The sequence below is a fragment of the Sphingomonas sp. BK580 genome, from assembly GCF_014194975.1.
Classification (GTDB): Bacteria; Pseudomonadota; Alphaproteobacteria; order Sphingomonadales; family Sphingomonadaceae; genus Sphingomonas.
Window position 1 is genome coordinate 623,985 of the sequence record NZ_JACIAY010000001.1, and the last position, 110,276, is coordinate 734,260.

The 110,276-nt window shown below is 68.8% G+C and carries 86 protein-coding genes and 2 pseudogenes; 42 read left to right on the plus strand and 46 right to left on the minus strand.

Features of this window, described 5'->3' with window-relative positions; genetic code table 11:
- Positions 1-26 precede the first annotated feature (26 nt).
- Entirely contained in the window at positions 27-1,478 is a 1,452-nt protein-coding gene (locus tag FHY05_RS02760) for a glycoside hydrolase family 125 protein (RefSeq protein ID WP_183942851.1), read from the minus strand.
- 172 nt (positions 1,479-1,650) lie between these two features.
- Here FHY05_RS02760 and FHY05_RS02765 point away from each other — a divergent pair, with 172 nt between their 5' ends.
- A complete protein-coding gene (locus FHY05_RS02765) occupies positions 1,651-3,078 on the plus strand; it encodes a glycoside hydrolase family 125 protein (RefSeq protein WP_183942852.1) in 1,428 nt (475 codons plus the stop codon).
- A 12-nt stretch (positions 3,079-3,090) separates the two neighbouring features.
- Here FHY05_RS02765 and FHY05_RS02770 read toward each other — a convergent pair whose 3' ends face one another.
- On the minus strand, positions 3,091-4,278 hold the full coding sequence (locus tag FHY05_RS02770) for an ROK family transcriptional regulator (RefSeq protein WP_183942853.1): 1,188 nt from the start codon (positions 4,276-4,278) through the stop codon (positions 3,091-3,093).
- A 259-nt stretch (positions 4,279-4,537) separates the two neighbouring features.
- Between FHY05_RS02770 and FHY05_RS02775 the strand changes: the two genes are divergently transcribed.
- From FHY05_RS02775 to FHY05_RS02810, 8 genes and pseudogenes are all read left to right on the plus strand, one after another.
- Entirely contained in the window at positions 4,538-5,875 is a 1,338-nt protein-coding gene (locus tag FHY05_RS02775) for a sugar porter family MFS transporter (protein ID WP_183942854.1), read from the plus strand.
- Entirely contained in the window at positions 5,872-6,801 is a 930-nt protein-coding gene (locus tag FHY05_RS02780) for an ROK family protein (protein WP_183942855.1), read from the plus strand. The genes FHY05_RS02775 and FHY05_RS02780 overlap by 4 nt, the downstream gene beginning before the upstream one ends.
- Entirely contained in the window at positions 6,788-8,512 is a 1,725-nt protein-coding gene (locus FHY05_RS02785; protein WP_221190941.1) for a class I mannose-6-phosphate isomerase, read from the plus strand. Before FHY05_RS02780 ends, FHY05_RS02785 begins: the two co-directional genes overlap by 14 nt.
- Before the next feature lie 36 nt (positions 8,513-8,548).
- The gene (locus FHY05_RS02790) at positions 8,549-11,335 is read left to right on the plus strand and encodes a TonB-dependent receptor (protein WP_183942856.1); all 2,787 of its coding nucleotides are present in this window, start codon (positions 8,549-8,551) and stop codon (positions 11,333-11,335) included.
- Positions 11,335-12,486 carry a glycoside hydrolase family 76 protein gene (locus tag FHY05_RS02795; RefSeq protein ID WP_183942857.1) on the plus strand — a complete coding sequence of 384 codons (1,152 nt, stop codon included), beginning with the start codon at positions 11,335-11,337 and terminating at the stop codon, positions 12,484-12,486. The genes FHY05_RS02790 and FHY05_RS02795 overlap by 1 nt, the downstream gene beginning before the upstream one ends.
- Entirely contained in the window at positions 12,486-13,352 is an 867-nt protein-coding gene (locus tag FHY05_RS02800) for an SGNH/GDSL hydrolase family protein (protein ID WP_183942858.1), read from the plus strand. The genes FHY05_RS02795 and FHY05_RS02800 overlap by 1 nt, the downstream gene beginning before the upstream one ends.
- A 327-nt stretch (positions 13,353-13,679) precedes the next feature.
- A complete protein-coding gene (locus FHY05_RS02805; protein WP_183942859.1) occupies positions 13,680-15,776 on the plus strand; it encodes a glutaminase family protein in 2,097 nt (698 codons plus the stop codon).
- Positions 15,754-16,197 (plus strand): annotated as a pseudogene (locus FHY05_RS02810) (TauD/TfdA dioxygenase family protein); the annotation flags it as partial. The gene FHY05_RS02805 and the pseudogene FHY05_RS02810, both read left to right, overlap by 23 nt.
- A 185-nt stretch (positions 16,198-16,382) precedes the next feature.
- On the opposite strand, the gene FHY05_RS02815 reads toward FHY05_RS02810, so the two are convergent.
- From FHY05_RS02815 to FHY05_RS02840, 6 genes are all read right to left on the minus strand, one after another.
- Positions 16,383-16,994 (minus strand): class I SAM-dependent methyltransferase, encoded by a 612-nt coding sequence (locus FHY05_RS02815; protein ID WP_183942860.1) that lies wholly within the window; start codon positions 16,992-16,994, stop codon positions 16,383-16,385.
- A complete protein-coding gene (locus FHY05_RS02820) occupies positions 16,991-17,644 on the minus strand; it encodes a PIG-L deacetylase family protein (RefSeq protein WP_183942861.1) in 654 nt (217 codons plus the stop codon). The genes FHY05_RS02815 and FHY05_RS02820 overlap by 4 nt, the downstream gene beginning before the upstream one ends.
- Positions 17,641-18,615 (minus strand): acyl-CoA dehydrogenase, encoded by a 975-nt coding sequence (locus FHY05_RS02825; RefSeq protein WP_183942862.1) that lies wholly within the window; start codon positions 18,613-18,615, stop codon positions 17,641-17,643. Before FHY05_RS02825 ends, FHY05_RS02820 begins: the two co-directional genes overlap by 4 nt.
- On the minus strand, positions 18,612-19,658 hold the full coding sequence (locus FHY05_RS02830; RefSeq protein ID WP_221190942.1) for a glycosyltransferase family 2 protein: 1,047 nt from the start codon (positions 19,656-19,658) through the stop codon (positions 18,612-18,614). The genes FHY05_RS02825 and FHY05_RS02830 overlap by 4 nt, the downstream gene beginning before the upstream one ends.
- On the minus strand, positions 19,655-20,089 hold the full coding sequence (locus FHY05_RS02835; RefSeq protein WP_183942863.1) for a pyridoxamine 5'-phosphate oxidase family protein: 435 nt from the start codon (positions 20,087-20,089) through the stop codon (positions 19,655-19,657). Before FHY05_RS02835 ends, FHY05_RS02830 begins: the two co-directional genes overlap by 4 nt.
- A 228-nt stretch (positions 20,090-20,317) precedes the next feature.
- A complete protein-coding gene (locus FHY05_RS02840) occupies positions 20,318-20,959 on the minus strand; it encodes a TetR/AcrR family transcriptional regulator (RefSeq protein ID WP_183942864.1) in 642 nt (213 codons plus the stop codon).
- A gap of 86 nt (positions 20,960-21,045) precedes the next feature.
- Between FHY05_RS02840 and FHY05_RS02845 the strand changes: the two genes are divergently transcribed.
- The 3 genes from FHY05_RS02845 to FHY05_RS02855 are packed head-to-tail and all read left to right on the plus strand — an operon-like array spanning position 21,046 to position 25,220.
- Entirely contained in the window at positions 21,046-22,479 is a 1,434-nt protein-coding gene (locus tag FHY05_RS02845; RefSeq protein ID WP_183942865.1) for an efflux transporter outer membrane subunit, read from the plus strand.
- On the plus strand, positions 22,476-23,666 hold the full coding sequence (locus FHY05_RS02850; RefSeq protein ID WP_260181099.1) for an HlyD family efflux transporter periplasmic adaptor subunit: 1,191 nt from the start codon (positions 22,476-22,478) through the stop codon (positions 23,664-23,666). The genes FHY05_RS02845 and FHY05_RS02850 overlap by 4 nt, the downstream gene beginning before the upstream one ends.
- Positions 23,667-23,675: 9 nt before the next feature.
- Positions 23,676-25,220, plus strand: coding sequence for a DHA2 family efflux MFS transporter permease subunit (locus FHY05_RS02855; RefSeq protein ID WP_183942867.1), 1,545 nt, complete (start codon positions 23,676-23,678; stop codon positions 25,218-25,220).
- Positions 25,221-25,325: 105 nt separating this feature from the next.
- Here FHY05_RS02855 and FHY05_RS02860 read toward each other — a convergent pair whose 3' ends face one another.
- Complete coding sequence (locus FHY05_RS02860; RefSeq protein ID WP_183942868.1) at positions 25,326-26,429, minus strand: aldo/keto reductase; 1,104 nt, start codon at positions 26,427-26,429, stop codon at positions 25,326-25,328.
- A 95-nt stretch (positions 26,430-26,524) separates the two neighbouring features.
- On the opposite strand from FHY05_RS02860, the gene FHY05_RS02865 reads away from it, so the two are divergent.
- Positions 26,525-27,409 carry a LysR family transcriptional regulator gene (locus tag FHY05_RS02865; RefSeq protein ID WP_183942869.1) on the plus strand — a complete coding sequence of 295 codons (885 nt, stop codon included), beginning with the start codon at positions 26,525-26,527 and terminating at the stop codon, positions 27,407-27,409.
- Between the two features lie 109 nt (positions 27,410-27,518).
- Here FHY05_RS02865 and FHY05_RS02870 read toward each other — a convergent pair whose 3' ends face one another.
- Positions 27,519-28,679, minus strand: coding sequence for an FAD-dependent monooxygenase (locus FHY05_RS02870; protein WP_183942870.1), 1,161 nt, complete (start codon positions 28,677-28,679; stop codon positions 27,519-27,521).
- Between the two features lie 45 nt (positions 28,680-28,724).
- Between FHY05_RS02870 and FHY05_RS02875 the strand changes: the two genes are divergently transcribed.
- Positions 28,725-29,393 carry a TetR/AcrR family transcriptional regulator gene (locus FHY05_RS02875; RefSeq protein ID WP_221190943.1) on the plus strand — a complete coding sequence of 223 codons (669 nt, stop codon included), beginning with the start codon at positions 28,725-28,727 and terminating at the stop codon, positions 29,391-29,393.
- A 25-nt stretch (positions 29,394-29,418) separates the two neighbouring features.
- Here the strand turns inward: FHY05_RS02875 and FHY05_RS02880 are convergent, their stop codons facing one another.
- From FHY05_RS02880 to FHY05_RS02910, 7 genes are all read right to left on the minus strand, one after another.
- The gene (locus FHY05_RS02880; protein ID WP_221190944.1) at positions 29,419-30,168 is read right to left on the minus strand and encodes a DJ-1/PfpI family protein; all 750 of its coding nucleotides are present in this window, start codon (positions 30,166-30,168) and stop codon (positions 29,419-29,421) included.
- A gap of 42 nt (positions 30,169-30,210) precedes the next feature.
- Complete coding sequence (locus FHY05_RS02885; RefSeq protein WP_183942871.1) at positions 30,211-32,433, minus strand: xanthine dehydrogenase family protein molybdopterin-binding subunit; 2,223 nt, start codon at positions 32,431-32,433, stop codon at positions 30,211-30,213.
- On the minus strand, positions 32,430-33,419 hold the full coding sequence (locus FHY05_RS02890; RefSeq protein ID WP_183942872.1) for a xanthine dehydrogenase family protein subunit M: 990 nt from the start codon (positions 33,417-33,419) through the stop codon (positions 32,430-32,432). The genes FHY05_RS02885 and FHY05_RS02890 overlap by 4 nt, the downstream gene beginning before the upstream one ends.
- A complete protein-coding gene (locus FHY05_RS02895) occupies positions 33,416-33,961 on the minus strand; it encodes a 2Fe-2S iron-sulfur cluster-binding protein (RefSeq protein WP_183942873.1) in 546 nt (181 codons plus the stop codon). Before FHY05_RS02895 ends, FHY05_RS02890 begins: the two co-directional genes overlap by 4 nt.
- A 13-nt stretch (positions 33,962-33,974) precedes the next feature.
- The gene (locus tag FHY05_RS02900; protein ID WP_183942874.1) at positions 33,975-34,391 is read right to left on the minus strand and encodes a nuclear transport factor 2 family protein; all 417 of its coding nucleotides are present in this window, start codon (positions 34,389-34,391) and stop codon (positions 33,975-33,977) included.
- Between the two features lie 188 nt (positions 34,392-34,579).
- Positions 34,580-35,515: a LysR family transcriptional regulator gene (locus tag FHY05_RS02905; RefSeq protein WP_183942875.1), complete on the minus strand. Its 936-nt coding sequence runs from the start codon at positions 35,513-35,515 to the stop codon at positions 34,580-34,582.
- A 575-nt stretch (positions 35,516-36,090) separates the two neighbouring features.
- On the minus strand, positions 36,091-37,002 hold the full coding sequence (locus FHY05_RS02910; protein ID WP_183942876.1) for a LysR family transcriptional regulator: 912 nt from the start codon (positions 37,000-37,002) through the stop codon (positions 36,091-36,093).
- A 125-nt stretch (positions 37,003-37,127) separates the two neighbouring features.
- On the opposite strand from FHY05_RS02910, the gene FHY05_RS02915 reads away from it, so the two are divergent.
- The 3 genes from FHY05_RS02915 to FHY05_RS02925 all read left to right on the plus strand — a co-directional run bounded on the left by FHY05_RS02915 (position 37,128) and on the right by FHY05_RS02925 (position 40,321).
- A complete protein-coding gene (locus tag FHY05_RS02915) occupies positions 37,128-38,018 on the plus strand; it encodes an alpha/beta fold hydrolase (protein ID WP_183942877.1) in 891 nt (296 codons plus the stop codon).
- 129 nt (positions 38,019-38,147) lie between these two features.
- Positions 38,148-38,360 (plus strand): hypothetical protein, encoded by a 213-nt coding sequence (locus FHY05_RS02920; protein WP_183942878.1) that lies wholly within the window; start codon positions 38,148-38,150, stop codon positions 38,358-38,360.
- Between the two features lie 50 nt (positions 38,361-38,410).
- Positions 38,411-40,321 carry a M61 family metallopeptidase gene (locus FHY05_RS02925; protein WP_183942879.1) on the plus strand — a complete coding sequence of 637 codons (1,911 nt, stop codon included), beginning with the start codon at positions 38,411-38,413 and terminating at the stop codon, positions 40,319-40,321.
- 287 nt (positions 40,322-40,608) lie between these two features.
- Here FHY05_RS02925 and FHY05_RS02930 read toward each other — a convergent pair whose 3' ends face one another.
- Both FHY05_RS02930 and FHY05_RS02935 read right to left on the minus strand, forming a co-directional pair.
- Positions 40,609-41,595: an aldo/keto reductase gene (locus tag FHY05_RS02930; protein ID WP_409321556.1), complete on the minus strand. Its 987-nt coding sequence runs from the start codon at positions 41,593-41,595 to the stop codon at positions 40,609-40,611.
- 36 nt (positions 41,596-41,631) lie between these two features.
- Positions 41,632-41,919, minus strand: a complete 288-nt coding sequence (locus tag FHY05_RS02935; RefSeq protein ID WP_221190945.1) for a YciI-like protein — start codon at positions 41,917-41,919, stop codon at positions 41,632-41,634.
- A gap of 208 nt (positions 41,920-42,127) precedes the next feature.
- Here FHY05_RS02935 and FHY05_RS22760 point away from each other — a divergent pair, with 208 nt between their 5' ends.
- Positions 42,128-42,271, plus strand: coding sequence for a hypothetical protein (locus FHY05_RS22760; RefSeq protein ID WP_183942882.1), 144 nt, complete (start codon positions 42,128-42,130; stop codon positions 42,269-42,271).
- 205 nt (positions 42,272-42,476) lie between these two features.
- Here the strand turns inward: FHY05_RS22760 and FHY05_RS02945 are convergent, their stop codons facing one another.
- From FHY05_RS02945 to FHY05_RS02955, 3 genes are all read right to left on the minus strand, one after another.
- On the minus strand, positions 42,477-48,170 hold the full coding sequence (locus tag FHY05_RS02945) for an autotransporter outer membrane beta-barrel domain-containing protein (protein WP_183942883.1): 5,694 nt from the start codon (positions 48,168-48,170) through the stop codon (positions 42,477-42,479).
- Positions 48,171-48,669: 499 nt separating this feature from the next.
- On the minus strand, positions 48,670-49,131 hold the full coding sequence (locus FHY05_RS02950; RefSeq protein WP_183942884.1) for a hypothetical protein: 462 nt from the start codon (positions 49,129-49,131) through the stop codon (positions 48,670-48,672).
- A 68-nt stretch (positions 49,132-49,199) separates the two neighbouring features.
- On the minus strand, positions 49,200-49,949 hold the full coding sequence (locus FHY05_RS02955; protein ID WP_183942885.1) for an SIMPL domain-containing protein: 750 nt from the start codon (positions 49,947-49,949) through the stop codon (positions 49,200-49,202).
- 479 nt (positions 49,950-50,428) lie between these two features.
- Between FHY05_RS02955 and FHY05_RS02960 the strand changes: the two genes are divergently transcribed.
- Positions 50,429-51,454: a c-type cytochrome gene (locus FHY05_RS02960; protein ID WP_183942886.1), complete on the plus strand. Its 1,026-nt coding sequence runs from the start codon at positions 50,429-50,431 to the stop codon at positions 51,452-51,454.
- A gap of 158 nt (positions 51,455-51,612) precedes the next feature.
- The gene (locus FHY05_RS02965) at positions 51,613-52,707 is read left to right on the plus strand and encodes a Gfo/Idh/MocA family protein (RefSeq protein ID WP_183942887.1); all 1,095 of its coding nucleotides are present in this window, start codon (positions 51,613-51,615) and stop codon (positions 52,705-52,707) included.
- Positions 52,708-53,314: 607 nt separating this feature from the next.
- Here FHY05_RS02965 and FHY05_RS02970 read toward each other — a convergent pair.
- Positions 53,315-54,241, minus strand: coding sequence for a hypothetical protein (locus FHY05_RS02970; protein ID WP_183942888.1), 927 nt, complete (start codon positions 54,239-54,241; stop codon positions 53,315-53,317).
- A gap of 511 nt (positions 54,242-54,752) precedes the next feature.
- Between FHY05_RS02970 and FHY05_RS02975 the strand changes: the two genes are divergently transcribed.
- Positions 54,753-55,028 carry a metalloregulator ArsR/SmtB family transcription factor gene (locus FHY05_RS02975; protein ID WP_260181154.1) on the plus strand — a complete coding sequence of 92 codons (276 nt, stop codon included), beginning with the start codon at positions 54,753-54,755 and terminating at the stop codon, positions 55,026-55,028.
- A 351-nt stretch (positions 55,029-55,379) separates the two neighbouring features.
- On the opposite strand, the gene FHY05_RS02980 is transcribed toward FHY05_RS02975, so the two are convergent.
- Positions 55,380-56,051 (minus strand): hypothetical protein, encoded by a 672-nt coding sequence (locus FHY05_RS02980; protein ID WP_183942889.1) that lies wholly within the window; start codon positions 56,049-56,051, stop codon positions 55,380-55,382.
- 97 nt (positions 56,052-56,148) lie between these two features.
- Here FHY05_RS02980 and FHY05_RS02985 point away from each other — a divergent pair, with 97 nt between their 5' ends.
- Complete coding sequence (locus tag FHY05_RS02985) at positions 56,149-57,147, plus strand: L,D-transpeptidase family protein (protein ID WP_260181102.1); 999 nt, start codon at positions 56,149-56,151, stop codon at positions 57,145-57,147.
- Complete coding sequence (locus FHY05_RS02990) at positions 57,144-58,058, plus strand: hypothetical protein (protein WP_311732353.1); 915 nt, start codon at positions 57,144-57,146, stop codon at positions 58,056-58,058. The genes FHY05_RS02985 and FHY05_RS02990 overlap by 4 nt, the downstream gene beginning before the upstream one ends.
- A gap of 572 nt (positions 58,059-58,630) precedes the next feature.
- Here FHY05_RS02990 and FHY05_RS02995 read toward each other — a convergent pair.
- The 4 genes from FHY05_RS02995 to FHY05_RS03005 form a co-directional block, all read right to left on the minus strand.
- Positions 58,631-59,074 (minus strand): DDE-type integrase/transposase/recombinase, encoded by a 444-nt coding sequence (locus tag FHY05_RS02995; protein ID WP_311732354.1) that lies wholly within the window; start codon positions 59,072-59,074, stop codon positions 58,631-58,633.
- The gene (locus FHY05_RS22375) at positions 59,071-59,280 is read right to left on the minus strand and encodes a hypothetical protein (protein WP_260181103.1); all 210 of its coding nucleotides are present in this window, start codon (positions 59,278-59,280) and stop codon (positions 59,071-59,073) included. Before FHY05_RS22375 ends, FHY05_RS02995 begins: the two co-directional genes overlap by 4 nt.
- A gap of 383 nt (positions 59,281-59,663) precedes the next feature.
- Positions 59,664-62,219: a lanthionine synthetase LanC family protein gene (locus FHY05_RS03000; protein WP_183942890.1), complete on the minus strand. Its 2,556-nt coding sequence runs from the start codon at positions 62,217-62,219 to the stop codon at positions 59,664-59,666.
- Between the two features lie 173 nt (positions 62,220-62,392).
- The gene (locus FHY05_RS03005; protein WP_183942891.1) at positions 62,393-62,737 is read right to left on the minus strand and encodes a hypothetical protein; all 345 of its coding nucleotides are present in this window, start codon (positions 62,735-62,737) and stop codon (positions 62,393-62,395) included.
- Positions 62,738-65,165: 2,428 nt separating this feature from the next.
- On the opposite strand from FHY05_RS03005, the gene FHY05_RS03010 reads away from it, so the two are divergent.
- Both FHY05_RS03010 and FHY05_RS03020 read left to right on the plus strand, forming a co-directional pair.
- On the plus strand, positions 65,166-67,676 hold the full coding sequence (locus FHY05_RS03010; protein WP_183942892.1) for a hypothetical protein: 2,511 nt from the start codon (positions 65,166-65,168) through the stop codon (positions 67,674-67,676).
- An 875-nt stretch (positions 67,677-68,551) separates the two neighbouring features.
- Positions 68,552-68,857, plus strand: a complete 306-nt coding sequence (locus FHY05_RS03020) for a hypothetical protein (protein WP_183942894.1) — start codon at positions 68,552-68,554, stop codon at positions 68,855-68,857.
- 158 nt (positions 68,858-69,015) lie between these two features.
- Here FHY05_RS03020 and FHY05_RS03025 read toward each other — a convergent pair whose 3' ends face one another.
- The 3 genes from FHY05_RS03025 to FHY05_RS03035 all read right to left on the minus strand — a co-directional run bounded on the left by FHY05_RS03025 (position 69,016) and on the right by FHY05_RS03035 (position 72,695).
- Positions 69,016-69,315 (minus strand): hypothetical protein, encoded by a 300-nt coding sequence (locus FHY05_RS03025; RefSeq protein WP_183942895.1) that lies wholly within the window; start codon positions 69,313-69,315, stop codon positions 69,016-69,018.
- Between the two features lie 470 nt (positions 69,316-69,785).
- Positions 69,786-70,106, minus strand: a complete 321-nt coding sequence (locus FHY05_RS03030) for a hypothetical protein (RefSeq protein ID WP_183942896.1) — start codon at positions 70,104-70,106, stop codon at positions 69,786-69,788.
- A 1,053-nt stretch (positions 70,107-71,159) separates the two neighbouring features.
- Entirely contained in the window at positions 71,160-72,695 is a 1,536-nt protein-coding gene (locus FHY05_RS03035; RefSeq protein ID WP_183942897.1) for a hypothetical protein, read from the minus strand.
- A 461-nt stretch (positions 72,696-73,156) separates the two neighbouring features.
- Here FHY05_RS03035 and FHY05_RS03040 point away from each other — a divergent pair, with 461 nt between their 5' ends.
- On the plus strand, positions 73,157-73,627 hold the full coding sequence (locus FHY05_RS03040) for a hypothetical protein (RefSeq protein WP_183942898.1): 471 nt from the start codon (positions 73,157-73,159) through the stop codon (positions 73,625-73,627).
- 60 nt (positions 73,628-73,687) lie between these two features.
- On the opposite strand, the gene FHY05_RS03045 is transcribed toward FHY05_RS03040, so the two are convergent.
- The 4 genes and pseudogenes from FHY05_RS03045 to FHY05_RS03060 all read right to left on the minus strand — a co-directional run bounded on the left by FHY05_RS03045 (position 73,688) and on the right by FHY05_RS03060 (position 77,876).
- Entirely contained in the window at positions 73,688-74,026 is a 339-nt protein-coding gene (locus FHY05_RS03045; RefSeq protein ID WP_183942899.1) for a hypothetical protein, read from the minus strand.
- 342 nt (positions 74,027-74,368) lie between these two features.
- A pseudogene (locus tag FHY05_RS03050) lies at positions 74,369-74,710 on the minus strand (DDE-type integrase/transposase/recombinase); the annotation flags it as partial.
- A 117-nt stretch (positions 74,711-74,827) separates the two neighbouring features.
- Positions 74,828-76,030 (minus strand): 3-oxoadipyl-CoA thiolase, encoded by a 1,203-nt coding sequence (pcaF, locus tag FHY05_RS03055; RefSeq protein ID WP_183942901.1) that lies wholly within the window; start codon positions 76,028-76,030, stop codon positions 74,828-74,830.
- 43 nt (positions 76,031-76,073) lie between these two features.
- On the minus strand, positions 76,074-77,876 hold the full coding sequence (locus FHY05_RS03060) for a DUF885 family protein (RefSeq protein WP_183942902.1): 1,803 nt from the start codon (positions 77,874-77,876) through the stop codon (positions 76,074-76,076).
- 278 nt (positions 77,877-78,154) lie between these two features.
- Here FHY05_RS03060 and FHY05_RS03065 point away from each other — a divergent pair, with 278 nt between their 5' ends.
- The 4 genes from FHY05_RS03065 (at position 78,155) to FHY05_RS03080 (ending at position 84,321) form a co-directional block, all read left to right on the plus strand.
- Positions 78,155-79,453: an amidohydrolase family protein gene (locus FHY05_RS03065; RefSeq protein WP_183942903.1), complete on the plus strand. Its 1,299-nt coding sequence runs from the start codon at positions 78,155-78,157 to the stop codon at positions 79,451-79,453.
- A 139-nt stretch (positions 79,454-79,592) separates the two neighbouring features.
- Complete coding sequence (locus FHY05_RS03070; protein ID WP_260181105.1) at positions 79,593-80,069, plus strand: hypothetical protein; 477 nt, start codon at positions 79,593-79,595, stop codon at positions 80,067-80,069.
- A gap of 162 nt (positions 80,070-80,231) precedes the next feature.
- Positions 80,232-82,472, plus strand: coding sequence for a TonB-dependent receptor (locus tag FHY05_RS03075; protein WP_183942904.1), 2,241 nt, complete (start codon positions 80,232-80,234; stop codon positions 82,470-82,472).
- A gap of 46 nt (positions 82,473-82,518) precedes the next feature.
- Positions 82,519-84,321, plus strand: coding sequence for a DUF885 family protein (locus FHY05_RS03080; protein WP_221190946.1), 1,803 nt, complete (start codon positions 82,519-82,521; stop codon positions 84,319-84,321).
- Positions 84,322-84,354: 33 nt separating this feature from the next.
- Here FHY05_RS03080 and FHY05_RS03085 read toward each other — a convergent pair whose 3' ends face one another.
- From FHY05_RS03085 to FHY05_RS03120, 8 genes are all read right to left on the minus strand, one after another.
- Complete coding sequence (locus FHY05_RS03085; RefSeq protein ID WP_183942905.1) at positions 84,355-86,778, minus strand: beta-glucosidase; 2,424 nt, start codon at positions 86,776-86,778, stop codon at positions 84,355-84,357.
- Positions 86,779-86,918: 140 nt separating this feature from the next.
- On the minus strand, positions 86,919-89,189 hold the full coding sequence (locus tag FHY05_RS03090) for a TonB-dependent receptor (RefSeq protein ID WP_183942906.1): 2,271 nt from the start codon (positions 89,187-89,189) through the stop codon (positions 86,919-86,921).
- A 271-nt stretch (positions 89,190-89,460) separates the two neighbouring features.
- A complete protein-coding gene (locus FHY05_RS03095; RefSeq protein WP_183942907.1) occupies positions 89,461-89,865 on the minus strand; it encodes a RidA family protein in 405 nt (134 codons plus the stop codon).
- A gap of 35 nt (positions 89,866-89,900) precedes the next feature.
- Positions 89,901-90,386: a VOC family protein gene (locus FHY05_RS03100; RefSeq protein ID WP_183942908.1), complete on the minus strand. Its 486-nt coding sequence runs from the start codon at positions 90,384-90,386 to the stop codon at positions 89,901-89,903.
- Positions 90,387-90,523: 137 nt separating this feature from the next.
- Complete coding sequence (locus tag FHY05_RS22380) at positions 90,524-91,942, minus strand: NAD(P)/FAD-dependent oxidoreductase (protein ID WP_183942909.1); 1,419 nt, start codon at positions 91,940-91,942, stop codon at positions 90,524-90,526.
- Entirely contained in the window at positions 91,939-92,229 is a 291-nt protein-coding gene (locus tag FHY05_RS03110; protein ID WP_183942910.1) for a 2Fe-2S iron-sulfur cluster-binding protein, read from the minus strand. Before FHY05_RS03110 ends, FHY05_RS22380 begins: the two co-directional genes overlap by 4 nt.
- Entirely contained in the window at positions 92,229-93,428 is a 1,200-nt protein-coding gene (locus tag FHY05_RS03115) for an FAD-binding oxidoreductase (RefSeq protein WP_183942911.1), read from the minus strand. Before FHY05_RS03115 ends, FHY05_RS03110 begins: the two co-directional genes overlap by 1 nt.
- A 5-nt stretch (positions 93,429-93,433) precedes the next feature.
- On the minus strand, positions 93,434-94,363 hold the full coding sequence (locus tag FHY05_RS03120) for a dihydrodipicolinate synthase family protein (protein ID WP_183942912.1): 930 nt from the start codon (positions 94,361-94,363) through the stop codon (positions 93,434-93,436).
- A 129-nt stretch (positions 94,364-94,492) separates the two neighbouring features.
- On the opposite strand from FHY05_RS03120, the gene FHY05_RS03125 reads away from it, so the two are divergent.
- The 4 genes from FHY05_RS03125 to FHY05_RS03140 all read left to right on the plus strand — a co-directional run bounded on the left by FHY05_RS03125 (position 94,493) and on the right by FHY05_RS03140 (position 98,691).
- The gene (locus FHY05_RS03125) at positions 94,493-95,431 is read left to right on the plus strand and encodes a LysR family transcriptional regulator (RefSeq protein WP_183942913.1); all 939 of its coding nucleotides are present in this window, start codon (positions 94,493-94,495) and stop codon (positions 95,429-95,431) included.
- A 64-nt stretch (positions 95,432-95,495) separates the two neighbouring features.
- Complete coding sequence (locus FHY05_RS03130; protein ID WP_183942914.1) at positions 95,496-95,720, plus strand: DUF3311 domain-containing protein; 225 nt, start codon at positions 95,496-95,498, stop codon at positions 95,718-95,720.
- Positions 95,717-97,165, plus strand: a complete 1,449-nt coding sequence (locus FHY05_RS03135) for a sodium:solute symporter (RefSeq protein ID WP_221190947.1) — start codon at positions 95,717-95,719, stop codon at positions 97,163-97,165. Before FHY05_RS03130 ends, FHY05_RS03135 begins: the two co-directional genes overlap by 4 nt.
- Entirely contained in the window at positions 97,162-98,691 is a 1,530-nt protein-coding gene (locus tag FHY05_RS03140; RefSeq protein ID WP_183942915.1) for a carboxylesterase/lipase family protein, read from the plus strand. Before FHY05_RS03135 ends, FHY05_RS03140 begins: the two co-directional genes overlap by 4 nt.
- Positions 98,692-98,700: 9 nt before the next feature.
- On the opposite strand, the gene FHY05_RS03145 is transcribed toward FHY05_RS03140, so the two are convergent.
- Genes FHY05_RS03145 through FHY05_RS03155 form a run of 3 tightly spaced genes read right to left on the minus strand, consistent with a single transcriptional unit; the run spans position 98,701 to position 100,042 of the window.
- Positions 98,701-99,087, minus strand: coding sequence for a thioesterase family protein (locus tag FHY05_RS03145; RefSeq protein WP_183942916.1), 387 nt, complete (start codon positions 99,085-99,087; stop codon positions 98,701-98,703).
- The gene (locus tag FHY05_RS03150) at positions 99,084-99,578 is read right to left on the minus strand and encodes a MarR family transcriptional regulator (RefSeq protein WP_311732355.1); all 495 of its coding nucleotides are present in this window, start codon (positions 99,576-99,578) and stop codon (positions 99,084-99,086) included. The genes FHY05_RS03145 and FHY05_RS03150 overlap by 4 nt, the downstream gene beginning before the upstream one ends.
- The gene (locus tag FHY05_RS03155) at positions 99,575-100,042 is read right to left on the minus strand and encodes a MarR family transcriptional regulator (RefSeq protein WP_311732356.1); all 468 of its coding nucleotides are present in this window, start codon (positions 100,040-100,042) and stop codon (positions 99,575-99,577) included. Before FHY05_RS03155 ends, FHY05_RS03150 begins: the two co-directional genes overlap by 4 nt.
- A 134-nt stretch (positions 100,043-100,176) precedes the next feature.
- Here FHY05_RS03155 and FHY05_RS03160 point away from each other — a divergent pair, with 134 nt between their 5' ends.
- From FHY05_RS03160 to FHY05_RS03195, 8 genes are all read left to right on the plus strand, one after another.
- Positions 100,177-100,956 carry a cyclase family protein gene (locus FHY05_RS03160; RefSeq protein ID WP_183942918.1) on the plus strand — a complete coding sequence of 260 codons (780 nt, stop codon included), beginning with the start codon at positions 100,177-100,179 and terminating at the stop codon, positions 100,954-100,956.
- A 4-nt stretch (positions 100,957-100,960) separates the two neighbouring features.
- Complete coding sequence (locus tag FHY05_RS03165; protein ID WP_183942919.1) at positions 100,961-103,102, plus strand: indolepyruvate ferredoxin oxidoreductase subunit alpha; 2,142 nt, start codon at positions 100,961-100,963, stop codon at positions 103,100-103,102.
- The gene (locus FHY05_RS03170) at positions 103,102-104,595 is read left to right on the plus strand and encodes an indolepyruvate oxidoreductase subunit beta family protein (RefSeq protein ID WP_183942920.1); all 1,494 of its coding nucleotides are present in this window, start codon (positions 103,102-103,104) and stop codon (positions 104,593-104,595) included. The genes FHY05_RS03165 and FHY05_RS03170 overlap by 1 nt, the downstream gene beginning before the upstream one ends.
- A gap of 75 nt (positions 104,596-104,670) precedes the next feature.
- Complete coding sequence (locus FHY05_RS03175) at positions 104,671-106,989, plus strand: bifunctional salicylyl-CoA 5-hydroxylase/oxidoreductase (protein ID WP_183942921.1); 2,319 nt, start codon at positions 104,671-104,673, stop codon at positions 106,987-106,989.
- Positions 106,986-107,744 carry an SDR family NAD(P)-dependent oxidoreductase gene (locus tag FHY05_RS03180; RefSeq protein ID WP_183942922.1) on the plus strand — a complete coding sequence of 253 codons (759 nt, stop codon included), beginning with the start codon at positions 106,986-106,988 and terminating at the stop codon, positions 107,742-107,744. Before FHY05_RS03175 ends, FHY05_RS03180 begins: the two co-directional genes overlap by 4 nt.
- Positions 107,745-107,754: 10 nt before the next feature.
- The gene (locus FHY05_RS03185; RefSeq protein ID WP_183942923.1) at positions 107,755-108,573 is read left to right on the plus strand and encodes an enoyl-CoA hydratase family protein; all 819 of its coding nucleotides are present in this window, start codon (positions 107,755-107,757) and stop codon (positions 108,571-108,573) included.
- A gap of 1 nt (position 108,574) precedes the next feature.
- Positions 108,575-109,759 carry an acyl-CoA dehydrogenase family protein gene (locus FHY05_RS03190; RefSeq protein ID WP_183942924.1) on the plus strand — a complete coding sequence of 395 codons (1,185 nt, stop codon included), beginning with the start codon at positions 108,575-108,577 and terminating at the stop codon, positions 109,757-109,759.
- Complete coding sequence (locus FHY05_RS03195) at positions 109,756-110,154, plus strand: RidA family protein (RefSeq protein ID WP_183942925.1); 399 nt, start codon at positions 109,756-109,758, stop codon at positions 110,152-110,154. Before FHY05_RS03190 ends, FHY05_RS03195 begins: the two co-directional genes overlap by 4 nt.
- The last annotated feature ends 122 nt before the right edge of the window (positions 110,155-110,276 follow it).

Here is a 110,276-nt window from a genome sequence, read left to right on the forward strand (position 1 = left end):
GCCTCATCGCACGTCAGTGGGTGCCGTCACAGACGCTGTCGTAACGCTCCTGGCCTGTCCCGCGCCAAGGTCACGATCAACTCGCCCAGCAGCCCGTTCGCCCAGGCGAACCATGGCCGCGTGAAGCGCGTGGGATCGTCCTTGTGGAAGGTCTCGTGGACGAAGCCGGTGTCGGCGTCAGTGTCGCGGATCGATCGAAGGCACGCGCGGACCAGCGCCTCGTCGTCGGCGGAGGCGGCGCGCACCAGGGTCGCCATCGGCCAGATCAGGTCGAAGCCGGCGTGCGGTCCGCCCAGCCCCTCGCCGGCGCGACCGCGCACGAACCAGGGGTTGCGCTCGCTCCACGCCGCCGCCTCGGTGCGGCGCCATAGCGGATCATCGGGCGCGGCGCAGCCGAGGAACGCCAGCCCCGAGAGCGACAGCTCGCAGCAATCGTCCATGAACAGCGCATTGCCGAAGCCGTCGACCTCGAACGCCCACACCTCGCTTCCGTCCGCCAGCCGCATGCGGCCGTGCGCGGCGAGCGCGGCCTCGATCTCGGTCGCCAGCGCGGCGGCGTCGCCTGCCAGCGCCGTGTCGCCGCGCGCCTCCGCCGCGACCGCGGCGAGTTCGCGCAGCGTGCGGGCTGCGAAGATGTTGGCGGGGATCAGGAACGGCAGGATCGTCGCGTCGTCGGAGGGGCGGAAGCTCGAGTGGATCAGGCCGACCTTGCGCGTCGGATTGCCGACGCTCCACAGCTGCGTCTCGGTCGGCTGCACGCTGCTGCGCTGGAAGCGGTACGGGCCGAGATCGTCGCGGCGCTGCTGCTCGCGGAAGGTCCGCACGATCGCGCGCGCCGACTGCGCCCACTCCGCGGTGAAGGGCGCGCGGTCCTTCGTGGCGCGCCAGTAGCTCGAGGCGAGCCGCAGCACGTAGCAGAGCGAGTCCACCTCCCACTTCCGCTCCGCCACGCCCGGCTTCATCTCCGTCTGGTCGTGCTGGGACGAGTCCAGGTCAGTGCGCGCGTTCGGGTCCTGCAGGAAGGCGTTGGCGTAGGGGTCGATCAGCACGCAGCGTGCCTGGCGCGCGATCAGCCCGCGGAACAGCCTGGTCAGCGCCGGGTCGCCCGCGGCGAGATGGAGATAGGGGCGCAGCTGTGCCGAGGAGTCGCGCAGCCACAGGCAGGGGATGTCGCCGGTGATGACGAAGGCGTCGTCGTCGGTGACCGACAGCACCGTCGTGTCGAGCGTGTTCGGGTAGCAATTCTCGAACATCCACGCGAGCTTCGGGTCGGCGATCAGCCGCTTCACGCGCACGATCTCGCGTTCCACCGCGGCGCTGTGGAAACGCCGGGCCGACGGCGGCGGGCGCTTCGACGGTCGCGCCGAGGTCGCGGCCCAGGCGGGACGGGCGGCCGCGAGCGCGGCCGGCGCGGCGAGAAGGGTGCGTCGGTCGATGCCCAGCGTCGCGCCCGCTCCGGCGCCGTGTCGACCGTCCATGCCCCACCCTCCTCGTCTACCAGCCCGCACTGCATCGGCGCGCGCCTCACATCCGCCCGGTAGCATAACCGCCCACCAATCTTCCACCTACTTTCTTTTTGATTGTCGCATCGTCGTCGGCGTGCCACATCGCTCGGGTACCGGTAGCCCCGGGGCAGACCAGGAGAGAGACATGCACCCGACGCGCCGCGACGTGATGGGCGCCGCCGCCGCACTGACGATCGGCGCACCTGCCGCCGCAGCGCCGCCCAGCTTCGTCAGCCAGCGGCCGCCGCTGGCGAAGCGACGCTTCGTCAGCGCCGCGGTGGAGCGCGAGCTCAGCCGCCTCAAGGCGCGGATCGCCGACCCGGAGCTCGCCTGGATATTCGAGAACTGCTACCCCAACACGCTCGACACCACCGTCTTCACCGGCACGATCGACGGCAAGCCCGACACCTTCGTGATCACCGGCGACATCGACGCGATGTGGCTGCGCGACAGCGCGGTGCAGGTCGAGCCCTATCTCCCTCTCGCCCGAAGCGACCCTCGGCTGCGCGCGATGCTGCACGGGCTGATCCAGCGCCAGGCGCGCTGCATCCTGATCGACCCTTATGCCAACGCCTTCGTCCGCGATCCCGCCGCGCGCTCCAACCTCGACTCGGCCACGCTCGACGACACCGAGATGCGGCCCGGCGTGGCGCAGCGCAAATGGGAGATCGACTCGCTGTGCTACCCGATGCGGCTCGCGCACGATTACTGGGCGACCACGCGCGACCGCGCACCCTTCGACGAACGGTGGCGCCGCTCGGCCGCGCTGATCGTCGAGACGCTGCGGGTGCAGCAGCGCAAGGAGACGCCGGGCCCGTACCGCTACCAGCGGCTCACCAAGATCCCGACCGACAGCCTGATGCTCGACGGCTACGGGCCGCCCTCGAACAAGGTCGGGCTGATCCACTCCGCCTTTCGCCCCTCCGACGACGCCTGCGTCTACCCCTTTCTCGTGCCCGCCAACCTGTTCGCGGTATCGAGCCTGCGCCAGGTCGCGCGCGTCCACCGCGAGGCGCGCGGCGACGCCGCCGCAGCGCGCGAGGCGGAGGCGCTGGCGAGCGAGCTCGAGGCGGCGCTGCGCGCGCACGCGATCGTGCCCGACGGGCGCGGCGGGCAGGTCTGGGCCTATGAGGTGGACGGCTTCGGCAACTGGCTGTTCGCCGACGACGCGGGCATCCCGAGCCTGTACGGCCTGCCGCTGATCGAGGCCGCTTCGGTCGACGACCCGCTCTACCAGCGCACCGCGGCGCTGGCGTGGAGCCCGCGCAACCCCTTCTTCGTGCAGGGCAGCGCCGCGAGCGGCATCGGCAGCCCGCACATGGGGCTCGACAAGGTGTGGCCGATGGCGCTCATCGCGCGCGCGATGGTGACGCGCGACGAGGGCGTGGTGCGCGACTGCCTGCGCACGCTCAAGGCGACGCACGCGGGCACCGGCTTCATGCACGAGTCCTTCCACAAGGACGATCCGGCGCGCTTCACGCGCGCGTGGTTCGCCTGGGTCAACGGCATGTTCGGGCAGATGATCGGCGCGGTCGACGCGCGCTACCCGCGGCTGCTCGCCGAGCGTTTCTGAGGCGCGCGCGGCTCAGTCGGCGGCGGACAGGAAGACGAGGTCGTTGAAGGGCAGGATCGCCGCGCCGATCGCGGGGGCGTCGGCGGCGAGCTGCGCGGTCAGCACGGGCGCGGCGGGCACCACCGGATCGTCCACCGCGTCGCGGTGCCGCTCGATCGCGGCGGTGAGCCGGTCGATCAGCGGCACCGGCAGCCGCCCGCCGATCACGATCGCGCCGGGATCGATCAGGCAGCTGATCGTCGCGACCGGCCTCGCCAGCGCCGCGGCGGCGCGCTCGATCCAGCCGTTGATCACCGCGGTCGCGTCGGCCTCGGCGCTCGCCAGCTCGGCGGGCGCGATCGGCGCGATGCCGTGCGCGGCGAGATCGGCCTTGAGCGCCGAGAGCGACACGATCGACTGGAGCGGCGCGCCGGCGCGGTCGGAAAGGAAGCCGATCCGCCCGGCGCGGCCGGTCGCGCCGTGGTGATAGCTGCCCGCCACGACCAGCCCGCCACCCAGACCGGCGGAGAGCAGGACGTAGAAGAAGCTGCGGTGCGTCAGCCCGCTGCCGAAGCGCGCCTCGCCGATCGCCGCCGCGGCCGCGTCGTTCTCCGTGATCACCGGCCATGTGCCGAGCGGCGCGAGCAGCGCGGGCAGGTCGACGCTGTCCCACTCCGCGTAGGCGCGCGGCAGGCCGGGCAGGTCGACGTGCCCCAGCCCGCCCGGCAGTGCCACCCCCATGCCGAGCACGCGGTCGCCGTCGATCAGCCGCTCACCCCGCAACGTGGCGAGGGCGTCGCCGATGAAGGCGGTGACGGCGCGCGGCGCGGCGAAGTCGATCTCCTGCGTGTAGCGCGCGCGCACCGCGCCGGTGAGATCCAGCGCCACCAGCGTGACATGGTCGCGGTCGATGTTGACGCCGTAGCTGAAGCAGCCGTCGGGGTTCACCGCGAAGCGGATCGCGGGCATGCCGCGCACGCCGGTGCGCCGACCCTTCTCGAACACGAAGCCGCGATCGGTCAGTCGCTGGGTGATGTTCGCGATCGCCGCGGGCGACAGGCCGGTCTGCTCCGCGAGTTGAAGGCGCGTCGACTCCCCCGCGCGCAGGATCGCCTCGAGCACGAGACGTTCGTTGCGCTCGCCCGCGCGCGCCGGGTTGGTGCCGTGCAGCGACCGCTGGCCCGACTCGCTCGCTCCCGTCGCATGAGGTGGCAGGGACAAGACGGGTCTCCGGATCGGGTGCGGGGAAGCGGTCTTTCACAGGTAAACGCCACGCCTGCCGCGCACAACTGCCGCCCGCCATCAAACTTACACTTACTTTCTTTTTTAATTGACGTGCCCGCTGGTTCGCGGGAAAGAACGGCAACTGCCCCGATCGCGGCGCACGCTGGAGCGTGTGACACGAAGCGCAACACGGCGAGGCAGGAGGGAGAGGGTGGCGCGATCGCATCGTGTCGCCTCCGGTAGGGAGGAGCGTGCCATGGGCAGTGCAGCACCGCGCGCGCGCCTGTTGTTCACCGCGTTCGCGGTCTCGCTCTCCGGGCTGCTCTTCGGCTTCGACACCGCGGTGATTGCCGGCGTGACCGGCGCGTTGCGCGCGCAGTTCGGCCTGTCGCCCGCTGCCCTGGGCGTGACGGTCTCGTCCGCGCTGCTGGGCACGATGGTCGGGGCCGCGGTGGCCGGCGTGTACGGTGATCGCCGCGGCGCGCGCGCGGGCCTACGGCTCGCCGCCGCGCTCTACCTCGTCTCTGGCCTCGGCTGCGCGCTGGCATGGGACTGGGCCGCGCTGATCCTGTTCCGCGTCATGGCCGGCGTCGCGATCGGCGCCTCCTCGGTGCTCGCGCCGGTGTATCTCGCCGAGGTGGCGCCGCCCGCGCGCCGCGGCGCGATCGTCGGCAGCTTCCAGGTCAGCATCGTCACCGGCATCCTGCTTGCCTACGCCAGCAACGCCGCGGTCGGCGCGCTGCTGGCCGACGCGGCGACGGCGTGGCGGTGGAAGCTCGGGCTCACCGCGCTGCCCGCCGCGCTGTTCCAGCTGCTGCTCGTCGCGGTGCCCGACAGTCCGCGCTGGCTGATGCTGCGCGGCCGCCGCGACGAGGCCGCGGCGGCGGCGCTGCTACTCCACGGCGACGAGGCCGTCGACGTGCCCCCTGCCCCGCCGTCGCGCGCGGTGTCGTTGGCGTCGCTGTGGCGCGAGGCGCCGCGGCCGATGATCCTCGCGATCGTGCTGGGGGCGCTCAACCAGCTCACCGGCATCAACGCCATCCTCTATTATCTCAACGACATCTTCGCGGCGGCCGGGTTCCGCCAGGTCTCCGCCGACCTGCAGGCGATCGCCGTCGGCGCGGCCAATCTCGTCTTCACGCTGGTCGGCATGGCGCTGATCGACCGGCTCGGCCGCCGCCCGCTCCTCCTCGTCGGCGGCGCGGCGATGGCGGTGCTGCTGCTCGCCGCGACCGCGATCATGCTCGGCCTGCTGCCGCGCGCGCTGATGCTGGCGGTGCTGGTCGGCTTCATCGCCGCCTTCGCCACCTCGCAGGGTGCGGTGATCTGGGTCTATCTCAGCGAGATCTTCCCGGCGCACGCGCGCGCCGCGGGCCAGGCGCTGGGCGCGGGCACGATCTGGCTGTTCGACGCTCTGGTCGCCGCGATCTTCCCGGTCGCCGCCGCCGCGTCGCCGGCCGCGCCCTTCCTGTTCTTCGCGGCGTGCATGGCGGCGCAGTGCGTGCTGGTGTCCCGCTGGTTCCCCGAGACGCGCGGTGCGTCGCTCGAGCAGATCGAGCGGCAGATGCGCGGCGCGGCGGAGACGGCGCGATGACCGCCTATCTCGCGGTCGACGTGGGCGGCTCGCACGTCGCCTGCGCGCGCGTCCGCGGCGGCACGGTGGAGGGCCGGCGCGAGCTGAAAGTGACCGCGCCGACCTCGCTCGCAGCACTGCTGCCAGCGCTGGAGGCGCATCTGGCGGCGCTGCGCGGGAGCGAACCCGCCGCCGGCGTGACGGTCGCCTTCCCCGGCCTGGTCGACCCGCGCTCGGGCCGCGTCGTCTCCACCCCGGCGGGCAAGTTCGAGGACGCGGTCGGCTTCGACTTCGCCGGCTGGTCGCGCGAGCGGCTCGGCCTCGCGCTGCTGCTCGAGGTCGACGGGCGCATGGCGCTGCTCGGCGAGCATCGCTTCGGCGCGCTGCGCGACGCCGACGACGCGGTGCTGCTCAGCCTCGGCACCGGGATCGGCTCGGCCGCGCTGATGCGGGGCGCGGTGGTGCGCGGGCGGAGCGGGCATGCGTCGGTGCTCGGCGGCCATCTCACCGTCGCGATCGACGGGCCGGCCTGCCGGTGCGGCAACGTCGGCTGCGCCGAGGCGCTGGCGTCGAGCTGGGCGCTGCCGCGGCTGATCGCGGCGCTGCCGCGGCGCGGCGCGCTCCACGACCTCGCCGCGCCCGACGTCAAGGCGGTGTTCGACCTCGCGCGCGGCGGCGACGCGGGCGCGGGCACGGTGCGCGCCGCCTGCCTCGCCGCCTGGGCCGCCGCCGCGCTCAACCTCGTGCACGCCTATGACGCGACCCGCGTGCTGGTCACCGGCGGGGTCGCCGCGGCGGCGGAGGTGGTGCCGTTCATCCAGGCGCATGTCCGCCGCCACGCCTGGTGTCTGGGCGAGCCGCCGCTGGTGCTGCGCGGCGCGCTCGGCGCCGACGCCGCGCTGCTCGCCGCCACGCCGCTGTGGGAGAGCCATCGTGACCAGCTATGACAAGCGGCCCGTCGTCCGCGTCGACGACGCGGCGGACGCCTGCCTGGTCGGGTGGGACGCGATCCTGCCGCACCTCGCCGTCGCGAGCGATCTCTGCGTCGAATGCTATCCCGGCGCCCCGGTCGCGGCGATCGTCGCGGTGCTGCGCGAGGCCTGGCCCGACGCAGAGGTGGTGGACACCGCCGCGCTGTTCCGCGACCCCGCGGTGCTCGACGCCGAGATCGACGCGCTGCTCGGCGACGACCCGGTGTTCGCGCGCTTCCCGTCGATCGGCATCGCCGACCTGCTCGACGCGGCCCAGGTCGGGGCATGGCGCGCGGGGCGCGTGTCGGGTCGTCGCACGATCGTCGTCGGTCCGGGCGCCGCCACCGTGCTGCCCGCGCGCGACCGGCTGGTCTATGTCGCCATGGCGCGCTGGGAGCTCCAGCAGCGCCAGCGCCGCGGTGAGATCGCCAACCTCGGAGGAAGCGAACGCCAAGCGCGCGCGGCGGACCTCTATCGTCGCGCCTTCTTCGTCGACTGGCGCGTCGGCGACGCGGTCAAATACGCGCTGCTGCGCGAGGCCGACTTCGTGGTGGAGGCGAACGGGCCGGTGCCGCGGATGATCGCGGGCGACACCTACCATCGCGCGCTCGACGCGGTCGCCGCGCGCCCATTCCGCGTCGTCCCCTTCTTCGACGCCGGGCCGTGGGGCGGGCAGTGGATGCGGCGCACCTTCGACCTGCCCGAGGGCCCGCCCAATTACGCCTGGTGCTTCGACTGCGTGCCGGAGGAGAACAGCCTGCTGCTCGGCTTCGGCGAGGAGGCGTTCGAGCTCCCCGCGCTCGACCTCGTGCGGCTCCGCCCCGACAGGCTGCTCGGCGGCGACATCGTCGCGCGCTTCGGTGCCGAATTCCCGATCCGCTTCGACCTGCTCGACACGATTGAGGGCGGCAACCTCTCGCTCCAGGTCCACCCGCGCGCCGACTACGCGCGCGCCGCCTTCGGCCTGCCCTACACCCAGGACGAGAGCTATTACCTGCTCGACGCCGGGGCTGACGCCTGCGTCTATCTCGGGCTCACCGACGCGGCCGAGCCAGACGGCGTCGCCGCCACGCTGATCGTGGCGCAGGCGGGCGGGCCAGCGCCCGACGTCGACGCGCTGGTCAACCGCCTGCCCGCGCGCGCGCACGACCATTTCCTGATCCCGGCCGGCACGATCCACTGCTCCGGGTGCGACGCGATGGTGCTCGAGATCAGCGCCACGCCGTATATCTTCACCTTCAAGCTGTGGGACTGGGGCCGGCTCGGGCTCGACGGTCGCCCGCGCCCGATCCACCTCGAGCACGGCCTCGCCAACATCGACTGGACGCGCCGCGAGACGGTGACTCGCACCGAGCTGGTCAACCAGGTCACGCCCGTCGCCAGCGGGAGCGACTGGCGCCGCGAGCGCACCGGGCTCCACCCGCTGGAATTCATCGAGACCGAGCGCGCCTGGTTCGAGACGAGCGTCGAGCTCGACACTGCGGGCACGCTCAACGTCCTCAACCTCGTCGCCGGCGCGGCGGCGGTGGTGGAGAGCCCGACCGAGGCGTTCGCGCCCTTCGAGGTCCATTATGCCGAGACCTTCGTGATCCCGGCGGCGCTCGGCCGCTACCGGCTGCGCTCGCTCGCGCCGCCCGGCGCGACCTGCGCGGTGATGCGCGCCTGGGTGCGACCGACCGACCAGTAAACGACAGCGACGACAAGAACGCAGGGGAGAGTGACCATGATCCAGTTGCACCAGCTCGCGCGGACCTCCGCGCTCGCGCTCGCCGCGGCCTCGCTGTGGCCCGCCGCCGCAGTGGCGCAGGACGCGCCGCCCGCTTCGCCGCAGGGAGAGGCGCCGGCGGAGGCCGGGCCGCCGGCCGCGGCGGACGGCGCGGTCGCCGCGGCACCGGGCTCGGACGACATCGTCGTCACCGGGCTGCGCCGCAGCCTCCAGACCGCGCAGGCGCTCAAGCGCGACTCCGACCAGATCGTCGACGCGGTGGTCGCCGAGGACATCGGCAAGTTGCCCGACAACAACGCCTCCGAGGCGCTGGCGCGGATCACCGGCGTGCAGGTCAACCGCAGCAGCGACGAGGCCGGCGGCGTGCAGGTTCGCGGCCTGCCCAACCTGACCACCACCTACAACGGCCGCGAGATGTTCACCGCCGAGCTGCGCAACGTCGCGCTGCAGGACTTCCCCGCCGGCGCGCTCGCCGGGCTGGAGGTGTACAAGACCACCAGCGCCGACCTGATCGAGGGCGGCATCGCCGGCCTGATCAACGTGCGCTCGCGCCGCCCGTTCGACTTCGACGGTTTCCAGATCGCGGGCGCGGTGCGCGGCACCTACGGCGACCAGGCGCGCAAGTACGACCCGAACTTCAACGTGCTGGTGACCGACCGCTGGGACACCGCGATCGGCGAGCTCGGCGCGCTGGTGAACGTGTCCTACACCCAGCTCCACTATCTGACCTCGTCGCGCTACATCAACGGCAACATCGTCAGCCCGGGCGCGAACCAGCCGGTCGACGGCCCGCGCGACTTCGTGCTGCCCGAGAGCGCCGGCGTCTATTACGACCGCGGCAAGCGCTGGCGGCCATCGGTCAACGGCACGCTCCAGTGGCGCCCCGCCCCCAACCTCGAATTCTACGTCGACGGGCTGTTCCAGGGCGCGCGGACCGACGTCGCCAACGATTTCGCCGGCTTCGACCTCGTCAACAACAACCCGGCGCTGACCAACATCGTGCTCAACGCCGCCGAGCCCGGCACGCTCGAGAGCGTCACCGTCACCCCCGATTTCGCCAACGGCCGCGGCATCGACTTCTCGCGCAGCACACGCGCGGGGCGCACCAACGCCTATCAGGGCGCGATCGGCGGATCGTGGAAGACCGGCCGCGCGACGCTGACGACCGACTTCGCCTATACCGACTCCAAGGCCGAATATACCGACTATAACGTCGACTTCGCGCCGGCGACCGCGCAGTCCGCCAACCTCGTGTTCGACATCGGCGGGCAGGACGGTGGCGCCCAGTTCGGCCTACCCGGCTTCGCCGCCAACGATCCCAACAGCTACATCCTGCGCGGCATCTACGATCGCCGCTCGCTGGCGACGGGCAAGGGCATCCAGTGGCGCGTCGACCTCAAGCTCGACACCGAGCTGCCCGTCATCACCCAGCTCGACGTCGGCTTCCGCCTGACGGACCGCGACGCGCGGCTGCAGAGCGGCGGCCGCTATGCCACGCTGCGCCCGCTCGGCCTGCGCCTCTCCGACATCCCCGGCGGGGACACCGGCACGCCGATCGACCGCGGCTTCCGCGGCGGCCAGGCCCCCGGGCTGAGCCAATGGTACGCGCCGACGCGCGCGGGGATCGTCGACAATATCGAGGCGCTGCGCGATCTCGCGCGGAGCGGGCTGGAGCAGATCGGCACCCCCGCCGCGCTGACCGAGCGCGCGCTTTGGGACTCCGAGATTCCCGCTTACGTCCAGAACGAGCGGCTCGACGCGCTGGAGAAATCCTACGCCTTCTACGGCCAGTTCCACTACGGCTTCGACGTCGGCGGCGTGCCCGTGGACGGGGTGATCGGCGCGCGCATCGTCAACACCAAGGCGCAGCTGACCGGCAACGCTTTGGTCGGCGGCGTGCTGGAGACCACCACCTCGCGGCAGAACTATGTCGACGTGCTGCCCAGCGCCTCGTTCCGCGCCAAGTTCACCGACCAGCTCCAGCTCCGCCTCTCCGCGACCGAGACGCGCACCCGGCCCGAGTACAACCAGCTCAACCCGGCGGTGACGATCGGCAGCCCCGGCGTGACCCCGATCACCGGCAACAGCGGCAACATCAACCTGCAACCCATCCTGTCGACCAACTATGATGCCTCGCTGGAATGGTATTTCTCCAAGACCGGCTCGCTGACCGGTGCGATCTTCCGCCGCGACGTGCAGGGCTTCATCACCAACCTCAACAGCCAGGTCGACCTCGGCTACCCCACGCTCGTGACGGTCAACCGGCCCGAGAACGGCGGCAAGGGCCGATTGCAGGGCGCCGAGGTGGCGTTCCAGACCTTCTTCGACTTCCTGCCGGGCGTGCTGAGCGGCTTCGGCACCCAGCTCAACGCCACCTATATCGACGCGTCGCAGGCGCTGCCGATCGCACTCGGCGAGGCCGGGCAGGACAGCGATATCCCCGGCGTGTCGAAGTGGAGCTACAACGCGGTCGGCATCTACGAGAAGGGGCCGGTGTCGGCGCGGCTGGCGTACAACTGGCGCTCGCGCGTGACCAATTTCTTCGCCACCGACAACGCCGGGCAGCTGATCGGCGCCGAGTTCAACCGACCGATCGAGCGGCTCGACTTCTCGCTCTCGGTCGCCGCGGTCGAGGCGGTGACGCTGACCTTCGACGTCAGCAACATCACCGGCTCGCCCTATCGCGCGCTGCGCGCGGTGCCGGGGCTGGCCAACGCCAGCTACCCGCGCGACGTGCGCTACGAGAGCCGCGTCTTCGCGCTCGGCGCGCGGTTCCGCTTCTGATGGCGGCGCATCCGACGCGCCGCGCGTTCGTCGGCGGCGCGCTCGCGCTCGCCGGCGCGCGCGGTACCGCGGCGACCGACCCCGCCCCGGGCGCGCGCGCGCTCGCCTGGCATTCGGCGCTCGAGAAGGCGTTCGCGGTGGGCGACGGCACCGGGCTCTACCGCGAGTACCACCCGCCGCGCGCGGGCGACGAACGCTACTCGACCGAGTGGCCCTTCTCGCAGGCGCATGTCGCGCTGCTCGACCTCGCGATGATGCCCGGCGCCGCGGGGCGCCGCTTCGCGCCCGCGCTCGACAGAGTGCGCGCGGCGCAGCAGCGTTACTGGTCGACGAGCTCGACGACCGGGATCGCCGGTCACCTCGCCAAGGTGGTCGCGCCGCTCGGCCACGGCGACGACCTCTATTACGACGACAATGAGTGGGTCGGCCTCGCCGAGGTGCAGCACCACCTGTTCCGCCGCGACGCCGAGTCGCTGCGCCGCGCACGCGCGATCTTCGCACTGGTGCGCTCGGGCTGGTCCGAGGAGAAGGGGCTGCCCTCACCGGGCGGGGTGGTGTGGACGCAGAAAAGCGACAATGGCGACCGCAACACCGTGTCGAACATGCCCGCCGCCGAGCTCGGCGTGCGCCTGTACCTGATCACGCGCGAGCGCGCCTATCTCGACGACGCGCTGCGCTACTATCGCTGGACCAACGCGACCTTGCAGCGCCGCGACGGCCTCTACGCCGACCATATCAAGCGCGACGGCACGATCGAGCCGCGGGTGTGGAGCTACAACCAGGGCGTGCCGGTCGGCGTCAACGTCCTGCTGTGGCGCGCCACCGGCGAGGCGCGCTATCTCGCCGAGGCGCGCCGCATCGCCGCGGCGAGCCGCGAGCAGATCGTCGCGGCCGGCCAGGTCGACGACCAGCCCCCGCCCTTCAACGCGATCTATTTCAAGAACCTGCTGCTGCTCGCCGACGCGACGCGCGACCGCCGCGACCGCGACGCGATGCGCGGCTACGCCGACCGGATATGGCGCCGGCGCCGCAACGCCGACGGGCTCGTCCAGTTCGCCGGGCGCCGCGCCGAGCTGATCGACACCGCCGCGCTGGTGCAGGTGGAGGCGGTGTCGGCGTGGCGACCGACCGACTGGGCGATGCTGTACTGATGCGCGGTGCCGTCGCGCTGCTCGCGCTCACCGCCGCGTCAGCCGCGCCCGCCTCTCCCGATCCGTTGCCGGCGGCGTCGACCTATGTGGCGCTCGGCAGCTCCTACGCGGCGGGCGCGCGGATCGGCGCACCGGCGCCGTCCACGCCGGTGCGCTGCGGCCAGACCGTCAACAACTACCCCCGGCTGGTCGCGGCGCGGCTCCACCTCGACCTCGTCGACGCGAGCTGCGGCGGCGCCACCACGGAGCATCTGCTCCACCGGTGGGACGAGCTTCCCGCCCAACTCGACCATCTCACCCCCGCGACCCGGCTGGTGACGGTGACGATCGGGGGCAACGACGTCCATCTCGTCGCCGATCTCGCGCGCGCCGAATGTGTGCCGCCGCGCGAGGGCAGCGCGACGCGCTGCGACCGTCCACCCGCGCCGACCGCGGCAGAATGGGCGCGACTGGAGCGCAACCTCACGCGGGTCGCGCGCGCGGTGCACCGCCGCGCCCCGCGCGCCCAGCTCGCCTTCGTCGGCTATCTCGACATGCTGCCGGCGCGGCCGTGCGCCTCGATCCCCTATGATGCGGCCGCGCTGGCGCGCGCGCGCGCGACCTTCCGCCGGCTCGCGCGACTCACCGCCGCGGTGGCGCGGCGCGAGCGCGCGACGCTGCTGCGCGCCGGCGCGCTGTCGCGCGGTCATGATTCCTGCTCGGCCGAGCCCTATGCCGTCGGCCACTCGGACACAGGGGCGTCATGGCATCCGACCGCCGCCGGACATGCCGCGGTGGCCACGGCCCTCGTCCGATTACTCGACGCGACCATCGGGCGACCGCACGCGCCCAGGTCGGCGAGCCGGCTGATGTCCAGTAAAGGGTGAGAGCGGCGGGAACTCGGGATCGTTCATCGATCACCAGACCGCCGAGGAGTGTTCGACGCGACGTCATCATAAAGGTGAACGGCAGCAGCCACTTATGATGGAAGATAGCTGCGTCCTGGGCAAAGTCGAGCCACTCGCCCCGCCGAATGATCGGCTCAGGGCGCATAAGCGTGCGGGACGCCCTGGCTCCGCGGACGCCAAGGTGGCAGACGTGACGTATCTCACGCGACCGGCTAGGTTAATAAGATTACATGCTTTCTTTTATGGACTGGCCGGGATAGCTCTTTCCGCAAGCCGCTTAGAAGAGGGGCAGGGGAGAGAGTTTACATGACGATCAGGGGCAAACGTCTCGCCGCCCGCGCGCTCACGCTCGCCTGCCTCGTCGCGCTGCCGCTCACCGCGCCGCTCCACGCGCAGGCGCCGGTCACCACACGCACGCCCGCCACCCCGCTGGTGGCGCACGATCCGTACTTCAGCCTGTGGAGCCTGACCGACAAGCTCAACGACGCGCCGACGCGGCACTGGACCGGCAGCGAGCAGCAGATCAGCGGCTGGGTCCGTGTCGACGGCAAGGCGCTGCGCTTCATGGGCGGCGGGCGCGGCGACACGATGACGCAGGTGTCGCGCGAGCTCACCCCGACGCGCACCAGCTACGACTTCGACGGCGGCGGGGTGCGGCTCACCGCCACCTTCCTCTCGCCCGCGCTGCCCGACGACCTCGACCTCGTCTCGCGCCCGGTCAGCTATCTCAGCTGGACGGTCCGCTCGATCGACGGGCGCGCGCACGCGGTGCAGGTCTATGTCGACGCCAGCGCGCAGCTCGCGGTCAACGACGAGCAGCAGCAGGTGGTGTGGGGCAGCAGCCGCGTCGGCGACATGGCGGTGCTGCGCGTCGGCACTACCTCGCAGCAGGTGCTCCAGAAGGTCGGTGACAACGTGCGGATCGACTGGGGCTGGGCGCAGCTCGCGGTGCCGCAGCAGCCCGGCACCACCACCGCCACGATCGGCGAGGGCGAGCGCGCCGCCTTCCGCGACGGCACCGCGCCGTTACCCGACGATCTCGCCATGCCGCGGCTGGCCCACCAGAACCGCCCGCTGCTCGCGGCGCGCTTCGACCTCGGCAGCGTCGGCGCCGAGGCGGTGACGCGACGCGCGATGCTCGCCTATGACGACATCGATTCCATCGAATATTTCAAGCGCCGCCTGCCCGCTTACTGGCGCCGCGACGGCATGACGATGGCGCAGTTGCTCCAGGTCGCCGAGCACGACGAGCCGGCGCTACGCGAGCGCGCCGCCGCCTTCGACCGCGAGCTCACCGCCGACCTCGAGCGAGCCGGCGGCCGCGCCTATGCCGAGCTGGCGGTGCTCGCGTATCGACAGACGCTCGCCGCGCACAAGCTGGTCGCCGACATCGACGGCACGCCGCTCTATTTCTCCAAGGAGAATTTCAGCAACGGCTGCATCGCGACGGTGGACATCACCTATCCCACCTCGCCCTTCTACCTGCTGCTCAACCCGCGCCTGCTCGAGGCGCAGCTGCGCCCGATCCTCGATTACGCGACCATGCCGCGGTGGCGCTTCCCGTTCGCGCCCCACGACATCGGCACCTACCCGCAGGCCAACGGGCAGGTCTATGGCGGCGGGGAGCGCAGCGAGGACGACCAGATGCCGGTCGAGGAGAGCGGCAACATGCTGCTGATGATCGGCGCACTCGCCAAGGTGCAGGGCAACGCCGACTTCGCCCGGCGCTACTGGCCGCTGCTGACGCGATGGGCGGAGTTCCTGCGCGACAAGGGGCTCGATCCCGAGAACCAGCTCAGCACCGATGACTTCGCCGGGCATCTCGCGCACAACACCAACCTGTCGATCAAGGCGATCAGCGCAATCGACGCTTATGCCGAGCTGGCGCGGCTGCTCGGCAAGAAGCAGGACGCGGCGCGCTATCGCACCACCGCCCGGCAGATGGCGGCGCGCTGGCAGGTGATGGCGCGGGACGGCGACCACACCAGGCTCGCCTTCGACCAACCCGGCACGTGGAGCCAGAAGTACAATCTCGTCTGGGACAAGGTGCTGGGCCGCGGGCTGTTCCCGGCGTCGCTCCGGCGCAGCGAGCTGGCCTTCTACCAGCGCCACCAGGGCAAGTACGGCCTGCCGCTCGACAGCCGCAAGACCTACACCAAGCTCGACTGGATCACGTGGAGCGCCACGCTCGCCGACGACCGCGCCACCTTCGAGGGCCTGGTCGAGCCGCTCCACCGCTACATGCAGGAGACGCCGACGCGCGTGCCGCTGAGCGACTGGTACGAGACCAGCGACGGCGCGCAGGTCGGCTTCCAGGCGCGCGCGGTGGTCGGCGGCGTGTACATCAAGATGCTCGACGACCCGGCGCTGTGGCGCAAATGGGCCGCGCGCGCCGCGGAGTGAGCCCGACAGCGAGGAGGACAGGCAGGGCTGTTCGATCAGCCGCCGCACGCTGCTCCGCGCCGAACACCCGCTCGTGGGCGAGCGCGCGCTGGTGCTCGGCGCCTTCTTCAAGCGCTTCGTCGGGCTCGGCAGCAGCGGATCGCAGCGGCTGTTCGAGACCTTCCAGGTGCATGTGATCCGGAGGGAGAACACCCGCCGCCGGGTGCGGCGCGAGGGCGACGTCGCGATGTGGGACAATCAGGCGACGCAACGACACGCGCTCGCGGACGACGCCGATCAGCGCCGCGTCGTCCGCCGCGTCACCATCCACGACGAGGCGCCGGTCCCGGTCGACGGCCGCACCAGCCGTCAATCGCGCCCGGCGCACCTAGCGGAGCTCAAGGTCGCGCGATCGACTACGATGCTGATCCAGCGACGATGACCTCCGAACCTATGATAGGTTGAGAGCCGCCACCCCCACGGCGCGTCACGTCGTCTCGGCAACCCTGAACCGCCGTCCGGCCGCGGGCGGCAGCTAAGCCGACCGGAACGACCCCTCGTGGATCTTCTTCCCGAAACATCCCCGGTGGCGCAGCGACGATCCCCTGCCGCGGCGCTCAGGTCATCTCAGCCAAGCGGCGGTGCGACATGACGCCGAGCCGAGGCAAGCCGACACCCGAGGACGACCCAGCGCTGAGAGCGTCGTACGGTCCTCACATGCCAGTGATGTCCTGTTGTCGCCAGGAAGAGCCGCTGGATCTTGGCCGCGTGCTGGGCGAAGTCATGGAAGTCGATCCGATGGTGCGCGAGCACGAGTGTGCCGCCGGGGCGGAGCGCACGGGCGACGTCATGCGCCGTCTGGGCCATGGCGCGTGGCGTCAGATAGTAGAGCAACTCGGCCACCACCACCGCGTCATAGCGCGCGCGAGGAAAGCGGCCGGGCACCGCCAGCCGGATCGCGCGCGCGCGCCCGCCACGGTGGGCGAGCGCCGCGGCGACCAGCCGCGTTCCCGCCGCGGTCGCCTCTGTCGCGTCGAGCCGCAGCGCGCGCGTCGCGAGCGCGCGGCTGTTCGAGCCGTTGCCGGCGGCGAGCTCGAGCACGCGGCCGTGCGCCCCGGCACCGAGCGCGTGCACGATCGCGTCGCGCTTCACCGCTTCGTCGCGGTCGGAGAAGGTGCGCCAAGGGTCGGGATCGGCGGCGAAGGTGCGCTCGAAGCCGGCGAGCGAGATGGCCCTCACCGCACGGTCGCCGTAGCGAACAGCTCGCGCGGCCGGCTGAATGCGGCGATCTGACGCGCCGTCATGGCGAAGCCGTTCGGGTCGTCGGTGATGCGTCCGGCCTGGGTGCGATAGCCGCGGATCGCGTGGCGCTTCGCGAGCCGCTCCTGCGCGCTGAGTGGCAGCGCGCGCGCGCCGCGCAGCCGCTGTCCGGCCGGCCATACGGGGTAGCGCCACCAGCGCACACCCGGACCATGCCGCGCCGCCGCCGCGACGACGCGGTGGTCGGGGTGCGCGTCGCCGGGCAACGGCGCGAGTGCCAGCAGCGGCGCGGGCAGTGCGTCAACGGCGCGCCGGATGCCGCGGCGAACCGCGCCCTCGTAGTCGGCGAGCCGCCCGTCGGGCAGGTCGAGGAAGGTGATCGCGCCGGCGGCGACCCCGATGCGCCGCATCACCAGGCGGGTCTCGCGACGACGCTCGCGCACCAGCCGTGCGCGCGGCCAGGCCCGGCTGCCGGGATGCGACGCGGCGCCGTCGCTCACCACCAGCACCGCCACGCGCGTCGCGCGGCGCGCCAGCCGCGCGATCAGCGCATGCGCCGCGATCGCCTCGTCGTCGGGATGAGGCGCCACGACCAGCAGCGCACGCGGGCGACCGACCTGCGCCCTCATAGCGCCGGCCTCAGGACGCCCGCCGCCACGGCCGCACCGACCAGCATCCGCTGCGTGTCCGGCCCGGGTTGGCGCAGGTACATCGCCAGATCGGTGATCGTCGCGGCGAGCGGGTGGTCGAGGAACAAGGCTTGGACACCGACCGCCTCCTGCGCCAGCGAGAGCGCCTCGCCGCCCGTGGCGTAGACCGCGCAGCGCGCCGCGGCGACGAGCGGTAGCCGCGCGTCCGCGTCGGCGAACCAGCCGGCCGCGGCGCGACGCACCGCCGCGGCCGCTTGTTCCGCCAGCGCGTACAATCGGGCCAGGCGTCCCGCCTGATGCGGGTCGGCCGCGCGTCCTGCCGTGACGAGATGGTCGCGCACCTGGTCGACCACGCGCGCCACGCCGCCCGCCTGCACAGCAGCGAAGCGGAGCGCGCCGCCGCTGAACCAGGGCTCGCGGACATAATCGTCCGGCGCGCCGATAAGCGTCGCCGCCCCTGCGGACGCGCCGTGCCAGCGCACCACGTGCGTCTCGGAGCGCTGCATGCCGACGACGTGCCACACGCCCCGGTCGATGGCGGGCGGTGCCGCGGCGAGGTCGAGCAGCACCAACTGACGCCCGCCTACCGTCTCGACCGTCACCAGCGCGTGCGACAGCAGCCCGGCGCCCGAAGCGAAGCTCTTGCCGCCGGACAGGCGGCCGTGATCCAGGCGCAGCGGCTCGCCGGGCAGGTCGGCGTTCCACACACCCAGTGCCGCGCCCGCGCGCACCGCCGACGACAGCGCCGCGCGCTGCGCCGGATCGCCGTAGCGCGCGACGATCTGCGTGGCGTCGACATGTCCTTCGAAGAGTCGACCGAGCGGCAGGTCCGCGCGTCCGACGCGATAGAGCAGGCGCAGCAGTGACAGCAGCGCCGCCGCGTCGCTCGGGTCGTCAGGCGCGCCGCGCTCCGAGTCGAGCGCTGCGATGCGGGCGCGCAGGCCGCTCATGCCGCTCGCATCGACGTCGCCTCACCGAGCAGCGTCGCGAGCGCGCGCTCAGCGGTGGCGAGCGGTACCTGGCGCATACCCTCAGGCCCCACGGGTACGACCCGCATCGCGAAGGCCTCGCTGTTGGCGCAATCGCGCGCGACGCCGAGCAGATGGTCCGCGTCCAGCCCGATCGCGGGCGTGAGCGGGGCAAGATCTCCCGCGGCGAAGGCGCCGCGCGCGAGCGCGTGACGCTCGTATTGCCACAGCTGGTCGAGCGGGTGCGCGACGCGGACGCTCGCCAGACCCTCGTGGTCGAGCGCACGCAGCGCCGCGGCGAGGCCGCCGCGCGCGCGACCGTTCCGTCGCGCCGAGGTGTGGACGATGCTCGCGGCGTCACGGCGCACGCGATGCCCGGCGCGCGCGGCGTCGTCGATCAGCCGCGCGTCCTCGCCGCTGGCGAGCGGGGCGAAGCCGCCGAGCGCCGCGTAGATGGCGCTGTGCAGCGCCATGTTGGCACCGCTGGCGTGGTGGTGCGTCGACGCCGCCTCCCAGGGGACCGGGTCGGCGCGCCGACGCAGCGCGTGCAAGCGCGCGTAATAGCGTTCGACCCGGTCCTGCCCTTCGTCGACGCGCGGCCCGCCGCGGACGACATCGCCCGCGACCAGCTCGGCATGGCGGAGCGCGGCGAGGGTGGTGTGCAGCCAATCGGGCGCTGGCCAGCCGTCGGCGTCGGTGCTGAGCAGGATGCCTCCTTCCGGCCCGAGCGCGGCCGCGCCGAGCAGCATCGCGCGATGCCGCGCGACGCCGGCGTTGGGCGCGGACCGTGGCGCTTCGGCGAGATGGACTCGATGCGCGGAGACATGCGCGTAGGCGGCGGCGATCGCCGCGCTGTGATCGCTACAGGAGTCGAGCAGCAGACAGACGTGCACCGTGCGATTGAGCGGGACCGCGAGCCGCTCCAACGCTTCGAACAGCCGCGGCAGGCGCGCTGCCTCGTCGCGGGCGGGCACGCAGATGGCGAGGTTGGCCGGCGCGTCCTCGGACCCCACGCCGTGGTTCAAGCGGCGATCTCGCCTTCGTCGCCGCCGTCCCAGTAGCGGATGCGGTCCGCTCGGATGACGATCATGACGACGCCGCGGGTGTCCACGCCATTCGGGAAATAGCGGTCGAGGTCCTTGGTCCAGTGCGCCTCGAATTGCGTCTTGTCCGCGATCAGCGCGGCCTGTCCCTCGACCGCGACAAACAGCGGCGGGCCGCCGAGCATGCCGGCGGCACCGGTGTAGCTCAGCGTCACCGCGGGATCAGCGCGGATGTCGGCGACCTTGCGCGAGTCGTCGTAGGCGAAGAAATAGCTGTCGCCCTGGTACTCGCCGTCACCGTTGTTGCTCATCGGCCGCGCGGTTAGCCCGCCCGCGGCGGATCGCGTGGCCAGCATGGCGAAATCCAGCTTTGCCATCTTTCGCGACAGCTCGTGCAACGTCAGCTCGGCCATATGCCCCCGCGCTCGGCGTCGCACGCGTCGGCGACCATCGCCAACTCACTGTTTCGCCCCGGCCTTTCCAACGAGACGCGAGCAATCTGGTTCATTGATCTCGGCTAAATTTCGGACACGGTCTCGCGAGCGCGCCGGCGGCCCCCGCCTGCTTCCGAGACAGGATGGTTCACGACTCACCCGGTCGTCGGGCAGCCGCAGACACGTCGCCTCGTTCGCCGCCCTGCCTCACTCCGCCACACTGGCGCCGGCTGGTGCAAAAGCTCGGAAGAAGATGGAGATGATCTCTTCGCAGAAAGCGCGAGCCTCGGCGCCGCGCATCGGCGCCTTTATGCCCCAGAGAACGAAAGTCTGCTGAGACTGGATGAGCTGCACCAGAACAACCGCGGCGTCGGTCGTGTCGCACGCGCGAAGCTGGCCTGCCGCCACGCACTCCGCCAGGTAGGCCGACAGACGTTCCAAGACGCGCCGAGGACCGCTTTCGTAGAACAGTCGTCCGACTTCCGGGAAGCGTCCGCCCTCCCCGATGATCAGTCGCGACAGGCGAAGAGTGTCCGCGTTCGTCATCTTCCCCAGGAAGCGCTGCGCGAAGTCCACCAGGGTCGTGCGACAGTCCCGTCCCGGCCGCAGAGCGTCCTCAAGGTGCATCCGAAAGGTCGCGGTGACGTCGTCCAGCACGGCCGCGAAAAGCTCCTCCTTGGAGGGGAAGTATGCCCATAGCGTGCCCTTTGAGCCGCCTAGCTCGCTCGCGATCGTCGACATCGAGGTCGCCGCATACCCGTTCTCGAGAAAGGCCTGCCTCGCCACCGCCACGATCGCGGCGCGTCTCGCCTCCCGGCTCTGGCTTCGGCGAGTTCCAGCCTGCGTCATCTTCGTACCATACAGTACGATTGTAGATTGACAAGAGGAGCGCGCCGGCTCATCTGCGCGTACCGTACCAAGGAGTACGGTTGCCGATGCGGTTGGTTCTTGCTCTCAGCGTTGCCACGACGCTCGCCGCCTGCGGCGTGCCCGACCTTGGGCCCAAACCCGAACTCGCGAGGCCGAGCGACGTCGTCAGCAGCGCGAGCCTCCACGACCGCGTGGCGGGAGACGGAGCGTGGCCACGCCGCGATTGGTGGCGGGGCTACGGTGATACGCAACTCGACACGCTGATGACCGAGGCGCTGAAGGGCTCCCCCGACATAGCAATCGCCGCCGCGCGTCTGCGGTCGGCACTCGGCGCTGCTCAGCGAGCCGGCGCCCGTGGCCTCCCCACGCTCGATGCTGAGGGGTCCGCTGGCCTCAACAAGCAGAGCTACAACAACGGCATACCTGCCGAGTTCGTGCCGAAGGGTTGGAACGACACCGGCAGGATCGCGCTCGAGGGCAGCTTCGATCTCGATCTCTTCGGGCGAAACCGCGCCAATTTCGCCGCCGCCACGTCGGAGGCCGAGGCGGCCAGGTTCGAGGCAGACCGGACCGCGCTCGCGCTGACCACGTCCGTTGCCGCCACCTACGCTGATCTCGCGCGCCTCTACTCGGAGCAGGACGTGCTTCTCCGTGCGCTGGCAGTACGAACCGCTACCGTGAAGCTGGTCGGTGACCGGGTGGCTTCCGGGCTCGACACGCAAGGCGAACTTAGACAGGCTCGCTCGTCGGTACCTGCCGCCCGGGTCGAGCTCGCAGCGAACGCCGAGCAGATCGATCTCACCAGGAACGCGCTGGCCGCCCTCGTGGGAGCGGGACCGGACCGAGGTCGCTCGATCGAGCGTCCAAAGGTGATCCTGACCGCCGCGGCCTTGCCAAGCGATGCCGGCATCAGCCTCGTCGCGAGGCGGCCCGACATCGTCGCGGCTCGCGCACGCGCCGCCGCCGCCGGCGACCGCATCAAGGTCGCGCGAGCGGCATTCTACCCCAACATCAGCCTCTCAGGTCTTATCGGCTTGCAATCGCTCGGCCTGGACAAGCTGTTCAAGAGCGGCTCGAGCATCGGCAACGTCGGGCCGGCCTTGAGCCTTCCGCTCTTCGACGGCGGAGAGCGCAGCGGACAGTACCGCCAGGCGCGCGCCAGCTACGATGAGGCGGTCGCCACCTACAACCGCACGCTGATCGATGCTCTGCGCGAGGTGGCGGATGCGGTGACGAGCCGGCGGCAGCTGGCCTCGCAGGTAAGCGATGCTCGTGCGGCGCTGAATGATGCCGAAGGCGCCTACCAGGTAGCGCAGCTGCGCTATCGCGGTGGCCTGTCCTCCTTCCTGAACGTGCTCAGTTCCGAGCAGAACGTGCTCAGCGCCAGGCGCTCGCTCGCCGACGTCGAGGCACGCAGCTTCACCCTAGACGTCCAGCTCGTCCGCGCACTGGGCGGAGGCTTCCAGGACCCCAACACTCCCAGCGGCGAGACGCGATGATGGACGACGAGAACCAGTCGGGCGGCGTGAAGGCCGAAGCGCCCGCGCCGGCGGAGAAGCCGGAGAACGGCAGCGCAGACAAGCCTCAGCCGAATCCCGCAAGGCGCCGACGGCTGATCATCATCTTCGCCGTCGTGGTCGCTGCTGTCGCGGCGGCCTACTTCATCTACGATCACCTGGTGCTCTCGCGCCGCGTGACGACCGACAACGCCTATGTCGCTGCGGAGACGGCGCAGGTCACGCCGCTGGTGGGCGGTCAGGTCGTCGAGGTCGGCGTCAGCAACACGCAGACCGTTCGCGCCGGACAGCCGCTGCTACGTCTCGACGACGCCGATCTCCAGATCGCCGTGGCGCAAGCCGAGGCAGATCTGGCCGCGGCCGAGCGCCGCTACGGCCAAACTGCGGCCACGGGCGAGGCGCTTCAGGCGCAGGTGGCCGCGAGGGCCGCGGACGTGAACAGTGCACGCGCGCAGCTCGCGGCCGCGCGAGGCACCCTTGAGCGTGCCGAGATCGACTTCCAGCGACGCCAGGCGCTTGTCTCCGCGGGCGCCGTCTCAGGCGACGAGGTCACGTCGGCCACGAACGCGCTACGCACCGCACGGGCGAACGTCGTCGTAGCGGAAGCTGCCGTCTCGCAAGCTCAGGCGACCCGCACCTCGGCCGAGCGGGACCGTGCGGCCAACGCGGCGCTGACACGAGGCACGACGAGCCGCACGGCGCCGGAGGTGCTCACCGCACGTGCACGCCTGCGGCAGGCCAAGCTCGACCTATCGCGGACGATCGTCCGCGCGCCGATCGATGGCGTGATCGCGCAGCGGAATGTCCAGGTCGGCCAGCGGCTCTCGTCCGGGACGGTCACCATGTCGATCGTGCCGGTTGATCGCCTGTATGTCGACGCGAACTACAAGGAGGGGCAGCTCTCCCATGTCCGCGTCGGCCAAGCCGCCACCCTCGTCTCGGACCTCTACGGCGATGACGTTATATACCACGGCAAGGTGGTCGGCGTGGCGGGTGGCACGGGATCGGCCTTCGCGCTCATCCCCGCGCAGAACGCCACCGGCAACTGGATCAAGGTCGTCCAGCGACTACCCGTCCGCATCGCGCTCGACCCCCGTGAGCTCCGAGCGCATCCGCTTCGCGTCGGCTTGTCGATGGACGCCAAGATCGACCTCTCGGACGCAGAGTAGGCATCGAGGATGGCTTCCGCTGCTCCGTCGAAGGACCGAGCCGGGCCGGCGCTCACCGGCGGCCGGCTCGTTCTCGCCGGCTTCGTGCTGGCCCTCACGAACTTCATGGTCGTGCTGGACACGACGATCGCGAACGTCTCGGTGCCTCACATATCGGGCGGTCTGGGCGTGTCCCCTACCCAGGGCACGTGGGTGGTCACGTCCTACTCCGTCGCGGAGGCGATCTGCGTGCCTCTCACCGGATGGTTGGTGAGACGCTTCGGCACGATCCGCGTCTTCATGGCAGCGATGATCGGCTTCGCCGCCTTCTCGGCGCTGTGCGGCGTCGCTTCGTCGCTCGGTGCCATGGTCGCCTTCCGCATCGGACAGGGCTTCTGCGGCGGCCCGCTCATGCCGCTGACCCAGACGCTGCTCCTCAAGATCTTCCCCAAGGAGAAGCAGGCGGCCGCCATGGGCGCGTGGGCGATGACGACCGTCACCGCCCCGATCCTCGGGCCCATCCTGGGTGGTACGATCAGCGACAACTGGTCGTGGCCGTGGATCTTCTACATCAACCTTCCCGTCGCGATCTTCTGCATCGTCGGCGTGTTCGCGCTCCTCCGGCAGTCCGAGACCAAGACCGAGGTCGTGCCGATCGACCGGTTCGGCCTGGCGATCATGATCATCTGGATCGCGGCGCTGCAGGTCATGCTCGACCTCGGCCGCGAGGAGGATTGGTTCGGCTCCAGCTTCATCGTCGGTTGCGCGATCGTGGCGGCGATCGGCTTCGTCCTGTTCCTCATCTGGGAGCTGACCGAGAGGAACCCGATCGTCGACCTCAAGGTGTTCCGGCACCGCGGCTTCACCGTGAGCGTGGCCGCTCTGTCGTTCAGCTTCGGGACCTTCTTCTCCTCCGTCGTCATCATCCCGCAATGGCTGCAGACGAGCCTGGGCTATACCGCGACGGAGGCCGGCTACGTGACGGCCTTCAACGGCGTCCTGGCCGTCATCTTCTCGCCGATCGTGGCGAAACTGAGTAACAAGTTCGATCCGCGGGCGCTGGTGTGCTTCGGCATTTTCTGGCTGGGCCTCACCTCCCTGCTGCGCACCTACTGGTTCAGTGGAGCCGACTTCTGGATCCTCGCCTTCCCGCAGCTGGTGCAAGGCCTCGGCATGCCCTTCTTCTTCGTCCCGCTGACGATCATCGCGCTGGGCGCGGTGGAGCCGAGCGAGACCGCGTCCGCGGCCGGCGTGATGAGCTTCCTGCGCACGCTCGCGGCCGCGATCGGCACCTCGATCGGCGCGACGCTCTGGCAGAACCAGGCGCAGACGAACCGGGCTGAGCTTAGCGGCCTGCTGAACGGCGGCGACCAGATCGTTGCCAACGCTCAGCGGGCGGGGCTCTCGGCGCAGCAGGGTCGCGGCATGATCGAACGCCTGGTCGACCAGGAGAGCTTCGCGCTGGCGACCACCCATCTTTTCGCGCTAGCAGCGGGCATCTTCTTCATCTCGGCGATGCTCATCTGGATGGCTCCGCCGCCTCGCAAGAACGTCGACACGTCCGCTGCACACTGATGGGTGTCTGCTGCTGTGCGCCCTCCGATCCCCGCCGGTCGCTGACGACGGTACTCACGGCCGGGGAACACCGCGCCGCCGCGTGTCGCGGTTCTTCGCCGATGCTCAGCTCGCCTCGCCCCAGCCCCTGAGGTCGGTGACACCGAAGATGCTCTCGTGTGGCAGGTCGAAGATAAAGTAAGGGTTGAGCGGCGGCAGCGCTCCCGCCGCGTCGAGACGCTGCTGCTGCGATGAGGACAGCACGATGTGAAGGGACGCGACGTTCTCCCGGACCTGCTCGGGTCGGCTCGCGCCGAGCAACACGGACGAGACACCGGGGCGGTTCGCGACCCAGGCGAGGGCGACCTGCGCCATCGGGCGACCGATCTCCTCCGCCACCACGCGCAGCTCGTCGACGATGCCGAAGTTCGCCTCGGTGAACAGCATCCCGCCATAGGGATTGTCGCCGTTCAGGCGGCCATCGCTGCCGCCGCCCGGCTCTCCCCGCTTGTTGGGAACACCGCCCGCCGGCCCAAATGCTGCGAGCTTGTCGCGCCCGTACTTGCCCGTCAGCATGCCGAAGGCGAGCGGGCTCCAGGCCACCAGCCCCAGGCCCAGCGATCGGCCCGCGGGGATCAGGTCCAGCTCGACGCCTCGATCAAGAAGCGAGTAGCTGTACTGCAGCCCGATCGGTTGCGGCAGTCCGTGCGCACGAGCCAGGGTGGCCACCTGCGCGGCGTACCAGGCGGGGGCGTTGGACAGGCCGTAGTAGAGGATGTCGCCGCGGCTCACCGCATCGGTCAGCGCGCGCAGCACCTCCTCGGGCGGCGTCGTGCGGTCCCACACATGCGTCCAGTACATGTCGATATGGCCGCAGCCGAGCCGCCGCAGCGATCCCTCGAGACCATCCCGGATGTTGCGCGCCGAGTTGCCGCCCGTGAGCGGGTTGCCCGGGCAGCGCGGGAAGCCCGACTTGGTGGCGATCACCAGACGGTCGCGACCGCCGCGCTCCCGGAGAAAGCGGCCGATCATGGCCTCGCTCTCGCCGCCCGAGTAGACGTCGGCGGTATCGATGAGATTTCCACCAGCGTCGACATAGGCGTCGAAGATCGCTCGCGCTCCGTCTTCCTCGGCGCCCCATCTGCCCGCGCCGAAGGTCATCGTGCCGAGCGCCAGCGGACTCACCGCCAGTCCCGAGCGGCCCAGCGTGCGATAAGAGGTCAGGTCCATGGTGCAGCACTCCTCGTTCCCGAACACAGGTAAGCCCCGAGCCTCGTCAGGATTAGCCGTTGCCGATCGCAAGGGTCTGTGAGCAGGATGCATCAATGCGGCGCGGCGACCTCGACGATCTCGCAGCCTTCGCCAGCGTCGCGCGGGCACGCAGCTTCACGCGCGCGGCGGCTGAGCTGGGGCTATCCCCGTCCGCGCTGAGCCACGCGATGGCGGCGCTCGAGCGACGGCTCGGCGTGCGGCTGCTCGCCCGCACGACGCGCTCCGTGGCACCCACCGCCGCCGGACAGCAGCTACTGCAATCGCTCGATCCGGCGCTGGCGCAGGTGCGGGAGGGCCTGGCATCGCTCGCGGACTGGCGCGGCGCCCCGTCCGGCACCGTTCGGCTCGCGACCTTCGGCTATGCCGCGCGGACGATCCTGGCGCCGCGCCTGCCGCGGTTCCTGCTCGATCATCCGGACGTGTCGGTGGAAGTGATCGTCGAGGATCGGCTGATCGACCTCGTCGCCGGCGGCTTCGATGCCGGCATCCGGCTCAGCGAGGCGGTCGAGAAGGACATGGTCGCCGTGCCGGTGGGCCCAGACCTGCGCACCGTCGTGGTCGGCACCCCCGCTTACTTCGCGCGGCACCCGCCGCCTGCAACCCTCGCCGAGCTCGATCGGCATGTCTGCGTCAACTACCGCCTGCTCGGCGGGGGTGGCCTCCTGCCGTGGGAGTTCGAGGAGGCAGGGCGTGACGTGAGGCTCAAGGTGCCGGGGCAGCTGATCGTCAACGACGAGGTGCTGGCAGGCGCGGCGGTGCGCGCCGGCGTGGGCCTGGGCTACATGATGGAGCACGACGTCGCCGACGAGATCGCCGATGGTCGGCTGGTCCAGGTGCTGGCGCCCTGGTGCCCGCCCTACCCCGGCTGCCGTCTCTACTACCCCGATCGTCGGGTCTCTCCGGCATTGCGCGCGCTGATCGACGCGCTTCGCGCGTGACCTGACCCGGGAACGATCACTGCAGGCGCCCAAGTCCGCTCCCTATCTTGGCCACTCGTTGATCGGGCGGGCAACGCTCGTGACGCTCCTCATAGCTGTCTGGGAGCCTTCACCAGCCCATGTGACCCGCGGCGATCTCTCGATCGCGAGCGGCGAGCTCCGCCTCGTCGGCCGGACACATCGTCGACATGCCGTCGTCCGCCGCCCGCTGCTGGATCTGCTCGACGAACGGCCGCAACTCGTCCTCATAATGACGGAACGCTGAAGCATGATCGTCGGGAAATCGTTCTAACGCGGCCGCCAGGCGACCGGCACCGATGATCGCCATCGAGCCGCCGAGACCAGCGAGCGGAGAGACGCAGTAGCCCGCGTCGCCCACCAGAACGACCCGCCCACGGGACCAACATGGCATCCGGATCTGATTGATCCTGTCGAAGTAGAAATCATCGTCGCCCGCGACAGCGGCCAGCATGGCGGGCACCTTCCAGCCCAGGTCGCCGCACCGCTGCTGGATCAGCCGCCGCTGCTGCGCGGGGTCGCGATAGTCATAGGCGATCTCGGCGTCGGTGCGGAAACCGAAGCCGATGTCGGTCCGATCATCGTAGCCGTTGAGCATGGCCATCCGCCCGGGCGCGCGGAAAACCTCGCTCGTGTCGGGGGCCAGCAACCCTGTCTCCGGCACGACCTTCAGGAAGAAATACCCGCCCATGAAATGGGTGAATCGGTCTCCGTCCCCGAACACGAGCCGCCGCGTGTTCGACCGGTTGCCGTCGCACCCCACCACCAACGCGACGTCGCGGCTCTCGCCATCGTCCAAGGTCACGGACACGCTGTCGGCCTGTTCGTCGAGGCTCGAGATGGATCGGCCAAACAGCACCTCGACGTCGTTGGCCACCGCGCCGAACAGGATGTCGAGCAGATCGTCGCGATGGATCTCGTATCGTAGCTCGGAGGCTTGATCGCCGCTGACTCCGATCGACCCCAGCGTCGTATTGTCCGCGTTCTTGAACTCGAAGCGGCGCGACGGCAGTGCCTTGGCACGAACGAGCTCGACGAGGCCCATCCGCTCGAGGATCGCGATCGTCTCGCCCTCGATATCCACAGGCGTTCCACCGCGCCGCAATCCCGCGGCCGCCTCCACGACGGTGACCTGATAGCCGAGCCGGTTCAGGCCGTAGGCGGTCGCCAGGCCGGCGAAGCTGGCACCGCTGATGAGGGCCGTGCGGCGACCTACGTCTGCCCCACGCTCGTTAAAGGTTGACGGCACCATCGCAACATCCTCAATCTGGACAAGCTACGAGCATATACCGGGTACATGTTGATGCGCAATACGGACAACGATCTGCGGCCAGACAGGCGTACCCGCAAGCGCCTGGCCACTCGCCAGGCGATCTCTGACGTCGCGACGCGCCTGTTCATGGAGCGCGGGTTCGATCAGGTGACCATCGACGAGATCGCGAACGCCGCTGACGTTGGCCGCATGACGGTGTTCAACCATTTCCCCCGCAAGGAAGACATGTTCTTCGACCGTGAGGAGGAGGCACGCGCGCTGGCGTTCGAGACGGTTCGGTCACGCCCGCCGGGTAGCTCGCCGATCGAAGCCCTGGGGGCCCTCGCGCACCGCATGATCGAGCAGCCGTCGGAGGCCTTTCCCTTGTTCGAAGCTACGCGGGTGTTCGTCGAGACGGCACAGGCGAGCGAGACGCTGAAGGCGCGCGCGCGGCAGATGCGCGACAAGTTCGTCGAGGATCTGGCGATACTCTTCGGGCAGGAGTTGACCGACGAAGACGACGAGAACACTGCCTTTCTGGCAGCGGCGCTGATCGCCTCGGCGTGGAGCACGGCATTCCTGCGGGCGCACGCTGAACTGAGCCGGACGGGTGACGCGCAGGCCGCCAAGCGCGTCTTCCTCTCGATCGTCAATCGAGGGGTCGTCGGTGCGTTGACCGCCCTTGAAGGAACCTCGCTCGCAGGCACGCGGTGACCCAGAGACGGTCGCCGAGAGCCCCCTACCCGCCCTGCAGATGTCGGATCGCGAAGGGATCGTTGTCGGGATCGTCGTTCCACTGGTACTCGGCGACGGCGGCTGCCGCTCTCGCCGCCGTGCGGTCATACAGACGCTCCACCAGCGCCAGCGCCATGTCGGTTCCCGCCGACACGCCGGAGGAGGTGACGTACTTGCCATCGATGACCCAGCGCGCCCGGGAACGCCAGGTCACCGCGTCCGACTGGGATCTGACCCATTCGAAAGCGAGTTTGTTGGTGGTCGCCGCCCGGCCATCGAGGACGCCCGCGCTCGCCAGGATCGCCGCACCTGTGCAGACCGACGTGGTCCACGCGCTGCCCTCGTCCTGCCGGCGAACGAACGCGAGCAGCGTCGCGTCATCGACGAGGCGGCGGGTGCCCGTCCCGCCGGGCACCATCAGCACGTCGAGCGGCGGGGCGGAGGCGAACGAATGGTCCGGTGTAATCCGGACGCCGTGCGATGACTGCACCGCGCGTCCGTCCGCCGACACGAACGTCAGTCCATGGTCCGCCAAACGACCCCACATCTGCGCCGGGCCGAACACGTCCAGCGTCTCGAACTCATCGAACAGGACGATGCCGATCTGCTTAGGCTTCATCGCCTCCACCTGCTGGTCATGCGTCGACGCCAGCGGATCTCGTCGCCCCGCGAGAGCCGTCTTCGCGCCCGCGACGATCGCGGCGGCCGCGCCGCCGACCATCACTCGTCGCGTAAGCTGTTCGGGGATCGCCATCGCTGCGGATCCTCACCCGCACTGCCCAGGTCAGAGGCGCGCTCACGGCATGATCCCGGGAAACAGCTTGTCGAGGGTGATGGGGAAATCCCGAACCCGTACACCGGTCGCGTTATAGATCGCGTTGGCGACCGCCGCACCCGAACCGCACACGCCTAGCTCTCCGATACCCTTGGCCAGCAGCGGGTTGGCCAGACGATCCCGCTCCTCGAGGTAGAGCACGTCGATGTCCGGGACGTCGGCATGCACCGGCACGTGGTACTCGCCGAGGTCGCGGTTCACGACCTTGCCCGTGCGGACATCGTGAACGAGCTCCTCGGTCAGAGCGCCGCCGATCCCGAACACGATGCCGCCGATCGCCTGGGAAGTCGCTGTCTTGGTGTTGAGAATGCGGCCGGCAGCGAACACGCTGTTCCAACGCGCCACGCGCATCTCTCCCGTGACGGCATTCACGCGCATCTCGCAGAAATGGGCGCCATAGGACGACTGGCTGAAACGGGCATTGCTCGTCCCGGGAGCTGTGGCACCATCAACCACCATGCCGTTGCCGACCAGCTCGGAGAGCGGCCGCCGAACCTCACCGGCCACGATCATGCCGTCGACGAAGACCGCATCACGCTGTGTCACGCCGGCCGCCTCTGCCAGCATGGCGCGCAGTTTCTCGCAGGCGGCGTAGACGGCGGAGCCGGCGGTGGTCGCGCCCCAGCTACCACCCGATCCGGCGCTGGTCGGATCGTCGGTATCGCCCAGCCGCACCTCGACCCGATCGAGCGCCACTCCCAGCAGGTCGGCGACGATCTGTGACAGGATCGTGTAGGTGCCGGTACCGATATCGGTCATCTCGGTTTCGACCGCTACCAGTCCGTCCGCGTCGATCCGCACGCGCACTTTGGCCGGTCCGAACAGGTTGCCGCGCGCCGACGCGGCCATGCCGTGCCCGATCAGCCACTCGCCGTCCCGGCATCGCCCGGGAGTGCGGTTGCGCGCCGTCCAGCCGAACCGCTCGGCACCGACGCGCAGGCATTCGGCGAGCGAACGGCTGCTGAACGCCTGGCCGGTCTCAGGATGCACCTCGGGCTCGTTGCGCAGGCGCAGTTCGACGGGATCCAGATCGAGCTTCTCCGCCAGCTCATCCATCGCGCACTCAAGCGACAACTGCCCCACCCCCTCGCCGGGCGCGCGCATGGAGACGCCCAGCAACTTGTTCACCCGCGCGACCTTGTGATCGACCAGGCGATTGGGCGCGGCGTACAGCAGATGCGTGGCGATGCCGGCTGGCTCGAAAAACATCTCACCTTCCAGCTGATCGGTGATCGTCTCGTGCGCGATCGTCGTGAGCTTGCCGTCCGCGTCGGCGCCTAAGCGCAGGCGCTGGTGCGTGGCCGGACGTCGGCCGGTCATCTCGAAGACGTGCTGGCGCGGCAACGCGACCTTGACCGGCCGGCCGAGCCGTTGCGCGGCGATCGCCGCAGCCGCCGCCTCGGGCATGAGGCCGAGCTTGCTGCCGAAGCCACCGCCCACGAACGGCGCCAGCACCCGCACCTGTGCCGTCTCCAGTCCCAGCAGCGTCGCCAGCTGGTCGCGCGTCGTCACCGGTGACTGATAACTGCCGTGCATTGTCAGGCGCCTGCCGTCCCACTGCGCCACCGTGGCATGCGGCTCCATCGGGGCATGGCTCTGACTGGGCGTGGTCCATACCGCGTCGACGACGACGGCTGCCTGCTTCAGCGCGCCCGCGACATCGCCCTGTTCGGTATGGATCAGGAACAGGCCGAAGATGTCGTCGGTCGGCGGTTCTGCCGAGTCCAGCACCTCTGCCAGGTCGAAAACGCCGGGCCTGCGCTCATACGAGAGCCGCACCGCAGACGCGGCTGCGCGCGCCCGCTCGAAGCTGTCGGCCACGACCAGAGCGATCGGCTGGCCGAAATACACCACGTCGCGCGAGCCGTGCGGCGGTGCCGCAGCCCCGGCGAAGTCTCCGCCGTTGCGGATCAGTCGAGCGTCGGTGACGACGGCGAGCACGCCCGGCATCGCCTCTGCAGCCGCAGTGTCCAGCCGTGTGATACGCCCGCTACCGACTGGAGCGCGCACCAACATACCGTGAGCCAGGTCGCCGAAGCCGTGCTCGGCGGCATAGCGCGCCTGCCCGGTCACCTTGAGCGGCCCGTCGACGCGGCTCACCGAAGTGCCCACGAGCGGCGCGGGCGCGGTGTCCAGCAACGAGCGCTCGAACGGCGCGTCCATGGTGATGCTCGCCTCGCTCATGCGACCGTCTCCGTCAGCTTGCCCAGCACCGCTGCCAGCGTGCGGCGCAGCAGGGGTATCTTGAAGTCGTTCTCGCCGTGCCCGATCGCCGCTGCGAGCAAGGTGTCCGCCGCCTGATCGAACAAGGCGCGGCGCGGCTGCTGGCCGACCAGAAGGTCTTCGGCGGCACGATCGCGCCAGGGCATGGTGCCGACGCCGCCGAAGGCCAGCGCGGCCCCGCTTATCCGATCCTGCTCCATCGAGACGATGCCGGCGACCGACACCAGCGCGAAGGCGTAGGAAGCACGATCGCGCACCTTGCGATACGTCTGCCGGCCGGTGGGGGGAGAGGGCAGCAGCACCGCGATGATCAGTTCGCCCGGCTGCAAGTGCGTCTCTACCTCCGGCGTGTCGCCGGGCAGCCGGTAGAGCTCGTCCAGGCTCAGCGCGCGGCGCTCACCTGATGGCAGCACCGTCTCGACCCGCGCATCGAGGGCGCGCATCGCCACCGCCATGTCCGACGGGTGAGACGCGATGCACTGCTCGGACGTGCCCAGAACCGCCATGATCCGGTTGAACCCGCCGATCGCCGAGCAGCCCGATCCAGGCGTGCGCTTGTTGCACGGCACGGCCGGGTCGTAGAAGAAGTAGCAGCGCGTCCGCTGGAGCAGGTTTCCCGCAGTGGTCGCCTTGTTGCGAAGCTGGGCTGACGCGCCGGCCAGGATCGCGCGTGACAGGACGGGATAACGTGCCCGGACGAGCGGGTGCGCCGCGAGATCCGCGTTCGACACCAGGGCGCCGATGCGCAGCCCACCGTCGTCGGTCCGCTCGATCTGGCGCAGATCCAGTGCGCCGATGTCCACCAGTCGGCGCGGCGCCTCGACCTGCAACTTCATCAGGTCGAGCAGGTTGGTGCCGCCGGCGATGAACCGCGCGCCGTCGCGCGCCTGAGCGGCGGAGAGTGCCTGATCGCGGTCCGCCGCGCGCAGATAGTCGAAGGCGATCATGCCCCCTCCCCCTCCCGGCTGGCAGCATAGGTTCGGATCGCCGCCACGATCCGCGGGTAGGCTGCGCACCGGCAGAGATTACCGCTCATCCGCTCGCGGATCTCGGCGAGATCGAGTGACGGCGCGGGCATCAGGTCACCACTGACATGGCTCGGCCAGCCCGCAGCGACTTCCTCCAGCATGCCGAGGGCCGAGCAGATCTGCCCGGACGTGCAATAGCCGCATTGGAAGCCGTCCGCGGCGATGAACGCAGTCTGCAACGGGTGCAGCGCGCCGGGTGCCCCCACACCCTCGATCGTGGTGATCTCGTCGTCGGCGTGCATCATTGCCAGGGAAAGGCAGCTGTTGATCCGTCGGCCGTTCACCAGCACGGTGCAGGCGCCGCATTGGCCATGATCGCACCCTTTCTTGGTCCCGGTCAGTCCGAAGCGCTCGCGCAGCGCATCGAGGAGCGTGGTGCGGGTGTCGATCCGCACCGAATGTGGTACGCCGTTGACCCGCAACGTGAGCGGGGCTTCGACCTCGGCGTCGATCCAATCCATCGCCGCCGCCCCGTCAGGGCCTGGGACGCGCGAGCGCCGCCTTGAACGTCGGAATGTCGAGGAAGGCCGTGACCTCCACGATCCGCGACCCGCACACCGTCAAGATCCACAGATAGGTGTTGCGGTACTGCGTGCCGTCGGGAAACGGAGCCGTTCCGTCCCATTGCACGATCACATCGTCGCCATCGGCCCAGATGTGCTTGACCTCCGGCTTCAAGGGCGCCGCCAGTCGCTCGCGCAGCGGCACTGCCGCAGCGTCGAGAAGCGCCTGGCGCGAACGGTGGGTTCGCGAGACCGCCGGATCGTTGCCGGTGATGTGCCATACCACGTCATCGGCGAGCAGGCTGAAAACATCGCCTTCGCCTCTCGCCCATTTGGCGAACGCCTCGGCGATGAAGGCACGACTGCCCTCCGTCGTTGACGCAGTCACGGCCGGTCTCTCCTGTGCAAGCGCTGGCGCAGACCCGATGCCGATGAGAGCCAACGAAGCCAGGGCCGACACAATTACCGGTGTCATCTGCGACAGCCTCCCACGTGCAACGATGCGCGGTTGAGGCGTTAACACACAGGGCCAGCGAGCGTCCGTCGCCTAAACGTCTCGCGTAGACGGACGGTCAGTCACGTCGAGGATGACCAGGCGACGGTTCCCTCACATTCCTCCCCACGGCGGCGGATGAAATCTTTGAAGGCCTCGATCGCGTGCGATTGATGCGCTTGTGCCGGCGTATAAAGGTACCCCGGCCATTGCAGGTGGTTCCACTCCGGCAGCACCTCCACCAAACGACCGGTACGGAGGTGTTCTGACGCTACGACGTCGAGGAGCCGGACAATCCCGAAACCGCTGAGTGCGGCGGCGACGAGCGTGGGCGCATCGTTCAACGTCAGGCCACAGTCGGGCGCCACGACGTGCTGCTCACCCGCTGCGTTGACGAAGTGCCAGAGGTGGGGCCTGCCCGTCGTGTCATCAAACATGCGCACGCAGGTATGACCGCTCAGCACGTCGTGCGGCGCGGCCGGCGTGCCGTGCCTGGCGATATACGCTGCACTGGCGCAGGTTACCACGCGACTTTGCAGCAGCAGCTGCTTGTTGAGATCACGCGCTTCCGGCTCGCCGAAGCGAAGGGCGAGATCGACGCCCTCCGCCAGGAGATTATCAACACGGTCTCGCACGAGCACATCGACCTTCACATTCGGGTATTCGACGAGAAAGCGCGGGAGAAGTGGGATGAGCAGATACGGCCCGAACGCCCCGTCGGTGGTGATCCTGATCCGGCCCTTCACCTTGTCGGGCTGAGACGGCGTCGCGATGCGGCCGAGCTCGGCCAGCAGCGGAGTGACCTCCTCCAGCAACGCACGTCCTTCATCGGTAAGTTTGAGGTGCCGGCTGGTGCGGTCGAACAGCCGCATCCCTGTCCGTTCCTCGAGACGCCCGATCGCCTTGCCGACACCCGACCGCGACAATCCTATCTGTTCGGCCGCGCGCCCATAGCTCTCGGCGCGCGCAACAGCGACGAACACGGTTATCCCAGAGATGATCCGACCGTCGAACAGCACGCGAGGCCAAACTCCTTCTCACGTCATTCAAGAGCAAGGGTCGGTCAGCCCGCCAGTGTTTTCGCCGAGAACCGACGCGGCGGGCTGACTGCCTTTCAGCTCGCCCACGCAGCGTATCTGGCAGAGAGGCGCAGCAGCGCAATCGCGATCGCGTCCGCTCCGATCAGGGTTCCTCCCCTGAGGTTTTGCTGCAAGCCATTGAAACGCAAGGATAGCAACGGTCGAGCACCCCTGCCGGGGAGTTGTTCGACCTTGGACCCTCCTTTTTGTCCTCCCTGAGCCGATCTAATGGCGCCGCCTCTCACCGACGGACGAGCTACAGGGCGTTCGGCGACGACAAGCCGGGAGGGGACCGCGGTGGCATACGTTCCGTCTGCTAATTGGCTCCGCAGATCAGTTCGACTTATATGCGCGGCGTAAATGAGATGGCGTGCGCCGCTCGCGCTTCCCTTTCCCAGCCGCAGCAACCCCATGTGACGCCACGCCGTCTTCCGCCCCCACTGCCCTCGGCTCGCCCGAGCCCGGCCTCGAGATCAAGGTCGTCGCCCGCATTCCCGCAGCATGGCCGGCACGGCTCAAGCGCTCGGTCCTGGTACCGCTTCCGCGAGCGAGCGCAGCGTCGTCCGCAGACCCTGCGCCGCATGATCGATGAAGGCGCGGCGTGCAGCGTCGGCCCCGACGCTCGCCGCGAAGATCACGTGCACCGGGACCGGACGGGCCTCGAACCGAGGCAGCAGACGGACGAGCCTTCCGGCGGCAAGAAGCTCGGCGACCTGATAGGAGCGCGCAGCGATGATGCCGCGCCCCCGAACGGCCGCGTCGATCAGTGCAGCCGCGCTGTCCACGCGCAGGCGGGGCCTGACCCGGACGGTGCGCCGCCGTTCCGGCTTTTCCGGCATGGCGAAGGGCCACAGTTCCACCTCGCTGGTCGGGTCCAAGCCTATGGTCTGATGGTTGGACAAGTCCTCCGGCGTCGCTGGGCTTCCGGCCCGCCGAAGGTAGTCCGGGGATGCGCAGAGCAACGCTCGCACCGCACCGACCCGAATGGCGGACAGGCTGGAGTCCGGAAGCGCCGCGAGCCGGACGGCCACGTCCATCCCGCCCCCGATCAGATCCACAAGCCGGTTGGCAAGCGTCATCCGTATCGACACGCTGGGATGCGCATCGAGGAAGGCCTCGACCAGCGGCAGCAGGTGAAGCCGCCCGAACAGCTCGGGAGCGGTCACGCGGATGGTGCCGCGGAGTGCTGTTCCCCCGTGACCCGGCGTCAGTCGCGCGAGCGAGCACAGCACCTCGCGCCAGATGGCCAGATGCCGCTCGCCACCCGCCGTCAGGCTGAGCCGACGCGTCGAGCGCAGCAGGAGCGGTTCGCCCGCCTGTTCTTCCAGCAGCGCGATCGCGCGGGTGACCGAAGCGGCCGATCGCCCATGACGTCGTCCGGCGGCCGCGAGCGAGCCTTCGTCTACGGCCGCGACGAACAACGCCATCGCATCCAGTCTGTCCATCGTTTCAGGCCCTGCAATTCAGCATGACGATGTGCGCCTCTACTCTCGTTTCTCGCAACACCCAGCTTGGCTCTCAGCCCCAGAGGTTTGCACATGAGGAGTGCTCGATGCCGATCGTTCATTATCGCAGACAGCAGGTCGGAGAGGTGGACCTGTTCTACCGTGAAGCGGGACCGCACGACGCCCCGGTACTGCTGCTGCTCCACGGCTTCCCGACCGCCAGCCACATGTTCCGCGATCTCATCCCGCTGCTCGCCGATCGCTTCCGGGTGATCGCTCCTGACCTGCCCGGCTTCGGGCAGACCAAGACGCCGCCGCGCGGTACCTTCACCTACAGCTTCGACATGATGGCAGACGTACTCGGTGGCTTTGCCGAGGCGCTCGGCCTCGAATCCTACGCGCTCTATATCTTCGATTACGGCGCGCCCACCGGCCTGAGGCTGGCGATGCGTCATCCGGAGCGGGTGACAGCCATCATCTCGCAGAACGGCAATGCCTATCTGGACGGTTTCAGCGATGAGTGGGGCGCATGGCAGGCTTATTGGCGAGACCCCAGCGACGCCAATCGCGAGGCCTGCCGCGCTTCGCTGTCACCCGACACGATCCGCGATTGGCAATATGGCACCGGCGCTGATCCGTCGCGTCTCTCGCCGGACGGCTATGAGCTCGACATCGCCTATATGGCGAGACCCGGCGCCGAGGACATCCAGCTAGACCTGATCCTCGACTATCGCAGCAACGTCGCACTCTACCCCGCCTTCCAGGCCTATTTCCGCGCACAGCAACCGCCCCTCCTGGCCGTCTGGGGCCGCCACGATCCGGCGTTCCTGCCGGCCGGTGCGCAAGCGTATCGCCGCGACTTGCCCGACGCCGAGATCCACCTGCTGGATGCCGGGCACTTCGCGCTGGAAACACACTGTGCGGAGATCGCGACACGCATCTGCGCTTTCCTCGACCGCACCCTTGGCTCGGCCCACCCATCGGAGAAGCAGGTATGAGACCGCGCGACGACAGGTCGAGTTGGCTGCGGCGGAAGCGGAATCGGCCGTGACGCGACCCTCGACGACCTCACGTCCCTCTGGCTGAGCGGCACCGCGGCGCCAACGGCACGCACCGGCTGGAGCAGCATGCGCGGCGACGGTAAGCACGAGATTGCGGTTCCGTTCGGCTGCAGCCAATTCCCGCACGACACCCACGAGAGCAGCCGCCGCTGCGTCGAGGAGCGCTATCCCATGCTGGCCTATCACGACGAACTCCCCCGTGGCGGGCATCATCCTGCGGGGGAGCGATCGAGCACCTTCGTCGATGACGTGCGCGCGAGCTTCCGGTCGGTCCGTTGACCGACCCCGTGTCCACAGGGCCAAGGTCGCCCCGCTCCCTTGGCGCCGGCATGATCGGCTTCGTGAGCGCACTAGGCGTGTCGCTGGCGTTCATCGGCGTCAGCCGTCCGGCACGCGCGCAGTCGTCGCCCGGACCGACATATGTCTCACCAGCCTCCACGGTGCCCGCGCCCGCCGATCGGCCGTACGAAGGCAGGATCGAGTTGCAGGTCGACGCGACCGACACGCGGCGCCGCATCTTCTCGGTACGTCAGCGCGTCCCGGTCGGGCGGGAGCGCGAGATGACGCTGCTTTATCCCCGATGGGAGCCGGCCAGTCATGGACCGAGCCTGACCGTCACGGACCTTGCAGGGCTGGTCGTCGAAGGCGCGGGCAAGCCTCTTCGCTGGCGACGTGATCCGTATGATCCTCATGCCTTTCATCTTTCGGTCCCGCCGGGCGTGGACGCGATTGATGTTCGGTTCCAGATGGTGGCTGGCGGTGAATCGCTGACGCCCGACATCGTGTCGGTACCTTGGCAGCGACTCGTCCTCTATCCGGCCGGATGGTATGCCCGGAACATGGCAGTGGCCGCCTCGCTGGCCCTGCCGGAGGGATTGCGCCCGTTCACGCCGCTGTCGGTCCAGCATTCCGCCAACGGTCGTATCGTGTTCGCTCCGACGACATTGGAGACGTTGCTCGATGCGCCGGTGCTCGCCGGGCGCTACACGGCGCCGATGCCGCTTACCGCTGCCGGCCCGGGGGCGATCTTCCTCGACATCGTGGCGCCGCGGCACAGCGACCTGCTCGTACCGCCGGAACGATCGGCTGAACTGCGTCGGCTGGTCGCGCAGATACGGGCGGTGTTCGGCCCGGCGCCGTTCGAGCGCTACGACATAATGGCGCGGCTGAGCGACGATGGATCTTCGGGCGGCACCGAACATCGCGGGTCGAGCGAGAATGGCCTCGCATCGTCATACTTCCGCGACTGGCCGGGCCAGATCCTGTTCCGCGACCTGATCGCGCACGAGATCGTCCACGCCTGGAACGGCTTCTACCGCACCCCCGCCGACCTGTGGGCGCCAACGCCGAATGTCCCGGTCGCGGGTAGCCTCCTCTGGGTGTACGAAGGGCAGACCGAGTTCTGGGGACGCGTGCTGGCGACGCGGGCCGGCCAATTTACGCCGGGCGAGCTTCGCGACCGGCTGGCTATCGAGGCCGCCGAGATCGCGGCGCGGCCGGGCCGCGCTTGGCGCTCGCTGTCGGACGACGTCAACTATCCGTCCTTCATGCTTCGCCAGCCAGTGCCGTGGCGCGACTGGCAGCGGCGCCGCGACTATTACTCCGAGGGCGTCATGCTGTGGCTCGCAGTGGATGCCGAACTGCGCGATCGCAGTGGAGGGCGTCGCGGCCTGGATGACTTCGCGCGCCGCTTCTTCGCGGGCGCCACCCCGGATGCTCCGACCCGCCTCTACACCTTCGAAGACCTATGCCGTACGCTGAACGAGATAGCGCCCGCTGACTGGTCGAATTTCCTCCGCGCTTGGACGGACGGCCATGACGAACTCGACACCACCATCGGGCTGAATCGTCACGGCTGGCGGCTGATCTTCACCGATACGCCCACCGCGTCCTTTCGCGCCAGTGAGGAGGAAGCCGGTGTGGCCGACCTGACCTATGCGATCGGATTGACGGTTCGCGACGACGGGGTCATCCGGTCGGTAGCCTGGAACGGTCCGGCTTTCCGCACGGGATTACGGTCGGGCGTTCGGATTTCGAGGGTAAACGGCGCAGCGTTCACCCGCGCGGTCCTGCTCGAAGCCGTCCGCACCTCAGCACGGCGTCCCCTCTCGCTTGGCATCGACCAGAATGGCGCGCCGTCCGAGATTGTTTTACCTTATACCGGGCCGCTGCGTTACCCGCGGCTCGAGCGCATCGCGGGCCACGCCGACACGCTCGCTGCCCTGCTCACGGCGCGCTGAAGGCGGCGCCGCGCGTCACCTCGGCGAGGGGGCTTCGATCCCAGGCGACACGCTGCCGGCGAACGAGTCGCGGCATGTCCGCTCGCCATCTCATCGGCGTATGCGTGCCCCGCGAGCGCCAAGCTGAGATGCCGGATGACCGCCGTCGTAGCATGCCGAACCGGAGTGCAGAATCGGGTAGGGAATAGCGAGAAGAGGGACTGCAATGATCGCGGTCGCGGTTGCGGTCGATACCCTGTTGAAGTCTGCGATGAGAAGCATGCCAGCCCTATGCGAACCCGCCGGCTTCAGCGATCCACCATCGTCAGCGCCTTCTCACCGTAGCGCTCGCCTGATACGCCGAGCGTCGCCAACGCGCCGTCCAGACGCGCTACATCGTCGTGCGAGAGCATCAAGTCCTCGGCGGCGAGATTCTCCTCCAGATAGCTTCGTCGCTTCGTCCCCGGGATCGGGACGATGTCATCCCTCTTCTGAAGCAACCAGGCGAGCGCCACTTGCCCCGGCGTCGCGCCGTACGGTGCCGCGATCTCGCGTACCAAGTTCGCGATACGTTGATTGGCGTCGAAGTTCGCACCCTGCAGACGGGGATCGCCGGTCGAGCGGAAATCTCCGGCAGGATAGTCCTCCGCGCGCTTGGCCGTACCCGTCAGGAACCCACGACCGAGCGGACTGAAAGGGACGAGGCCGATGCCCAGCTCTGTGAGCAGCGGCAGGATCTCGTCGTCGAGGTTCCGCTCCCAGATCGAGTACTCGCTCTGCAAGGCGGCGACAGGCTGTGTCGCGTGCGCGCGGCGAATGGTGGTCACGCCCGCCTCCGACAGGCCGAAGTGCAGCACTTTGCCCTCGACGATCAGATCGCGGACCGTGCCCGCGACATCCTCGATCGGCACGGCGGGGTCGACTCGATGCTGGTAGAGCAGGTCGATCCGGTCGGTCTGCAATCGCCTGAGCGACGCCTCCACCACCTCGCGGATGTGCGTGGGCCGGCTGTCGGCGCCGGAGAACAGCCCGTCACCGATGACGAAACCGAACTTGGTCGCGATCTGAACGCCGTCGCGCCGGTCCTTCAGTGCCCGGCCGAGCAGTTCCTCATTGGTGAAGGGACCGTACACCTCGGCGGTGTCGAAGAAGGTACAGCCGAGTTCGATCGCGCGGTGAATCGTGGCGATCGACTCGGCGTCGTCGGGCTCGCCGTAGGCATGGCTCATCCCCATGCAGCCCAGACCGAGAGAGGAAACCTCCAGGCCGCCTTGTCCGAGGCGGCGTCGCGTCAGCATGATCGTCTCTCCTTGCCGATGGCGGGACGCACGTCAGGCGGGCCGCAGGGGCGACGCGGCATCTGCGCCGACCACGGTCGCCCATTCACGGATCCGCCAGCGTCGAACGAGGCCGTTGTTCACGTACGGATCGTCGCGCACGAAGCGCTCGACCACTTCCGTCGCCTCGCCCTTGAAAAGTAGCAGGCCGGTATCGAGCGGGTCGGTCAGCGCGCCGGCCAGCACCAGCTCGCCGCGATCCGCTGCCGCCCATGCCCGCGTGAGATGGTCGTTCCGGTACTCGGCGCGGCGCGCTTCATAACTGTCGTCGAAGTCGAACAAGAGAACGTAGTGCTTCACGGTGCGCCTCCTGTGCCGATCGCGCGACTCGAGCCGTACAACGTGCGCGGCACGCCCGGGTTCTTCGCCGAAAGCTCTTCGTTGGCGCGACAGAAAGGCCCTGATGAGGCCCGCTGCTTCGTCGCTGTCGCATCGTAGCGCCGCTCCCCATACCCGACCAGCGACGTAGGTCGCGCCTTCGCATGTTGCCGTGAGATCGCGAACGATCGCACACAGTGCCGCCGTCGCTGGCGCCGGCTACCAGGTGACTGGGCCGCAGGTGCCCCGGATCGACGCCGCGATCGCCCGGGCGCTGGCGACGGTCGAGGCGGGCGCGCAGGACAAGCGCGGGTAGGCGCGCGGCATGCCCCGCTGCCGACGTGGTCGACGCATGACGCACCCTTGGCATCGTTCCGCGGCGCGGTGACGGGCTTCCTGGTGCGCGAACGCGCCGCGGTGGCGCAGGAGTAGGAGTTCCTCGGCGGACTGACTCCGTTCCGGCGAGGCGACCGCGTCACCGACCGACGCCCGCGGAGGATGCAGGCGCCGGCCGGCGGGGCTCAGAAGCGCAGCCGCACGCCCGCGCTGATCGTCTCCTGGTGATCGTCCGCGCCCGTCTGCGCGGACGCGGTGCTGAACAGCTCCAGTCCGCTCGGCAGGCGATAGCCGACCCCGGCGGCGGCGGTGCCCACCATCGCGGCGCGGCCCGCGCCGACCGCGGTCAGCCCCAGACCCGCGCCCGAATAGCCGGCCAGCGCGTCGGCGCGGCGCCCCTCGATCTGGTAGCGCGCACCGAGCGCGACCCAAGGCCGGAACGGCGCCGTCGACGCCTCGCTCCGCGCGAGGCCCAGCCCCGCGTCGGCGAAGCCCGCGACGTGGCGATCGCGCGCCACCGTCAGCGCGAAGACGCTGCCGCCCTCCTCGTCGACCCCGCCGCGCGTGGTGCGCACATAGGTGACGCCAAGGCGCGGGCGCAGCATCCAGTCGCCGCCCACCGCGACGTCGTACTGCGCCGCGACGTCGCTCACCCAGCTGTGCAAGGAGAAGCGCCCGCTGGCGCCAGCACCGCCGGGCAGCGCGCGATCGGTGCGTGCGCTCGCGCCGTCGTACATCAGCGAGGCCGTGACGCTCCAGCCGTCACCCTCGCCGAAGCGTGCGTGCACGCCGCCGACCACGCCGTCCGCGCGCGTGCGCGCACTGAGCTGATCGATCTGCTGGCGCCCGTTCAGATAGCCGGCGAACACGCCGACCGACCAGCTCCGGTCACCGAAACCCAACCCGCCGAGGAAGCCGTAGCTACGCGCCCGAGCCGTGGCGCTGCCCGCGTCGGCGTCGCCCTGCAGCGTGTGCCACTGGCCCAGCGTCTGCGCGAAGGTGAAGGCGCCGGGCTCGTCGCGGCCGGTAGCGAAGCCGGGGCCGCGCGCCGCCTGGCCCAGCAGCAGCGCGTCGTCGATACCGAGCTGGGTCGCCGCGGCATAGGGCTCCGGGGTCAGGCGCGCGAACGCCGCCGACCGCGAGCCGCCGGTCGCGTCGAGGAGCGCCGGCACCGCCACCAGCAGCGAGCCACCGTCGGCCTGCACCGCCAGCGCCGCGTTCGCGTAGGCGATACTACGTGCGACCTGCGGCGCGGCGCCGGTCACCGCCTGGAACTGGCCCAGCAGGTCGATCTCCGACGCGCTCTGGCGCAGGATCACGCCGGGCACGCCGCTGGAGGCCACCACGGAGTCGAAGCTGCCGCTGATCCCGCCGCTCGCGGAGATGAGACGGTAGCTTGCGCCCGGCCGCAGCGCGCCGACTGGCACCATTTCCAGCGTCACGCCCGGTTGGATCGCCAGCGCGCCGTTCACCACCAGCCGGTCGGAGAGGGTGGGCGCCAGCTCGAACAGCGCGCGCGCGCCGGTCGCGAGCAGGACGTTGCCGTTGACCGTCATCGTTCCCGGCGAGGCGCCGGGGCTGAGCGTGCCCGCGACCGAGACGTCGCCGTCGACGATACCCGCCGAACCGAAGGTCGCGCCCGCGCCCACCGAGGTGCGATAGGCGGTGATCGTGGAGCCGGCGAGGCCGACGACGCGGCCGCCGGTCAGGTCGATCGCGTTCAGCACTGCGGTGCCGGCGATCTGCGCGTAGCCGCCGCTCATCGCCAGCCGCTCGACATTGCTGATCGAATTGAGACGCGCCGGCGCCGCGGCGCTGCCGCCGGTCACGGCGACCATGTCGTCACCCGCCCCGCCGTCGATCGTGCCGAGCACGGTGCCACCCTTCACGACGAACGTGTCGTTACCGTCACCCAGCCATATGTCGCCAGCCATCAGACCGGCGTTCTCGAAGCGGTCGTCGCCGCTCTGGGTCTTCACCGCACCGACGATCGTGCCGGTATTGATGATCCGGTCATCGCCGCGCCCGGTGTCGATCGCGCCGCCGTGATAGGTGCCGGCCAGCGTGTAGCCGGCACCACCGCGGATCGTACCCGCGTTGGTGAGGTCGAGCGCGCCATTGCCGGCACTGAGCGCGGTGGAGAACTCGCCGGTCGCCTCGATCACGCCGGTCGCGGCGTTATCGACGACGATGCTGCTCCCGGTCGGCGCTGCGAGCGCCATCGCGCGCGCGGCCACGACATAGTTGATCGTCTGCCCGGTGATCCAGTCCACGTACGAGGTTTCATACCCGCCTGCGTTGGCGCTGATCGTTCCGCTGTTGGCGGCCGTGATCCGTGCCGCCACGCCGTCGGCGGCGACATTGGCGAACACGCGCAGCGCCGCCGCATCGGTGCCCGCCCCGGTCGCGCTTATCGTGCCCGCGTTGGTGAAGCCGAGCGTCGCGCCCGCCCCGACCGAGTCGATCGCCTGCGCATCGATGGCGTGGGTTCCCTGCGCCGTGATCGTGCCGCGGTTGACCAGCGTGACCGCCGCGGCGACCGGCGCGGGAGGCGTGGTATCGCCGGGCAGGCCGGTGTAGCCGTTGCCGGACACGGCACGCAGTCCGCCCACGAGGCGGCCCTCGTTGGTCGCGCTCGCGACGCCCGACGAAGCGGCGATGTCGACCGCGACACGGCCATCCATCTCCGCGCCGGTGACGTCACCGGTATTGCTGAAACTCAGGTCACCCAGGTGCCGCAGCGACACGGCCGCCGCATTGTAATTGACCCCGTCGCTCGTTGCCGCCGCGATGCTGCCGGCGTTGGTGAAGGCCGCGACATCGCCGCGGAAGCCGCCCCCGATCCGCGCCTGGTTGACGAAGGACGCCAGCGCCGCGCTCGGCAGCCCGCCCGTGCTGTAAAAGTCGCGCTCATAGGTCGTCACCGTGCCGCCGAACGACACCGTGTTGACGAAGCCCGCGTCGCCGTACAGCCGAAGCCCGCCGTCGATGGGCGCGGCGGCGCGCAGCGTCACCACCGTGCCCGCGCCGCTCGCCAGCGCGCCCTCGCGCTCGAATTGGCTCGGCAGCGCGCCGCCGAACGCGACGTCGCTTGAGCTGGCACGCGCGTGGATAAAGGTGTCGGTGCCCCCGCCGCCGTCGACGGCGCCGCTCACGCCCGTCACGTCGTCGTAGGCGATCAGCACGTCGTCGCCGTCGCCGAAGCGCAGGTCGCCCGCGATCGTGCCGCCGCGCGCGACATAGGTGCTGCCCACGACCGAGCGACCGGAGCCGTAGGTGGAGGCGCCAAGGTCGACCGAGCCGTCGACCGTGCCGGCGTTGTCGAGCGTCCCGCCCGCGATCCGGATCGCGGTGCCGCTCCCCGCGATCGTGCCACCGGCGCGGTTGGTGATCGCCGCATAGGTATCGTAGTTGCCGCTGCCGATCGCGACCGTGCCGGTGCTGGCGAGGCGCCCGATGTTATCGATCGTGACTGAGCTGCCGCTGTCGATCGCGCGGCCGGCGACCTCGATCGTGCCGCTGTTCACAACAGTGAAGCTGCTGAAGCCCGACACGCCGGTCGACGTGCGGCCGCCGGCGACCTGAGTGATGATCCCGCTGTTGACGAAGCGGCCGTTGACCGCGACGCCGATACCGCCGTCGAGCAGGATCGCGCCCCCGTTGGTCACGTCCTTGCCGCCGCTGATGCCGGCGATGCTGCCGAAATTCGCGCCCGCGCGATCGCGTACCACGATGGTGCCGGCGTTGATGAAACTGGCGTCATAGTCGAGCGCGACCGCCGTGTAGGCGCCGCTGCCGCCGGTGGCGCGGTCGATCGTCAGCGTGCCGCGACTGGTGATCGACAGCGCCTGCGTGTCCGGCCGCGTCTCGCCCGGCGCGACGATCACGCTGCCGACCGACAGCGCGGGCGCCGCGGTCGCGGCGATGTCGGCGGTGAGGTCGACGCTGCCGTTGCCCGAGAGCAGCAGCGGGGTGGAGGCCCCGGTCAGCGTCAGCCGCGCGCCGTCGTACAGGTCATAGCCGATCTCACGGAAGCCGGGCCGCGCCGCCGCCGCGGTGCTGAGATCGCCGCGCACGCGGTAGCGCAGCAGCGAGTCGCTGGCGTTGACCGTACCGTCGATCCCGGCAAAGGCGCCGGAACCGGTGTTGACCGCCTCGGTCACGAGTTGCTCGCCGCTGGCGAGAGTCAGGTCGCCCTGCAGCACGCCGCCGGGCAGCGCGATGTAGCGGTTGCTCGAGTAGCTCGAGCCCTGCGCGCCGTTGCCGAAACGGACGTCACCCGTGATCGTACCCGCGTTCGCCACCACCGCGTTGAAGACCGAGCCGGGGCCCGCGACGGGCGCGATGTCGCCCTCGATCCTGCCGCCGGCCAGGTTGGTCAGCACGCCGTAGAAGCCGATCTGGACCGCGGTGCCGCCCGAGCGGATCGTGCCGCTGTTGGTCAGGTCGCTGCTCAGCGCGACGCCGACGGTCGCGCCCTCGATCAGGCCGCTGTTGATCCGGCCGGTGCTGGACGAACCGTTCAGCGTCACCGCGGTGCCCGCGGTCGATCGGATCGTGCCGCTGTTATCGAAGGCGCCGCCCCAGAAATCGAGCGCGGTGCCCGCGGCGGTGATCGTGCCGGTGTTGACGAAGCTACCCTGCGCCGAGAAGCTCACGCCGTTACCTGCCGCCTCGACGAGTCCGTCGTTCTGGAAGCGCCGCGCGCCGAACACGCGAATCGCATAGCCGTTGACGGCGCCCGCACCGGCCCGGACCTCGCCGGCGTTGACGAAGATCGGCTCGCCGTCGCTGCCGAAGCTGCCCACCGTGACGACCTCGCCGGCGCCGGCGAGCGTGCCCGCGAGCGTCGCGGTGCCGCGACCGGCGGCCGCGAGCATTCCATCGATCATGGTACCGGCGGCGCCGAGCGTCACGGCCGCGTCGTCGCTCAGCACCAGCCCGAGCCGCTCGAAGCGCGTCAGCAGCGGCAGCGTGGCGAAAGTAGCGTCGGTGGCGACCCGCAGATTGAGCGTGTCGATCCCGGCGCCACCATCGACCGCGCCGGTCACCCCCGTGACGACGCGGCCGGCCTCATAGCGCGCCTCGAGCACGTCATCGCCAGCGCCCAGCGTGAGGTCGCCGCGGATCTCGCCCGCCAGCGTGTTGACCGTGCTGCCGCCACTGACAGCTGGGTTCGACACCTGCCCGCGCGCAGTGACCGAGCCGATGATCGTCCCGGCATTGTCGAGCCGAAGCACACCGTCCGTGTCGATGGCGGTGCCGACGCCCGAGATCGTGGCTCCAACGGCGTTGCGCACTCCCAGCACCTCGCTCTGGTCGCTGATCGCCGTGCCCGTCGTGCCCGTCACGGTGCCCGCGTTGGTCAGCGTCACCGTGATCCGGCCCGTGTTGTTGCCCGGGGAGCGTCGGCTCACCAGCGCCTGTGCGCCGGTCAGTGAGCCGCCGGTGCCCACTGTCACGGTGGCGTCGGCGGACGGATAATAGGTCACCAGACCCGGCGGGCAGACGATCGGCGTCGCTCCCGCATAGGGATCGCACGGCGCGAGGTAGGGCGCACCGTTGACGGCGAGGAAAGCCGGCTTCGCGGCGCCGTCGACCCTCCCGTCGATCGCGAAATTGGCGTAGAAGGCACGCGTCTCGATCGCGGCCGCGGCGGTGCCAGCCTGCACCGTCGCGCCCGATTGCACCGCGACACGCGCGCCCGTCTCGGTGATGACCAGACCATCGGGCTCGGTGCCGCTGCAGGTAGTGGTGGAGGATGTGGTGGGATCGGGCGCGCATTGCGCCTCCGCCGACGAAGCGAAACCCATTGCCGCGACGCTCACGCCGAGCGCGAGCGACCACCGGCGCAACCGCACCGAGCGCTGAACAGCCATCCTCTATTCCCCCGTGGGCAGCGACCCCTGTGCCCGCCCGACCAGCGGATTATGAAGCCTGCTCGACCTTGTCCAGCAAGTCGCACAGCGAAATGGTGCGAAATGAAGACAAATGCATGATTTTTCGGCGGTCCGCGGCTGCACGGCGACGCGATCACCGGATCACGGCGCCGCCTTGAGGAGGATTAACTATAATTCGAAGAGAGGAAGACGTGTGATTTAGGCCGGTCGCGGGAGCGCCACGACCATGTACGTCGTCCGCGCAGCAGTACCGTGATCGCCGACTTCGCTCGTGACGCCGAGCCGTGCGCTGGGGATCAATCCGACGACGTCGGTAAGTGGCGAACGCGCTGCCCTTCCCCTGTCGCAAGCACCGATATCGGCCGCTCGGGTCTCCTAAGCGCCTCTCAACATCGGTCGTTCATCCATCGCGACGTTGGAGGCATCTGGCCGCTCCGCGCAGCTGTCTCGCTGGCCTCATCTCGGAGGTATGCGGCCGTCAGGGCGCAACCACAAAGCGGTCGTGGATGAACGACCTCAGCACCGGTTTCAGCGGGCCGATGCCCCTGTCGGACTCGTATGTGCGGATCGCCGGACGGCCCGTTTCGTCCGTCAGAAAGTCAGGCCTCCCGCGGCTCGAAAGTTCTGCCACCTTGCGAACGCCGCGGTCGCTCACCTTCCAGACGCGAACGCGGTAGGTAGAGCCGCCGCTCCACAACGAGTAAACAAGTTCGCCCTGATCTCGGGTGATTAATCCCATGGGGACGTCATCGATAGGTTCGATGAAGTCGATCGGATGGTCGCACGCTGACACGCATCTGATCCGGATATCGTAGCCCGTCTCGGTGTTCTCTTCGACCACGACTGAAAAGGTCGAGCGCTCGCCGTGAACCCGCAACGAGGCGACGGGAGGAGCGGTGGTCGCCAACAGGGCCGGAACAGTGATCATCAAGGAACGCATGGTCCGATGATGACCGGAAACTCGCATGCCTTCCACTAGGCGCTACCGGCCGCACGCTGTGGGTTGATTCAGCCTTCGATGGCGTAGGTGACGTACACCTGCGCTCGTGTCTCGATCGGAGCAGGCCGGGTATCCAGCGTCACGGTCGAGACCGCGGGCGCAGGCGGCGCTGGCGGACTCACCCGCTGCATGGCGCCGGCCACGACCTGCTCGTAGCTCGCTTGATCGCGTACCGACGTGATCGCGCCGAGTTTCACCCCGGCACCGCGTGCCAGCGCCGTGGCACGACGGCGTGCATCATCGAACGCCGCCGCATTTGCACGAGCCTGCGCCTCCTGAAGGTCGGACAGGAGAAAGCCCTGTACGCGAGCGTCGCTAGCCCCAAGCCGTGCCGCCAGCGCGGCCACGGTTCCCGCCTTCTCCACGGCCGGCGTGCGGACGTGCGTCTGCATCGTCGCGATGTACCCGACCACCGCGCAGTCGCCGCTGCTCAGTCGGGGTTGGTTGCCGTAGCCGCCCTGGCTGTTGCAAGCTTGGCCGCGCGCTTCGATCACGACGACTTCGCTCGTGGTAAGCTCGCTTCCGGCACCCAGAAAGCTGGAGATGCCGTCCGTCACGGCGCGTTGCTTGGCAGCGATATCGCGTGTCGCCGCTTCGGAACTCGGTCCCTCGCCGCGCAGGTACACGACCAGCGTTGCCACGTCCGGTGGTGTGCGCACCACCCCCGTGCCGGTGACTTGGATGGTGCGCTCAAGCGGCACCTGCGCGAGCGTGGCCTGCGGTACGATGGCAGCGAACAGCATCAGCAGCGATCTCATCGAGCGATGCTCCCTCGCGGTTCGTCGCTTCGGCTGGACGAGATGGCGAACCGCTCTGTGCTCGATGCCGCCTCGCTTGGGCGAGCTAAACGCGATTGGCACCGTGCGCATCGGGTACGTCGCCTCGTTCGTGCTATCAGGCCCCTGCTCCTGTACGCCACTCGCCTGCGGCTGGCCACTTCAACCTTCGTGCAACTACGTCCGGCTGAATGACTCGATCGCGGCGGAGGCAGGCGACGCTGCGATGCCGCTCGTCGGGATCGGGCAAGATCTCCATGGCCGCTCGCTGACCGGATGAGCGACCGGAGCTTCCTCGATGCGCCGAGTGACGAGGTTGCGGCGCTCGAGCGCCGGAGCGCCGATACAGCAGGAGCAAGGCACTCTATGCCCACTCGAAGGAGATCGCTATTCGGACGCGTCGGGGAGCGGCCCTTGGCTCCAGCAGTCGAGGGGCGGTAACACAACGAAGGCGACACTCTATGTTCTCAATCAAATCCGCCTTCTGGAACGGTGCGGTCGTGGCGGTCCTCGCCTCCGGCTTCGTCGCCTGCCGCGCCTATCAGGCTTTCGCCGCGGAGAAGGTCTCGTTCGATCCCCCGCCAGCGCTGGCACGAACGGATTTCCCGGCGTGGCCGTACCCGCGCGGCATCCCGGACCTTGAGAAGGAAGAGGGCAAGTTGTTCCACGTTCCCGGGAGCAAGCAGGCTTTCACCTTTACCCAGATCAACGGGAAGCGGGCGACGATCGACTGGTTCCCGGAGCGTCATCCGGCACCGCCGTCGCCCGTGATCAGCGGGAAAGAGGGTGCCTACAACGCCTGCGGACAATGCCATCTCATCGATGGCGGAGGCAAGCCGGACACGAGCGACCTGCGCGGTCTGCCCGTCGACTACATGCTGCAACAGCTCGCCGACATGAGGGACGACCATCGCCACGCGTCGATCAACGGTGCGCCGCTGGCCAAGATGATCGAGATCGCGAAGGCACTGCCGCTCGACGATGCGCGACAAGCTTCCGAGTATTTCCACTCGATCAAGCCTGTGAAGAGACTCCGCCTGATCGAGGGCGACGTCGTGCCCGTCACCCACCCAGCGGCGCACGCGATACAGAAGGTTGACCCGAGCGGCGCCACCGAGCCGATCGGAACCCGGATCATCGAAGTGCCGCAGAACTTCGAGCGCACCTCGTTGCGCGACCCGTCGTCCGGCTTCATCGCCTATGTACCGTCGGGCAGCATCAAGAAGGGCAAGGCCCTGGCGACGAGCGGCGGAGGGGGCAGGACTTTGCCCTGCGCCTCGTGCCATGGTGACGGCATGAGGGGATCGGGCGCCGAATTTCCCGGTATCGCCGGCCGATCGCCGACCGCTATGGCCCGCCAGCTGTATGACTTCAAAAGCGGCACGCGCGACGGCAAGAACGCGGTGGCGATGAAGCCTGTGGTCGCGCGGCTATCCGATGCGGACATCGTGGATCTCGCGGCCTATCTGGCGTCGCTCGATCCTTGACGTTGGCGATGCCGCGTCACGCTCGTTGGCGCGGCGGGTCAGAGGGGCGCGGCAGCGGCTCGGATGCGGCAAGGTGGTGATCTGATCCTGCGCCTGCCCTGCCGCGCATCGGACCAGAGGTGGACGGGCCGGCCCCTGCACGGTCCGCTGGAGGTGAGATGTACCGGCTGATCGCTCTTCTGATGATCATGTTCGCCGCGACGGCGGCGGCGGCCGCGCCGGATCGGCCGGTTCGCGTCGCGATCGCGCGCCTCACCCACGGCCATGTCGGCGGACTTCTCGGTCGGCGCGCGATCGGCGACGTCGAGATCGTCGGCATCTATGAGCCCGATCGCGCCGTCGCCACGCGCTACGTGCGCGAGTATCACCTCGACCCCGCGCTCGTGCACGATCGGCTCGCACCGATGCTGGACGAGGTACGACCCGAGGCGGTGCTAGCGTTCGGATCGGTGGCGGAGCACCGCGCCGTGGTCGAAGCGGCCGCGCCGCGGCGGATCCACGTCATGGTCGAGAAGCCGCTGAGCTTCGCCGCGGCGGACGCCAAGGCCATGGCGGCTTTGGCACGGCGATACGGCGTCCGGCTGCTCACCAACTATGAGACCAGCTGGTATCCCAGCCGTAGCGCGCTCGGTCAGGCGCTCGCCGCCGGCAGCGTCGGCGCGATCCGCAAGGTGGTGTTCCGCGACGGTCATTATGGCCCCAAGGAGATCGGCGTCCCGCCCGAGTTCCTCGCCTGGTTGGTCGACCCGAGCGCCAACGGGGGCGGCGCCATCGTCGATTTCGGTTGCTACGGCGCCAATCTGATGACCTGGCTGATGCAGGGCAAGCCGCCGATCAGCGTCACCGCGGTAACGCAGCGGCTCAAGAGCGACCCGGTCTACGCGCGAGTCGACGACGAGGCGACGATCGTGCTGACCTACCCCGACGCCACGGCTGTCCTGCAGGCCTCGTGGAACTGGCCCGACCATCGCAAGGACATTCAGCTGTTCGGGGAGACAGGCGTGCTGTCGACGCCCGACGGGAAGACACTGGTGCTGCGGCGCCGCGGTGAGTCGACGGATCGCGTGCTCGCGACGCCGGCACGCGCGTTCACCGACCCGTTCGCCTTCCTCGCCTCCGCCGTCCGCGGGCGCGCCAAGGTGGACGAGACGGACCCCACGTCGCTCGACAACGCGCTCGTTGTGGCGCGCATCCTTGATGCCGCGCGTCGCTCGGCGAAGACCGGACGGACCATAACCCTGGATCAGGAGTAACGTCGCTCAGACGTCGCCGACCCGAGCACGCCCGTCCGGCCGCCAGGCCTCGGAAGCCCTCGGCGGCATCGACAGCACAGACGCGAGGCGCACGAGATGCGATCGCTTCGATCCGGTCTTGTCGTACGCGCGCGGTAAGTGCGTCTTGATCGTGCTCGGACCGACACCGATGGCCTCAGCCGCCTCGGCCACGGTCTGACCGGACGCGATCTGTCGAGAAGATGGAGCCTCGGCCGGAGTTAGATCATATCGACCTGAAGAGCACACCCGAAACGTTGGACAAGGTGCGCACGGGGACGGGTGTCCGCTCCCAAGCGTCACGGTTCATGATCGTGGACGCGAACGCCTCATGCCCGCAATCTTGAACCGAAGCCGGCCTGATCGGTTTCCTCACAATTAACAACTACGGCTTGTTGCAAAAAGACAACGGGTTACCCTTAGGTGTCAAGTACAGCGGCGAATGGATGTGGATTCGCCCGATCCTGTATAAGTATCAGCCATACGTCTTGGTAGATCCGCCTTAAAAGACTCAACGTGCTGCGGCTACGCTCCTTGTTATACCCGCTACCGACGAAGCGCCTGCATACGCCCCATTTCCTCGAACCGGCTAAGATACGCGCGCGTGAAGCGCGTGTGCCGGCGCCCCGATCGACGCAGCGCGCGCGACGAGGCTTGCGGCCATGAAGGTCGTGTCTTTAGCCATGAAACGGCGCGGCGTGGTGCCGAGGAAGCTGTTTGCATCTCGCAGGAAGTGCGAGGCGTCATGGTAGCTGCTGTCGATCCGATCGTAGCTCTGCATCCCGCTCGACGACAGCAGGCCTATGAACGAGCGGAGGAAGCGTGCGCGCCGAAGCAGCAGCTTGGGCGGCATCCCAAACGCATACGAAGCGACCCGGCGTAGCGTTGCCGCGGAGACAGCAAGCCGGTCCGCGGCGTCGGCGATCTCGATTACGCCATCCACAAGCATCAGTTCCGTGAAGCGTCTCACGATATCGTCGTAACGGTGCTCACGAGCGAACAGCGGTGCTAAAACCGCGTCCAACGTTGGGGCGATATCCTTCTCATCGGTGAGCGCAAGAAGATCGTCCAGAAGCCGCGCGGAGAGTACCGCGCTCGCACCTTCCCGCAGCGGCACCACCCGGTTATGGATTGCACTAGCGGATCCTGAGACCAGGCGGATCCAACCTAGCGCGGTCAGGCCAACGCCGACCTGGATACCGCCATGAGTAGTCGCGCGAAAGGCGCGGCTCGTTGGTCCGTATAGACTGACGATATCCACATCGAACCGGTGCCGTCGAAGCGCGATCGTCACCGGTCCCGCGTCGAGTAGCACGCAGATCATCGGCGGCGCCGGCAGGAACCAATTGATCATCTCAGCGCGGTCGCATGCCGCGTAGGTGGCGTAGCCGCTCACGGACTCGCGTAAACCGGCTGCGGGTAGGTCATAGCGTATTGCGAGGCCGTCCGGCATCGCAAACGCTTCTGAGGGTACACCAATCCGGTTCGTGCCGCCGCGAAGGTCTTCGGTTCTCATCCAGGCCAAATTCCAACGTGGACACCTGGACTAAGCGGCGCCGATCGCGGCAGTGCCCGCTGCGTTAACCTGCGGCAAGGCTCTTGGCTGCCGCCCCGGTGAGCCATCTCACTTCAGCCTGCCGCCTGATTGTCTCGATCTTGGACGCCCGTGCGCGTTGCGGGTCGGGCTGCAAGCCTCCAGCTCAGTGGATGGCGTTCTCTCTCTGACCAGATTCTACCCCAGGCGGTCGAACTTGAACGCCCGTGGATGATCGATGCGATCTCATCCCAACTCCGCGGGATGCCTCGCTCGTTCACGAACGCCCGATCCACTACGACCTTCGGTGACGTGGGTATCACTGCATCTGATCTGCGGCAATTGTCGGGGCGGCGGCTGGCGCCACGCCATCGGTGAGCTGGGTAGCTGCTAGCAGGAAGCTTGCCTTCATCTGCTGGCGCCGCTTCCCCGACGTCGAGCCTATGCAGCAAGCGAACGGGGTAGAAACTCGCCGAAGTCCGGCCAGGAAATTCTGGCTTACCTCGCTCACGCTGAGTTGAGCGCGGGCGAGATCGCGTCACGGTTCGAGATGTCCAAGCCCGCCGTGTCGCAGCACCTGTCCGTGCTGGAGAACGCCGGGCTAGTGGCCAGTGAGAAGCGTGGTCAGTTTGTGTTTTACAGGCTGGTGGCGGACAATCTTGCCAACACGCTCAACGCCTATGTCCAGGAGGTCTGCCCCGTGTCGCGCCCGCTCAAGGCGGAAAGTGCCGGTTTAGCGCGCCGGGAGACCGGCTCTGACGCCGCCTGATAGCAACGCGACACAACAGCGGCCACTTCAAGGTCACTGCCCGCCTTCCAGCTCCGGCCACTATTCATCTTCCGAACGCCTCCATCCGCGCGTCCCAGCAGCCTTCGCCGAGTGACAAAAAGGCGACTACCGCGTCATCGAACTTATTTCACGAACGCACGAAGATCGGCCAGCAGCAGATCGGGCTGTTCGAATGCCGCGACATGGCCGCCACGCTCCATGTCCGTCCAGGACCCGTCCTGTAGCTGTGTGCGGCGAGCGAGCGCGGCGGAAGTGGGAAGTCCGGACCGGGGAAGGCCGCGATCTCTGTGGGAACGGTGACGCGCGAACCGGCCGGGAAGACGTGAGAGCCTACCGGGTAAACAGAAAGCCTACGCCGATGAGAAAAATGGTGCCTTCAAGAAAGCCGATCAGCACGTTACCGGCGGCTCGCATGACGCCGACATCGAGCGCGCCCGCGAACCAGCGGATACCCACCAGCCAGTAGTTCACGACGGCCACCGAGACGAGCCAATGGCCGATCAGACGCGCGGTCGGATGCGGGTCGATGCCGAGACTGGTGCCGATGCTGACGCCGAGCGCGAAGACGGCGGCGGGATAGCATTGCTCGTAGAAGGGCTGCTGGAGCGAGGCGCGGTCGAGTTTCACGCCGCGGCGCCGCACCAGACGCGCTGCCAAGAAGAGCGGGAAAGCGGCGAACACGATCACCCGGAGAACGAGCGCGCTGGCGTTGTCGTTGATCAGGTCAGCGAGTCCATGATGGCTCGCGATGATCTTGTCGGTCTGCCCCAGCGCCGTGGCGACGGCATGCCCGAGCAGCAATGCCAGCGCGAGGAACAGCGGCGGGCTCAGCACGGCGCCGTAGCGTTCGTCGTCGGGGAGAGCAGCCTCGCGTTCGATCTCGCGCATGATGCCGATCGGACGGAAGATGGCGCGCCACAGCGTAAGTGGAAAAAAGAGCAGCCAACTCATGACCTCGTAGAGGAGCTCGTCGAGCGAGTTGAGCCACTTCATGAAGTCCATGCCTCACACTGAGCGACTGGCCGGTGCGGTGCAATATCTGCTTGCGAATCAGCGCCGGACGCTCTCACATTGATCGCGATCAAGGGGGAATAGCGACATGCCATGCCCTGTGTTCAAGGCGATGCTAGCTGGAGCCGCTATCGCGTTCGCGTTCCCGGCCCTTGCCCAGGGCGCGCTCGCCAGCTCGCCAACCGAGTTCGTCCACATGGCCGAGCGGCTCAAACCCGGCGAGTGGGTGTGGGCGCCGGGTGTCGCGCCCAATGGACAGGTCGTCGTCTACGTCGACCTCTCGCGCCAACTGGCGACCGTCTACCGTAACGGCGTCCGGATCGGGGTCAGCTCGGTCTCGTCCGGCAAGCCGGGGCACGAGACGCCGACAGGTGTCTTCACGATCCTCCAGAAGGACGCGAAACACCGCTCGAGCAAGTACAACAACGCGCCTATGCCGTTCCAGCAGCGGCTCACCTGGGACGGTGTCGCGCTCCACGCCGGCGGGCTGCCCGGCTATCCGGAGAGCCACGGCTGCGTGCACCTGCCGTATGGCTTCTCGCGCGAACTGTTCGGCATCACCTCGCTCGGTGCAACGGTCGTGATCAACGGCAACGCCGCGAGCCACGTCCGCAGCACCGAGACGAGCCTGCTCGCACCCGTCGATGCGAAGGGTCGCCGGGTCGAGCGCACGCTGCTCGACCAGCAGCAGTTCAGCTGGCAACCCGAACGGTCCATGAGTGGTCCGATGACAACCAGCGTCTCCAAGTCGGACCGGCAGGTGGTCGTGATGCGGGGTGGCGTCGAGATCGGGCGCAGCGTCGCGGCGGTGAACGACGACGATCCCGGCAGCCATGTCATTACGCTGACGAGCGCGCCTGATGGATCACCGCGCTGGGCATACATCGGCCTCCCCGGACATGGGGATGAGGCAGGACGCCCGCTCGACGAAGGCGTGATCAACCGGCTGCGCTTGCCGCGTGCCTTCTACGAGCAGGTCCGCGCCGCCCTACGGCCGGGCACGACCATCCTCATCACGCAGTCGCGGGTGGGCTCGAGCGGCGGAGAGCCGCTGACCGTGATGGACGCGGTGGTGCCGCAGCCGTGACGAGCGAACGCCCGGCCGGAGCCAGGCCGGCAAGCAGGGGAAATGCCATGACGATGACGAACGCCTCGCCACTCCTCGCCGCCGCGCTGCTGCTACCCGTGATGCCGAGCGCCGCCACGGCGCAGTCGACCGGTCTCGAGGACATGGTCGGCGCCCGTGCAGGACAGGGCGAGCTGGAGATCCGGCGTCGCGGCTACGTCGATGTGCGCGCAGAGCAAGGCGATGATCGCGCCTATACCAACTGGTGGAACACCGAGCGCCGCCAGTGCGTCACCATCGCCACGATGGACGGGCGGTACAGCTCGATCCAGCCGACCCTGCCGCCCGACTGCGGCAAGTCCGCGAAGGTTCGTCCGAACGCCAGTTACACCGGGCAACCCGCCACCCGGCCGCCTGCCGGCTACGAGCCCGATCGTGGCTACTCGCGCCCACCGGAGCGCCAGCAGGCTGCCCCGAGCTACGTGGGGAACGATGCGCCGATGGTTGATGGCCGCAACGTCGACCTCGGCCTGGTCTGCTTCGGCGATGGCAGCAAGGCAGGGATCGCCAGCGGCACGACCTGGACGTGGAATCGCGACAAGAACCGCTACGACTATGGCCGCTACAACGAGACCACCACGGAGGTGTTCGACGCCTCGCTGATGGTGCAGACGTGGGAAGGCGGCGGTCGCATCCGCCTGCCCAAGTTGCTCATACCGCCGCTGCACTCGGGCGGCGATAACGGCTGGTGGGACCTCCACGACGTGGTCGAAGGGCCAGACATCATTCGTGCGAGCTACCGCCTGAACGGGCTCAACAAGCCGACGCTGGTGATCGATCGTCGCACGGGACGCATCACCGTCGACGGCGCTGCCTCGTACAGCTTTCGCGGTACATGCGACACCATCGGCCACGAGGCGCGGAGATTCTAGCGGGCTGCTCGTGGCACCGTCATTATGGGTCGAGCTGGCGCTGTCGACGATCCTCGTGCTCGCGACCGCGCTCTTCCTGTATGGCCGAGCTCACCGGACCGCGGAGCACCTTCCCAGGCGAACGTCTATCTTGATAGGGGCTAGTACTCAAAGGTTTGACCCCGGCGGGCGTGAACACACCGAATGGAACCGCTCTAAGAGACCGCGGCGTCCGCCGCACCACGTCCCGCCCCCCCGGAGGCTCAACCTTTTGACAGCCTTGTCAGTGACGCGCCTGGCACGTCGTCGACAAAACTTTCGCCGGATCAGGGAGCCGGAACCGGAAACAGAAGCGCTCACGGCGCGCCAACGGTCTTAGTAGCAGCGAGTCGAGCTATCCACTCAGCCTTCATATCATTTCAGTGCCAACCGCCCGCATCCACAACGACATGTGGGAACACTCGTGGGAACTTAGAGTCAATCTAAGCAAACAACAGAGGTTTATTGCCAATTCTGGCGGCACGGTGGCGGTGATGTCAGTCTGATGCGAACTCGTCTCTACACGATGCACCTCGGCCTTGGTGGGCGACGGATCAGCTGGCGAGCGCCTGCCACTCAGCCAGCGCCGCGGAGCGGCGCTGCTTGTAGGTCTGGCGGTCCAAGGAGTGGTGTTCGTGATTGAAGTGGTTGTGGACATTCGCGTGTACCGAGGCGAACTTCTGTAACGTTCGCATCTGCCGGAACCGCAACATCGTCCGCTCTCGTCGCCTGAACGGTAGGTGCGAGTTCTCGACGCGATTGTTGTCCCAGCGCCCCACTTCCTGCTTCTCGCGGGTGCCGAGCCCGGTCAGAGCAGCACCATAAGAGCGCAGACTGTCGGTGGTGATCGCCTCGGGCGAACCGTTTCGCTTGAGCGCCTTCTCCATCAAAGCGACCGCAGCCTTCTTGTCACGGGTCTTAGTTACGTAGCTCTCGATCACCTCGCCCTCATGATCCACCGCTCGCCAAAGGTAGACCATCTCGCCGTCCAGCTTCACGTACACCTCGTCCAGGTGCCAGCATCAATGACGCAAGCCGCGCATGCGCTTACCCGCTGGCGCCGCACCTCGCCCGCGAACAGCGGACCGAACCTGTTCCACCAAAGCCTCACCGTTTCGTGGCAGATGTCGATCCCGCGCTCGAACAGCAGGTCTTCGACGTTGCGCATGGAAAGCGGTGAGCGCCCGCACATCAGAATCAACAACCGGATCACCTCCGGTGACGAGTTGAAGCAGCGGAACGGGCTAGCTAGCTGGCTTGCGCGGGCGAGGCATGGCCGTCCCCTACCCCGTCCCTTGCCGCAGGTGCATTAGCTTTGACAGCGCCTTCGTTTGTGCTCCGCTTTGCTCTTGCCGCACGCCATGCGGACCAGAAATCCGGGAACGCCCGGTACGGTGATGTCGACGCCCGAGGAGGCCTCGGCCAGTTAAGACGCGTTCCGGCACGACCCGTCGGCCGCACGACGCCGATGCTTCCGCGATGGTGCAGGTCTAGTCGAACGCGTCCTAGCAATCCTGACGAGTCGATCCTCTTCGGTTGGCCACGCTCGATCGATCCTGGAGCTTGCACGAGGCCTCCGTCAATCGGCTACGCCGAGGACGCCATCACCGACTGCGACGTCCGAGCGTCAGGCGCCGGCTTCTGAAAGGAGTGCTCTGGTGCCGCCGCTCTCGCGAACTCGCTCACGCCTCCAAGTATCGGATCCTCGCCGAACTCCGGAGCCGACATTCTGAGCAGAAACCATCCCACTCCCGAAAGGCCGTTCATGAGTTCCGGTCTGGAGGAAAGGGCATCGTTCCGCCTCCTGCGTTCCTCCAGGCGCCGCGCCAGCAGGGCGCCGCACCGTCCGGCCTGCTCCGCGAACTCGGAGGCGCCGGACAGAGCCAGGCAGTCGAGTGCGACGCTGCCAATGCCGGCTTGACCATGGCACAAGCCGATCGAGGCCCTGCCCTCGAGAGCAGCGCCGGCGACGCGTGCTGCTTGGAGCACGGCATCGATGAAGCCGTTCTCACCCGTTGCCCGCCCGAGACGAGCCAGGAACTGTCCTATGCCTACAGATCCATGGCATTGGGCGGCCATGTCCGACCCGGCGTCGGCGGCGCGCAAGCCCCATGACGATTCCGCTTCACCGGACCTGCGGGCCGAGAGCAGCTCCCCTCCAATCGTTAACGCCTCTTCGAGTGCGGCAGGATCGCGCGTGTGACGCCAGCACTCGAGCATTGCGTATCCGTGCCCCGCCAGTCCGTGCGCCAGACCGAGGAAGGGACGCGGTCGGCGGAGCAGGGTCGCGCCCTGCGCGGGAGTTTTCCTTTCCCGTCGAGAAGCTTCGATCAGCCGAGCGAGCGTCCGACGCCCCTCTTCAGCATATGAGCAGTCGCCGGTCGCCTGAGCCAAGTTCACGATCAGCAGAAGCCTTCCGGCCAGCCCCTCACCCAGGGAGGCGTCCTCCACCGCGATCCCCCTGATCCTGCGCCAGTGCAGATCGGCAAGCGAGACGTAGGATCGCTCGCCAAGGAGGCGCGACACGCACAGGTACGACCAACCGCAACCGACCTCGCCAACGTAGAGGCCCTGAAGCGCGCGCGGATGGGCCCAAGCCTCACCGGCTGTCCACCGAATGGCCGCGCGGGCGGCATCGGCGTAGGCGGCGACGTCCGTCGCGCGCCCAAGTCTGGCAAGGAACATCGCGATGCCGGCTGCTCCGTGGTAGAGATCGGCGCTGCAGTACCTTTCCCCGTCCACGTGCGAGGACCAGCACGTACCGCCATCGACGTCGATGCGGGTTTCGAGGAGGTGGTCTCCTATGCGCTTCGCCTCCTCAAGCGCCTGTGTTGCGGAAAGGGCGAGCGGCTGCGACGATCTCGACCTTTTCGCCCGCCCTTCCTGCGCGCTACCTGTGTCGTGACGAAGACTGCGAAGCGCCTCGAGCGCCGCCGCCGCTGTCGGCTGCCGGCGGCCCCTCGCGCCGAGGCAGGAGGACACCAGCTCCGCCAGACCAGCCGGACAGTCCGGCCTTCGGGCAAGAACGTCGCCGGCTTCGACGACGCCATCGCGAGGCGGATGAGCAAACGTCAGCAGCTCGAATGCTACTGCCGCCCAGGAAAACACGTCGTCCCTGACGTCCGGAACAAGGCCCTTCCATTGCTCGGGAGCGCAGTACGCGAAGGTGCCGCGCTCGCTTGGAGCCACTTCTCCGGTCGCAAGGTCGAAGGAGGCGCCGAAGTCTATAAGTCTAACTTGATGGCTTCCGCTCACCACCACGTTCTTGGGGCTGACGTCGCGGCAGATAACGTCAACGTCGTGGATGTCGCTGATCGCGACAAGCAGGTTCTCGGCTATGCAGATAATATCCTGGATGCCGAGAGCCTGCTCCTTTTCACGCGCAGAGTAGACCATCGCGGCCAACGTGACACCCTCGACGTACTCGATAGCCAGAAAATGATCTTCATCGACTTCGAACTCGTCGAAACACTGCGGCATCCTCGCCGTGCCGCCGTGTCGCCGAAGCAGAGCCGCCTCCCTGGAACCCCAGTCCGGCGCGAAGAGCCCCTGCTCGTCTCCGCCCGCCCACGCGCGGAACTCCTTCAGCACGCATCGGCGCGGCGGATCGGCATCAAGATCGATCGCAAGGAAGGTGCCGCCGCACGCCGAGGAGCCGAGAGGCTCCACGATGAGGTACCGTCCCGCAAACGGCGGGCTCCGAGAAGGAGGCGGCACGTAGAGCGACGCGGCCTCGAACGGATCGAGGACGCCCGCCGGAGGCGTGCCGTAGGTCGCGCCTCGACGATCGTCGATCAGAAGCCCTCGACAATCAAGAAGCGTCCCGCGCAGATATGGCGGCATGTCAGGTCTGGGCGCCTGGCCTATATCGACGAAGGCTCCATATCGGTAGTGGACGACGCTGTGAGGATTAAGACGCCGATCCGTCGGGATCCGCGGGCCTCGCGCGCCAAGAGTCGCTTCGTCGAGCGCCCGCGCGAGACGGACCGCCTGTGCGTCATCCGAAGGGTAGATCGTCAGGAACTTGCCCGCTTGGCTCAGGCCGTAGATCCCGTTGTTCAGCAGCAGCAGATCGACCTCGCTACCGACTACCTTCCAACTCACGCCCTCGCGCAGCAGGATGGCGAACACGCGCTCGAACACCCCCGACGCGGAACCCGGCGTCGCACTGACATGCAGTTTCCAACCCTGGCGAGGCGTGGGTCTCGAGGATAGATGCTGAACGAGGAAGATCGCCGACGAGCTCACCCAGGGACAACAGGACGTTATGAGATCATGCAACCTGCCGGGTGCGGAGTCGGCGATCCGCCTCGAGCTCATGGCCAGCAGCACTTCGTCACGCCGGCCGAGGTCACCTTGCTCGTCTTGCCCGAATTTGTCGCATTCGCCTCCACGACTTTGAGATATCGCGCCTGCGCGCCTTCATCTATGGCAGGGAGGAACGCCTTCTCGAACAAGCTCAGATCATAGTCGACCGATACGCCCGCCTGATCGACGAGACGCCTCAAGGCATCGCCGTCAGCGCAGCTCAAGGCGAAAAGTTCTACCGTGCTCAAGTCGAACTCAGCGAGGCCGACGACGGGATCCTGCCTGATCCGATCAGCGAAGCCCTTGTCGCTGGCGAGACGCTCAAAGACCTTTGTCAACGATTGCGACGTCATCGCATGCCCTCCATCGATGGACAGTCATTGGCTTTCGGCGCGAAGGTCCACCTCGGAGTTGTCAACCAACCAGCGAGCGCTTGTAAATAAGGTACGCTTAAGAGATGATCCTTTACGCGCGGGGAGATAACATCACGGAACTTGATCATCGTCAAGTCCGCTTCCACATGAGCGATTGCGCTGAAGATGCTCTAGTCCTCAGCAGTTTCGGTGAATCCGCCTCGTTCGGGTTTGTGAATTCTTTCACCCGTACCAGTCTGTGCGATCTGGCGGCGAGCCACTTCGTGAAAGGCTGGCTTCGTACGCCCGCTCTCCGAGCGCACCCGACAGACTTAGTACCAGCCAGGCAAACCTCGGTGGAGTCATGCTTTCGAGCCGATACCGGCGCGCCCGGCGACGCTGCACGCGTATTTCGCTCGCATCTGCCGCTGCGACGGCGGTACGAGAGACGCAGATTGAAGCTTCGATCAGCACCTGAGCACAGAGTCGCGACACCTATGCAGCGCATCGCACGCCGAGTGGTTTCCGCCATGCTCGGCGGCATCCTGGTCGACAGTTCGGCGTCCGGCATGGCGCAGGAACTGGCGCAACGGCCGGCCATCGCGGCGTCGAACGAGCGCCTTCGCTCATTGTCTATATCCCCAAGTGGCGCTTACGCCAGAGCGCGCCGGTGAGAGGAAGTAGCAACTCCCTCGCCGACTGCTGTGACAACATGGTTACGGTCGCGTTTCCTGTATCTGCGGCTCGAGACCGGTTCGCTCGCGTCGAGACCATCCCGCTCAACGAGAGAGCGATATCGAGATGCGTGCAGCGCGTCTTCAATGCTCACTCTTGGGCGCTTGCGGCCCCTACCCTCTCGTGGCGAGGACCCAAAACCGGTCACTCAGGGCCACCTGGCGCCCGCCCGACTTCGAGAGCTTGTTCATCTCGCCGCTCAAGCCGCCTTGGGCGTTCCGTGCAACTGTCCGGCAGGCCTAATTGGCAGGGAAGCAGCCTGTCCGCTTACGTGTCCAAACCGATGCTCCTACTCGCCGGCTTTACTGCAGCCACGAAGTCGAAGAAACCCCTGCTTGAGAACGCCAAATCACCAGATCCTGCAGAATCTCGAAAATGCATATATCCCGGCGCAGGATCTCCTCGCACAGGCACGTGATCTATGATGTTATAGGACGGATCGGTTGCGATGTACTGCCTGTTCCCAAAGGGGCGGGATCCCCCGTCAGGGCTCGGAGGTCTCCACCCCGGTACCGTAACATCCTCCGTTGACGCCACGTTTTGCAGGCCATCCGATCCACCATTCCAGGGTAGCCACCAAAACGTCCGGCCCGTCTTGCTGTAATGCACTGCCAAAGCAATGCGGCTCGGCCAATCCGGACCGCTCTCCACAGGGCGGAAGTAGGCAGTCACGCTTGAGTCGTTCCGCAAAGCATACTCCGCTCGCTCGACCGGGCAGGAGGTTGCCGACCATGCGGCACCTAACAGGATGCCCGTCATCCAATCCTCTCCTGTACTGCACGCGTTCTAACACCTGAACGACAGGCGGCAACCGGGAGGAGCGCGTAAGCGCTTACATGACGGAGATCGGGAGCTGCGGCCCCCTGCCCTCTCGTGCCGAGGACCCAACATCGCCCGTTCAGAGGCTCCAGCTCGCCTCCTATTTCCGGCGGTCCATCCGATGAAGGGACGGGGTACGTTGGCGAGTACGAAGCCCCGGCGCGACAGGCGGGCGCGGTGGTGCGCTGACCCGAGATCCGGGCGCGATCACGCGACAGGCTCAGCTGATAGCGTCGGGGCAGGTCATCTTAAGAGTCCTGCCGATGCTGCGCGCCGCCGCACTCACCTTCGGCTTACTGCTGCCTGCCGCGTGATGGCGCAAACACGCGCCGGTACTCGGTTCCGCCGAGATCCGGCACTCATGCGGGTGCGACAGGCGCATCTATGCGCTTCGCTGCTCAAACACTGATCTATGGCGCTAATGGACCTAATTAGAAGTCAGGTACCCTCTAAAGGCTTCCAAGCGGCAGCGCAGGAGTGCGGCATCGTGGAGATCCTTCAAAGGTTTGACCGAGCCCGCTGCTGGTGCAGCGGGGCCGAGGGCATAAGAGTCGATAGGTCACCGCCACAGCGGGGGCAGCGCTGCACTGCTTGGGGTGCTCCACGCTGGCCCCGCTGCCACGACGAGTGCCATTCCCGTCTGCCGCGGGATGTGTCTCTTCTAACTGACAGCAACATCCACGCCTCGGGCGCAGGCCTCATCGACCCGTACCTCTTGCTCGGCATGGATGAAAAGACAGGGGGGGACGTCAGCGAGGGTAAGTTTCACGCGGGCTGGCGTTCGCCAGACCCTACTGTCTGGATGGCTCGCTGGTAATGGTCGCATCCTCGTCATAGGCTAGTGGGATCAACGAGCTGCCGCGGCGAGGATCATATGGCGAAATGGGTTTTGGCATCTGCGTTTGCCTTGTTGGTCGAATCCGCAGCAAGTGGACAAATCCAGCCGACGAGCGAGGATGTCAGGAATTATCTGGAGGGATCGACTCACCGATCCTACCCTGAGGCAACGACGGTCGCATGGGAACGCGACCTCCGCGAGCACCTAGCACACGCCACTCCTGCGAAGGCCGCCGACGCGATTGCCGCGCGGTACGATATCGCCCCCGCCGTCATGCGGCACTTTGTCGCTGCATGGATCGTCGCGAAGGCCCGCCAGTACGGTCAATCTGAAGCATGGAAGCCTTCGCTGCGAGCCGAGCTACTGTCTATGGCTCCGGCCCTGCGGCGGGCGCCCATCGGATTGGCGGTACTGGCCGAAGCACTAGACGCGATCCACGATTGCTCCGCCGCGGATTTCACTGCGTTGCTCAGCGGTGCGCAGGACCGAGCCGCCGACGCCTATCGCATTGCCAGCGCTGCTGCATGTGACGACAACTTTACCCGCGCCGCGCTCGCTGCCCCAGATCGCGCCATGCCTACGCTGATCCGCATTGCCCACTGGGGCGGTCTGCCACCGCGTGATGCACTGCCCCTGTATTCCTGGCTGACAAGTCCTGCGGCGCTGTCCCGGGTCGCGGCACCAGACCGGATGGCTGTAACCGTTCTGCTTTGGCAGCGTTACCTGGAGGCGCTGCTCAAGGCCGGGCTCGACGTTCGAGCGCTTGCATTGTTCGACGGACTGTCGCTCGAAGTGCGTGCTGCGGTGCTGTCGCCAACTTATCGGTTGCCCGAACGGGTGGTAGTTGACGACATTCCGATGACCTTTTTCCATGTCGGCGGGACGACGGCCCTAAGTGCATCGGAATCGCTTGACGTAATGGCTGACACCTTAGCAGCGCTTGCCGATGATGCGGCGACTTTCGCCCCCGAAGATCGCAAGGTGATTAAGGAAGCAGTCGCGCCCCCGCCCATGCCTCAGACGGACGTCCTCGCGGACGAGGGCGCCACGTTGGCGCCCATCCTCCCCCTTGCGATGGCTCTTGCTGCGGCAGGCCGCGACGCCGAAGCCCGGCAATTGCTCAGCACCTTGCCAGGCCTAGCTGCAGCGAAAGCCGTCGCAAGCAACCTATATTCGCGCTCGGAGGGCGACCAGGCACCAGCCCCGAACACGTCTCGTCTGCCGATGAATGCCTTGATACTGGACCAGCTGCTGAACAACCCGGCGGCGGATCCATACCCGGTCGCTGAGGTGGTCTTGGCGGACGGGATGGGAAACGACACCCACGCTGGCGTTATAGTTCGATGCCGCCTGTTTCCCGCACAAGACTTCCCCGGCCTATGCGAAAAAGGAGAACCCAGCACTGCCTTAGACCTGGATCGGACTATCAGCAGCGATGCGAAAGTCGCGGCAAGCGAGGCGATGTTGCGGCGAGTGATCCCCGATTACGACGCTTTTCGAACGCCATTGCTGATGGAGGCTGGTCCGCAATCGCCGTCTCCACCTGCGCGCGCGGCACCGGTCAGTGTAGTTGCACCAACATCGCCGTTCATTGAGCGACCGATACCGTCAGAGCGGCGGGACCGCACCACCGGCATCTCGCCGATTGGCCTCGCTCCTCTGCCTGAGGGCTTTTCGCTCGTCCGCGCTGAGCGAGTCGGTCAGCGCGCCGTCGCAATCAGCGTCTCGCAAACGCTGGACCCAACCGGTGAGATCTCGGGCGGGGGATATTGGGTCCACTTATCGGCTGATGGAGGTCGCCAATGGGCGCCTCCGCTGTACACCGGCTTGGCCGAGCGCTTTCCCTACGTCGTGGCCCCGTCGTCTCGGCTGCCGCTGATCGAGGGCGATACGCTTACAATCGCCGTTGACGTGGCAGAAATCGATACCGCCACGATAACCTATCCGCCGGTGGGGCTTCGCACCCGCCGCCGCGCGCGCAATCTATATCTAACCTTGCCAATTGCCGAACTTCGCCGAGATAGCGATGGCGATGGCTGGACCGACATCGCTTCGCATCACTTGCTGCTCGACAGCCGTAGGGGCGCGGGCGGAACGCCGTTTGTCGTAGGCAGCGACCTCCAATCCGCCTGCACTACCACGCCGTCTCGTGAACAGCAGGCGCGCATCGGCCTCCTCAGTAAGCTGCTCGACCCGCGCGGAGCCGCAATCGTCGAACCCTTCGACCGACCGAACAACCAGATAGCCATCGGCACGCAGCGAGCTGCCGCCTCGGCGAGTCAGCCACTCTTTCTGCTGGGGCTACCTGAGGACTATAAGTGCCTGCGTCCCACCCGACCAATGATCATCTATAGCTCAAAGGACATAGAAGCACTTAAGCGCGGTGTTCCTGACTTCCACGCCTTCGAGTTGCCGTCGATCGTTTTCAATCGCGCCCACGATCGTGGGTTTGTGCGCTGGTCGACCGGATGGGCTGGCGGCACCTATAGAATGCGCTGGCTAAGCGGCAAGTGGGAGTATGAATCGATTAGTGATTGGGTAACATGAGGACATCGGGGAGGACATCTCGAAATGGGATGTCGGCGGCGGACATGTTCCGGCGGATGGGAATCTCGGAGCAGGGCATCCTACTTCTGAAAGAAGGTGTACGGCAACCTCGGCCTGAGCGATCTGCGCCATTTGAAGCTGCTTGGGGAGGGAACCGCAATCTCATGCAGCCGGTCGCCGACCTAAGCCTGAACAAGCATCCGGCATGATGTTTTGGCAAAGAAGCCCCGAGGCCTGGACGGCGGCACTAGCTCGTTGGGCACGTCCGAGCGTTCGACGACGTCAGTGAGCCGCACAGCTGCTCAGCACTGCGCGCCTTCCGCATCTACATGCTGCTGCGCAAAGAGGGATCGTGAACCTCAAGAAGGTGTATCGGCTTCTTCGGGAAGGTGGACTGAGCCTTCGACTCAGGAAGCCTCACCGCAACGTCAGCACTGCCAGCCGCGACCGGAACCAGCGGCGTTCGTGACCAACGAGGATGTGGTCGATGGAGTTCTCCTCCGACGCGCTGTTCGACCGCCTCGATGCGTTCACGCGTGAGGCGCTGGCAACCGACGTCGACCAAAAGTAATGGGTGAGCATGTGGTCGAGGTGATGGTGAGGAGCTCGTCGCGCGTTAATCTCGAGCCTTGAAAGCGATTGTTTGAAGCCGACGACCCAACAGCCGTCACTCAGGAGATCCTACCCGCTTTCCAACTCCGGCTGTTCGTTCATCTCCCATTTCGAAACTTTCGGGCGTTTCGCCGAGCCGTTCGTCTGGCTGAGAGTGGACCCTAACCGGCCATCCAACTGGCCGCGCTCGAAAGGTCAGGGTGGAAGGTGGCTGGCGAGAGAAGGTTTGCTTAAAGGAACTCACTGTCGCAGGAGAGCCTCGGATGGAAATGCTCGTTGCTATGTGGCTTGCTGCACAGGCGGTACCGCAGGACTGTCCCTCCACGTTGGCTCTTACGGGCAACGGTCTTGAAGTCGCCCGCCAGGTTCAGCTCTACGCTAAGTGCATCAATGTTCAACTCGGCGATCCGAGAGCGATCAGAAAGGCATGCGGGCATGCTCGGGCTACCGTGCTGACCGGTCTCACGCCTAAGACGATCCACATCAAGGTCCGTCGAGCGGTTAGCTGGCTTGATGCGATGTCGCACTGGCGACGCGAATGTGAGACTCATCTGGAAGTCGTAGAGTGACAAGGGCCTTTATGGCTTGAAGCCTTCCCGCCCTGTGCGCAAGCAAGCATCTAAGAGCGTTCTGTGAAAAACAAGCGGCTAACAATCAGGTGATTGCAATTCAGCGATAGTATACACCGGCTAAACCGCTCACGCCCGTTTCCGCAAGCCTATTGAGTTCATCGACCAAGTTCTTCCCGGTCGCCATTGCCAAAAACAAGAAACCGAACACTTCCTCCAACCATCTGCGCGTCCGACAATTCGACCAGCCAAACGTCGCCTGCTTCGCGCCCATAGTACGCCAGTTCGGTCGCATTTGGGCAATCCTTGCGGTACTGGCGTGGCGCATACTCTCGCGCCCGCAGAAAGGGATCGTCAGATCGAACCGGCTTCACAAACCTTGTAGCTAGTCCTCCGCCTATCAGGGTACCAGCCAGCAAGGAGGCGAGGATCGCGAGCACGATGGTTCGTATGGTCATCCGTCGACGCAGCCGATCTCGCGCGTGCCCGCAATTAGGCGCTCGGCGGTCGCTCTTAATCTCGGGTCCGCTTCTGATCCGACCGTTGAACCAATCAGTGTTCCGAAGCAAATCCGGGCGTTCCGCTACCACGGCGAGCGACAAGTCAGGGGAAGTTGGAGGTGCATCCTCCTGCCGCCAGGAAGGCTCGCCCGTCATAGCCGAATGTAACAGCACGTCACGTTTCGATTGAGCGTACATCCCGGCCTGCAGCGGTGTTCGGGTGAACGGATCGTCGCAGCCAACCACGCAGTGCATCTGCCGTGTAAACTTGCACAACACGCGGGACAGTGACACCTCCGTTCCACGGACCGCCCGCGATTTGGCCAGACCACGGAATGGTGAAGCCTTCATCGGGGTATCATGCCAAACTGCGTGAACGTCCGCCGTTGAACGAACTGGGCGCTTGCGGCCGGGTCGCGTATGGCAGGTTAGCGGAAGGACTGCTTCTTGCGTGCGCGATGCTCTTGATAAGCTGCGCGTAGGAGCAGCAGCGACAGGAGGAGAATGGCTCGCACAGGAAAGTGATCGAGAGCGAAGGTAAAGCCGCTATTCATCCAGTCGAACAAGTATTGTCCTGCTAACACAGGCAGGCCGATCCTGAACGCAAGGTGTTTGAGACGACGCCGCATCAGCTTACCATATAGCGACGTGGCTCGGCCGCAACGAGGTTCGGCGAGCGATGCCACCGCATGGGGCTGAATGGCTGCCTGTTGGCGCAGGCGGACAGCGGCGCCGGCCGCTGAGCTCATCGTACCTCATTGCTCATTCGGTCCGTGACTTGCGTGGCAGTGATCGAGCAAGAGCAGGATGAAGGAGCACAAAGCTTCTTCAGCGAAAGACCATCCAGACCGCTCGACCCTTTCCCAGAAATATACAACCTATTATATATTTTCCAACAGTGAGGTAGCGAAAGCGAACTACCTGCCTTGATTCTCCAAGGTAGTCGTCCCGGTCTAGAACGCGGGTCAACAACATCAACCCATATTCATCCCGCGTGTCGTTGAAAAATCCAAGAGCTGGGCCACACGCGGACATCAGTATTAACATGATCCAGATCAATCTACGTTTGATCCGTCCGAATGCGCCGCTAGCGACACGTGACTGCGCTGTCCGCATGATTATCAACCTCAATTTTGATCGCGTTAGGAGGTTAGCAGGCGCACTCGCTCGAGCCGCGTGCGGCCAACTCCTGTTTGTAGCGGCCTGCACAGCGCTTGAGCCTCCTGTTGCCGAGCGTGCGACGGTTCGGCTTCGGGATGGATGAAGCCGGCGAGGGCACCTTGAACGGGCCGACGGATCCACGCTCCGAGCGGAAGGCTGCTCGGAAGCGCGCGCCATCATTGCTCGTAGCTTTGATCACGAACGCGGTGAGCGGCAGCGTTATCAATGTGAAGATCAGGAGGCGTTTGTATGCCTCAACGGTTCCTACCTCTCCGGCGACGTCGGTGAAATATATTGACGCAGCGGCCGCGCCAACAGCCACTGCCCAAACTGGCGTTGCCCAGGCAGCTCTGCTGAATTCGGACTGGACTTGGACAACAGCCCGCCAAACTTACGATACGAGGCTCGACGTGTTGCACATCTGCCGGTCCGTGAATACGATGAATCGCTCATAAGGTCGTGCAAGCCCCGGAGATTAGCGGGCTCAGATGCGCTTTAGTAAATAAAGTAGTGGGTGGTCGTAGGCTTGAAACGGATAACCGCGTGTCGCAATCTCTAAACTGGGCAACGCCTGTTTGCAGGTTGGAAGGTCGCTGTCAGCCTAAACGTGATCTCGCCTGAGCCTACTGCCGACGTCCTGCTCAGCGTGCCACGGCGTTCTCCTGTGCGGCTTCCGTAAGCGCTTTCAGCGTCGCCGCATCGTTGCTCTGAACTGCCGTGAGAAGCGTCGCGGCGAGCTGCGCCAGCGCGCCCCCGTGCGGATCATACGCGATACGGCGCAGGGCCGCCGAGGCCTCGTCCCGACGCTGTCGTTTGAGGTGCATCATTGCCACCTCAAGCCCCAAGCCGCGGTCGAATGGCGCCAGCTGATAGGCATAAGCCAGGCCTGTCTCTGCATTCTCGCTCGTCGGCGCGCCGGACAGTGCGTAGGCGCGATAAAATGCAACCAGCGGCCAAGGATCTTGCGGGTCGAGCTTGTTGGCGTCGCGGAACCAGCCGCGCACAGCGCGCCAGCGCGCCGCGTCCTTGCTCTTATCTCGCAGCGCCTGGGCCTGCTGCGCCATCCCACGGTACATCATCGCGCGACGAGAACGCGGGTCGCTGGCAAGTGCCTTACTTGCGGCCGCGTCAGCGGCTGCATAGTCGCCCGCGTCGTACTCGGCTTCGGCGAGCGCAACCTGGACTGCCGGGTCATTCCGAAAACGCGCCGCCACCTCGCGCGCGTCGCTTACCACGCCGCGCGCGACCTTGGCATCGACGCCCCGCTGCGAGCGCTGTCGGATCGGCATCATGGCGGCCTCTGCCTCACTAAGCGCGCGCACCGTCACCGGCCCGATCGGCAGATCGCCGAGCTTGAGTCCGATCATCGGCAGCGTTTCGCTACGCGCATAGCTATTAAGCGTCTTGTCGAGCGTGCGCGGATCGCCGAACACCTTCGCCGCCTCCTTCGCGCTTCCGCGGTCGAGCGCTTCGAGATAGTCGTGGAAGGTTGTGCTCTCGCGCTTGCCGAGCGTCACGTAGTGAGTAAGCAGCCAGGAACGGCCGTAGAAAACCTGAGTCTGGTCCGGCGTCATCCGGTCCGCCGGCGAGCGCGTTAGCAGCACGCCCGCGGGTACCTCTGCGCTGTCGATCATCCCGACTGCGCGGTACAGCGGGGGCGCGCCGAACAGCAGGCGATCAGGCTCAAACCGGGCGGTAGCGTTAAATTCGGCAAATCCTTCGACGAACCAGGCGGGGAAGGTTCGCTCGCCCCAATTAGTGAACATGAAATGGTGGGCATATTCGTGCAGCAGCACCGCCTGCGCGGAGAGTGCCAGCTTGCCCTTGTCGCGCGTGTCACGTGGGACGAAGGCGACGGCACCCTCCACCCTTGGCAGGTAGACGCCCGCGACCTCGTCATTGCGGAGAAGTCGCTGCACCGCACGAACGTCTTTGAGAACGAATACGGTAAGCCGTTGCGCGGCGCTGACGGGAACGTCGGGCAGACCGCGCGTCACGCGCATCGCCTTATCGAATCGTTCGAGATTGGTGGCGAACGCGGCCACCGCGGCGGGATCGTCGTCCGAGTAGACAAGGAAGTGAGATGAGCTCGCCTCCTGCCATGCCGCCGCCGCCGGTGCCGATGCCGATGCCGCAAGCGCCAGTCCGCCCGCCAATATCCTCGACCAGCCGCGCATCGGCTACGATCCCCCTTTTGTCCCCCGTTCAAACCTAGGTCTCGCAAGCGGCGCGTCAATCACGATTGGCACCGCTATCGCGGGTGATTGGCCGACCGCGGGACGCCGCCCGCTCTGCGATGATCGCTGACGCTCTGACGCGCGGCTCACATTCCGCTTAACGGATCGAAGTCGGCCGTGCCGCTCTCCTTCATCCGCTTCCAGCCTGCCTCGCCAGCGCGGATCACGTTCTGCACGTCCCGCTTAGTGACAGGTCAAGTCGCATCCTCGCATGACTGCTGGACAACGGCCCTTGGCCGACCATCGCGCCGGTACCTGCGGAACAACTAGGAATTAAACGCTGGGGCCGGCAACGCCTTAGTGGCTCTGCATGGTCTCTCGGGCAGACTGACAGGTAACCCGCGCCACAGCTAAGCGGGTTCGGGCTAGCGTCCAGGCTGTGTCGAGCATAGCGTGTGCGTGTGATCGATCTCCGCGCCGCTCTGGGGACGTCAATCGTGCATGTCATGCTGTGCGGGACGCTGGCAGGCGTCTTCTCGCCCATTCCGCTCGTCTACGTGGATCCCGACTTCGCTTTCATCGACCCGAACATCGTGACGCCGCCTGCCGTTTACTCGATTGACGCGCCGCTCGTGGCGGGCGTCTCCCCCGAAATCGCCACTCTCGCCATCGCGTTAAGCGGTTGCCGCCATCGAGCGCGGCTCGACCGTTTCCCACGCCTGCTCGGGTCGGTTCGGGTTGCGGTACCCCGCAACGAGACAGCCTGCCTGCGCGCCGCTCCCAATGGCCGCGTGGATCGGGTACGCATTGAGGGTGCTTCCGCTGCCGAGCGGCGCTACGGCGAGCGCTACGTGGCGGACTTTCGGTTCGAGCCCGCTTTGCGCGGTGGGCAGCCCGTCGGCGCATGGGTGACGCTCACACCTCGTCGCTAAGCGTGCAACGGGAGCGCCGGCCGGTGACGAGACAAGCGGCGTCATCGATACGGGGCCGTGCTACTCCCGCTTGGCGAGCAGCGGTACGACGTTCGACCACCAGGCGCGGACGCTGTTCTCAGAACGCCTGATGGCGGCAGCCTCCGCTAAGCTGTTCGAGAGGCTGTCCGGGATACCGCGCCCGTTCCGCTCGATCGTGGCAACGAGAGTGGCGGCGGTTTCCCGGACCGTCGCATCCGACGGAGATGCGGCGAGCAGCTCGGGCACGCTGTACGGGTCGGACTCTACGACCGCCCACAATGCCTCGGCGAACGCGTTCGCCGGGATAAGCTCGTCGTCGAACAGCCAGAAATCCCTACCTTGAAGAGGATCGTCATAGAGCTCGATGTGGATCAGCACGATGTTCCCGGCCCACTGGATCCAGTCGCCGTCGAAACCCGCGCCTGCGAAGACACGCGCCGCCAGTTAGAGATCGTGACGTTCAGGGTGAAGCCAGTTCCTGCCGCGACGGTTTGTAAGTGATCGCCCCTTCCCAAAACGAAGCTGTAGCGGGAAGCGCCACGTCGTGCCCATAGCAGACCCTCTCCACGCTGCCGAGAAGTGCGCGTCGCCCCGCGAAAGTGCGCCGTTTTGGAAAGGAGGATTGAAGAAGTCGAGGAAGCCTCAGACTGGGTGGCGGTGCTGTCAGTCTAACGCGAACTCGTCTCTACACGATACACTTCGGGCTCCATAGGCGATGGTTCAGCGGACGAGCGCCTGCCACGTTGCCAGCGCCACGGAGCGAAGCTGCTTGTAGGTCTGGCGACCGACGAGGTGGCGTTCGTGGTTGCAGTGGTCATGGACGTTGGCGTGGACCGAGGCGAACTTCTGCAGCGTTCGCATCGGGCGGAGTCGCAGCATCGCTCGCTCTCGTCGCGCGAACGGCAGGTGCGAAATCTCCACCCGGTTGTTGGCCCAGCGACCCACCTCCTGCTTCTCGCGACGGCCAAGCTCGCTCAGCGCAGCACCGTAGGAGCGCAGACCGTCGGCGGTGATCGCCTCAGGCGAGCCATGGCGCTTGAGCGCCTTCATCGTGAAGGCGAGCGCGGCCTTCTTGGGGCATCGCCCTGCCCTACCCCGCCCACCAGCACCGCCGCATTAGCTTTGGCAGGACCTCACTAACCGGATCCGGCCCACGTCACCGACCCACTCTCGCCCGGATCAAACCCGCTCCAACATCAGCGCGATGCCCTGGCCGACGCCGATGCACATGAACGCCATGGCGTAGCGGCCGCCGATGCGGTGCAGCTCCTCCGCCGCGGTCAGCGCCAGCCGCGCGCCCGACATGCCGAGCGGATGGCCGAGCGCGATCGCGCCGCCGTTGCGATTGACGCGCGGGTCGTCGGGCGCGATGCCGAGGTCGCGCAGCGTCGCGATCGCCTGCGCGGCGAAGGCCTCGTTGAGCTCGATCACGTCGAGCTGGTCGAGCCCCACGCCGGTGAGCCGGCACAGCTTGCGCGCGGCCTCGATCGGCCCCGCCCCCATGATCCGCGGCGCGATGCCCGAGAGCGCCAGCCCCAACACGCGCGCGCGCGGCGTCAACCCGTTCTTCGTCGCGGCGACCTCGCTCGCCACCAGCATCGCCGCGGCGCCGTCGTTGAGCCCCGAGGCGTTGCCCGCGGTCACCGTGCCGTCGGGGCGGACCACCGGGGTGAGCCGCGCCAGCGCCGCGAGGCTGGTCGCGCGCGGGTGCTCGTCGACCGCGACCATGACCGGCTCGGCGCCGCGCCGCGCCACGGTGACCGGGACGATCTCGGCCGCGAGCCGCCCGCTGGCGATCGCCGCCGCGGCCTTCTCCTGGCTGGCGAGTGCGAAGGCGTCCTGCTCGGCGCGCGACACACCCCATTGCTCGGCGACATGCTCGGCGGTCTGCGGCATCGTGTCGACGCCGTAGGCCGCGCGCATCGCCGGGTTGACGAGGCGCCAGCCGAGCGTGGTGTCCTCGAGCTGCTGCGCCCGGTCGAACGCGCCGGCGGCCTTGCCCATGACATACGGCGCGCGGGTCATGCTCTCGACTCCGCCCGCGACCGTTAGCGCGGCGTCGCCGCAGCGGATCGCCTGCGCCGCCATGCCGAGCGCGTTGAGCCCCGAGCCGCACAGTCGGTTGACGGTCACTCCCGGCACGGTCTCGGGCAGCCCGGCGAGCAGCACCGCCATGCGCGCGACGTTGCGATTGTCCTCCCCCGCCTGGTTGGCGCAGCCGAGCAGGACATCGTCCACGCTCGCCCAGTCGACGCACGGGTTGCGCTCGACCAGCGCGCGCAGCGGCACCGCGGCGAGATCGTCCGCGCGCACGCCCGCGAGCGCGCCGTTGAGCTTGCCGATCGGGGTGCGCACCGCGTCGCAGAGGAAAGCGTCGGGCATCGTGTGGTCCTGTTCCAGCGTGGCGTCGTGCGGTGCGGGTCGCTCAGCGCGCGGCGATCCACGCGCTGATCTTGGCGTCGAGCACGTCCATCGGCAACGCGCCGGTGTCGAGCACCGCGCGATGATAGTCGCGCACGTCGAAGCTGGCGCCACGCGCGGCGGCGGCGCGCTCGCGCAGCTCGCGGAACTTGAGCTCGCCGATCTTGTACGCGCAGGCCTGGCCCGGGTAGGCGATGTAGCGATCGATCTCTACCGCCACGTCCTTGGCGGCCATCGAGGTATTGGCAAGCATATAATCGATCGCGCGCTGCCGATCCCAGCGTTGCGCGTGGAGGCCGGTATCCACCACTAGCCGCACCGCGCGCAGCATCTCCATGTCGAGATGGCCGAACCATTGCATCGGGTCGGTGAACATGCCCAACTCGCGGCCGAGCGACTCGGCGTACAGGCCCCATCCCTCGGTATAGGCAGTCGCCTCGCCGAAGCGCAGCAGCGGCGGCAGCGCCAGGTTCTCGCGCGCGAGCGTCAGCTGGAAATGGTGGCCCGGTATGCCCTCGTGCAGCGTCAGCGTCTCCAGCGTCGGGATCGGGCGCGTGCTGAGCATCGCCATGTTGAAATAGAGGATGCCGGGCGACACCCCGTCGGGCTCGCCGGGGCGGTAATAGCCGGTGCCGCGTTGCTCACCGAGCGCGGGCAGCGGGCGCACCGCGAACGGCGCTTTCGGCCGATCGTGGAAGAGCCGCGGGATCGCGGCCCAGATCTGCGTCTCGATCGCGGCGAAGCGTGCGAGCAACTGCTCGGGCCGGGTGTAATAATAGCGCTTGTCGGTCCGCACGTGCTCGAACAGCGCGTGCAGGTCGCCGCTGAAGCCGATCGTGCCCCGCACCTGCTCCATCTCGCGGCGAATCCGCGCGACCTCGCTGAGCCCCAGCCGGTGGATGTCGTCCGCCGAGCGCGCCGTGGTGGTATGGCGGGCGAGTTCCGCGGCGTAGAGCGCGTTGCCGCCCTTGAGCGCCCATCGACCCGGCGCCTCAGGGGCGCGCGGCAGATAGGTCTCGCGCAGGTAACGCTGCCAGCGCGCATAAGCCGGATAGACCTTGCCCACGATCGCGGCACGATAGGCAAGCGTCAGCCGCGTCCGGTCGGTCGGCGTGACGCTCGCGGGCATGCGCCCGATCGCCTTGAAGAAGGGGCTGTCGTCGACCGGGATGGCGAGCAGCGCGTCGACCTGGCGCAGGATGTTCTCGACGATGATGCGCGGCTGCACATGGCCCTGCGCCAGGCCCTCACGCAGTCGCACGACGTTCTGGTCGAGATGACCGGCGAAGCCATCGAGCCGCCGCAGTCCATCCTCATAGTCCGCCAGCGTCGCGAAGGGCGCGCTCGGGCCGGCGACGAAGTCGGGGAACTCCACCTGCAACCCGAACGACGGGTTCAGCGGCGTGAGCTGCGCGACCTTGAACGAGCCGTCGGCGATATAGGCGAGCGTCTGGCGCAGCCGATAGGCGAACACGTCATAGGCGATCTGGTCGACCGGCGGCAGCGCCGCGCGATCGATCGCACCGAGCCGCGCCAGTTCCGCGCTCTTGTTGGCGCGCAGCGTGGTCGCATAAGCGTCGCTGAGCGGATCGACGAAGACCGGCCCGCCCGCCGCCGCGCCCTTGCGCGCCGCGCCCAGCGGATCGAGCCGCGCGTCGGCCGCGGCGCTGTCGTCGAGCAGTGCGCGCAGCCGCCGCGACGCGTCGCTGTCGGCGGCGCGCAGCGGCGCCGCCGCGGCCAGCATCGTCGTGCCGAGCAGCCGAAGAGCGGCGCGACGCGAGAGACCCAATGCTATGTCGTCACCCATACCGCCCCCATTCGCGCGCAGTCTGCGCAACGAACGCGACCTTGCCAAGACACCCGCCGGCGCGCGCGGGCGGCGTTCGCCGCACCAGCGAAGGTGCCTAAAGGCAAGGATTCCTCCCGTTTTCGCGCTCACCTGATCGCGCAGCGATCGCTCGGTGGCGCGGGATGTTGCGCCTGACGCAACGACTTACTCGCGCGAACACGCTTGTGGGCGTGCGGTGATCGCCCATGCTGCGACACCGGGGCCGAGACGCCTCGGGGCAATCGGGGGATTTTACCATGAAGCGATCGTTCGTCGCGTTGCTGCTCGCGGCCTGTGCCACCGGCCCCGTGCTCGCGCAGGACGCCGCGGCGCCGTTTGTGCCGGTCGTGGCGCTGGTCGGCGGCACCGTGGTCGACGTCGCCAAGGGCACCAAGATCGCCGACGCCACGGTGCTGGTACAGGGCGAGCGGATCGTACGGGTCGGCGCCTCGGGCACAGTGGCGGTACCCGCGGGTGCGACCGTCGTGCCGATGCGTGGCCGATGGCTGATCCCCGGGCTGATGAACATGCACGTGCACCTCGGGCTCAAGCTGCCCGGCGCGCAGGGCAACGCGCTGTTCAACGAGACCGACCCGGAGGAGGTGCTGCGCATGGCGGACAATGCGCGCCGCACCTTGCTCGCCGGCGTCACCACCGTGCGCCTCACCGGCGAGGACCATGGCACCGATTTCGCCCTCAAGCGCGCGATCGACCGCGGCGAGGTGCCCGGCCCGCGGATCGAGACCGCCGGCGAGGTGATCGTGACCACGGGCGGTCACGGCTCACTCGAGGCGGACGGCCCGGCCGCGCTCTCGCGCGCGGTGCGCCAGCAGATCAAGCTGGGCGCGACCTGGATCAAGATCGCGATCTCGGGCGGCATCTCCGATACGCACGGCAGCATCTCCGCCGCGCCGATGACCGACGACGAGCTGTCGACCCTGATCGAGGTGGCGCATCGCAACGGCGTCAAGGTCACCGCGCACAACGGCTCGGTCGAGGCGGCGCGCCAGGCGCTGCGGTTCGGCATCGACGGCTTCGAGCACGGCTACCACCTCGACGACGCGGTACTCGCCGACATGAAGGCCAAGGGCGTGTGGCTGGTGCCGACGATGGTGGTGAGCCAGCCCGGCGCCTATGAGTTCTACCGCAAGATCGGGTCGCCCGACTGGTATCTCGAGCGCGTCGCCTCGACCGGCAGGGATCACTGGGCGATGCTGCAGAAGGCGATCCGCCTCGGCGTCAATGTCGCGCTCGGCACCGACCAATTTCCGTTCGAGCCAAACGGCGGGACCAACGCCACGGTCGCCGAAGCCGAATTGTACGTGAAGGCGGGCATGACGCCGCTCCAGGCGCTTCAGTCCGCGACGATCCGGGCCGCGACGATGCTGGGCCGCGAGGCGAGTGTCGGCCAGATCGCCGCCGGCCAGTATGCCGACATCGTCGCGCTGCCCGCGGACCCGACCGCCGACATCGCCGCGCTGCGTCGCATCTCGTTCGTGATGAAGGGCGGCGCGATCGTTCGCGACGACAGCGATCCGGCGCGCGTCACGCACTGACACCGCCAATCGTTGCGCCCAAAGCAACGATCGCTTCCTTGCGAAGGCGTTGTAACAACAACGCAACTCACCGACACTCCACCACGGAGCCGACGCGACAGGGGCAAGGTAGCGCGGCAGTCACGGGGAGATAGCGACGATGAGACAGCGCCTGATCGCGACCATGACCGCAGCCATGATCTTGGCGACACCGGTCATCGCGCAGCAGCCGACCGATGCATTATCGCGGATGTTTGTCTGGTGGGACCAGGCGTTCAAGACCCCAGGGGCATTCACGGCCGAGAACTTCTCGCGTTACTTCACGCCGGACGCGACCTTGACGCTGGAGGGACGCACCGTGATCCGCGGCGTCGACCAGTGGGCGACTCATTTCCAGAAGATCCAGGCGGGCGGCGGCGACGTCGAGATCGTGGTGCCGTTCAAGGCGGCGTTCCAGCAGGGTGACCGCCTCTACACCTATCACGTGATCCGCTCGCGCCGCGACGGCAAGCTCGGCTGCGTGCTCGCGGCCGGCCACGCCGAGCTGCGCGGCGGGAAGATCGCGTCGATCACCCTGGTCCGCGCGCCGGTCGACCTCGCCAAGGGGCCGCCCGACCCGGCCTGCTGGACCAAGTGAGCCGCTAAGGCCGCGCACCGCCGACACGGCGGGCGACCGTCAGGGGAACGTGGAAAGACATGCCGGTACGCGATCGCGCGCCGGTGAACGAAGGGGCATGGCATGAACGATCGCATGCGCGGCGCCCGCCGCGGCGTACCACAGCTTCGACACGGCGCCGTCATGGCGACCCTCCTCGCCGCGTTCGCCGCGCCTGCGACGGCGCAGCAGGCAACGCAGGACGAGACCGTCAGCGAGGCGAGCGGCGAGACGCCGGGCGGCGACATCGTCGTCACCGCGCAGCGCCGCGCCGAGTCGATCCAGGACGTGCCGATCGCGATCACCGCCATCACCGCGCAGACGCTCCGCGATCAGAACGTGCAGAGCGTCGAGGACTATTTCGCGCTCACCCCCAACGTCAGCTTCCAGTCCAACGGCTCGCGCGACCGCAAGGACCTGTCGATCCGCGGCATCTCCAACCAGCTCAATCCTTATGCCGACGTGCGCCAGGGCAGCTACGCCTTCTACATCGACGAGTTCAACGTCGCCGCCGCGACCAGCAACCCGCAGATCGTCGACCTCGAGCGAATCGAGGTGCTGCGCGGGCCGCAGGGCACGTATTTCGGCCGCAACTCGGTGGGCGGCGCGATCAACATCATCACCAAGAAGCCGGTCAATCACTTCGAGGGTGAGATCGAGCTGGGCTACAGCAGCTTCGACACCAAGCGCGCGCAGGGCGTGCTGAACGTGCCCGTGATCGACGGCGTGCTCGCGCTGCGCGCCTCCGGGCAGTACGAAGCGTCGGACGGTTACATCAAGAACATCTACCCGATCGGCGGGGGCAACGACAGCAAGTTCTACACCGGCCGGATCCAGGCGCGGCTCACCCCGCTGGACGGGCTAACCTGGGACTTCGCCTATAGCTACTCCGACGAGGCCACCGGCATGCGCAACGGCGTGCCGACCGGCTTCGTCACCGCGACCTGGGCCTCGGTCTATTACGGCCGCACCGCCGGGCTGATCGGCGACCCCGATGGCGTCGGCTTCTTCCCCGACAATACCGACCGCGTGAACTTCAACCGACCGCAGCGGGTCGGCAGCAAATATCAATATTACAGCACCCGAGCGGTGTGGGATGTCGGCCTCGCCTCGATCACCGCCGTCGTCGGCCACCTCAAGTCGGACGTGTTCAACTACGGCGACGTCGACGGCGGCAGCCGCGACTTCTTCTACGAGAACCTGAAGCTCACCCGCAAGTCGACCAGCGGCGAGCTCCGCCTCCAGTCCAACGGCACCAACTTCCTCGACTGGAGCCTGGGTGCCTCGGTCGGGCGCGACACCGGCGTGACCGGCCAGCAGACCTTCCACGGCGCGGACAGCCCGCTGTGCCCCGCCGCGCGCGCCAATGACTGCGAGGGCCTCGCCGTCACCGGGCTGATCTCCGACAGCGCGACCAAATATATGGCGATCTTCGCGCAGGGCACCTTCAACCTCACCGAGCGCTTCTCGGCCACGGTGGGCGGCCGCTACTCGTTCGAGAAAACGCGCAACTACGCCGAGAACCGCTCTAACGACATCCTCACCGCGGTGAACAACCGCTCGGCCGCGTTCGAGGATATCTCGCCCAAGCTGACGCTCAGCTACAAGCTCCGGCGCGACCTGCTGCTGTTCGCCACCGCCTCGCGCGGGTTCAAGTCGGGCGGCACGCAGACCAGCAACAACGTCAACCTCGCCAACGATTTCCGGCCTGAGACGCTGTGGAACTACGAGCTCGGGTCGAAATTCGACCTGTTCGACCGTCGCCTGCGCGTCGATGTCACCGGCTTCTACATGAAGTGGAACGACGTCCAGCAGACGATCCGCTTCCAATATATCGATCCGGTCACCGGCCTGTTGCGCGGCGTCAGCGGGATCGCCAACGCCGCCGCGGCGGATAGCTACGGTGTCGAGGGCAGCTTCGACCTTCGCGTCAGCGACGCGATCAAGCTGAGCGGCAATGCCGGCTACAACGAGTCCAAGTTCAAGGACTATCGCAACGCGCTGATCGACGGCGTGGTGATCGACATCACCGGCCGACCGCTCGTGAACGCGCCCAAGTTCACGCTCGGCGCACAGGCGCAGTACAAGCGGCCGATCACCGACCGGATCGACGGCTTCGCGCGCGCCGAGTGGAGCTATCGCTCGGAGATGCTGTCGACGCCGCTCGCTTATCGTTACACCGTCTACCCGTTCGTCTCGCCCGGGTACCATAACGTCAACCTGCGCGCCGGGCTCGAGAACGACCGCTTGCGCGCCACGGTGTTCGTCGAGAATTTGTTCAAGGCGCGCTATTTCGCCAACGCGTACGAGAAAGCCTTCTACAGCGGCGTGCAGGTCGAGCCGTCCTACCGCGTGATCGGCGGGACGCTGGGCTACAAGTTCTGACGGCATCGGCGGCAGCGCCGGACGATCAACGATTGAGGGACAGAGCATGATCGACCGGCGACAGTTCCTGGGCAGCTCGGCGGTCGGGCTGCTCGCCGCCGCGCTGCCGGCGGAGGCGGCACCGGGCGCCGATGACGCGGCGCTCGCCGCGCTGCTCCAGCGCCACAGCGAGGCCTATCTGGCACGCTCGCCCGAGGAGGCGACCGCCAACGACTTTGATTCCGGAGCCCATACGGCGCTGCGCTACCGGCTCGACGATCGGTCGATGGCGGCGCGCGCCGCCGACCGGGTCGCGATCCGCGTCGCGCGCGCGCAGCTCGCCGGGATCGACCGCGCGCGCCTGTCGCCGCGGTCGGCGCTCGACCATGACGTCGCGCGCTTCGTCTACGATACGCTCGACGATCTCCTGGCGCGCTACGGCTATGTCGACGGCAACCTGCGCCCGAGCCCTTATGTCGTCAGCCAGATGAACGGCGCTTATTATTGGCTGCCCGACTTCATCGGCAGCCGGCATCCGATCGACGACGCCACCGACATCGACGCCTGGCGCGCGCGGCTCGCGGCACTGCCGGCCGCGCTCGATCAGGAGACCGATCGCATCCGCCACGACGCCGCGATCGGGGTCGCGCCGCCGGGCTTCGTCATCGCCAAGACGGTGGCGCAGATCCATGCGCTGCGCGACGCCCCCCCGCTCGAGTCCGCGCTGCTCGCGCCGGCGCTGGCGCGGATCCGCGCCAAGGGGCTGGGCGACCGCGACGACGCCGCGCTGGCGGTGTTCCGTGACGCGATCGCGCCGGCGCTCGACCGGCAGGCCGCCGCGCTGGCGGCACTGGCGCCACGCGCGGTCGATACCGCCGGCGTGTGGCGCCTGCCGGACGGCGAGGCCTATTACGCCGCCGCGTGCCGCGCCAATACCACCGCCGCGCTCACCCCGGCCGAGTTGCACGAGACCGGGCTCGCACAGTGCGCGGCGCTGGCGGCGGAGATCGACGCGAGCCTGCGCGCGCAGGGCCTCAGCCACGGCACCGTGGGCGAGCGGATCGCCTCGCTCAACGCCGACGCGCGCTTCCGCGTCTCCGACGACGACGCCGGCCGCGCGCGGCTGCTCGCGATCGCCGACACCGCGCTGCGCCGGGTGATCGAGCGGCTGCCGCGCGCCTTCGGCAACGTCGCCGTCGACCCCATCGTGGTCCGCCGCATCCCGGTCGCGATCGAGGGCGGCGCGCCGGGCGCCTTCTACAGCGAGGGGAGCAAGGGCGAGCCCGGCGTCTTCTCGCTGAACCTCAAGACCCCCGCCGAGCACACGACGTGGCGGCTGCCGACGCTCGCGCACCACGAGGGCGTGCCGGGGCATCACTTCCAGTACAGCGTGCTGGCACACAGCCCGGCGCTGCCGCTGTTCCGCCGCATGGTGCGCTTCTCCGCCTATACAGAAGGGTGGGCGCTCTACGCGCAACAGGTGGCCGACGAGCTCGGCCTCTTCGAGGACGACCCGCTCGGGCGGATTGGCTATCTCCAGTCCGAGCTGTTCCGCGCCGCGCGCATCGTCGTCGACACCGGCATTCACTACAAGCGCTGGACCAAGGAGCAGGCGGTCGCCTGGATGGTCGAGCACGCCGGCGAGCAGCCGCTCGCGACCGAGCGCGAGGTCACGCGCTACTGCGTGTATCCCGGGCAGGCGTGCAGCTTCAAGGTCGGCGCCAACCGCATCGTCGCCGCGCGCGAGCGCGCGCGGGGCGCGATGGGCGCGCGCTTCGATATGCGCGGCTTCCACGACCTGGTGCTGCAGTCGGGCCCGGTCCCGCTCGCGGTGCTGGAACAGGCGGTGGCGAGCTGGTCGGCGGCCTGAGCCCTGATCCCCAAGCTCGCCGACACCTGCCGCTCAGCGCGCCGCCACGTCGATCGCCCCGCTGAGCGCGTGATCACGTGAGCTGCCACCGACGAAGACCTCGGCGCGGCCGCGATGGAGTCTCCAGCCGCCCGCCGCCTCGTCCCAAGTCGACAGGTCGCGCTCGGTGAGCGTGAAGTCGACCGTCTCGGCCGCGCCGGGTGCCAGCGTGACCCGCGCGAAGCCCTTGAGCTGCTGCGGCGGCTCGCCGCTCCCGGGTGCCAGCCCGACGTAGAGCTGCGCCACCTCGCTGCCCGCGCGCGCGCCGACGTTACGCACCGTCGCGCGCACCCGCCAGCCGCCGTTCGGCCGCGGCGTGACACTGAGGTCGTCGTAGCGGAAGCGCGTGTAGGACAGCCCGAAACCGAACGGATACAGCGGCGCCACGCGCTGCTGGTCGTACCAGCGATAGCCGACCAGCAGGTCCTCGTCGTAGCGCACCGTCGTACCGACGCCGGGATAGCGCTCGGGCCGATCGGTCGGCCCGCTGGTCATGTCGGCGGGGAAGGTCACCGGCAGCTTGCCCGAGGGGTTGGCGCGGCCGGTCAGCAGCGCGGCGATCGAGTCCGCGGCCTGCTCGCCGGGGTACCAGGCCGCGACGATGCCCGCCACGCGGTCGCGCCACGGCATCAGCACGGGACCGACCGTGTGCAGCACGACCACGGTGCGCGGGTTGGCCGCGGCCACCGCGGCGATCAGCGCGTCCTGATCACCGGGCAGGCGCAGGTCGGTACGGTCGGCTCCCTCCGAGACGTGATCGGCGACGAACACCACCGCGACGTCGCTCGCGCGTGCCGCGGCGACCGCCTCGTCGATCAGGGCGGGGTCGGGCACCTGCCAGCCGAGCCGCAGCTCGGTCGGCGAGAGCGTCGGCGCGTTGCTATAGTCGAGCTGGAAGCGGACCGGGACGCCGGCGCGCAGCTCCGCCACACCGTGGGTGGCAAGACGAAAGCTGTTCTTGGGCACGGTGGCGACACGCCGCCCGTCGATCGTCAGCCGCGCGTCGCCGCCGCCGTCGAGCGAGAAGCGGTAGGTTCCCGTGCGCGGCGGCACGATCTGCCCCTCCCAACGCGCCGACCAGGTCTTCGGCAGCCCGGCCACCCCCGCCTCGGCATAGTCGATGCGCGGCTCGGCGCGCGTGACGAGCGCGGTACCCTGTGGCGTGGCGCCGGCGAAGTAGCGCGCGGTGAGCCCGCGGAACGCGCTCGCTGGCATCGCCGGCAGTGCACCGATGCCGAGCGTGCCGCGCGCGTAGCGTACCCGCGTTCCGGCGGGCAGCGCGGCGCGGATCGAGTCGAGCGGCGCGCGCGGGTGTACCGCGTCATTCTTGACGAACCCGCCGTAGCGCTCGGTGGTCTGAACGTTGGCGCCGGCGTCGTCGCCGATCACCGCGATCGAGCGCAGCGTACGCGCCAGCGGCAGCACGCCGCGCTCGTTGCGCAGCAGCACACTGCCCTGCTCGGCGATCTCCTGCGAGAGCGCGAGATGCGCCGGCGTGCGCGCGTCCGCGGCGCTGCTGCCGCGGATCGGCCGGTCGACCAGCCCGAGCCTGAACATCGGCGTGACGATGCGCGTGACCATCGCGTCGATGTCGCCGCGCGAGACTGCGCCGCGCGCCAGCGCCGCGCGGAGCGGCGCGCCGTAGAAGTCGGCGAAGCCGAACGGGCTGGCGCCGCCGGGCATCGAGATGTCGAGCCCCGCCTTGGCCGCGGCCACGGTGCTGCGATGCGCGAAATACCAGTCGGCGACGACGAAGCCGTCGAACCCCCAGCCCCGCAGCGTTCTCAGCAGATCTTTGTTCTCGCACGCATAATGGCCGTTCACGCGATTGTAGGCGCACATGATCGAGCCCGCCCCGGCACGCGTCACCACCGCCTCGAAGGCGGGCAAATAGATCTCGTGCAAGGCGCGGGCGGAGACGCGCGCGTCGATCGCCTCATAGGCCGGCGCGTCACCCAGACGGAGCCATTCCTGATTGTTGGCGGCGAGATGCTTCGGCGTGGCGATCACCCCCTGCGCCTGGATCCCGCGCGTGATCGCGGTGCCCAGCGCCGCGGTGAGATAAGGGTCCTCGCTCAGCGTCTCGGCGGTGCGCCCCCACAGCGGCGTGCGGATGATGTTGATCGTCGGTGCGAGCACGACGTTGCGCCCCTTCGCGGCATGCTCGGCACCGAGTGCGGCGCCATATCGCTCCATCAGTGCCGCGTTCCACGTCGCCGCGCCCATGATCGGTGCCGGGAACTGTGTGACCTGGGTCATGCCGTTGCCGACGCCGGCTGGCCCGTCGCCCATGCACAAGGCGGGCAGGCCCAGCCGCGGAATGCCGCTGACATGGCCGACGCAGGGGTTCACCCCGGTGCCATTGGCGTCGAGCGTGGTGTCGCCCTCGAGCAGCGCCAGCTCCTCCGCCTCGGTCATCGCGGCGACGATCAGCCGCGCGCGCTCGGCGGCCGGTCGGGCGCGGTCGGCCCAGGGGCGCGGTTCCCCCGCGGTGGCGGCGGTCGCGGCGGTGAGCGCGACGAGCGCGACCGCGCGCCGCCGGAGCTGGACGGGGCGGGTCAGAACCGCACCGTGCCGGCGAGCGTGACGGTGCGCGGCCTGCTGATATAGAAGCCGTCGGGGTACACGCCGGGCACGATCTCGTTGTAGTTGATCGGCGTGTTATCGTCGAACAGGTTGGTCACGTTGAGGTTGAGCGCCCACGGCCCGCGCGAGACACCGGCGCGCAGCCCGACCAGCCAGTAGGAGTCGAGCGCGCGGTAATTGGCGATCGCCGAGTTGAACTTGGTCGCCATCGACCCCTGGTAGCTCGCGTCGGCGCCGACCGTTCCCTCCAGCCCGGCGTCGCCGATCGGCGCGCTGTAGGAGAAGCCGGCCGAGCCGGTCCACTCGGGCACGTAGGGCACGCGGTCGCCCTTGCGCCCGGTGGCGGGGACGGGATTGTCCTCGCTCAGCTCGGCCAGGCTGTAGTTGAGCCCGAGGTTGAGCTGCAACCCGGCGGCCGGGCGCGCGTCCAGCGTCAGCTCGGCGCCCTTCACCGACGCTTTGCCGCCGTTGCCGGTGAACGGGAAGGAGACGGTGCCGTTGCTGGCCTGGTCGGTCACCTGGATGTTCGACCAGTCGATGTAATAGAGCGCGCCGTTGAGGTAGAGCTTGCGGTCCATCAGCGCGGTCTTGAGCCCAACCTCATAGTTCCACAGCGAGTCCGAGCCGTAGCCTGCCGGGATCGACACGTTGGCGAGTTCGGCGGCGGTCTGGTCGTTGGTGCCGCCGGAGCGATAGCCCTGCGCCACCTGGACATAGGCGTTGACCTGCTCGTTGACCTTCCACGCCAGGTTGAAGCGCCCGATCAGGCCGCTGTCGCTCGTCTTGAGCAGCGGGCCGGGCCCCGCGCCGGTGCCCCCCCCGGCGCTCACGATCGCGACCGAGCGCTGCTCCAGGTTGAAGTCGAAGAGCCGCGCTCCGACCGTCAGTGTCAGGTTCGGCACGAAGGCGTAGCTCGCCTCGCCGAACAGTGCTTTCTCCTTGATGTCGGTGCCGACGGTGCGATCGAGCAGCAGTCGCGAGCTGGCGTCGATCACCCCCTGCGCGTTCACGGTCGGCCAATAGCTGCGATAGTCGCGGTTCTCGTCCTGGTAGAAGCCGCCGAACAGCAGCTGGAACGGGCCGCCGAAGTCGGAGGCGAAGCGCAGCTCGGCGCTGTCGACGCGGCGGTGCTTGACCTGGCGCAGCAGCGAGCGGCCGGCGCCGTCATACGGCAGGCCGAAGAATGCCTGCGCCGCCAGCGAGGCGTCGCGGTTGAAGTCGGTGTCGCGCACGAAGCGCGAGCCCGTCGCGGTGACCGTGCCGAACGGCCGCGTATAGGTCAGCGTCGCGTTGTAGATCTCGCTCTCGTCGTCGTAGGGCGCGCGCGCCACATCGGCCTGCTGATAGCGGTAGCCGGTCAGCGGGGTGCCGGCGAAGTCCTCGCGATTGTAGAAGTTCTTCGCGTCCTGATGCACCTTCTGGTACATCGCCATGCCGTCGAGCGTGAGATCCGGCGTGATCTGAAGCCGGGCCTGCAGCCGTCCGGCCTTGCTCTTCTCGGCGTTGGCGCCTTCCTGGAAGCGGTTGTCGATATAGCCGGGCAGATCGGCGTAGAAGCCCGAGGCGCGCACGGCGAGCACGCCCGCGATCACCGGTATGTTGATCGCGCCGTCGGTCTGAAAGCCGAGGTCGGCGCCGCGCGTCGCGCGCAGGCCCGATTGAACGTAGCCGGTCCAGCGATCCAGCTTGGGCTTGGCGGTGATGTAGCGGATCGTGCCCGCCATCGAACTGGCCCCGAAGGTGGTACCCTGCGGCCCGCGCAGCACCTCGACGCGATCGATATCGAACAGCTTGATGTCGGGCGCCTGACCCGAACCGTCCTGCGCGTTCTCGCCGGTGATCACGGTCTCGTCGAGATAGAGACCGACGGTACCGGCACCGTTCGAGTTGATGCCGCGGATGACGTAGCGCTTGTCGCCCGGCCCCTCGTCCTGCACCGACAGGCCCGGGACGGAGCGATAGAAGTCGGCGAAATCGACCGCGCCGCGCGCCTTCAGGTCGTCGCCGCTCAGTGCCTGGACCGAGATCGGCGTGTCCTGCACCGTGCTGGCGACGCGCTTGGAGGCGGTGACGACGATGTCACCCGCCGCGGCGCCAGCGCTCGGCTCGGTCTCGACGGTGGCGTTCTGCGCGTCACCCGTCGCGGGAGACTGCTGCGCATGCGCGGGGGCGGCGAACAGCGCTGCCGCCATGGCTGCGCCGCTGACCGATAAAGAGAAAGCGATGATGTTGGGACAACGCATGGAAATCCTCCCCTGCAAGGGTTGGTAAGAGTACGATGCCCGCCTGCGGACGCTTCCGACGTGTGAGCCGTCGGTGAGCGTGAGATCATGATCTATCTTGGCTGCGCTTCCTGCAATGCGGCAGCGGCGAGGACTTCGTTGCGCCGCGCACAACATTGTCGCGATAAGGTATCGTTATCGCGAACGGACGAGTGTTCCTAAGTAAGTGCAAGATAAAGCTAGCATATCTGAGTGTTACGGCACGCGCGTTGACTGAGATGTCCGCGGCTGATCACTCCGGCAGCGCCGCGATCGCTTCGATCTCGACGAGGAAATCGGGCAATGCCAGCGCCTGCACCCCGATGAAGGTATTGGGTGCGGGCGTCGCCTCGCCGTAGAAGGCGCCGACCTCCTGAAGCACGATGCCGAGCTTGGCCGGCTCGTGGTCGACCACATAGGTGCGCAGCCGCACGATGTCGGCCGCGCTCGCGCCCGCCGCCTCGAGCACGGCGCGGAGGTTGGCGAGCGCCTGGCGCGTCTGCGCGGCGAGGTCGCCCGCGGCGACGTTCAGCTCCTGGTCCCAGCCGACCTGGCCGGCGAGGTGCAGGGTGCGACCACCGTGCTGCACCGTCGCGTGGCTGAAACCGAACTGCAGGCTGTCGTAGAGCGCGGGCGGGTTGAGACGTTCGATCGGCATGAGATCTCCTGGGTCTGGAGCGGACAGGGCGGCGATCAGTCGACGATCTCGAGCTGATGGCCGAAAGGATCGAGCACGTAGAGGTTCTTGTGGCCGGCGAGCGGGCCGGCATCGATCACGATCGTCTCCATCACCGTGCAGCCGTGCGCCGCCAGGTAGCGCGCCGCCTTGTCGACGTCGTCGACGCGCAGGCCGAGGTGATGACCGCCGCGGTCGCAGTTGCGCGGCAGCTCGGTGCGGCGATCGTCGGGCTTGTCATATTGCACCAGCTGGAAGTTCAGGTTGGGGGTGAGCTTCAGCATCGCCAGCGTCAGCCGCGCACCGGGTACGTTGACGTGCGACGCCATCCAATCGCGGCCGTCATCGCCGCGCGGGATATCGGCGGCGTCGAGCGGCCCCATGCGGAACAGCTCGGTCGCGCCGAACACCTCGGTGTAGAAGCGCACCGCCGCGTCAAGGTCGGGCACGGTCCAGGAGACATGGTCGGCCTCGATGAAGAGCGGGCGATCGTGGTCGGCCATAAGCGCATACTCCTGCTGGTCGCGTCTGGCGGGGAGTGTGCGGGCCCGACCGGGGGCGGACAAGCGCGCGCGGGCGACGACTTCGTTGCGTCAGCGACAACCCGCCCCGTGGCGTCAGCGCAACCCGCCCCGTCGCGTCAGCGGTCACCTACCTCGCCGACGCTCGCGATCGGCACCGGACGGACCGGGAAGCGCGGCGTGAAGCCGCCGATCGCCTCGGGCGCGACGTCGGTCCGCTCCGCCAGCAGCCGCAGCACCGCCGCCTCGCAGCCGCGTCCCTGGCACAATCCCATACCCGCGCGCGTGACCAGCTTGAGCGCGCTCGCGTCGGACGGCGCCGCGATGCCGCCGGCGGCGGCGAGCAGCTGCGCGCGGGTAACATCCTCGCAGCGGCAGACGATCGTGTCATCGCCGGCCAGGCGCGTCATCACCGCGCGTGGGTCCGCGACGGCGTCGAGCAGCGCCGCGAAGCCGCGCAGGCGGGCGAGCCGACGCCGCGGCCCCGCCGCCGCGCGCCCGGCAGCGGCCGCATCGATCCGCCGGGCGTCGCGCGCGACCGCGATCCCCGCGAGACGCCCCTCCTCCAAAGCGGCGGGCGCGCCGGCGACGCCGGTGGTCTCGCCCGCGACGTACAGGCCGGGCACGTCGGCGCGCTGCCACGCGTCCGCCACGGTGGCCCAGCCACCCGTGCGCTCGACCCAGCGCGCGGTCGCGCCGAGACTGCGCGGCAGGTCGGCCTGGGGCAGGAAGCCGTAGCAGAGACCGACGCGGTCGCAGGCGATCGCCTCACCCGCCTCGCCCGGCACGCCGACGCGCGCGGCCACGACCTCGTCGCTGCCCTCGACCGCCAGCACCGTCCGCCCGAACTGGATCGGCACGCCGGCACGGCGCAGGCGCGCGTAGCTCGCCGCCGCCGCGGCCAGCGGCGCAGCGTGGCGCAGCGCGGCTCCGGCATGGCCGGCGAGCGCGTGTGCCACCGCGCCGGGCGCCTGCGCGAACAGCAGCGCCGCGACGGTGCCGCCCGCGGCGACGAGCTGATCGGCCAGGATCAGCTGCAGCGGGTGCGTGCCCGCGAGCACGAAGCGCTCGCCCGGGACCAACCGCTGGCTCTTGACGAAGGCCTGGATCGCGCCCGCACTCATGACGCCGGGCAGCGTCCATCCCGGCAGTGGCACCGGCAGGTCATAGCAGCCCGCCGCCACCAGCAAGCGCCGCGCGGCGACCCGGCGACCCGGCGCGCCGTCGGTGGGCACCGCGATCAGCGCGAAGCCCGCCGCGTCGCGCAGCACGCCCGCCACCGAGGTGCGCCCCAGGAAGGTGAGGCCGGGCAGCGCCTCAGCGCGCGCGAGCTGCCGCTTCAGCGCGCGATAGCCGCGACCGTCCAGCCAGCTCGCCACTGTCATCTCGTATGGTGGCTGGCGCAGGATCTGCCCGCCCATGCGCGCCTGCTCGTCGAGCATCACCACCGACAGCCCGGCCCCCACCGCCTGCTCGGCCGCCGCCTGCCCCGCCGGGCCGCCGCCGACGATCGCGAGGTCGTAGCAGGGTTCGCTCACGCCGCACCGTCCCGCGTCGTCACCCGCTGCCCCGGTGCCGCATCGACCAGGCAGGCGCGCACCCGTCGCGGCTCACCGTCGCGCTCGAGCAGCACGAGGCACTCGCAGCAGGTTCCCATGTTGCACCACAGGCCGCGCGGGCGGTCGTGGCGATCACGACGGAAGGCGGCGTGCCCGGCCGCGAGCATCGCCGCGGCGATGGTCTCGCCGGGGTGAAAAGACACGCATGCGCCATCCACGATGATCTCGCCGGCCACGCCCCGCGCGGTATCCGCCACGCGCGCCATCACGCCAGCATCGCGTTGAGGTGCGCGAAGCGCGCGGGGGCGACCAGTGCCATCGCCTCGGCCGCGTCGCCCACGGACCGGCCGAGCATCTCCGCGCTGACCGCGCGCGCGAGCGTCGGGCCGAGCGTGAAGCCCGATCCGCCGGCGATGACGAACAGACCGGGGCGGCCCGGCACCGCGCCGGCGAGCGGCAGCTGGTCGGCGGTGATCGCGACCACCCCGGTCCAGGTGCGGATCAGGTTGAGCGCGCCGACTTGCGGCACCGTCGCCGCCGCGACCGCGAGATTGCCGGTGAGCGAGTCGGCCAGCACCGTCGGCGCGCGCGCGAGATCGAACCCGTCTCCACCGCGCGCGAGCCGTGATGGCCAGCCGCCGCCGATCAGCACGTTGCCGTCATGCGCCTGCTTCATCGACAGGCGGCGGCCGACGTGCTGGACGAGGTGCGGCAGGAACGGCGCGACACGCTCGGTGACGTTCATCTGCAGCCCGATCGGGAAGACGGGCAGGTGCACCCCCGCGAGCGCGCCCACCGCCATGGTCCACGCCCCTGCCGCGATCAACACGCTCGCGGCGGCCACCTCCACGTCGGCGGCGCCGCGCCGCAACGTCGCTCTCCACCCGCCCGACACCGGGACGAGTGCGCGCAGCGCCGTCCGGGGAAGGTAACGCGCGCCCGCTGCCCCCGCGGCGTCCGCGAGCGCGCGCGTGACTAGGCGGGGGTTGGCGTGGCCCTCGTCCGCGAGGAAGCTGGCGGCCCGCACGTCGTCCGCCAGATAGGGCGCGATCGCCCGCGCCTCCGCGCCGTCGATCAACCGGGTCGGCAGACCCCAGCGCGCTTCCAGCGCTGCCTTGCGCTCGAGCAGGCGCACCTCATCGTCGCTCTGCGCCACCATCAGCCCGCCGTGCATCGCGACATCGAGACGGTCGTCGCCGAGCGCCGCCGGCAGGTCGCGCCACTCGGTCACCGCCAGCCGGCTGAGCGCGACGGTGCGCGCGGCCTGGTCCGCCAGCGCCTCGCCATGTTCCAGGAAGCGCCGCTCGATCTGGAAGTGCAGCGACCCGGCGTTCTGCCCGGAAGCGCCGGCGTTGAGCTCGCCGCGCTCGACCAGCAGCACGTCGGTGCCCCCGCGCGCGAGGTGCCACGCCGCCGCGCACCCGATCAGCCCGCCGCCGATGATCAGCACGTCGGCGGCGTCCACGCGCGTCAGGCCTTGCCGAGCGCCGCCAGCGTCGCGCCGATGCGCTCGCGCGCCTCCGCGGACACGTCAAGCAATGGCGGGCGAACCCCGCCCAAGGGCATGCCGCGCGCGGCGAACCCGGCCTTGAGGATCGCCGGCCCCGAGCCGAAGCGCCCGACCAGCTCGGGCGTGTACCAGTCGGTCAGCACGCGGCGGTCATTGCGCCCGCACGCGCGCGCGCCCTCGACGTCGCCCGCCCACAAAAGGTTGTAGAAGTCGGGGTGGTCGCGGCCGAGCACCGCGCCGGCGCCCATCGTGCCGTCCCCGCCGCGCGCCTGGAGCAGCGCCAGGCCATGCTCGTCCATGGAGAAGCCGAACACGCGCACCTTCTCCGACAAAGCGAAGAAGGTCTCGACGAAGCGCGCCAGGTTGCTCGTCGACTGTTTGATCGCCACCACTCCGTCGAGATCCGCCAGCCGCTCCAGCAGCTCCGCCGACATATCGATACCGGTGCCCGGAGGCCAGTTGTAGACGCAGATCGGCAGCGGGGAGGCGTCGCTCACCGCTTTGTAGAAGCCGAGGATCTCGTCCTCGCGCGGGCGGATGTACGGCGGCGGCGTCACCAGGATGCCGTCGAAGCCGGCGGCGTGGGCGTGGCGCGCGAACTCCACCACCTCGTCCGGCGTGAACCAGGTGCAGCCCGCGATCAGCGGCAGCTTGCCGCGCATCTGCGCGCCCGCCGCGTCGAACAAGGCCTTTCGCTCCTGCGGCGACAGGCTGGTCCACTCGCCCGTCGTCCCCGCGAGCACCAGCCCGTGCATGCCCTCGGCGTGGAGCCACTCGAGATAGCGGCCGAGCGCGCGCGTATCGAGCGCCAGCTCGGCATCGAAGGGGGTGACGATCGCGGGTATATAGCCCCGCCAGCCGACCCGCGCCCGCTTCCCGGTGTCTGCCATCACGCATCGCTCCCCTGTGCCACCGACGCAGTTGTCATCGCGGCGCCCGCTCGTGCAATCGCCGCCACGCGGTGTTTTCATTGCGTCTCGCGCAACAAAGCGTCAGCATCGTGTCCGGAGGAGCATGGCATGGCGGACCTGGGGCTGCGGTATCTGTTCGAGGCGGCGCAGGCGGGCACGATGCGCGCCGCCAGTGACAAGCTCGACATCGCGGTCTCGTCGATCAGCCGGCAGATCGCGCAGCTGGAGGAGGAATATGCGCTGCCGCTGATCGAGCGCGGGCGCCGCGCCATCCGGCTGACCGAGGCGGGGCGCGTCGCGGTCGAACATTATCACGCGCAGCTGGCGCAGGAGGAGACGTTTCGCACGCGGCTGGGCGACCTTCGCGGCGTCCGTTCCGGGCACGTGCAGATCGCGGTCGGCGAGGGCTTCCTCGGCCAGTCGCTGACTAGCCTGTTCGACGAGTTCCAGCAGCGCTTCCCCGCGGTGCGCCTGACGATCCTGACGCCGTCGACGGCGGAAATCGTCAGCATGGTGCTCGAGGACGAGGCGCATGTCGGCCTGATCTTCCAGCCGCCGATGGAAGCGAAGATCCGCCTGCGCGGCTCGGCGCGGCAGCCGCTCAAGGTGATCGTCGCGCCGGGCCACCCGCTCGCAGAACGGCGCGGGGTCGAGCTGCGCGACCTTCAGGGCCATGCGCTGTGCCTCGCCCCGAAGCAGTTCCGACTGCGTCAGATCCTCAGCCTGGCCGAGGCGTCGCAGCGGCTCTTCCTGGAACCCGTGATGACGAGCAGCTCGATCCAGATGATGCGCGCCGCGGCGCTGTCCGGCCATTATGCCACCGTGCTGCCGTCGATCTCGGTGCTGGCCGAGTTGCGCGAGGGATCGCTGCGCGCGGTGCCGCTGCACGATGAGGGGGTGGAGGAGACCGCGATCGGCCTGATCACGCGCAGCGGCCGCCAGCTCGAGGGGGCACCGCTCAAGATGTTGGGTGTGCTCGAGCGACAACTTCGTCAATGGACCGACGACGAGGCGGGCGCGGCCGACGTTGCGTCCAGCACGACATGAGCGCGCACCCATCGCAATGCTGGTGTGGCTAGCCTGGCTGCTCGCCGGAAAGGAGCGTAGCGCCATGGACGAACCCGACAGCCCGCCCTCGGGGGGCCTGCACCGTCGCCACCTGCCGCTGCTCCTGCCCTTCCTGTGGCAGGTCGGCGGCGTGCCCTGGGCGAACGGCGTGGCGTGGCGGCCGTGGCACATGCCCTTCCTGCTGCTGTGGGAGCTGGCCGGCGTGGTGGTCGCCAGCCTCGCCATTGCCCTGGTCTACCGGCTCGACGCCGCGGCGGCGCCGCGATGATCGCCACGGCGCTTACGGTGGTGGTGGTGGCGGCGACGATGCTGGGCACCGTCGCCTACGGCCGGATGCAGGCGCGCGCGCGCACGATCAGCGAATGGGCGATCGGCGGGCGCAGCCTGGGGCTGCTCGTCTTCTGGTTTCTCAACGCGGGCGAGATCTACACCACCTTCGCGGTGCTCGGCATCTCGGGCTATGCCTGGGCGCACGGCGCGCCCGCGACGCTGGCGCTGTGCTCGGTCTCGCTCGCCGCCGCGATCGGCTATTGGCTGACGCCGCGGATCTGGCGCAGCGGGCGCGTCAGCGGGCTGATGACCCAGGCCGACTTCTTCGCGCATCATTATCGCTCGCGCTGGCTCGGCATCCTCGTCGCGCTGGTCGGGATCGCCGCGTTGGTGATCTACGTGCAGATCCAGATCACCGCGCTGGGGCTGGTGCTGCGCGTGACGCTGGGCGCCGTCGATCCCGCCACCGCCGCCGCGCTCGCCGCGGCGGCGATGCTGCTGTTCGTCTTCTTCGCTGGCCTGCGCTCGGCCGCTTTCGCCGCGGGGGTCAAGGACGTGCTGATGGTGCTGCTGGTCGGCGGGCTCGCGCTCACCGTGGCGCGCGAAGTCGGCGCGAGCTCGATCGCCGACCTGTTCCGCCGCGCCGAGGCGATGGCGCCCGCCGCCGCGACGCTGCCCGGGCGCGACCCCGCCGCCGGGTTAGGCGTCACCTGGCTGATGACCACCGCGATCAGCGTCGCGGTCGGCACCTATATCTTCCCCCACATGTTCCAGCTCTGCTACGCCGCCGACGCCGCGCAGACGCTGCGCCGCAACGCGATCTTCCAGCCGCTCTACTCGCTGTCCTACCTGTTCATCATCCTGCTCGGCGTGGCCGCGCTGGTGGCGGGCACGCGTCCGCCCGCCGGCGACGCCAACGCGGTGCTGCTGCAGCTCGTCACCGACCGCTATCCGGCCTGGGTGACCGGGCTGTTCGGCGGCACCGCGGCGCTGCTCGCGCTGGTACCGGGTTCGGTGCTGCTGCTGACCATCGGGACGATCTTCACGCGCAACGTGGTGCTGCCGCTGCGCCCCGTGCTGGACGAGCGTGCGCAGCTGCTCGCCTCGCGCGCGGCGATGGTCGCCTTCGCCGCGCTCGCTGCCTGGCTCTCGGTCGGGCCCAACCAGTCGCTGGTGACGATCGGGCTGACCGCTTACGCCACGATCGGCATGCTCGCACCCGGCGTCTATCTCGCCTTCCTGCGCCCGGGCGTACCGGCCGTCGCGCTCGGCGCGGGGCTGGCGGTGGGCTATGCCGCGATGCTGCTTCCCAGTCCGCTGTCGGCTTGGGCGGCGACGACCGGGTTCGACCTCGGGCTGACGGCGCTGCTGCTCAATGGCGCGACGGTGCTGGTGCTCGATGCCGCGCTGCGCCGCGGCCGCGCGCCGCTGGCGGTCGCGTGAACCGGCGCGAGCTGCTGCGGCGCGGCGGTGCCGGCCTCGTCGCGCTCGGCGCGTATCCCGGCGGTGCGGCGGGCGCGACGACGTCGGTGCTGCGCGAGCCGGGATGCGGGCCGATCCGCGGCACCAGCGACGGAACGGTGGCGCGTTTCCTCGGCATCCCGTTCGCGCGCCCACCGCTCGGCGCGCTGCGCTTCCGCGCGCCGCAGCAGGCGCCACGCTGGCGCGAGCCGCTGGCGGCGCTGGCCTATGCGCCCTCGCCGATCCAGCCCGGCTCGATACCCGAAGACCCGAGCGTGCCGCTGCCGACCTCGGAGGACTGCCTCTATCTCAATGTCTGGGCGCCCGAGCGGCCCGGGCCGCACCCGGTCCAGGTCTGGGTGCACGGCGGCGGCAACGTCACCGGCTCGACACGCTTCCCGGTGTTCGACGGCAACGGCTTCGCGCGCGCCGGCGTCGTCTGCGTCACGATCACCTATCGCACCGGCTGCTGGGGCTTCCTCGATCTCGAGGAGGCGCTCGGCGCGGCCTATCACGACAGCGGCAACAACGGCCTGCGCGACCAGATCATGGCGCTGTGCTGGGTACGTGACAACATCGTGGCGTTCGGCGGCGACCCGGCGCGGGTGACGCTGGCAGGGCAGAGCGCGGGGGCGAAGGACGTCGTCTCGCTGCTCACCGCGCCCGCGGCACGCGGCCTCTTCGCGCGCGCGATCGTGGAGAGCGGCGGCGGTCACACCGTGGCCGATCGCGGCCGGGCCGCCGAGCTGACGCGCCGCGTCGCCGCCGCCGCCGGCGTCGCCCCCGCCGCGCTGCGGGAGCTGCCCGCGCGCGCGCTGCTCGCGGCGCAGACCGCGGTGGTGGCGGCGTACCCCCGCAAGTATCCCTTCCGCGCCGTGGTCGGCGGCGCGCTCCTCCCGCAGGCGCCGCTCGCCGCCATCGCTGCCGGCACGGCGCGCGACGTGCCGCTGCTGCTCGGCTGGAACCGCGACGAGGTGGCGTTCTGGGGACCGCCCGCGCCCGGCGCGGAGGCCGTACGCGCGGGCGAGCTCGCCAACCTCGATGTCGCCGCCTTCGCGCCGGTCTACGCGCGCTACGCGGCGCTCGTGCCCGACCCGCTCGCCCGCCGCTACGCCGCGGTGAGCGCGGAGGAATATGGCATACCGACGATCCGGCTGGCGGCGGCGCAGGCGCGCGCGGGCGGCACGGCCTTTCTCTACCGCTTCGACCTGCCGCTCACGACGGGCGCGCGCCGCGGCTACGCCATCCACGGCGCCGAGCTGCCGCTCACCTGGGCGCGGCTCGACGACCCCGCTTCCGCGGTCTACGGCCCGGTCGGCGCGTCGGCGGAGCGGCTGTCGGCGGCGATGCACGCGATGTGGCTGCGCTTCCTGCGCGGGCGGGCGCCCGCCGCGAACTGGCCGAGCTACGATGTGCGCCGGCGCGCGACGATGCGGCTCGACGCCGTGCCGCGCGTCGTCGACGATCTCGCCGGCGCCGAGCGGCGGCTCTGGGACGGCGTGCTGTGACGTGCCCGCTCAGCGCGGGCGCATGTCCTCGGGCCAGGGCACCGCGCGAGCGCGATCGAGGTCCATGCAGACCAGCACCACCTCGCCGCGGAAGCGCTGCTCCCCGCCGCAGCTGACCTCCACCCCGATCGTCGCGGACGAGCTGCCGACGCGCCGCACCGACAGCGCGAGATCGAGCTCGTCGCCGAGGCGACTCACGGCGACGAACTCGGCGCTGAGCGACACCGTCGGCACCCCCAGGCGTCGCGTCGCGTGCATCTGCGCGAAGCTGGCGCCGAGCGCGGCGAAATAATCCTCGACCGCGGCGTTGAGCATCTCGAAATAGCGCGGGTAGAAGACGATGCCGGCGGCATCGACGTGCGCGAAGCGTACGATCTGGCGCGACACGAAGCTCATCGATCCTCCTCGCCCGGCTCGCGCTCGGCGGCGATCGAACTCTTCACCAGCGCGAGCAGCCGATAGAGCGTCGCCAACTCGTCCCGCGGCACGCCCGCGAGCATCGCCTGAACCCAGCGATGATGCGACTCGGCTAAGGTACGAAAGTGCGCGCGCCCTTGCTCGGTGAGCGCGACGATGCTGGAGCGCGCGTCGCCGCTCGCCTGGCGGCTGGCCACCATCCCGTCCTGCTGCAGCTGTCGCACCAGTGCCGTGACGTTGCCGTTGGAGACCAGCAAAGCGCGCGACAACTCGCTCATCGTCATGCCCACGGGCTGACGGTCGAGCGCGGCGAGGACGTCGAAGCGCGGCAGCGTGGTGGCGTGGTGCGCGACGAGGCGGCGGCGGAGCCGCTTCTCCATGACCGTGGAGCAGCTCAGCAGCCGCAGCCACACGCGCACGTCCATCTGCTCGGAGAAGGCGCCGTCGTGCTTCTCGCGCAGCTCGCTCACGCGACGTCGTCCAGATTGGCGTGAACGCGACCGAGCAGGTCGAGCAGCTGGTCGAAGTCGCGTTCGCTGAGGCCGCGGATCACCTGCTCGTACACCGGCGCGCTCGCCTCGCGCGCGGCCGCCAAGCGGCGCTCTCCCTCGGGGCTGAGCGACACCTCGGTGACTCGCGCATCGTCGGCACTGTCACTCACTGCGACCAGGCCGGCGCTTGTCATGCGTTGGATGATGCGGGTCATGGTCGAGAGCGGGATCACGGCCGCGTCCGCGATGTCACGCACGCCGCGCGGCGCACGTTCGCCCAGGATCATCAGTACGCGCCAGGAAGGGATATCGAGGTCGATCGTGCGCAGGCGCGCGCCGATCACGCCATTGTAGCGGGAGACCATCCGATTGAGCAGGTAGAAGGGATATCGCTCCACCTGGAAGGCGGCGGTACCAGGATTGCCAAGCTGTCGGTTGTCCACGTGCGCCCTCCCCGAGCGGGCCTTATCGGGGCCTCGACCAGGCCGCAACGCACGATCCGAATTTAATTGCATGTGCACGTTTCTCGTGACAGGCTCCCTCCCACGTCGTCTTCCAGACCATCGGAGAAGATCGCATGTCGCATGCCGTGCTCGCCGACCTTGCCGCCGCGCTCCAGCGCGGTTCGATCCGCACGATCGACCTGACTCAGCCGCTGTCGGAGGACACGCCGGTGCTGATCCTGCCCGACCCGTTCGGCCAGACTGCGCCGTTCAGTCGGCAGGAGATCTCGCGCTACGACGATCGCGGCGTCGCCTGGCACTGGAACAACTTCACGGTGGGCGAGCACACCGGCACGCACTTCGACGCGCCGGTACACTGGGTGACGGGCAAGGACCTGCCGCGCAACACCGTCGACACGATCGCGCCCGAGGACTTTGTCGCGCCGGCGGTGGTGATCGACGTTTCCGCCGCCGCGTCGGCCGACCCCGATTATCTCCTCACCGTCGCCGACATCACCGACTGGGAGGCGACACACGGCCGCATCCCGCCGCGCAGCTGGGTGCTGCTGCGCACCGACTGGTCGAAGCGCGACAGCGACGCCTACACCAACCGCCGCGACGACGGCGCGCACACGCCGGGGCCCTCGGCGGAGGCGGTGCGCTTCCTCATCGAGGAGCGCGACGCGCACGGCCTGGGCGTGGAGACGATCGGCACCGACGCGGGGCAGGCGCACCTGCTCGATCCCGCCTATCCGGCGCACACGCTGTTCCACGGCGCCGGCCGCTACGGACTGCAATGCCTCGCCAATCTCGATCGATTGCCGCCGACCGGCGCGGTGGTGATCGCCGCGCCGTTAAAGATCGCGGGCGGATCGGGCAGCCCGCTGCGGGTGCTCGCGCTGGTGGCGGGCTGAGACGATGGCGGAGCGCTCCTTCAAGCGAGAGGTGGAGCAGCTCCGCCTCGGCGCCGGCGAGACGTTCGCGGGCGAGGGGATCCTCGCGGTCACCAAGGCGCTGCTCCAGGCCGGGGTCGCCTATGTCGGCGGCTACCAGGGCTCGCCGATCAGCCATCTGATGGACGTGTTCGCCGACGCCGACCCGCTGCTGCGCGAGCTGGGCGTTCACTTCGAGTCGAACGCGAGCGAGGCCGCCGCCGCGGCGATGCTGGCCGCGTCGGTCAATTACCCGCTGCGCGGCGCGGTGGCGTGGAAGTCGGTGGTGGGCACCAACGTCGCCTCGGACGCGCTGTCGAACATCGCCAGCGGCGGGGTCAAGGGCGGTACGCTCATCATCGTCGGCGAGGATTACGGCGAGGGCTCCTCGATCATGCAGGAGCGCACCCACGCCTTCGCGATGAAGTCGCAGATGTGGCTGCTCGACCCGCGCCCCAACCTGCCCAGCATCGTCGACATGGTCGAGGCCGGCTTCGAGCTCTCCGAGGCGTCGAACACGCCGGTGATGATCGAGCTGCGCGTGCGCGCCTGCCACGTCACCGGCAGCTTCACCGCGCGCGACAATCGCCGGCCGCCGCTCACCGTCGGCGAGGCCGCGGCCAACCCGGTCCGCGACGTCGACCGGATCGTGCTGCCGCCCGCCAACTTCCTGCACGAGCGCGAGAAGATCGAGCGGCGCTGGCCCGCGGCACAGCGCTTCATCGCCGAGCGGCGGCTCAACGAATGGTTCGGGCCGGCGCAGGACGACGTCGGCATCATCGTCCAGGGCGGGCTGTACAACACGCTCAATCGCGCTCTCGAGCTGGTCGGCCTGTCGGACGCACACGGCGCGGCGCGCGTGCCGGTCTACTGCCTCAACGTCACCTACCCGCTGCTACCCGACGAGGTCGCCGCCTTCTGCGCGGGCAAGCGCGCGGTGCTGATCGTCGAGGAAGGCCAGCCCGAGTTCATCGAGCACGAGCTCAACACCCTGCTGCGCCGCGCCGACCTCTCGACGCGCCTGGTCGGCAAGGAGTTGCTGCCGCGCGCGGGCGAATATTCGGGCGAAGTGCTGCGCGACGCGCTGCTCGCCTTCCTCGCGGCGCACGCGCCGGGGCGGGTCGCCGCCGCGCCCCCCGCGCCGCTGCCGCCCGAGCCCGAGCTGGCGCGCACGGTGCCGCCCCGCCCCGCCGGCTTCTGTACCGGCTGCCCCGAGCGGCCGATCTTCTCGGCGATGAAGCTCGTCCAGCGCGAGCTCGGCGCGCTGCACGTCTCGGCGGACATCGGCTGCCACCTCTTCTCGATCCTGCCGCCGTTCCACATCGGCAACACGACGATGGGCTATGGCCTGGGCACCGCCGGCGCCTCCGCCTTCAAGCCGAGCGAGGGCGCGGGGGCGCAGCGCGCGGTGGCGATGATGGGGGACGGCGGCTTCTGGCACAACGGCCTGACCTCGGGGATCGGCAACGCGGTCTTCAACCAGGACGACACCGTGACGATCGTGGTCGACAACGGCTATTCGGCCGCGACCGGCGGGCAGGACATCCTGTCCTCGCGCGCCGAGAGCACGACGCGGCGCACCAACAACCCGATCGAGCGCGCGCTCCGCGGCATGGGCGTCGGCTGGGCGCGCACGCTGACGCGCACCTATGACGTGGCACGGATGCGCGACACGCTCAAGGAAGCGCTCACCACCCCCGAGAAGGGGCCGAAGGTGATCGTCGCCCAGTCGGAGTGCATGCTCAACAAGCAGCGCCGCGTGCGGCCGCTGCTGGCGCAGGCGGCGCGCGAGGGGAAGCGCGTGGTGCGCGAGCGGTTCGGGGTCGATCCCGACACCTGCACCGGAGACCACGCCTGTATCCGCCTGTCGGGTTGTCCGTCGCTGAGCGTCAAGGCCAACCCCGATCCGCTGCGCCACCACCCCGTCACCGCGATCGACGACAGCTGCGTCGGCTGCGGCAATTGCGGCGAGGTGGCGCATGCCGCGGTGCTGTGCCCCTCGTTCTACAAGGCCGAGATCGTGACCAACCCCGGCCGGCTCGAGCGGCTGCTGGCGCGCTGGCGCGCCGCGCTGATCGGCTGGATCCAGGCGCGCGACGCGCGCGCGCTCGCGGCGAGGGCCTTCTGATGGCCGCGTCGACCGCGGGGGAGCGCGATCGCCTCACCGTCGCCATCCTGGCACTCGGCGGCCAGGGCGGCGGCGTGCTCGCCGACTGGATCCTCTCCCTCGCCGAGGCGGAAGGCTATGTCGCGCAGGGCACCTCCGTCCCCGGCGTCGCGCAGCGCACCGGCTCGACGATCTACTACATCGAGATGGTGCGACGCGACGCGGCAGGCGCGAACCGCCCCGCGCCGGTGCTCGCGATGACGCCGGTGCCGGGCGATGTCGACGTCGTGATCGCGTCCGAGCTGATGGAGACGGGGCGCGCGATTCTGCGCGGCTTCGTCAGCGCCGACCGTACGACGCTGATCGGATCGACCCACCGCATCTACGCCATCTCCGAGAAGTCGGCGCTGGGGGACGGCACCGGCGCGGGCGAGCGCATCCTCGACGCGGCGGCGCGGCGATCGAGGCGCTTCGTCGGCTTCGACATGGAAGCAGCCGCGGCGGGGGCCGGCAGTGTGATCAGCTCGGTGATGTTCGGCGCGCTCGCCGGGGCGGAGGCGCTGCCCTTCCCGCGCGAGTCGTTCGAGGCGGCGATCCGCCGCGGCGGGAAGGCGGTCGCCGCCAACCTCGCCGGCTTCGCCGCTGGCATGGCCGCGGCGGGCGAGCGCCGCACGGCGATCGAGACCGCCGCCGCGCCGCCGGCCGCCACCACACCTGCCGGGGCCGAACGCCAGGCGCGCGTCCTCGCCACCCTGCCCGGCGCCGCGCACGCCTCCGCGCTGGAGGGCGTGCGCCGACTGATGGACTATCAGGACGCGCGCTACGCCGACCTCTACCTCGACCGACTGGCACCGATCGCGGCACGCGGCGAGCCGGTGCTGACCGAGGCGGTGGCGCGGCATCTCGCCTTGTGGATGAGCTACGAGGACACGATCCGCGTCGCCGACCTGAAGGTGCGCGCGGCGCGCTCGGCACGCTTCGCGAGCGAGGTCCGGGTCGGCGCCACCCAGCTCCTCACCGTCACCGACTATATGCACCCCCGGCTGCGCGAGGTATGCGAGACGCTGCCGGCGCGGATCGGCGCGGGGATCTGGCACCGTCCCGCGCTGCGCCGACGGCTCGAGCCCTTGTTCTCGCGCGGGCGCCACGTCCGCGTCACCCGGCTGCGCTGGTTCCTGCTGCTGCGGACGGTCGCGGAGATGCGGCGGATCCGCCGCTCGACCTGGCGCTTCGCCGAGGAGCAGGCGCGCATCGAGGAGTGGCTCGCGCTCGTCGCCGCGACCGCCGCGACCGATGTCGCGCTCGCGACCGAGATCGCCGCCACGCAGGAACTGATCAAGGGCTATAGCGACACGTTCGAGCGCGGCCTGCGCCACTTCACGCTCGTGATCGAGGCGGCGCGACGGCTCGTCGGCCGACCCGACGCGGCGGCGCAGCTGCGCTCGCTGCGCGCCGCCGCGCTGGCAGACGAGGAGGGCAACGCGCTCGCCGCGGCGCTCGCCACGGCGGCGTGATCCCGAAAGTATTTTAAGCTTGAAGTATCTCGGCGGTCCGATAATCTGGCCTGCGTCCCCGTCGAGGAGAGTGCGATGAAGGTGGCATGCGTCGGCGGCGGCCCCGCCGGGCTGTATTTCGCGATCTCGATGAAGCTGCGCGACGCGTCGCACGACGTCACCGTCTACGAGCGCAACCGCGCTGGCGACACGTTCGGCTGGGGCGTGGTCTTCTCCGACCAGACGATGGATCGGCTCGGCGAGAACGACCCGGTCAGCGCGCGCGTGATGATCGACGAGCTGGCGCACTGGGACGATATCGCGGTCCATATCGACGACGGGGTGCGACGCGCCGACGACCGCTCGACCGGCCATGGCTTCATCGGCATCGGTCGCAAGCGCCTGCTCGACATCCTTCAGGCACGCGCACGCGAGTTGGGCGTGACGCTCGCCTTCGAGACCGAAGTGGAGCCGGACAGCGCCTTCCTCGCCGACAACGACCTGGTGGTCGCGGCGGACGGGCTCAACAGCAAGTTGCGCCGCCGCTACGAGGCGAGCTTCCGCCCCGACATCGACACGCGCCGCAACCATTTCGTCTGGCTCGGTACGCACCAGCGCTTCGACGCCTTCACCTTCCTGTTCAAGAAGACCGAGTTCGGCTGGATCTGGGCGCACGCCTACCAGTTCGACCAGGACACCGCGACCTTCATCGTCGAATGCGCGCCCGAGACCTATGAGCGCGCCGGCTTCGCGACGATGAGCCAGGCCGAGAGCTGCCGCCTCTGCGAGGCGATCTTCGCCGATCACCTCGGCGGGCACGCGCTGATGTCCAACGCCGGCCACATCCGCGGGTCGGCCTGGATCCGCTTCCCGCGCGTGATCTGCCACGGCTGGAGCCACGACAACGTCGTGCTGCTCGGCGACGCCGCGCATACCGCGCATTTCTCGATCGGGTCGGGCACCAAGCTGGCGCTGGAGGACGCGATCAAGCTCGCCGAGGTGATGAGCCGCCCCGGCCTCGACACGCGCGACGGCATGGCGACGGCGCTGCGCGACTATCAGGAGGAGCGCCAGCTCGAGGTCGTCAAGCTCCAGAACGCGGCGCGCAACTCGACCGAGTGGTTCGAGAACCTCGACCGCTACCTGGCGATGGAAGCCAAGCAGTTCACCTACACGCTGCTGACGCGCAGCCAGCGCGTCAGCCACGAGAACCTGCGGCTGCGCGACCCCGCCTGGCTGGCCGCGCTGGAGCGTTCGCTGGTGGCCGGCGCGCTCGGGCGCGAGACGGACGAGCCGATCCCGCCGATGTTTCTGCCGTTCCAGCTGCGCGACATGAGCTTGCGCAACCGCGTGGTGATGTCGCCGATGGCGATGTACTCGGCGGTGGACGGAGTCCCCGACGATTTCCACTTGGTCCACTACGGCGCGCGCGCGCTCGGCGGCGCGTCGCTGATCGTCACCGAGATGACCTGCGTCTCGCCCGAGGGCCGGATCACGCCGGGCTGCACGGGGTTGTGGAACGCGGCGCAGGCAGCGGGTTGGCGTCGCGTCACCGACTTCGTCCATCGCACGCCGGGCGCGCGGATCGCGGTGCAGCTCGGCCACAGCGGCGCCAAGGGGTCGACGCGGCTGGCATGGGAGGGGATCGACCGACCGCTCGAGGTCGGCAACTGGCCGGTGGTCGGGCCGTCCGACGTCGCCTGGACACCCGACAATCAGGTCCCGGTGGCGCTCGATCGTGCCGCGATGGACCGCATCCGCGACCAGTTCGTGCGCGCGACAGAGTTGGCCGAGGCGGCCGGCTTCGACATGATCGAGCTCCACTGCGGCCACGGCTATCTCCTCTCCGCCTTCCTCAGCCCCACGCAGAACCGCCGCACCGATGAGTATGGCGGCACGCTCGCCAACCGGATCCGATGGCCGCTCGAGATCTTCGCGGCGATGCGCGCGGTGTGGCCCGCGGAGAAGCCGATGTCGGTGCGCATCTCCGCGCACGACTGGGTCGGCGCCGACGGCAACACGCCCGACGACGCAGTGGCGATCAGCCGCGCCTTCGCTGCCGCCGGAGTCGACCTGATCGACGTGTCCTCGGGCCAGGTTACCAAGCGCGAGACGCCGGTCTACGGCCGGATGTTCCAGACGCCCTTCTCCGACCGTATCCGCAACGAGGTCGGCATCGCCACCATGGCCGTCGGCAACATCTGGGAGGTCGACCACGTCAACTCGATCGTCGCGGCCGGGCGCGCTGATCTGTGCGCGATGGGGCGCCCGCACCAGATGGACCCGAACTGGACGATCCGCGCCGCCGCGCAGCAGCAGCTCGACGACGCGCCCGTGCCGCCGCAGTACCAGAGCGGCTATTCTCAGCTGAAGCGCAACGCGGCGCGCGCCGGCCAGCTGACCGCGATCAAGTGAGCGACGGTGCACACGCTCTGGTCACCGGGGGTGGCAGCGGCATTGGCCTCGCGATCGCTGCCGCGCTGGCCGCGGCCGGGTACTGCGTCACCGTCACGGGGCGAGACGCGCGGCGGCTCGAACGCGCCTGCGCCGAGCTGCCCGGCGCCCTGCCGGTCGCCTGCGACGTCACCGACGCCAGCTCGGTCGCGTCCGCGCTCGCCGCCGCGCGCGAGCGCTCGGGTCCCGTCGCGGTGCTGGTCAACAACGCGGGCGTCGCGCGCACCGCGGCCTTCGAGAAGACCGAGGACCCGGTCTGGGACGAGGCCTGGCGCACCAACGTGCTCGGCGCGGTCCACCTGACCCGCGCGGTCCTGCCGGGCATGCGGACGCTGCCGCGCGGGCGCATCATCAACGTCGCGAGCACCGCCGCGCTGAAGGGCTACGCCTATGTCAGCGCCTATGCCGCGAGCAAGCACGCGCTGTTGGGGCTCACCCGCTCGCTCGCGCTCGAGCTCGCCGGGACCGCGATCACCGTCAACGCGGTGTGCCCGGGCTATACCGACACCGCGATCGTGCGCGACGCGGTCGACACGATCGTCGCGCGCACGGGGCGCGACCGTTCGGCGGCCGAGGCCGTCTTCACCGCCACCAACCCGCAGCGCCGGCTGATCGCGCCCGACGAGGTCGCCGCGACGGTGCTGTGGCTCGTCGCCGACGCGGCGCGCTCGATCACCGGCCAGGCGGTCGCGGTGGCCGGCGGCGAAGTCATGTGAGGCCGACCCGATGACCGTCTTCGATCCCGCCACCTATCATCCCTCGCACTTCGTCATCGAGGTCGCCGACTCGGTCGCGACCGTGACGCTGCACCGGCCCGAACGGAAGAACCCGCTCACCTTCGAATCCTATGCCGAGCTGCGCGACCTGTTCCGCGCGTTGTCCTACGCACCCGCGGTGCGCGCGGTCGTGCTCGCCGGCGCGGGCGGCAATTTCTGCTCGGGCGGCGACGTGCACGAGATCATCGGTCCGCTCACCGCGATGACGATGCCCGAGCTACTCGCCTTCACCCGCATGACCGGCGACCTGGTGAAGGCGATGCGGCACTGCCCGCAGCCGATCGTCGCCGCGGTCGACGGCGTGTGCGCGGGCGCGGGCGCGATCCTGGCGATGGCGTCGGACCTGCGCCTCGCCACACCCGCGGCGCGCACCGCTTTCCTCTTCACCCGAGTCGGCCTAGCCGGCGCCGACATGGGGGCATGCGCGATCCTGCCGCGGATCATCGGCCAGGGCCGCGCCGCCGAGCTGCTGTTCACCGGGCGCGCCTTCGACGCGGCGGAGGGCGAGCGCTGGGGCTTCTTCAACCGGCTGTGCGCGGCCGAGGCGCTGCTCGCCGAGGCACAGGCGCTCGCCGCCACGCTCGCGCGCGGTCCGACGTTCGCGCACGCGATGACCAAGAACCAGCTCAACATGGAATGGGCGATGTCGCTCGACACCGCGATCGAGGCGGAGGCGCAGGCGCAGGCGATCTGCATGGCGACGCGCGACTTCGAGCGCGCCTATCACGCCTTCGCCGCCAAGCAGACGCCGGTGTTCGAGGGAGACTGAGATGGCGGACACGACCTTCCTCGACTGGCCCTTCCTCGACCAGCGCCACCGCGACCATGCGATGTGGCTCGACGATTGGTGCGGCGCGCAGGGCGACGCGCTTCATCGGGAAAGCGGCGACGTCGGGGCCGACTGCCGCGCGCTCGCCCGCCTGCTCGGCGACGCCGGCGTGCTGCGCCACGCCGTGCCCGCCGCCTATGGGGGAGCGGCAGAGTCCGTCGACGTGCGGACTTTGTGCCTCACGCGCCAGACGCTGGCCTATCATCACGCGCTCGCCGACTTCGTCTTCGCGATGCAGGCGCTCGGCACCGGCGCGCTCGCGCTGTTCGGCGAGGAGTCGGTGCGACTCGCCTATCTGCCACGGGTCGCCGCGGGCGAGTGGGTGGCGGGCTTCGCTCTGTCGGAGAAGGAGGCCGGCTCCGACGTCGCGGCGATGGCGACCACCGCCACGCGGGTGCCGGGCGGGTGGCGGATCGACGGCGAGAAGACGTGGATCTCGAACGGCCCGATCGCCGACGTGCTGACGCTGTTCGCGCGCACCGGCGAGGGCGAGGGCGCGCGCGGCCTCTCCGCCTTCGTCGTGCCCACCGCCACCGCCGGCTTCGCGGTGACCGAGACGATCGACGTGATCGCGCCCCACCCGCTCGCCACGATCCGACTGGACGGCTGCGTCGTCCCCGAGGATCACCTGGTCGGCACGGCGGGTGGCGGCTTCAAGATCGCAATGGCGGTGCTCGACATGCTGCGCTCCACCGTGGGTGCGGCGGCGCTCGGCCTGGCGCGGCGCGCCACCGACGAGGCGATCGCGCGCGCGACGACGCGGCGGCTGTTCGGCGCGCCGCTCGCCGACCTGCAGCTGACCCAGGCCGCGATCGCGGACATGGCGCTCGGCAACGACGCGAGCGCGCTGCTGATCTACCGCGCCGCCTGGGCGAAGGACCGCGGCCAGCCGCGCGTGACCCGCGAGGCAGCGATGGCCAAGCTCCATGCCACCGAGACGGCGCAGCGCACGATCGACGCCGCGGTGCAGCTGTTCGGCGGCGCGGGTGTGGTGAGCGGTAACGTGGTGGAGCGACTGTATCGTGAGGTGCGCGCGCTGCGCATCTACGAGGGAGCGAGCGAGGTGCAGAAAGTGGTGATCGCGCGCGCCGCCATCGCGGCCGCGGCGGGAGGCGGTGCCGCATGAGAATCGTGCAGCTACCCGGCTGGCCGCGCCCGCGCGGCTACAGCAACGCGGTCATCGCCAGCGGCCGCCAGTTGTTCGTCGCGGGGCTGATCGGCTGGACCGCCGAGGAGCGGTTCGAGGCGACCGACCTGCCCGGCCAGTTCGAGCAGATCCTGCTTAACCTGCTCGCGATCCTCGCCGAGGCGGGGGCGGCGCCCGAGCATGTGGTGCGGATGACGTGGTACATCACCGACAAACAAGCCTATCTGCGCGACGCCCGGCGGATCGGCGAGATCTACCGCGCGCTGATGGGGCGCCACTACCCCGTGATGGCGGTCGTGCAGGTGGTCGCGCTGATGGAGGATGCCGCGCTGATCGAGATCGAGACCACCGCGGTGATCCCCGATGACCTGTGACATGACCCCGACACAAGGCGGTAGACGATGACCCAGATGGGCCGGTTCGACTGGGCAGACCCGTTCCTGCTCGACGATCAGCTGAGCGAGGACGAGCGGATGGTGCGCGACACCGCGCGTGC

What these genes read in the sequence shown, in the direction of transcription:
- FHY05_RS02760 (WP_183942851.1), bottom strand. Translation starts at nt 1,478, where the DNA reads ATGGACGGTCGACACGGCGCCGGAGCGGGCGCGACGCTGGGCATCGAC.
- FHY05_RS02765 (WP_183942852.1), top strand. Translation starts at nt 1,651, where the DNA reads ATGCACCCGACGCGCCGCGACGTGATGGGCGCCGCCGCCGCACTGACG.
- FHY05_RS02775 (WP_183942854.1), top strand. Translation starts at nt 4,538, where the DNA reads ATGGGCAGTGCAGCACCGCGCGCGCGCCTGTTGTTCACCGCGTTCGCG.
- FHY05_RS02780 (WP_183942855.1), top strand. Translation starts at nt 5,872, where the DNA reads ATGACCGCCTATCTCGCGGTCGACGTGGGCGGCTCGCACGTCGCCTGC.
- FHY05_RS02790 (WP_183942856.1), top strand. Translation starts at nt 8,549, where the DNA reads ATGATCCAGTTGCACCAGCTCGCGCGGACCTCCGCGCTCGCGCTCGCC.
- FHY05_RS02795 (WP_183942857.1), top strand. Translation starts at nt 11,335, where the DNA reads ATGGCGGCGCATCCGACGCGCCGCGCGTTCGTCGGCGGCGCGCTCGCG.
- FHY05_RS02800 (WP_183942858.1), top strand. Translation starts at nt 12,486, where the DNA reads ATGCGCGGTGCCGTCGCGCTGCTCGCGCTCACCGCCGCGTCAGCCGCG.
- FHY05_RS02805 (WP_183942859.1), top strand. Translation starts at nt 13,680, where the DNA reads ATGACGATCAGGGGCAAACGTCTCGCCGCCCGCGCGCTCACGCTCGCC.
- FHY05_RS02820 (WP_183942861.1), bottom strand. Translation starts at nt 17,644, where the DNA reads ATGAGGGCGCAGGTCGGTCGCCCGCGTGCGCTGCTGGTCGTGGCGCCT.
- FHY05_RS02825 (WP_183942862.1), bottom strand. Translation starts at nt 18,615, where the DNA reads ATGAGCGGCCTGCGCGCCCGCATCGCAGCGCTCGACTCGGAGCGCGGC.
- FHY05_RS02835 (WP_183942863.1), bottom strand. Translation starts at nt 20,089, where the DNA reads ATGGCCGAGCTGACGTTGCACGAGCTGTCGCGAAAGATGGCAAAGCTG.
- FHY05_RS02840 (WP_183942864.1), bottom strand. Translation starts at nt 20,959, where the DNA reads ATGACGCAGGCTGGAACTCGCCGAAGCCAGAGCCGGGAGGCGAGACGC.
- FHY05_RS02845 (WP_183942865.1), top strand. Translation starts at nt 21,046, where the DNA reads ATGCGGTTGGTTCTTGCTCTCAGCGTTGCCACGACGCTCGCCGCCTGC.
- FHY05_RS02850 (WP_260181099.1), top strand. Translation starts at nt 22,476, where the DNA reads ATGATGGACGACGAGAACCAGTCGGGCGGCGTGAAGGCCGAAGCGCCC.
- FHY05_RS02855 (WP_183942867.1), top strand. Translation starts at nt 23,676, where the DNA reads ATGGCTTCCGCTGCTCCGTCGAAGGACCGAGCCGGGCCGGCGCTCACC.
- FHY05_RS02860 (WP_183942868.1), bottom strand. Translation starts at nt 26,429, where the DNA reads ATGGACCTGACCTCTTATCGCACGCTGGGCCGCTCGGGACTGGCGGTG.
- FHY05_RS02865 (WP_183942869.1), top strand. Translation starts at nt 26,525, where the DNA reads ATGCGGCGCGGCGACCTCGACGATCTCGCAGCCTTCGCCAGCGTCGCG.
- FHY05_RS02870 (WP_183942870.1), bottom strand. Translation starts at nt 28,679, where the DNA reads ATGGTGCCGTCAACCTTTAACGAGCGTGGGGCAGACGTAGGTCGCCGC.
- FHY05_RS02875 (WP_221190943.1), top strand. Translation starts at nt 28,725, where the DNA reads ATGTTGATGCGCAATACGGACAACGATCTGCGGCCAGACAGGCGTACC.
- FHY05_RS02880 (WP_221190944.1), bottom strand. Translation starts at nt 30,168, where the DNA reads ATGGCGATCCCCGAACAGCTTACGCGACGAGTGATGGTCGGCGGCGCG.
- FHY05_RS02885 (WP_183942871.1), bottom strand. Translation starts at nt 32,433, where the DNA reads ATGAGCGAGGCGAGCATCACCATGGACGCGCCGTTCGAGCGCTCGTTG.
- FHY05_RS02890 (WP_183942872.1), bottom strand. Translation starts at nt 33,419, where the DNA reads ATGATCGCCTTCGACTATCTGCGCGCGGCGGACCGCGATCAGGCACTC.
- FHY05_RS02895 (WP_183942873.1), bottom strand. Translation starts at nt 33,961, where the DNA reads ATGGATTGGATCGACGCCGAGGTCGAAGCCCCGCTCACGTTGCGGGTC.
- FHY05_RS02910 (WP_183942876.1), bottom strand. Translation starts at nt 37,002, where the DNA reads ATGGCGTTGTTCGTCGCGGCCGTAGACGAAGGCTCGCTCGCGGCCGCC.
- FHY05_RS02915 (WP_183942877.1), top strand. Translation starts at nt 37,128, where the DNA reads ATGCCGATCGTTCATTATCGCAGACAGCAGGTCGGAGAGGTGGACCTG.
- FHY05_RS02920 (WP_183942878.1), top strand. Translation starts at nt 38,148, where the DNA reads ATGCGCGGCGACGGTAAGCACGAGATTGCGGTTCCGTTCGGCTGCAGC.
- FHY05_RS02925 (WP_183942879.1), top strand. Translation starts at nt 38,411, where the DNA reads ATGATCGGCTTCGTGAGCGCACTAGGCGTGTCGCTGGCGTTCATCGGC.
- FHY05_RS02945 (WP_183942883.1), bottom strand. Translation starts at nt 48,170, where the DNA reads ATGGCTGTTCAGCGCTCGGTGCGGTTGCGCCGGTGGTCGCTCGCGCTC.
- FHY05_RS02950 (WP_183942884.1), bottom strand. Translation starts at nt 49,131, where the DNA reads ATGCGTTCCTTGATGATCACTGTTCCGGCCCTGTTGGCGACCACCGCT.
- FHY05_RS02955 (WP_183942885.1), bottom strand. Translation starts at nt 49,949, where the DNA reads ATGAGATCGCTGCTGATGCTGTTCGCTGCCATCGTACCGCAGGCCACG.
- FHY05_RS02960 (WP_183942886.1), top strand. Translation starts at nt 50,429, where the DNA reads ATGTTCTCAATCAAATCCGCCTTCTGGAACGGTGCGGTCGTGGCGGTC.
- FHY05_RS02965 (WP_183942887.1), top strand. Translation starts at nt 51,613, where the DNA reads ATGTACCGGCTGATCGCTCTTCTGATGATCATGTTCGCCGCGACGGCG.
- FHY05_RS02970 (WP_183942888.1), bottom strand. Translation starts at nt 54,241, where the DNA reads ATGAGAACCGAAGACCTTCGCGGCGGCACGAACCGGATTGGTGTACCC.
- FHY05_RS02980 (WP_183942889.1), bottom strand. Translation starts at nt 56,051, where the DNA reads ATGGACTTCATGAAGTGGCTCAACTCGCTCGACGAGCTCCTCTACGAG.
- FHY05_RS02985 (WP_260181102.1), top strand. Translation starts at nt 56,149, where the DNA reads ATGCCATGCCCTGTGTTCAAGGCGATGCTAGCTGGAGCCGCTATCGCG.
- FHY05_RS03005 (WP_183942891.1), bottom strand. Translation starts at nt 62,737, where the DNA reads ATGACGTCGCAATCGTTGACAAAGGTCTTTGAGCGTCTCGCCAGCGAC.
- FHY05_RS03010 (WP_183942892.1), top strand. Translation starts at nt 65,166, where the DNA reads ATGGCGAAATGGGTTTTGGCATCTGCGTTTGCCTTGTTGGTCGAATCC.
- FHY05_RS03020 (WP_183942894.1), top strand. Translation starts at nt 68,552, where the DNA reads ATGGAAATGCTCGTTGCTATGTGGCTTGCTGCACAGGCGGTACCGCAG.
- FHY05_RS03025 (WP_183942895.1), bottom strand. Translation starts at nt 69,315, where the DNA reads ATGACCATACGAACCATCGTGCTCGCGATCCTCGCCTCCTTGCTGGCT.
- FHY05_RS03030 (WP_183942896.1), bottom strand. Translation starts at nt 70,106, where the DNA reads ATGAGCTCAGCGGCCGGCGCCGCTGTCCGCCTGCGCCAACAGGCAGCC.
- FHY05_RS03035 (WP_183942897.1), bottom strand. Translation starts at nt 72,695, where the DNA reads ATGCGCGGCTGGTCGAGGATATTGGCGGGCGGACTGGCGCTTGCGGCA.
- pcaF (WP_183942901.1), bottom strand. Translation starts at nt 76,030, where the DNA reads ATGCCCGACGCTTTCCTCTGCGACGCGGTGCGCACCCCGATCGGCAAG.
- FHY05_RS03060 (WP_183942902.1), bottom strand. Translation starts at nt 77,876, where the DNA reads ATGGGTGACGACATAGCATTGGGTCTCTCGCGTCGCGCCGCTCTTCGG.
- FHY05_RS03065 (WP_183942903.1), top strand. Translation starts at nt 78,155, where the DNA reads ATGAAGCGATCGTTCGTCGCGTTGCTGCTCGCGGCCTGTGCCACCGGC.
- FHY05_RS03070 (WP_260181105.1), top strand. Translation starts at nt 79,593, where the DNA reads ATGAGACAGCGCCTGATCGCGACCATGACCGCAGCCATGATCTTGGCG.
- FHY05_RS03075 (WP_183942904.1), top strand. Translation starts at nt 80,232, where the DNA reads ATGGCGACCCTCCTCGCCGCGTTCGCCGCGCCTGCGACGGCGCAGCAG.
- FHY05_RS03080 (WP_221190946.1), top strand. Translation starts at nt 82,519, where the DNA reads ATGATCGACCGGCGACAGTTCCTGGGCAGCTCGGCGGTCGGGCTGCTC.
- FHY05_RS03085 (WP_183942905.1), bottom strand. Translation starts at nt 86,778, where the DNA reads ATGACCGAGGCGGAGGAGCTGGCGCTGCTCGAGGGCGACACCACGCTC.
- FHY05_RS03090 (WP_183942906.1), bottom strand. Translation starts at nt 89,189, where the DNA reads ATGCGTTGTCCCAACATCATCGCTTTCTCTTTATCGGTCAGCGGCGCA.
- FHY05_RS03095 (WP_183942907.1), bottom strand. Translation starts at nt 89,865, where the DNA reads ATGCCGATCGAACGTCTCAACCCGCCCGCGCTCTACGACAGCCTGCAG.
- FHY05_RS03100 (WP_183942908.1), bottom strand. Translation starts at nt 90,386, where the DNA reads ATGGCCGACCACGATCGCCCGCTCTTCATCGAGGCCGACCATGTCTCC.
- FHY05_RS03110 (WP_183942910.1), bottom strand. Translation starts at nt 92,229, where the DNA reads ATGGCGCGCGTGGCGGATACCGCGCGGGGCGTGGCCGGCGAGATCATC.
- FHY05_RS03120 (WP_183942912.1), bottom strand. Translation starts at nt 94,363, where the DNA reads ATGGCAGACACCGGGAAGCGGGCGCGGGTCGGCTGGCGGGGCTATATA.
- FHY05_RS03125 (WP_183942913.1), top strand. Translation starts at nt 94,493, where the DNA reads ATGGCGGACCTGGGGCTGCGGTATCTGTTCGAGGCGGCGCAGGCGGGC.
- FHY05_RS03130 (WP_183942914.1), top strand. Translation starts at nt 95,496, where the DNA reads ATGGACGAACCCGACAGCCCGCCCTCGGGGGGCCTGCACCGTCGCCAC.
- FHY05_RS03135 (WP_221190947.1), top strand. Translation starts at nt 95,717, where the DNA reads ATGATCGCCACGGCGCTTACGGTGGTGGTGGTGGCGGCGACGATGCTG.
- FHY05_RS03145 (WP_183942916.1), bottom strand. Translation starts at nt 99,087, where the DNA reads ATGAGCTTCGTGTCGCGCCAGATCGTACGCTTCGCGCACGTCGATGCC.
- FHY05_RS03160 (WP_183942918.1), top strand. Translation starts at nt 100,177, where the DNA reads ATGTCGCATGCCGTGCTCGCCGACCTTGCCGCCGCGCTCCAGCGCGGT.
- FHY05_RS03165 (WP_183942919.1), top strand. Translation starts at nt 100,961, where the DNA reads ATGGCGGAGCGCTCCTTCAAGCGAGAGGTGGAGCAGCTCCGCCTCGGC.
- FHY05_RS03170 (WP_183942920.1), top strand. Translation starts at nt 103,102, where the DNA reads ATGGCCGCGTCGACCGCGGGGGAGCGCGATCGCCTCACCGTCGCCATC.
- FHY05_RS03175 (WP_183942921.1), top strand. Translation starts at nt 104,671, where the DNA reads ATGAAGGTGGCATGCGTCGGCGGCGGCCCCGCCGGGCTGTATTTCGCG.
- FHY05_RS03185 (WP_183942923.1), top strand. Translation starts at nt 107,755, where the DNA reads ATGACCGTCTTCGATCCCGCCACCTATCATCCCTCGCACTTCGTCATC.
- FHY05_RS03190 (WP_183942924.1), top strand. Translation starts at nt 108,575, where the DNA reads ATGGCGGACACGACCTTCCTCGACTGGCCCTTCCTCGACCAGCGCCAC.
- FHY05_RS03195 (WP_183942925.1), top strand. Translation starts at nt 109,756, where the DNA reads ATGAGAATCGTGCAGCTACCCGGCTGGCCGCGCCCGCGCGGCTACAGC.